The sequence below is a fragment of the Perlucidibaca sp. genome, assembly GCF_057084925.1.
Genome location: NZ_JBXMRC010000007.1, coordinates 1 through 87421, shown reverse-complemented (window position 1 = coordinate 87421; position 87421 = coordinate 1). Strand labels below are relative to the sequence as shown.

At 56.0% G+C, this 87421-nt stretch carries 76 protein-coding genes, 2 tRNA genes and 1 pseudogene; 61 read left to right on the top strand and 18 right to left on the bottom strand.

From position 1 onward, the window contains the following. The 4 genes from AC14IB_RS02005 to lpxC form a co-directional block, all read left to right on the top strand. Positions 1–727: cell division protein FtsQ/DivIB (locus tag AC14IB_RS02005; RefSeq protein ID WP_484230320.1), on the top strand; the 727-nt coding region annotated here is incomplete at its 5' end. A 51-nt stretch (positions 728–778) separates the two neighbouring features. Then, positions 779–2038, top strand: coding sequence for a cell division protein FtsA (ftsA, locus tag AC14IB_RS02000; RefSeq protein WP_068858203.1), 1260 nt, complete (start codon positions 779–781; stop codon positions 2036–2038). Between the two features lie 131 nt (positions 2039–2169). Continuing rightward, entirely contained in the window at positions 2170–3390 is a 1221-nt protein-coding gene (gene ftsZ, locus AC14IB_RS01995; protein ID WP_068860557.1) for a cell division protein FtsZ, read from the top strand. Positions 3391–3443: 53 nt separating this feature from the next. Next, positions 3444–4355, top strand: coding sequence for a UDP-3-O-acyl-N-acetylglucosamine deacetylase (lpxC, locus tag AC14IB_RS01990; protein ID WP_484230319.1), 912 nt, complete (start codon positions 3444–3446; stop codon positions 4353–4355). Positions 4356–4410: 55 nt separating this feature from the next. Here lpxC and AC14IB_RS01985 read toward each other — a convergent pair whose 3' ends face one another. Continuing rightward, positions 4411–4878 carry a DciA family protein gene (locus AC14IB_RS01985; protein ID WP_484230318.1) on the bottom strand — a complete coding sequence of 156 codons (468 nt, stop codon included), beginning with the start codon at positions 4876–4878 and terminating at the stop codon, positions 4411–4413. A 68-nt stretch (positions 4879–4946) separates the two neighbouring features. On the opposite strand from AC14IB_RS01985, the gene AC14IB_RS01980 reads away from it, so the two are divergent. From AC14IB_RS01980 to AC14IB_RS01965, 4 genes are all read left to right on the top strand, one after another. After that, the gene (locus tag AC14IB_RS01980) at positions 4947–5819 is read left to right on the top strand and encodes a M23 family metallopeptidase (protein WP_484230317.1); all 873 of its coding nucleotides are present in this window, start codon (positions 4947–4949) and stop codon (positions 5817–5819) included. A 142-nt stretch (positions 5820–5961) separates the two neighbouring features. After that, a complete protein-coding gene (gene secA, locus AC14IB_RS01975; protein WP_484230316.1) occupies positions 5962–8709 on the top strand; it encodes a preprotein translocase subunit SecA in 2748 nt (915 codons plus the stop codon). 30 nt (positions 8710–8739) lie between these two features. Beyond that, entirely contained in the window at positions 8740–9960 is a 1221-nt protein-coding gene (gene argJ, locus AC14IB_RS01970) for a bifunctional glutamate N-acetyltransferase/amino-acid acetyltransferase ArgJ (RefSeq protein WP_484230315.1), read from the top strand. 22 nt (positions 9961–9982) lie between these two features. Beyond that, the gene (locus AC14IB_RS01965; protein WP_484230314.1) at positions 9983–11008 is read left to right on the top strand and encodes a Nudix family hydrolase; all 1026 of its coding nucleotides are present in this window, start codon (positions 9983–9985) and stop codon (positions 11006–11008) included. On the opposite strand, the gene AC14IB_RS01960 is transcribed toward AC14IB_RS01965, so the two are convergent. Genes AC14IB_RS01960 through AC14IB_RS01935 form a run of 6 tightly spaced genes read right to left on the bottom strand, consistent with a single transcriptional unit; the run spans position 10995 to position 15318 of the window. Next, on the bottom strand, positions 10995–11210 hold the full coding sequence (locus tag AC14IB_RS01960; RefSeq protein ID WP_484230313.1) for a DNA gyrase inhibitor YacG: 216 nt from the start codon (positions 11208–11210) through the stop codon (positions 10995–10997). The genes AC14IB_RS01965 and AC14IB_RS01960 overlap by 14 nt on opposite strands. Then, a complete protein-coding gene (coaE, locus tag AC14IB_RS01955; protein ID WP_484230312.1) occupies positions 11207–11809 on the bottom strand; it encodes a dephospho-CoA kinase in 603 nt (200 codons plus the stop codon). The genes AC14IB_RS01960 and coaE overlap by 4 nt, the downstream gene beginning before the upstream one ends. 12 nt (positions 11810–11821) lie before the next feature. Further along, complete coding sequence (locus AC14IB_RS01950; RefSeq protein WP_484230311.1) at positions 11822–12655, bottom strand: prepilin peptidase; 834 nt, start codon at positions 12653–12655, stop codon at positions 11822–11824. Continuing rightward, positions 12655–13698: a type II secretion system F family protein gene (locus AC14IB_RS01945; RefSeq protein WP_484230310.1), complete on the bottom strand. Its 1044-nt coding sequence runs from the start codon at positions 13696–13698 to the stop codon at positions 12655–12657. The genes AC14IB_RS01950 and AC14IB_RS01945 overlap by 1 nt, the downstream gene beginning before the upstream one ends. Beyond that, on the bottom strand, positions 13685–14839 hold the full coding sequence (locus tag AC14IB_RS01940; protein WP_484230309.1) for a GspE/PulE family protein: 1155 nt from the start codon (positions 14837–14839) through the stop codon (positions 13685–13687). Before AC14IB_RS01940 ends, AC14IB_RS01945 begins: the two co-directional genes overlap by 14 nt. Positions 14840–14850: 11 nt before the next feature. Next, the gene (locus tag AC14IB_RS01935) at positions 14851–15318 is read right to left on the bottom strand and encodes a pilin (protein WP_484230308.1); all 468 of its coding nucleotides are present in this window, start codon (positions 15316–15318) and stop codon (positions 14851–14853) included. Between the two features lie 205 nt (positions 15319–15523). Here AC14IB_RS01935 and AC14IB_RS01930 point away from each other — a divergent pair. Next, a tRNA-Thr gene (locus AC14IB_RS01930) sits at positions 15524–15599 on the top strand. A 194-nt stretch (positions 15600–15793) separates the two neighbouring features. On the opposite strand, the gene AC14IB_RS01925 is transcribed toward AC14IB_RS01930, so the two are convergent. Both AC14IB_RS01925 and AC14IB_RS01920 read right to left on the bottom strand, forming a co-directional pair. Further along, on the bottom strand, positions 15794–18106 hold the full coding sequence (locus AC14IB_RS01925) for a TIM-barrel domain-containing protein (protein WP_484230307.1): 2313 nt from the start codon (positions 18104–18106) through the stop codon (positions 15794–15796). Between the two features lie 4 nt (positions 18107–18110). After that, positions 18111–19502, bottom strand: a complete 1392-nt coding sequence (locus AC14IB_RS01920) for a GDSL-type esterase/lipase family protein (RefSeq protein ID WP_484230306.1) — start codon at positions 19500–19502, stop codon at positions 18111–18113. Between the two features lie 94 nt (positions 19503–19596). Between AC14IB_RS01920 and AC14IB_RS01915 the strand changes: the two genes are divergently transcribed. Together AC14IB_RS01915 and AC14IB_RS01910 are read left to right on the top strand one after the other, a co-directional pair. Continuing rightward, complete coding sequence (locus tag AC14IB_RS01915) at positions 19597–20292, top strand: TetR/AcrR family transcriptional regulator (RefSeq protein WP_484230305.1); 696 nt, start codon at positions 19597–19599, stop codon at positions 20290–20292. Positions 20293–20419: 127 nt separating this feature from the next. Further along, entirely contained in the window at positions 20420–25759 is a 5340-nt protein-coding gene (locus AC14IB_RS01910) for a Calx-beta domain-containing protein (RefSeq protein ID WP_484230304.1), read from the top strand. A gap of 56 nt (positions 25760–25815) precedes the next feature. On the opposite strand, the gene AC14IB_RS01905 is transcribed toward AC14IB_RS01910, so the two are convergent. The 4 genes from AC14IB_RS01905 to AC14IB_RS01890 all read right to left on the bottom strand — a co-directional run bounded on the left by AC14IB_RS01905 (position 25816) and on the right by AC14IB_RS01890 (position 31484). Continuing rightward, the gene (locus AC14IB_RS01905; protein WP_484230322.1) at positions 25816–28656 is read right to left on the bottom strand and encodes a valine--tRNA ligase; all 2841 of its coding nucleotides are present in this window, start codon (positions 28654–28656) and stop codon (positions 25816–25818) included. 66 nt (positions 28657–28722) lie between these two features. After that, positions 28723–29541 (bottom strand): hypothetical protein, encoded by an 819-nt coding sequence (locus AC14IB_RS01900; protein ID WP_484230303.1) that lies wholly within the window; start codon positions 29539–29541, stop codon positions 28723–28725. Position 29542: 1 nt separating this feature from the next. Further along, positions 29543–29974, bottom strand: a complete 432-nt coding sequence (locus AC14IB_RS01895; RefSeq protein WP_484230302.1) for a DNA polymerase III subunit chi — start codon at positions 29972–29974, stop codon at positions 29543–29545. A 7-nt stretch (positions 29975–29981) separates the two neighbouring features. Beyond that, positions 29982–31484, bottom strand: a complete 1503-nt coding sequence (locus tag AC14IB_RS01890; protein ID WP_484230301.1) for a leucyl aminopeptidase — start codon at positions 31482–31484, stop codon at positions 29982–29984. Between the two features lie 172 nt (positions 31485–31656). Between AC14IB_RS01890 and lptF the strand changes: the two genes are divergently transcribed. The 4 genes from lptF to AC14IB_RS01870 are packed head-to-tail and all read left to right on the top strand — an operon-like array spanning position 31657 to position 34911. Continuing rightward, the gene (lptF, locus tag AC14IB_RS01885) at positions 31657–32742 is read left to right on the top strand and encodes an LPS export ABC transporter permease LptF (protein WP_484230300.1); all 1086 of its coding nucleotides are present in this window, start codon (positions 31657–31659) and stop codon (positions 32740–32742) included. Further along, positions 32739–33806, top strand: a complete 1068-nt coding sequence (gene lptG / locus AC14IB_RS01880) for an LPS export ABC transporter permease LptG (RefSeq protein ID WP_484230299.1) — start codon at positions 32739–32741, stop codon at positions 33804–33806. Before lptF ends, lptG begins: the two co-directional genes overlap by 4 nt. Next, a complete protein-coding gene (locus AC14IB_RS01875) occupies positions 33806–34495 on the top strand; it encodes a PP2C family protein-serine/threonine phosphatase (RefSeq protein WP_484230298.1) in 690 nt (229 codons plus the stop codon). The genes lptG and AC14IB_RS01875 overlap by 1 nt, the downstream gene beginning before the upstream one ends. Next, a complete protein-coding gene (locus AC14IB_RS01870; RefSeq protein ID WP_484230297.1) occupies positions 34492–34911 on the top strand; it encodes a hypothetical protein in 420 nt (139 codons plus the stop codon). Before AC14IB_RS01875 ends, AC14IB_RS01870 begins: the two co-directional genes overlap by 4 nt. Before the next feature lie 6 nt (positions 34912–34917). Here AC14IB_RS01870 and AC14IB_RS01865 read toward each other — a convergent pair whose 3' ends face one another. Together AC14IB_RS01865 and AC14IB_RS01860 are read right to left on the bottom strand one after the other, a co-directional pair. Then, positions 34918–35553, bottom strand: coding sequence for an RDD family protein (locus tag AC14IB_RS01865; RefSeq protein ID WP_484230296.1), 636 nt, complete (start codon positions 35551–35553; stop codon positions 34918–34920). A 77-nt stretch (positions 35554–35630) separates the two neighbouring features. Beyond that, positions 35631–35717, bottom strand: a tRNA-Leu gene (locus AC14IB_RS01860). 89 nt (positions 35718–35806) lie between these two features. Here AC14IB_RS01860 and queA point away from each other — a divergent pair. The 7 genes from queA to AC14IB_RS01825 all read left to right on the top strand — a co-directional run bounded on the left by queA (position 35807) and on the right by AC14IB_RS01825 (position 42688). Then, on the top strand, positions 35807–36946 hold the full coding sequence (queA, locus tag AC14IB_RS01855) for a tRNA preQ1(34) S-adenosylmethionine ribosyltransferase-isomerase QueA (RefSeq protein ID WP_484230295.1): 1140 nt from the start codon (positions 35807–35809) through the stop codon (positions 36944–36946). Next, entirely contained in the window at positions 36946–38064 is a 1119-nt protein-coding gene (gene tgt, locus AC14IB_RS01850) for a tRNA guanosine(34) transglycosylase Tgt (protein ID WP_484230294.1), read from the top strand. The genes queA and tgt overlap by 1 nt, the downstream gene beginning before the upstream one ends. A gap of 15 nt (positions 38065–38079) precedes the next feature. Beyond that, entirely contained in the window at positions 38080–38415 is a 336-nt protein-coding gene (gene yajC, locus AC14IB_RS01845; RefSeq protein WP_068858230.1) for a preprotein translocase subunit YajC, read from the top strand. Positions 38416–38473: 58 nt separating this feature from the next. Further along, positions 38474–40330 carry a protein translocase subunit SecD gene (gene secD, locus AC14IB_RS01840; RefSeq protein ID WP_068858231.1) on the top strand — a complete coding sequence of 619 codons (1857 nt, stop codon included), beginning with the start codon at positions 38474–38476 and terminating at the stop codon, positions 40328–40330. A 9-nt stretch (positions 40331–40339) separates the two neighbouring features. After that, on the top strand, positions 40340–41257 hold the full coding sequence (gene secF, locus AC14IB_RS01835; RefSeq protein ID WP_484230293.1) for a protein translocase subunit SecF: 918 nt from the start codon (positions 40340–40342) through the stop codon (positions 41255–41257). Then, positions 41254–41928 carry a glutathione S-transferase family protein gene (locus AC14IB_RS01830; RefSeq protein WP_484230292.1) on the top strand — a complete coding sequence of 225 codons (675 nt, stop codon included), beginning with the start codon at positions 41254–41256 and terminating at the stop codon, positions 41926–41928. Before secF ends, AC14IB_RS01830 begins: the two co-directional genes overlap by 4 nt. Before the next feature lie 100 nt (positions 41929–42028). After that, entirely contained in the window at positions 42029–42688 is a 660-nt protein-coding gene (locus AC14IB_RS01825; protein ID WP_484230291.1) for a hypothetical protein, read from the top strand. On the opposite strand, the gene suhB is transcribed toward AC14IB_RS01825, so the two are convergent. Continuing rightward, positions 42685–43500 carry an inositol-1-monophosphatase gene (gene suhB / locus AC14IB_RS01820; RefSeq protein ID WP_484230290.1) on the bottom strand — a complete coding sequence of 272 codons (816 nt, stop codon included), beginning with the start codon at positions 43498–43500 and terminating at the stop codon, positions 42685–42687. The genes AC14IB_RS01825 and suhB overlap by 4 nt on opposite strands. Before the next feature lie 54 nt (positions 43501–43554). On the opposite strand from suhB, the gene AC14IB_RS01815 reads away from it, so the two are divergent. From AC14IB_RS01815 to AC14IB_RS01720, 20 genes are all read left to right on the top strand, one after another. Further along, positions 43555–44415 carry an RNA methyltransferase gene (locus AC14IB_RS01815; protein ID WP_484230289.1) on the top strand — a complete coding sequence of 287 codons (861 nt, stop codon included), beginning with the start codon at positions 43555–43557 and terminating at the stop codon, positions 44413–44415. Further along, positions 44408–45169: a serine O-acetyltransferase gene (cysE, locus tag AC14IB_RS01810; RefSeq protein WP_484230288.1), complete on the top strand. Its 762-nt coding sequence runs from the start codon at positions 44408–44410 to the stop codon at positions 45167–45169. Before AC14IB_RS01815 ends, cysE begins: the two co-directional genes overlap by 8 nt. Positions 45170–45348: 179 nt before the next feature. After that, positions 45349–45840, top strand: a complete 492-nt coding sequence (iscR, locus tag AC14IB_RS01805) for a Fe-S cluster assembly transcriptional regulator IscR (protein ID WP_484230287.1) — start codon at positions 45349–45351, stop codon at positions 45838–45840. Positions 45841–45861: 21 nt separating this feature from the next. Next, on the top strand, positions 45862–47079 hold the full coding sequence (locus AC14IB_RS01800) for an IscS subfamily cysteine desulfurase (RefSeq protein WP_484230286.1): 1218 nt from the start codon (positions 45862–45864) through the stop codon (positions 47077–47079). 29 nt (positions 47080–47108) lie between these two features. Further along, on the top strand, positions 47109–47492 hold the full coding sequence (gene iscU, locus AC14IB_RS01795) for a Fe-S cluster assembly scaffold IscU (RefSeq protein WP_484230285.1): 384 nt from the start codon (positions 47109–47111) through the stop codon (positions 47490–47492). 59 nt (positions 47493–47551) lie between these two features. Next, positions 47552–47875 (top strand): iron-sulfur cluster assembly protein IscA, encoded by a 324-nt coding sequence (gene iscA, locus AC14IB_RS01790; protein WP_068858241.1) that lies wholly within the window; start codon positions 47552–47554, stop codon positions 47873–47875. Between the two features lie 13 nt (positions 47876–47888). Further along, positions 47889–48419 (top strand): Fe-S protein assembly co-chaperone HscB, encoded by a 531-nt coding sequence (hscB, locus tag AC14IB_RS01785; protein ID WP_484230284.1) that lies wholly within the window; start codon positions 47889–47891, stop codon positions 48417–48419. Continuing rightward, positions 48419–50302, top strand: coding sequence for a Fe-S protein assembly chaperone HscA (gene hscA, locus AC14IB_RS01780; protein WP_484230283.1), 1884 nt, complete (start codon positions 48419–48421; stop codon positions 50300–50302). Before hscB ends, hscA begins: the two co-directional genes overlap by 1 nt. Before the next feature lies 1 nt (position 50303). After that, on the top strand, positions 50304–50642 hold the full coding sequence (gene fdx / locus AC14IB_RS01775) for an ISC system 2Fe-2S type ferredoxin (RefSeq protein ID WP_484230282.1): 339 nt from the start codon (positions 50304–50306) through the stop codon (positions 50640–50642). A gap of 376 nt (positions 50643–51018) precedes the next feature. Beyond that, a complete protein-coding gene (gene ndk, locus AC14IB_RS01770; RefSeq protein ID WP_068858244.1) occupies positions 51019–51450 on the top strand; it encodes a nucleoside-diphosphate kinase in 432 nt (143 codons plus the stop codon). A gap of 120 nt (positions 51451–51570) precedes the next feature. Next, positions 51571–52758 (top strand): dual-specificity RNA methyltransferase RlmN, encoded by a 1188-nt coding sequence (gene rlmN / locus AC14IB_RS01765; RefSeq protein ID WP_484230281.1) that lies wholly within the window; start codon positions 51571–51573, stop codon positions 52756–52758. 54 nt (positions 52759–52812) lie between these two features. Next, positions 52813–54096, top strand: coding sequence for a RodZ domain-containing protein (locus tag AC14IB_RS01760; protein WP_484230280.1), 1284 nt, complete (start codon positions 52813–52815; stop codon positions 54094–54096). Positions 54097–54153: 57 nt separating this feature from the next. Then, a complete protein-coding gene (gene ispG / locus AC14IB_RS01755; protein WP_484230279.1) occupies positions 54154–55275 on the top strand; it encodes a flavodoxin-dependent (E)-4-hydroxy-3-methylbut-2-enyl-diphosphate synthase in 1122 nt (373 codons plus the stop codon). Between the two features lie 24 nt (positions 55276–55299). Beyond that, on the top strand, positions 55300–56571 hold the full coding sequence (hisS, locus tag AC14IB_RS01750; RefSeq protein WP_484230278.1) for a histidine--tRNA ligase: 1272 nt from the start codon (positions 55300–55302) through the stop codon (positions 56569–56571). A gap of 23 nt (positions 56572–56594) precedes the next feature. Beyond that, on the top strand, positions 56595–57290 hold the full coding sequence (locus tag AC14IB_RS01745; protein WP_484230277.1) for a YfgM family protein: 696 nt from the start codon (positions 56595–56597) through the stop codon (positions 57288–57290). Next, the gene (gene bamB, locus AC14IB_RS01740; protein ID WP_484230276.1) at positions 57287–58483 is read left to right on the top strand and encodes an outer membrane protein assembly factor BamB; all 1197 of its coding nucleotides are present in this window, start codon (positions 57287–57289) and stop codon (positions 58481–58483) included. Before AC14IB_RS01745 ends, bamB begins: the two co-directional genes overlap by 4 nt. Positions 58484–58513: 30 nt before the next feature. After that, positions 58514–59917 (top strand): ribosome biogenesis GTPase Der, encoded by a 1404-nt coding sequence (gene der / locus AC14IB_RS01735; protein WP_484230275.1) that lies wholly within the window; start codon positions 58514–58516, stop codon positions 59915–59917. 46 nt (positions 59918–59963) lie between these two features. Then, a complete protein-coding gene (locus AC14IB_RS01730; protein ID WP_484230274.1) occupies positions 59964–62024 on the top strand; it encodes a TonB-dependent receptor plug domain-containing protein in 2061 nt (686 codons plus the stop codon). A gap of 122 nt (positions 62025–62146) precedes the next feature. Continuing rightward, on the top strand, positions 62147–62935 hold the full coding sequence (locus AC14IB_RS01725; protein WP_484230273.1) for a hypothetical protein: 789 nt from the start codon (positions 62147–62149) through the stop codon (positions 62933–62935). After that, a complete protein-coding gene (locus AC14IB_RS01720; protein WP_484230272.1) occupies positions 62932–64233 on the top strand; it encodes a response regulator in 1302 nt (433 codons plus the stop codon). The genes AC14IB_RS01725 and AC14IB_RS01720 overlap by 4 nt, the downstream gene beginning before the upstream one ends. A gap of 1 nt (position 64234) precedes the next feature. Here AC14IB_RS01720 and AC14IB_RS01715 read toward each other — a convergent pair whose 3' ends face one another. Continuing rightward, a complete protein-coding gene (locus AC14IB_RS01715) occupies positions 64235–65107 on the bottom strand; it encodes a M23 family metallopeptidase (protein ID WP_484230271.1) in 873 nt (290 codons plus the stop codon). Next, positions 65104–66501, bottom strand: a complete 1398-nt coding sequence (xseA, locus tag AC14IB_RS01710; protein WP_484230270.1) for an exodeoxyribonuclease VII large subunit — start codon at positions 66499–66501, stop codon at positions 65104–65106. The genes AC14IB_RS01715 and xseA overlap by 4 nt, the downstream gene beginning before the upstream one ends. Before the next feature lie 220 nt (positions 66502–66721). Between xseA and AC14IB_RS01705 the strand changes: the two genes are divergently transcribed. The 19 genes and pseudogenes from AC14IB_RS01705 to AC14IB_RS01615 form a co-directional block, all read left to right on the top strand. After that, positions 66722–67366 (top strand): hypothetical protein, encoded by a 645-nt coding sequence (locus AC14IB_RS01705; protein WP_484230269.1) that lies wholly within the window; start codon positions 66722–66724, stop codon positions 67364–67366. Between the two features lie 48 nt (positions 67367–67414). Then, a complete protein-coding gene (gene guaB, locus AC14IB_RS01700; protein WP_484230268.1) occupies positions 67415–68884 on the top strand; it encodes an IMP dehydrogenase in 1470 nt (489 codons plus the stop codon). A 10-nt stretch (positions 68885–68894) separates the two neighbouring features. Further along, a complete protein-coding gene (gene guaA, locus AC14IB_RS01695; RefSeq protein ID WP_484230267.1) occupies positions 68895–70517 on the top strand; it encodes a glutamine-hydrolyzing GMP synthase in 1623 nt (540 codons plus the stop codon). A gap of 65 nt (positions 70518–70582) precedes the next feature. Continuing rightward, entirely contained in the window at positions 70583–71002 is a 420-nt protein-coding gene (mntA, locus tag AC14IB_RS01690; RefSeq protein WP_484230266.1) for a type VII toxin-antitoxin system MntA family adenylyltransferase antitoxin, read from the top strand. Further along, on the top strand, positions 70990–71397 hold the full coding sequence (hepT, locus tag AC14IB_RS01685) for a type VII toxin-antitoxin system HepT family RNase toxin (RefSeq protein ID WP_484230265.1): 408 nt from the start codon (positions 70990–70992) through the stop codon (positions 71395–71397). The genes mntA and hepT overlap by 13 nt, the downstream gene beginning before the upstream one ends. Continuing rightward, positions 71390–71887, top strand: a complete 498-nt coding sequence (tadA, locus tag AC14IB_RS01680; RefSeq protein WP_484230321.1) for a tRNA adenosine(34) deaminase TadA — start codon at positions 71390–71392, stop codon at positions 71885–71887. The genes hepT and tadA overlap by 8 nt, the downstream gene beginning before the upstream one ends. Before the next feature lie 194 nt (positions 71888–72081). Then, positions 72082–72330, top strand: a complete 249-nt coding sequence (locus tag AC14IB_RS01675) for a hypothetical protein (RefSeq protein ID WP_068858260.1) — start codon at positions 72082–72084, stop codon at positions 72328–72330. A gap of 88 nt (positions 72331–72418) precedes the next feature. Continuing rightward, positions 72419–73519, top strand: coding sequence for a polysaccharide biosynthesis/export family protein (locus tag AC14IB_RS01670; RefSeq protein WP_484230264.1), 1101 nt, complete (start codon positions 72419–72421; stop codon positions 73517–73519). Between the two features lie 3 nt (positions 73520–73522). After that, positions 73523–74890, top strand: a complete 1368-nt coding sequence (locus tag AC14IB_RS01665; protein ID WP_484230263.1) for a YjbF family lipoprotein — start codon at positions 73523–73525, stop codon at positions 74888–74890. Next, on the top strand, positions 74887–77043 hold the full coding sequence (locus tag AC14IB_RS01660) for a YjbH domain-containing protein (protein WP_484230262.1): 2157 nt from the start codon (positions 74887–74889) through the stop codon (positions 77041–77043). The genes AC14IB_RS01665 and AC14IB_RS01660 overlap by 4 nt, the downstream gene beginning before the upstream one ends. Before the next feature lie 139 nt (positions 77044–77182). After that, a complete protein-coding gene (locus AC14IB_RS01655) occupies positions 77183–77617 on the top strand; it encodes a low molecular weight protein-tyrosine-phosphatase (protein WP_484230261.1) in 435 nt (144 codons plus the stop codon). A gap of 27 nt (positions 77618–77644) precedes the next feature. Next, positions 77645–79882: a polysaccharide biosynthesis tyrosine autokinase gene (locus tag AC14IB_RS01650; protein ID WP_484230260.1), complete on the top strand. Its 2238-nt coding sequence runs from the start codon at positions 77645–77647 to the stop codon at positions 79880–79882. Between the two features lie 5 nt (positions 79883–79887). Continuing rightward, positions 79888–81015 (top strand): non-hydrolyzing UDP-N-acetylglucosamine 2-epimerase, encoded by a 1128-nt coding sequence (gene wecB / locus AC14IB_RS01645; protein ID WP_484230259.1) that lies wholly within the window; start codon positions 79888–79890, stop codon positions 81013–81015. A 32-nt stretch (positions 81016–81047) separates the two neighbouring features. Next, on the top strand, positions 81048–82313 hold the full coding sequence (gene wecC / locus AC14IB_RS01640; RefSeq protein ID WP_484230258.1) for a UDP-N-acetyl-D-mannosamine dehydrogenase: 1266 nt from the start codon (positions 81048–81050) through the stop codon (positions 82311–82313). Positions 82314–82407: 94 nt separating this feature from the next. After that, positions 82408–83667, top strand: a complete 1260-nt coding sequence (locus AC14IB_RS01635; protein WP_484230257.1) for an MATE family efflux transporter — start codon at positions 82408–82410, stop codon at positions 83665–83667. Next, positions 83664–84833, top strand: coding sequence for an O-antigen ligase family protein (locus AC14IB_RS01630; protein WP_484230256.1), 1170 nt, complete (start codon positions 83664–83666; stop codon positions 84831–84833). The genes AC14IB_RS01635 and AC14IB_RS01630 overlap by 4 nt, the downstream gene beginning before the upstream one ends. 53 nt (positions 84834–84886) lie before the next feature. Then, positions 84887–86041, top strand: a complete 1155-nt coding sequence (locus AC14IB_RS01625; protein ID WP_484230255.1) for a glycosyltransferase family 4 protein — start codon at positions 84887–84889, stop codon at positions 86039–86041. Between the two features lie 119 nt (positions 86042–86160). Beyond that, positions 86161–87207, top strand: a complete 1047-nt coding sequence (locus AC14IB_RS01620; protein ID WP_484230254.1) for a glycosyltransferase — start codon at positions 86161–86163, stop codon at positions 87205–87207. Beyond that, a pseudogene (locus AC14IB_RS01615) lies at positions 87204–87421 on the top strand (hypothetical protein); the annotation flags it as partial. The gene AC14IB_RS01620 and the pseudogene AC14IB_RS01615, both read left to right, overlap by 4 nt.

The window sequence follows — 87421 nt, the reverse complement described above, 5'->3', positions numbered from 1 at the left end:
TCTTCCGATCTGCTTGGGTGAGCAAGGCTCGCGAGCCTTGAATGTATTGGTGTGGGTCATGTCCTTGAGTGCCGTGCTGGTGATTGGTGCCGGCCTGCAAGTGATGGCTAAAAACTGGGCATTGGAAACCCCGATTCGTCACGTCGAAATTACCGGTGACTTGGTGCAGACGCAGCGTGAAGAGTTGTTGGCTTCACTTGAGCGCACGGTCAGAGGGAATTTTTTCACAGCCAACGTTAGCGAGTTGCAAGCCTTGGCACAGCGCTACCCTTGGGTGGCTCAGGCGCAAGTCAGCCGCCAATGGCCCGATAACCTGCGCGTGACATTGGTGGAAAAACGCGCCCTAGCGCATTGGGGCGATGACGGTTTAGTGAGCAGTCATGGCGATGTGTTTCGACCACAACGAGTCATGGGCTTAGCAGGCCTGCCGCGTTTGGATGGCCCGCGTGCGCAGTCGCGATTTGTATTGCAGCAGTACCAAGCAATGGACCGTATTTTGCACCGTGTGGGCTTGCGTATTGAGTCCTTGCAGTTAACGGGTCGGATGAGTTGGTTGCTGACCTTAGAAGGGGGCGTTGAGGTGTTGGTCGACGCACAAGACACCTTGGCCAAACTAGAGCGCTTTACCGTGCTTTATGACCGCCAGTTAGCCGCGGATATTGGCAGCATCGCACGCATTGATCTGCGCTATCGCAATGGCGTTGCCATTGGCTGGCGTCAGGGTTGATTTTAGTTTTTTGATTGAGGTAATCGGTCGCTCGCGACCAGGAAGGCAGAGATGGCAAATATGACACAGGCTCCCATGATTGTTGCGTTAGACATCGGCACCTCTAAGGTGGTTTGCATGGTCGCCCAAATTAACCAGGCGGAGCAGAGTCTGGAAATTGTGGGCTATGGCATGAAGCCATCGAAAGGCATGCGAAAGGGCGTGGTGGTCAATATTGACCAGATGCAGGAAGCCATTCAAAGCGCAGTAGCTGAGGCGGAATTGATGGCCGATTGCCGAATTCACTCGGCCTATATTGGTATCGCCGGCAGTCACATTGGTGGCCGCAATTCGCAGGCTGTTGTGGCTATTCGGGATGGCGAAGTCACGCAGACCGACATCGAGCGCGTGATTGATGCCGCTAAGTCCGGTGCCAACCCCGCAGACCAACGCATTCTGCATGTGTTGCCTCAGGAATTTATTGTGGACGACCAAGGGGATGTGCGTAACCCCTTAGGCATGGCGGGTGTTCGCCTTGAGGGCCATATCCACCTGGTGACCTGTTCAGCGAATGCAGCCCAAAATTTGGAGAAATGCGTTCGTGGTGCTGGCCTCGCCATTGATGACATCGTGCTTGAGCAAGTGGCTTCCAGCCATGGCGTGCTCACCGATGATGAAAAGGATTTGGGTGTTTGCTTAGTCGATATTGGCGGTGGCACCACCGATATCGCTGTCTTTGTTCGCGGCGCGATTCGCCACACGGCCGTGATTCCAATTGCCGGCGATCAAGTCACCAACGACATCGCCATGGCCTTAAGAACGCCCACGCCTGCCGCCGATGAAATTAAAGTGCGCTACGCCTGTGTCGTGCCACAAATGGTCGACCCTGAGCAAACCATCAGCGTGCCCGGCATGGGTGATCGCCCGGCGCGAACCCTGGCTCGTCAGACCTTGTCGGCCGTGGTTGAGCCACGCTACGAAGAGCTCTTCAGCATTGTGCAGATGGAGCTGGAGCGTTGCGGGTATGCCGATCAATTAGCTGCTGGTGTGGTAATGACGGGCGGCTCAGCCAAAATTGAGGGTGCGGTGCAGTTGGCCGAATCCATTTTCCATTTGCCTGTTCGCATTGGCATGCCGAAATCATTGAAGCTCGGCGGCATGGAAGAGCTATTACATAACCCGATTTATGCCACCGGCATTGGCCTGTTGTTCTACGGGATGCAGCGTACCCTGGCCTCCGGGCTGACAGGGTCAAATCGTGTGCAGCGTCGCGAAGACGAAGGCGCCAGTTTTATTGGAAAAATGAAGGGCTGGTTCGCCAGCAACTTCTGAGTATTGGCTCTTACGAGCAACAGTTTTACCGATGGCTAGGCGGGCCATCGGAAAGGGCAGGAAGCCTCACGGCGCAACACTTATAAAAAACGGCGGAAGCCCTTAGGGGCTGGAGAAATAACATGACGAACATTTTCGAATTTGCAGACAACACGCCGGAACTCGGCACAGCCATCATTAAGGTGATTGGTGTGGGCGGTGGCGGCGGCAACGCAGTTGAGCACATGGTTAATAGCGATGTGCAAGGCGTTGACTTCATCTGCGCGAATACCGATAAGCAGGCACTCAATAAAATGAATGCCAAAACCTTGCTGCATCTGGGTGATAACGTGACGCGCGGTTTGGGCGCTGGCGCAAATCCTGAAGTGGGTCGTCAGGCAGCGGTTGAAGATCGCGATCGTATTCGCGAAGCGCTGCAAGGCTCCGACATGGTGTTCATTACCGCTGGCATGGGCGGCGGTACGGGTACCGGCGGTGCGCCAGTGGTTGCTGAAGTTGCTCGTGAGATGGGCATTCTGACGGTCGGTGTGGTGACTAAGCCTTTCCCGTTCGAAGGCAAAAAGCGCATGGATGTGGCCGAGCAGGGCATCGAATCGCTGTCACATCATGTGGACTCGTTAATCACTATTCCTAACGGCAAGTTACTGCAAGTCCTCGGCAAGGTGTCGCTGGTAGACGCCTTCAAGGCCGCCAACAATGTGTTGCAGGGTGCCGTACAGGGCATTGCCGACATGATTCTGAATCCCGGCGTCATCAACGTCGACTTCGCCGACGTGCGTACGGTCATGTCCGAGCAAGGCTTGGCCATGATGGGCACCGGTTCGGCAAAAGGTGAAGAGCGTGCGCGCATCGCTACCGAAATGGCCATCCACAGCCCGCTGCTCGATGATGTTCAGCTCAAGGGTGCTCGTGGCGTGCTGGTGTCGATTGCAGCTAACGAAAGCCTGGGTCTAGACGAGTTCTCAACCGTCGGTGACATCGTGTCGAATTTTGCCTCCGAAACTGCCACGGTGGTGATCGGTACGATTCTCGACGAAACCTTGGGCGATGAAATTCGCGTCACGGTTGTGGCCACGGGCTTGCCGAAGGCCAGCGCAATGCGTGCTGCACAACCCAAGGCGGGTATGACTCTGGTGGCAGCTGCGCCAACCGTGCAAGTGGTGCAGCAACCCACAATGGCTGTGCCCGTGCAGCAGGTCGTTAATGGGGGTTCGGTGCCAGCGCCTGAGCAAGATCCGTATGCGAAGTACGATCGCCCAACCTGGGAGCGAAACAAAGAAGCCGGCAGTACACGTCGTGGTGATACCAGTTTGCTGAACATTCCAGCATTCCTGCGTCGTCAGGCTGATTGAGCCGTCAGGGCGGCTCTGCTACCATGAGCCACCTTTGACATGATTTGTTACAAATGCTCAAGCAACGTACCGTCAGACAAGTCATCCGCGCCAGCGGTGTCGGCCTCCACAGTGGCGAGAAAGTCTTTCTCGCCCTGAGGCCTGCGCCTGTCGATTCGGGTATCGTGTTTCGCCGCACGGACCTCGAACCGCCAGTCGTTATTCCGGCACAAGCCTTGCTGGTGCGCGAGACCATGATGTCATCCAATCTGGTGATGGGTGATGTCCGCGTCGGTACCGTTGAGCACATCATGTCGGCTCTCGCGGGCCTTGGCATCGACAACGCCGTGATCGATGTCAGTGCACCCGAGATTCCGATTATGGATGGCAGCGCTGGGCCTTTCGTGTTTCTGATTCAAGCCGCCGGAATCGTGGAACAGGAAGCGCCCAAGCGTTTTGCTCGCATTAAGCGCCGCATAGAAGTGAGAGACGGTGACAAGATTGCCGCCTTCGACCCTTATGATGGCTTCAAAGTGTCCTTCACCATCGACTTTGATCACCCTGCTTTTCGGGATGAGCATCGCTGGGCCAGCGTCGATTTTTCGACCACCGCCTTTGTCAATGAAGTGAGTCGAGCTCGCACCTTCGGGTTTTTACGTGATATTGAATACCTTCGTGCCAATAACCTCGCTCTCGGTGGCAGCATGGACAACGCTATCGTGGTCGATGATCAAGGTGTTATGAACCAAGATGGCCTGCGTTTTGAGGATGAGTTTGTCCGTCACAAAATGCTGGATGCCATTGGCGACTTGTATTTGTTCGGTATGGGCATTTTAGGTGCATATGAGGGTTTCAAGTCCGGTCATGCGCTCAATAACAAACTGCTCCGGGCCATATTTGATAATCCTGATGCTTGGGAAGAGGTCACTTTTCCAGATGAGCGCCTGACCCCGATCAGCTACGTCAAGGCGGATGCGATCCATTAATTGGCGCGTTGAATGCGATTGAAAAGATAAAAAACGCGCTTAAATTGCGCGTTTTTTATTCGTTTGTACCCTTGCGATTCTTGAGGGTATAGCTTGCCAAACGACGGAAACCTCCGCTAAGCTCCGAATTCTCCAAGGAATCTGCCATTTCTTGCAGATGCTTTGCCGCATTTTCACTTAGGGTTGGCAAGGGTTTTGCAGAGGTAGGTAGGCACGGGGACGCTGTTGAAATGAGAATGCGCAAGCGCTGAACGGAGTTGAATTCAGTGTGTTGCTTCAGTTGTTGCAGCAGGATTTTCTGTAGGTAGCGCAACTGGCTGGCGGTGGTCGCATGATCTGCGCACACGGTGAGTGTTCCTTCTCGCAGCGAAGTTAACCGGCAAGAAGACCGGATGGATTCATCAACTATTTGTTGCCAAATCATCTCATGGGTTGCGCGCAGGGAGTTCCCCTGCAGCAAAGGCGAAAAGCTGCCGAGCTTGAGTAAGTCTTTAAGTGCGGTCGGTTGTGCTTTTCGATTCATGAGTAGTGATCGCAGATCAAGGCGTTCAGCATGCGCAAAGTGCGCGCGTTCGCCAAGAGGTATTCGAGATGAACATTATTTTTTTTAACCGCAAGCATAATCGTCCGATTCGATTGCAGTTAAATCCTAAAATTATTGGCAGCGCGGCAGCAGGTCTGTTTGTGCTGGCCAGTAGCATCGGCGCGACTGGCTATTGGGCTTACAACAAGCTCACATCCTCGCCGGTGGCGCAGCTCAGTGCGGCTGACCTTGCGCAGCAGGAAGAGCTTGCTGCCATGGCCGCACGCATGGCCGATATTCAGGCCCGCATGATGCGTATCGATGCGTTGGGCGCACATTTGGCTGAGAGTGCCAAAGTGAAAGGGGACGAATTTGATTTTTCTCGCAAGCCGCCGATGGGTGGTCCAGAGCACCCCATTGAGCTGCCTGAAACAACAGCCGACGTCGATAAATCTTTATCTTCCTTAGGTACCGCTCTTGAGCTGCGCGAGGCGCAATTGTTAGCACTCGATAAAGTGCTGCAAAGCCGTCGTCAGCAGGTCAATCTCAATAACATGCCGGTGCGTGACGCCTACATCAGTTCAAACTTTGGCTATCGTGCAGACCCCATGACGGGTCGTACCGCATTCCATGGCGGCATTGATTTCGCCGGGACTGAAGGCAGCGATGTGTACTCAGTAGCGGACGGCGTAGTGACGTATTCTGGCCAACGCACAGGTTATGGCAATGTCGTTGAAATCAATCACGGCGATGGCTTGGTGACTCGTTATGCACATGCGCGTGCGGTCGCGGTGAAAGCTGGCGATATGGTCAGCAAAGATCAGCTGGTGGCCTATATGGGCTCGACGGGGCGATCCACGGGGACGCATTTGCACTATGAAGTGCTGCGTAACGGCAAACAAATTGATCCCACCACGTTTATTCGAGTCGCAAAACGCTAAATTCACCTGTTTTTGCGGTTCTAATAGCCCGGCCCTTGTGCCGGGCTATTGCTTTCTACATCTCTCTAGCACACAACACTTTCCAGACTAGGGAAAGCAGGTAGAATGTTGCGCTGATTTGCCTATCTTCTGAGTAGTGACCATGTTTTCTCGTTTTGTCAGCGGCTTGTTCGGTACCAAAAATAATCGTGAACTAAAGCGTATGCGTCAGATCGTCGAGCGCATTAATGCGCTTGAGGCCACGACGGATGCACTGTCTGATGAAGAGCTTCGGGCTAAGACGGCCTCGTTCAAGCAGCGCTTCCAAGCCGGTGAAAGTCTGGATGCGTTTTTGCCCGAAGCCTTTGCTGTTTGTCGAACGGCAGCTCAGCGTGTGTTGGGCATGCGTCATTACGATGTGCAGATGATTGGCGGTATTACGCTGCATGAAGGCCGTATTGCGGAAATGCGTACGGGTGAAGGTAAGACGCTGACGGCAACACTGCCGGCGTACTTAAACGCTTTGTCTGGTGAAGGCGTGCATGTGGTTACGGTGAACGATTACCTGGCCGCTCGTGACGCTGAATGGAACCGTCCGCTGTTTGAGTTTCTTGGACTCACCGTGGGTGTGGTGCGCTCGCAACAACCGCCAGAGGAGAAGCGTGCGGCTTATCGTGCTGACATCACCTATGGCACGAACAACGAGTTCGGTTTTGATTATCTGCGCGACAACATGGCGTTCCGATTAGAGGATCGCTTTCAGCGCGGCCATGCTTATGCACTGATCGACGAGGTCGACTCTATCCTCATTGATGAGGCACGTACCCCCTTAATTATTTCTGGCGCTAGCGAAGACTCTTCGCGTTTGTATACCCAGATCAATTTGCTCATTCCGCGCCTCACGCGTCAGGCTCAGGAAGAAAACGTCGATGGCGGTCACTATTGGATTGACGAAAAAGGCCGCCAAGTTGAGTTGACGGAAGCTGGTCATGAGTTTGTTGAGCAGTGCTTGGTGGAAATGGGGCTATTGGCGGAAGGAGAAAGCCTGTATTCGCCCGCCCATTTGAATTTACTGCATCACGTGCATGCTGCGCTCAAGGCGCATGTGCTGTTCCAGCGTGATGTGCATTACATCATCACGGGCCGTGACGTAGTGATTGTGGATGAGCACACCGGTCGTACCATGCCAGGTCGTCGCTGGTCCGAAGGCCTGCATCAAGCCGTGGAAGCCAAAGAAGGCATGCCGATTCAGGCAGAAAACCAAACACTGGCTACCACCACTTTCCAGAACTTGTTTCGCCTGTATCGCAAATTGTCCGGCATGACCGGTACGGCCGATACGGAAGCACCCGAGTTTCACCAAATTTATGGTTTAGATGTGGTGGTGATTCCAACGCATCGCCCGATGGTGCGTGTGGACCATGATGACTTGGTCTACTTAAGCCCAGAAGACAAGTACTTGGCGATTGTTAAAGACATCAAAGAGTATCGAGAGAAAGGCGCGCCGATTCTGGTCGGTACGGCGACGATTGAGACCAGTGAATTACTGTCGCGTCAATTGCAGAAAGAAGGCATTGAACATCGTGTTCTGAACGCCAAGTTCCACGAGCAAGAAGCTGAAATTGTGGCCCAGGCGGGCCGTTCCGGTACAGTCACTATCGCGACCAACATGGCCGGCCGTGGTACCGATATTCTGCTCGGCGGTAACTGGAAAGCCGAAGCCGCTAAATTAGGCGACGCTATTACACCGGAGCAAACCGAGGCGCTGCGTAAGGCTTGGGAAGAGGATCACGCCCGCGTAATCGCTGCGGGTGGCCTGCACATTATTGGCTCCGAACGACATGAGTCTCGTCGTATTGATAACCAGCTGCGTGGTCGTGCGGGTCGTCAGGGCGATCCGGGTGTGACGCGTTTCTATCTGTCGCTAGAAGACGATTTGATGCGTATTTTCGCTAGCGACCGTGTGAAGAGCATGATGCGTTCACTGGGCATGAAGCCGGGTGAAGCCATTGAGCATCCTTGGGTTTCGAAGTCGATCGAAGGCGCGCAGCGCAAAGTGGAAGCGCGCAACTTCGACATCCGCAAAAACTTGCTGAAGTATGACGACGTGGCCAATGAGCAGCGCCGTGCCATCTATACCCAGCGTGATGACATCCTCAGCACGGGCAGTATTCGTGAAAACGTCACGCTCATTCATGATGACGTGGTGGACAGCATTATTAATGCCTACATCCCGCCATTAAGCTTGGATGAGCAGTGGGACATTGCCGGTCTTGAGCAGGCATTACAGACTGACTTTGGCATGACCTTCCCCGTGCAGCTTTGGCTCGATGAAGACAGCAAGCTCGATGAAGAAGGCGTTCGTGCGCGTCTGCGTAAAGCGATTTTGCAAGCGTGGTTGGATAAGCGCGAACGCATGGGCGATGACACGGCTAACCAGCTAGAAAAGCAGGTCATGCTGCAGATTATCGACCGCCATTGGAAAGACCATCTGGCCGCCATGGACTACCTGCGCAAGGGCATTCATTTGCGTGGCTATGCCCAGAAGAATCCTGAGCAAGAATATAAGCGCGAAGCTTTCCAGCTGTTTGAGCAGCTCATTAACGCCGTTAAGTTGGAGCTGATCCAAACGCTGGCGCGTCTGCACGTGCCGACAGCGGAAGAAGTTGCTGCCATGGAAGCGCAGCGTGAAGCGGAAGCCAAGGCTATGGCCCTGCACTTCGATCATGCCGATGCCGCTACCGCTGAAGCCGAAATGGCTGCGGTTGAGGCCGGTGAGCCACTGCAGACGCCAGTCCGTGCCGATGAGCCGCAAACCTTTGTTCGCGATGGCGCGAAAGTAGGCCGCAACGATCCTTGCCCGTGTGGCTCGGGTAAGAAATTCAAACATTGTCACGGTCAGCTGGCCTAAGCCAGCTTAACGCTTAGTAAGGAGTTCGACATGGCTGTGGGTGATCTGTCGCTACCCGTCATGCTGCCCATCAACGGCGTGCGTATTGGCATTGCTGAGTCGGGCATACGGTATAAGAATCGTCGCGACCTCGTGGTTTTTGAAATTGCGGAAGGTGCAGCGACGGCGGCTGTGTTTACCACCAACGCTTTTTGTGCCGCTCCAGTGCATGTGGCCAAAGCACATTTGCAAGCGGGATCGCCACGTTACTTAGTGATTAACACCGGCAACGCCAATGCCGGTACCGGCGAACCCGGTATGGCAGCCGCTCAGGTGTCTTGCCAAGCATTAGCAGGATTGACGGGCGTAGCGCTTGAACAGGTACTGCCCTTTTCCACCGGCGTTATTGGCGAGTTATTGCCGGTAGCGCGCTTGCAGGCGGGCTTGCCTGCCGCCTTGGCAGCGCTGGATGCGGATAGCTGGACTGCAGCTGCGCACGGCATCATGACCACAGATACGCTGCCGAAAGGTGCCAGCGAGCAATTCACGGTAGACGGTAAGACCTACACCGTGACGGGCATCTCTAAAGGTGCAGGCATGATTCGTCCGAACATGGCCACCATGCTGGGTTATGTGGCGACGGACGCTGCGGTAGCGCCGGATGTGCTGCAAGCCCTGTTGCGTGATGTCGTGGAAGGCTCTTTCAATCGCATCACCATCGACGGCGATACCTCCACCAACGATGCCTGCGTCCTGATTGCTACCGGCAAAGCGGGAAATGCGCCAGTGACCCGACCTGAAGGCGAGCTTTATAGCGCCCTGCATACGGTACTGACCCGGGTCTTCTTGCGCTTGGCGCAGCTCATCGTGCGTGATGGTGAAGGCGCAACGAAATTCATGACGGTTCGCGTAGAAGGCGGCGGCAATATTCAAGAGTGTTGTGATGTGGCCTATGCCGTGGCGCATTCGCCATTGATTAAAACCGCGTTCTTCGCCTCTGACCCGAACTGGGGTCGTATTTTGGCTGCGATTGGTCGCTCCGGTGTGCCGACCTTGGATGTGTCGAAAATCAATGTCTGGTTAGACGATGTTTTGCTCTGCCAAAACGGCGGCGCGGCAGCGTCCTACACCGAAGCTCAGGGTGCCGCTGTGATGCAGCAGGCCGAGATCACTATCCGCATTGATTTGGGTCGTGGCAACTTTAGCGATACGGTTTGGACCTGCGACTTCTCCTACGACTACGTCAAAATTAACGCGGACTACCGTTCTTAAGTGCGTAAGTTCGCCCGCTCTGATGTCTAGCGCCTTGCTTCGCGTGGTTGCCGCGGTCATTCGTGAGCGCGATGGCCGCGTGTTGCTCGCGCAGCGTCCCTTGCACACGCATCAGGGGGGCTTGTGGGAGTTTCCCGGGGGCAAAGTCGAGGCGGGCGAGACCGAAGCGCAAGCCTTAAGCCGCGAGCTCACCGAAGAGCTCGGGTTAACACCTACCGCGCTTGAGCCGCTCATTCGTATTCGCCATGACTATCCCGATAAATCGGTTGAGTTGTCGGTGTGGCAAGTTACACGTTGGACCGGCGAGTCTTATCTAACGGGTTTACCGGAAACGCCTCACCAGCTAGGCCGAGAAGGGCAGCCTGTGGCGTGGGTAAGCCCAGATGATCTACTTCAACGTCCTTTCCCTGCGGCCAACCGACCCATCGTGTCGGCTGTGCGTATGCCCATGCGGTGGCGTATTACCCCCGCGTTTGCATCGCTGACGGCTCTTCAGTCCTGGGCTGAGCAGCGCCTGCCGGCTGCCCTGCAAGCCTCTTCAGATCAGCGCGAGGGCTGGCTGCTGCGCCTACCGCACTGGTCCGCAAAGAACTATGCACAGGCTGCCGACTATCTTCAGCGCTTTTTGTTGACGCATGCCGCACACGATCATGTTGCACTGAGCCTGCATGGCGAGACGGCCTTGCTGAAGCAGTGGCCGGCCGTAACGCATTTCCACCTAACGCAGGGGCAGGTTCAGCAGTGCCTAACGCAGGGCGTGGTGCTGGAGACGCTTAAGGCGAGGCCAGAGCAGCAATTCACGGCGGCCTGCCATAGCGCCGACGAGCTCGCCAGCGCCACGCAGCTAGGGGTGGATGCTGTGTTCTTGTCGCCTGTGCTAGACACGCCATCCCATCCGGGTGCGGCGACCTTGGGCTGGCCGTCATGGGCATCGCTTGTGCGCGGGGCCACGGTGCCGGTTTACGCTTTGGGGGGCGTTACGCCAAGTCATGCGGCTTATGCCCGCTCATTAGGCGGGCAGGGTGTGGCCGGCATCAGTCAGTTTTAGCAGCATCGAAATCATCCAGATCAGGCGGTGTAGTGGCTGGAATGGCATATTTTTCGCTAGCCCACGCGCCTAGATCGAGCAGACGGCAGCGATCGCTGCAAAAAGGCTTGTAGGTCGCCGCAGCACCCCAAACCACGGGCTTGCTGCAACTCGGGCACTTCACCACGCGGGTGACCGAGGAGGATGTGTTTTCCGCTGTCATGCTGACGCTAACTCCAAATACTGTTGATGCAGTGTATCTAACTGACGCTGCAAATCCGCCACGCTGCCTTCATTGCTAACGATGTCATCGGCTCTTGCCATGCGTTGGCCACGCGACCATTGCGCTTGCATGATGGCCTTAATCTGTTCTGCGCTAACGCCATCGCGTTGGCTGGCACGGAGCATTTGCGTGGCCTCGCTGACATCAATCAGCAGGGTGCGCTGCACAAAATTGACCTGGCCACTTTCCCACAGCAAGGGCGACGCCAGTACCGCATAAGGTGATGTAGCGGCCTGCAGTTGTTGTCTTAAGCCTTCGCGTATGGCCGGGTGAGTGATAGCCTCAAGCGCCAATCGTTGCTCAGGATCGGAGAACACCCGCTGACGTAGCCACGGACGATTGAGCTGGCCACTTTCGAGCAAGACCTCATCGCCAAAATATTGATGAATAGCCGTTAACGCGGGTTGGCCCGGCGCCACAATTTCCCGTGACACCACATCGGCATCCACAATGGTGATGCCCAGGGAGTGCAAGTAATCCGTTGCTGCTGTTTTGCCGGAGCCAATGCCGCCGGTGATGCCTAAAATCCAGCTTGCCATGCTGCGTTTTCTCTACAAAGGAAGTGGGAACCAGAACAACAGCAACCCCGAGGCTGCAAGCGCAGGGCCGAAGGGGAACTCCCCCAGTGCGCCTTTACGGACTCTGAACCAGAGCGCAATAAGCAACCCCAGCAACGAAGATATAAGCAGAAGTTGGGGCAGCACTAAACCACCCAGCCAGGCACCCAGCGCGGCGAGTAATTTTGTATCGCCACCGCCCAGGCCATCGCGACCGGTGACTAATCGGAAGCCGGTCGCCATGAGCCAGAAAACGGAGAAGCCGGCCATGGCACCCCAGAGCGCTTGCTGAAGGCTTAGGCCTAACGGGTTTTGGCCGATGCTGGCGAGAAATAGCCCGACCCAAAGTAGCGGTAGGGTGATGCGATCGGGCAGCCATTGGCTATTCCAATCGATGATGCCACCGACCACCAGCGTCATTGAGAAGCCGTAGACCGCAAGCGCGCCCAACACATCTCCGCTGAACTGCCACGCCACTACCGCTAAGACGGCGCTGATGAGCTCCACCAGCGGATATCGAATACTGATGGCGGCGCGACAGTGGCTGCAGCGTCCGCGCAGGGATAGCCAGCTGAGCACTGGGATGAGGTCACGGTAGCGAATGGGGGTTGCACACTGTGGGCAGTGAGAGCGCGGCAGACTCAGCGACAATGAGGGCGTGGGTGAAGCGGATTCCGGCTTGATGCCTTGCTCCACCAGGTAGGCCTCCAGCTCTGCTTGCCATTCTTGCTCAATGATGCGCGGCAAACGATAAATCACGACATTGGCAAAGCTGCCCAAAATCAGGCCGAGCAGGGCGATTAAGGCCAGCAGCAGGGTGTTATCCATCAAATCGCATTTCCTAGTTCAAACAAAGGCAAGTACAGCGCCATGACGATGATCCCGACGAGCACACCGAGGCCCGCCATTAATGCCGGTTCAAGCAACTTGAGTAGCAAAGTACAGCGACTCTCAAGTGCATCTTCAAAGTGTTTAGCCAACTCATCTAGCAGACCGACGAGCATACCGGATTCCTCGCCAATCGCGATCATCTGTGCGCTATGGGAGGGATAAGTTGCCAGTGATGCAAGGCTATCTGAGAGTCGTTGGCCCTGAGCAACCGCTTGATAAATCTCAGCTTGGGCAGGAGACAGCGGCGACTCCGCCACCAAGCTCGCGCTTTCAGTGAGGGCGTCCAATAAGGGTAGCCCGGCGCGTAGGGTTTCGTGGAGTGTACGGTGCCACAAACCTAACCAATAGGCTTTGGATAGGCCGCCGGCTAAGGGTAAATGCCATAAGACCTTGAGTAAAAATGATCGAAATGGTGCTCGCGTTCTCCAGCCGTGCCTAGCCCAAAGCAACAGCACCGTCAGCAGCGCGATACTGGGAATGGTCAGCCATTGAACGAGCGTACTCAGCGCCATGATCTGGAGAGTCAGCCACGGTAATTCAGCACCAAAGCTTTGATAGAGATCGGCAAAGCCGGGCACGACCCGCCACAGCAGAAAAGTGGTGACAGCCAGTGCACCCATAAGCACAGCTAATGGATAGCGTATCGAAGCTACCACTTGGGCCTTTAATTGGATGCGCCGCGCCTGCCACTGCGCTAGGCGCTGAATCTGAAGATCGAGCTGACCAGAGCGCTCCGCCACGGCCAGCAGTTGCACATCGCTGCGTCGGAATCCGGCTTGATGCGCCAGCGTTGCGGCAAACCCTTGACCTTGCTCGATGCCCGTCAGAACCGGCTGCCAATAGGCTTGCAGGTTGCTAGAGCACTGCAGATGCAGCAGCGATAACGCAGGGTGAAGGGCAATACCCGCGTGTAATAACGTCGCCAGTTGCTTAAGCCAGCGTTGCTGCTGAAGCGCAGAGGCCGGCTTAGGCTTCCTCATAGCCCAGTACGCGATGCAATTCATGGCGACTGACAGAGCCTTGTTGCCACAAGGCTTCACCGTTAGCGCGTAAGCTCGACCAGCCGGACTTTACCGCACAGGCTTGAAGCGCATGCCTGTCTGCACCCGAGAGGCAGAGCTGGGCTAGTGCGGGTGACATCTCAATATGCTCAAACAAACCAATGCGCTGGCTATGGCCTTGTTGGCAGGCCTCACAACCGTGTCCGGCGCTAAAACCACCGTGCTGGGTGTCAATGACTTTGCACCGATCACACAAGCGCCGGATAAGTCGCTGCGTGACAACCAAGCGCAAACTATCGGCGAGCAGGTAGGCGGGAACACCTAAATGCCGCAATCGGCCGAGTGCTTCAATTGCAGTGCCTGAATGTAATGTGGACAGCACGAGATGCCCGGTTTCCGCGGCCTGTAAAGCCATTTCTGCGGTTTCACGATCACGAATTTCACCGACCATTAAAACGTCTGGGTCCTGACGAAGCAGGGCTTTAAGTATTTCAGCAAAGCCCAAGCCTATACGCGGTTGTATGGGCGTTTGGTTAATGCCGGGTAGTAGTCGCTCAACGGGATCTTCAATAGTAGCGATGTGACGGTGACGGGCATTTAGGTGCTGTAAACAGGCGTAGAGCGAGGTGGTTTTGCCGGCGCCGGTGGGGCCGGTGATCAGGATCAAACCGTCCGGCCGGGTCAAATGATGAAGCAAGGCATGCTCAGTGCTCGCGGGAAGATGTAATGCGGCTAGCGTTGCCGTGTTACCTGCATCCGCTAGTCGCAAGCACAGCTTCTCGCCATGCAGAGTAGGGATGCTCGCCACACGAATGTGGCTCAGCCCCTGGCCAGCATCGCCAAGGCGACCATCTTGAGGTAGTCGCTTCTCGGCCAGATCCATTTGCGCCATCACTTTCAGCCGAGAAACCAGTCGTGGCTGCCAAAGTGGGGGTACATCGAGCCAGTCCTGCAGTAAACCATTAATCCTTAAGCGCAGGCAGGCTCCTTGCGGCTGCGGATCAATATGCAGATCAGATGCCCCGAGTTGCTGAGCTCGTATCAAGAGCGAGGTGACCCAGGGCACCACCTCTTGGTCTTGCCGAGGCAAAACCAAGCCTTCCGACAACATCAGGCTCATGGCAGTTGCCCTTAAATTGCGAGACCGGTTTGCTGTTTGCTGCAGCTAGGCGCAGACCCGTTGGCCACTGTTTTTCCAGTCCAGATGGCATCGCCGGCACTGGTGTCGACCTGCATTTCAATTTTGCAGGACCCCGCCTCGTTATTCCCTACGACCGCGACAGTCAGGGTTGTGCTGGTGCTCGACACGGTGATGCCATTGCTGGCCGCATACTTGGGCTGAGGCAGGGTGGTTTGAATTTCAGCGGCGGTATCGCACGCTGAACTGGTCATTCCGTTCTCTAGTAGGCACTCGGAGATAGCTAACTTTAACGGCTCGATCTGGCTGAGATTGACGGACCATTTCGCCCGCATGACGTAGTTTTGATATTGCGGAATTGCCACAGCGGAGAGAACGCCGACGATCGCGATCACGATCATGAGCTCGATCAAGCTAAATCCGTGTTGTGATGGGTGCTGTAACTGAACGGGATATTTCATGGTGTGGCCTCCTTGCCAAGGCGGGAGATGCTGAGTGATCTCACGCAGAGCCGCATGCTCATGACTAAAGGCTAGGAACGAAACATCGCTTTCGCTAGGGCCGTCTGAAACTAAATTTTAAGCAGGTCGGTGTGGGGGCTGCGCTTGTCAGGGCGAGGGTGGCTCGTTATTATCGCCGCCCACACAAACGCTCGTTTGTGATTTTGCCGGCATAGCTCAGTAGGTAGAGCAGCGCATTCGTAATGCGAAGGTCGGGGGTTCGACTCCTCTTGCCGGCACCATATAAATCAACAGCTTGGCGTGAATAATGCGCCGTCTATCGCTCAGTTAACGAGTTATTGTCCAATAGCTGTCGAGATGTACTTTTGGATGATGTTGATTATTCGATAGCATCATTTTCCAAGCGATAGAAGCAGCACATCCATTTCGTTAGACGTGCTGCTCAACTTCAACTCAGCGCTCCAAGCCGTTCTGTCTAGAACGGCTTGGTACCACATTTAAAAAAGTAGGGTAAAGAATTGACCGGGGCCGGTACGGTGACATCGGCAGGGCCTTTAAATTCGCGGCTGGTTTCCACATGCACCCAGCAACCTTTTGGTAAGTAGACCTTTCGCGTGATCGCGCCCTGGGTAACAACCGGCGCAACGATGACATCTGGCCCCAGCATCCATTGTTGGTCTTCAGAGCGGGCACGGGCGTCGTCTGGGTAGTGGAACCAGAGGCCGCGTGTCGGTGGAATGCCGGTCTCTTGCGCTTCCTTCCACAAACGCATAATTAAAGGCGCTGCGGCCAAGTGTAAGTCGGCGGCTTTGCGCCAATGCGCTAAGGTTTGATCACCGTAGAACCATGGCATGCGCACGCCATTGCTGGATGAGTTATGCACGCGGAAAACGGGCGATAACGCGGCCCAGAATGACCAGCGGGTAAAGAGCTCTGCATCCGCAGCGCCCACATGGTAGTCAAAGTAACCGCCAATATCGGTATTGAAACCATAGGAGCCCGTCGCGCTTCGGCTCAACATGTCGGTAGTGAGTGAGGCGATGCCGGAGGCGCGTGACCAGTCACTGGTTTCATCGCCAGGGAAGTTGGCCGACTCATAGGCGGAGCTGCCTTTGCGGCCGGAGTAACCTGCGCGAGTCCAGAAAAATACCTTGCGGCCTGTTTTTTTCTCGACGTCATCCAGCACGTCACGCGTGGTTTTATGGAACAACGTGGGGTAGTGGTTATGCATGGTTTCGCCGGTGCTGCCATCGTGAAAATGCATATCCAACGCAATGTGTTCGCCAAAGTCTTGCATGAATCCATCGGCGCTCAGATCCAGCACCATTTCACGGATGCGGCCCTGCCACCACTTCACCGCTTCTGGGTTAGTGAAGTCGATAGCTGCTCCGAGACCGCCAAAGGGCGTGCCAAAGAAATAGGGCAGGCCCAAGCGGTCGGTGGTGACATATCGGTTGGTAATCGCCTCCACAAATGTCTCTTGGCGCTCGGTATTGGCGGGGTCAATGCCCACATAGTTGCGAATATACAAATAGGCTCGAATGCCGCGCTTATGCAATGTTTGGATGATCTCTCGGCTGCTCTCACGCGGGAGAATTTCCCAGCCCTCAAATACGTAGCCCTTAATCGGCAACTTGTCTGCGTCAATGCGCTTTAAGTCATCGCGTATTTTTGCTTCATAGGTCTCGGCAGTATCGGCCTCGGCAGAGAGTACGCGCACGGCACGAGACAGCGTTGGGCCCAAGTCGGCGGGGTCGGGCACGCGGTGCCGCCCTTGAATGCTCGACAGGCTTTTCACAATCGAGGGCAGGCTGCCGGGAATGACCAGGTAGGTCATTTCAGCCCCAAGGGTGTTGACTTGCCACGCATTCGGGTTGGCAGCGCCCAGGTTGTAGCGCGAGGGTTTGGTGCTATCCAAAAAGAAGCCGTAACCGCCGGTGGACGCAAAGGCCGTGGAGATGTAGTAGGCCGAGTCTTCACCGGAGGGAAACATGAACGAATTACCGCTGCCGGAGAGTGGGTCGGCAACAGGTGCTGCGGGCCCGGCACCCACATTTTGTGCCTGAATGAAGTTGGTTAACGACTTGCCGCGTTGGTTTACCGCGTTGTGGCGGCCGCCAAAACCATGAAAGGACTCATCCGCTTTCAGGACAAAGCTGTCAGCGATAAATGCGACGCCGGCAGAAGGCGTGACGGAGACGCTGACTGCGAAACTGGAGGCTTCGTCTTCAACAATGCGTGCGGTAATGACGCGACCCGTCGGGTCATTGGTGGCAATGGTGAGTTCAACGCCACGAGGAATGGCCTTCGCCGCAGTGACTTGGGTGCCGTGAAACTGAACGCCGACCAGTGCTTGAGTAATGTAATTCCCTACCCAAGGCGTGGCGCGTAACTGGGGCGATACGGAGGCTCCCAGCAAAAAACTGAATGGGGCATGAAGGAGTTGGTCTGGAATCAGATTGCCGCCTGCGGGTTGATCCAGTACAAGCCCGGGTTGCAACGGGCCAGCGGGGGAGCTTGCCTGTTTAAGCACCAAGGCATTTTGCGCATTATAAAATCGGACTTGCAGGGGGTTGCGATCAATTTCGACGCGACCCGACGCGGACTTGAGCGTGAGCATTTGCTCACCCATGACCAACTGCGACGCAGCGGCTTGGCGACTGGCAGCGGTTTCTTTTTCGCTATTACAGGAACTCAAAGCGAAGGGAATTAGTGACGCACAAAATAGCAGCGACCAACGCGTGGATCGTATTTTTGGCCGCAAGGTTGCAAGGAAGGAAGGGCGCATCTTTTTAAGCTCCGCTAAATAAATTCAAATTGACGCAATCCGCCATGGCGGCATAGCCCAATGGACTGGGGTGCAAGTTGTCGCCACTGTTGTATTGAGGTACTAGATAGCCCGGCCGATCTGGGTCACTCAGGCAGGCTTCGAAATCCACTACCCCGTCACTTAATTTTTGCTGACGAATCCACGCGTTGGTTTCATCACGACCCCGGCGCGCTTCTGCAGTGCCGTGCAGGATTTGCACATGCAAAGGGGTCGCGCCTAAAACGGGAAGGCCATCCCAGACGCTGCCTTCGGCTGGCGGGATAGTGCCCAGCACAATTTTTAGTCCAGCCGCTTGCACGCGCTCCACAACGGATTTCAAGCCCGCAATCATTTCTGCAGAGGTGGGGGCCGCGCCAAGATGGGGGTTGCCAAAGTCATTGGTGCCGATCATCAGCAACACATGGCTAACGCCGGTGGTTTGCAGAACGTCCGTTTCCAGTCGTTTCACGAGTGCGGGGCCAAACTGGGGCAGCCAGCCATCATTAAGCAGCTCGTTGCCGCCAATGCCAGCATTGGCCACAGCGATGGGAAGCCCGGCTTTGAGGATGCGGCGCTGTAAATGATTCGGATAGCGTTGATCGGTGGCGGTCATGCCTTGGCCTTGTTTACCGAGAAAGCTCGTGGTGGAGTCGGAGCCATCCGTAATCGAATCCCCCACAACGACCAGTGTTTTTACGCTCGGGCGACTCAGCACCTCTAGCGCTTCAATGACCAGGAAGTTGCTGGTATAGCCTTCGGGTGATTGCTGATAGGCGGCGCCACTGGCATCGGCGGCATGATCCCCGGGTGTGCTGAGATAAACGAACTCATTTGCCCCCAAATGGCGCGTGACTTGTGGCGTGAGGCCTGGGGCATGAAAACTAATGCTAACGCGCTCAAATGGGGTAATTGAATAATGAGTCCAATCACTGACGCGCGTTTCACCGGGCTTTAGGGTGACTTTGGATTGGCCATCAAATGTGAGCAAGCACTGACTGTCGGGTATGACATCGGCGCTGCCCGGCGCGCGTTCGCGTGCAACATGCACGCGATCCAGCTCTACCGGCAGGCTGGAATAGCGATTGGTGATGCGAAGGCGAACAGTCTGCCCTGGCCAGTGAGGTGCGAAGGACTGGCGCACCGAGAGGCCAGAAATCGGGTGGGTGATGAGGGCGTCACTGGGGGCATTTTTCCAGGACGTCACGATGTGCTGCTCGTGGGTATCGGAGACCGGCGTGCAGGGCTTTTCGAGCGATGACGCAGGGCGATTGTTTGCCGACTCCTGTTGGCTGGGACGGTCGCTACATGCCGTTAGTAATGCAAACGCCAGTGAAGGGAAGACAAGCGAGCCAAGCGTTGAAACGTGAGAAGTCATGGTGGCTTCAATACCTTGTTATTCTTATTTGATACGCTGAAGTGTCAGAATAAATGTGATACTTTCTAGTGTCAACTTTCTTTATGTAGCCGTTATGACTTCGCCCACGACTGATTCGGAATCTGAAACAACCGCAGCTACTGGCAAACAGGGGCGTCCTTATGCGGGCATGGCGGCAACACAGCGCCAGCTTGAGCGTCGAAATAAGCTGATCGAGGCGGGTGTGGTACTGATTGGCCGCGATGGTTTTGCGACGGTCACCATTGATGCTGTTTGCGCGGAGGCGGGGCTAACCAAGCGCTATTTTTATGAGGCTTTTTCGAGTCGTGAAGGTTTGCTCACGGCGGCTTATGAGTCAGTCACCCAAGAGTTTCTGCAAAGCATATTAATAGCGACCCTGCCGCATCTTCAGGATGCGCGCCAGTTGGTTCGCTCGGGGCTTACAGCGACCTTTGGCTTTGTGAAAAGACACCCCGAAAAAGGTCGCCTGTTGATGATTGAGGCGATGTCGGTTCGCGGGCAGTTAAGTCACGTCTTTGGTCAGCGTTATGACGATTTCGTGAAGTTATTAATCGATTTTACGCGTCCATTGTTGGTGCAGGATGCGCCATCCGATGGTGTGTTCAATGTCATGGCAAAGGGCATGGTGGGCGCCATTATTCATCTCTGTCATGGTTGGATTGCGACTGACTTTATGCAGCCTGAGCAAGAGCTAATTGAAGGGATGGAGCGGATCATGGCGGGTATAGGCAAGGAGTTAGGGGTCAAGGGTTGGGTCGTTCCCTCGTAAGCAGCAGCTAGGCAGCATGCAGATTTATCAGTACATTTTTTAAGCTGGCGGCCTGAGGGGTTTCGCTTTAAACTGACATTACAGCCGGTCAAAAAAGCCGGTAATAAAAATAATAAAGAGAAATGTCATGCGCCATGTTCTGAGCTCATGCCTGTGGCTGACAACTGCCCTTTTAGTGGCCTGTGGCGAAGATTCGTCCGTCAAAATCCCCAGCTCACGTACGTTGCCCACGATAACGATGCAGGTTAGCCCGGCGGCTGTGCCAGAGGGTGATGCCCCTCGTGTTCTGGCGCTAACACTTCGGCGACAAGGCGAAGATCTATCCGCGGCGAGTTCCGTGCGCCTTCAGGCGTTGCCAGACACAGCGACCGCTCAAGATTTTGAGGTATTAGACACGGTCGTGACCTTTGCGCCGATGCAAACCGAGGCAACGGCTAATCTCACCATTCTCGGTGATACCACCGTGGAGCCCGATGAAGCCTTGACGTTGCGGTTGTCCGAGCCGCAACAAGCCACTCTGCCGTTGCCGAATCAACGCCTCACACTCACCAATGACGACCAAGCGCAAGCGCGCGTGAGTGTGCTGGGCCAGTCGGTGGCAGAAGGTCAGCGTGGCGTAACGCAGGCCGTGGCAACGTTTCGATTAGCAGAGGTATTGGACCAAGCCACTGTGGTCAAGTTCACCAGTGTTGATAACTCGGCCATCAGCACCAGCGGACTGGCCGATTATGTCGGGCGTGTCAGTGACTCAGTGACCATTCCTGCGGGCCAGCTCTCGGTAGTGGTGCCGTTTGATATTCGTGGCGATGGGCGTTTTGAACCCGATGAATCCTTCACCGTCAAAATTCTAGAGGTCGTTGGTGGGGTTGCAGAAGCGGGTCAAGATCGCGCGGAAATCACGATTAATAATGACGACCTGAAGTCGCCCTTCAAGGTCGGCGCCTCACGCGTGGATAGCACGCCAACCGAATCGCTGTGTACCGGCGGATATGGCATTTTCTGCGGCTGGTATGCCGCGGCGTCTCGACCCAATGCGATTGGTGGCCAGGACACGCTGTTTACCCGTGCGATGGTGGTGAGCCGCGAGGCGATTGCCACTGAGCAAGAGCAGTCGGTCGTCATCATCACGACCAGCGCCATTGGTGTTTTCGCGGCCTATAAAGATGAAGTGACCACCGATGGTCGTGTGCTTAAGCGTCCTGGCCTCTATGACACGCGAGTACGTTTGGCTGAGGCTTTGGGCATCCCCGTGGACCGGATCTTTATTCAGTCGGACCATTCGCATCGCGCCCCTGACACCATTGGCATTTGGGGTGGCGTGCCAGCCAGCTTCTACAGCCGACTCCAGCAAGACATGCTGACGGCGGCCAAACAAGCGTGGCAGCAGCGCCAGCCCGCTGAGCTGTATGTTGGGGCGATTGATGGCGACAAAATTGCCTGTCCTGCCCAGTATTTTATTGATGCAAACGCGAACCTCGGAAAGTCCAAGTTGCCGCGCTGCACGGTAAAGTCGCTGTACAACTTTGACCCCAATAAATGGGTTGACGATGAGTTTCGTGTGCTCGAGGCTCGTCACCCCGATACGGGTGCTCGTATCGCGACATTTATCAATTACTCGCCCCATGCCACAGTCTTAGACGACACCGGCGATGCTGTTTTTTCCGGAGACTGGACCGGTTGGGCCGCCGCCATGCTGGATACAGACGGTGCTGTGGGCTTGGCTACTGTGGGCACCTTGGGTCGCACCGACTTCAAATCTGAAAATGATGAAGGTGATGGCACCGTGCGCAACTTAGCGCGTGAAAAGTCAGCGCGTGCGCGGCTACGCTATTTCCTCGACTCGCTTTACCAAAGTGAGTCAGCGACGACAGGAGTGCCAGGGGTAAAGCCCTTTGTGCGCGTGAAGGGAGACCGCATCGCGAGCGCAGAGTGGTTTATTCGTGAAACCGTGACGAACCCCATTTTCTTTGGCAACTATGCGCCCTTTGTCGGCATTCCTGGACGCGGCTACCCCTCCGATACCCAGGCCAGCATTGACCGCGCCATTTTGCCGCCCTTCCTCAATGGCAACCTCCTGGGTACGTTTGCGGGCGCATTCCGTATTGGCGATTTGTTCTTCGGCACGGCCCCCGGCGAAGAGTTCCCAAATGCTCAGCAACAGCTGCGTGACGCCGGTGGGGTAGGCGGGGCGCAAATGCATTTCTTCTTAGGTGCCACGAATGACTTCTTGGGTTATATGGGGCCGGCCAGTAGTTATGATCAGGTCGTCGCCCAAGGTGCGACGTATTTTTTCTGCCCGCCGGGCGAGTTTGAAAGCAACGGTCGCGATGTACTAAGCCCCATCACCTCGCCTTTAGGCTATGAGGCGGGGCGCTTAATGGATGAGGGCTCTTGCCCGGATCATTTTGTGCTTATGTCATCGCCCCATATTGGCGATCATGTGGCTTGCTCAATTCAGAAAGCCAGCGCGCGCATCGGCTTCACCGCCGGTGAACTGCCGCCGCAATGCCAACTGTTAACGGCAACGGACGATGTCTTATCACCTAGCCAATCGGTGGGCGCTCAAGTACCTGTGGGCGCTGATCGCTCCGCACCTGTCAGCCTGATGGGCATGCTGCAAAATGCGCTGGTGGATCTCCTAAATACGATCCAAGCAGCCATTTCCGGGCAATGGAATGGGGTGGTGAGCGGTGTCCAAACGGTATTGAGTCATGCCATCCAAGCCGCGAGTGAATTATTGAATGCCGGCTTGGCGGTGTTTGCCAGTGAGGACCCGGCGACGGGCCTGAGCAATTTGTTGACGGGCGTGGCTCCCGGTGATGTGGCCCGTGCCGGTGTTGCCGTTGTGGATATGACGCCCGATGTTGGTTACTGCGCTGGCCAGTATTGCGATGTCACCGATAAGCCAGATGGCTTAAGTGGTGGCGACATTGACCCATTCCTGACGCATAAGTCTAAAGAGTCCAGTTATGGTGTGCAGTCGCGCTTAACGGCGCGTGCCATTGTGCTGGAAGGGATTAATAAGAAGCGCATTGCGCTTATCAAAACCGACAATTATTTAGCGCAAGATGCATTGCTCCGGCGCGTTGGCCAGCTCTTGCAAGCCGCCGGTTCGCAGGTCGGCTACGAGCAAATTCTACACATGGTGACGCACAATCACTCGTCGTCCTACTCTGCTACACCGGCCTGGGGTGTCTGGATTTTCCAAGATATTTTTGACCCGCGTTTCTTTGAGCGCCAAGCACGCGCTATGGCCTCTGCCATTTTGCAGGCGGAAACCAATCTGGTGCCAGCACGCATGGGTGCCACGGTGATTCGTCACAAGATTTTTAAAGGCAATGTGGTGAGATTGGCAGTAGCCAATGACGGCACGCCGGCGGGTTATCCGCTGGAGTACGGCGATCTTGGCCTCACCGTGATGCGTCTGGACGATATGTCTAAACCGCAAGCACCTAAGCCGTTGGCGATTTGGATGAACTGGGGTGAGCACCCAGAGTCTTTAGATACCCACAAGCTGCATAGCGCCGACTTTCTCGCGGCGTTGGAGCGATTTGTGGATCGTGAGGCGGGTGTTCCCTTGGTCTTTAGTCAGGGCGATGTGGGCAGTGCGGAAGCCTCGGGCAATAGCGAGCAGCTCATGGCTGATGATGGCCAAGTGTGTGGTCGTCATGCGCCCTCGGGCTCACGGGACTCGCAATGTGCGCCGGGCCAAGGCGTGGTGCGTGATTGGAATCACAAAGGCTATGCACAACTAGAGCGTGCCGTGCGCTTTCTCGCCGATGATGTTCTGAAGGCCTGGCATGCCATTGGCCGTAAAGAAGGTTCAGTGAAATTAAGCAGCGACTTTGTCGTGGATTATCGCAATGCGAAAGTTCCTGGGCCGCTGTCGCACCCATACCCTGCGGTGTCGAATTGCAGTACCAAGACGACCGTAGAGGGCGATGTGGGGGTGCCAATTGCGGGCTTCCCGGACTGTGGCCGCTATGGCTTCCCGGGCGACAATCCGCTGAGCGGGCAGCTTGGGTTGGTCTATGCCACGTTGAAAGCCGAAGGCATTCCCTTGCCCGATCACTACGACGCCACCGCATTTACGGGTATTGAAGAGAATTTACGCATTTTCCTTCAGGCCTTTCGTATCGGGGAAGTATTGCTGGCCTCCTGCGCTTGCGAGGCTCAGGCGGACCTTATCTTGAATTTGGAGTCCCGTTTAAATCAAACAGCTGATGATATTTATGCGGGCTTTGATTGGTACTGCGTCGCCGAAGATAAGGGCTTAATCCCACGTGACGCTCGCTACGCTGCAGCCTGTAATTTGCAGCGCAACGCCTACTACGATGTTCGCGAGTTCCCCACCAATATCCCCGGCGTCTTAGATAACGAGGGAGGCCGCCGCGATCGCGTGCGTGCGCAAATTCATAACGATGCCCAAGGGTGGGATCGTGTGGAGAATGTCTTGGCTGCGAATGCCGAGGCTACGGATACACGCCGTATTTGGGGCAACTTCAGTCGCACGGAGCTACCACCTCAACGCGGCTACGCCTTGCCCGTGGGCATTGGTCATGCCGGCGACTATGTCGGCTACACGGTGAGTTACCGAGAGTTTATGAGCCGCGATAGTTACCGTAAGGCGCTGACCAGTTACGGCCCGCATACAGCGGATTATATGGTGACTCGCCTGGTGCAAATGGCGGGCGCGATGAAGGGAGGCCCTGAGTTATTGGCCGAACCGCATGATGCCTTAGCGCAAGTGGATGAGGTGCGTCAGAAGGCGCAATCGTTGGCGTTGGGCCAAGTCACCGGTGCTGCCTACGATGCCTGGCTGGCGGCATTGCCAGCTGATCAAGGTCCGGCGCAAGCGGTGCGTCAGCCCAGCACGATTCCGCTCTTTAGTGCCGCTACCTTCCGTTGGCGCGGGGGAAATACCCAAATCGATAATCCTTTCGTGACGGTTTCTCGTTGTATTCAGGAAAATGCAGGAAGTTGCCAAAGCTGGCAACCGTTTGCGGACATGACAGGTGAGGTGCAAACGCGGGTGCATTGGCCGCAAGGTTTGCCGGGCATGGTGTCTACCTATGCAGGTCAATTTGCTTGGGAGTGGACGGCCAACTTTGAGGCCTTTAAAGCCTTCCCTGCGCGTATGGGTAGTACGCCTCTGGGCCTGTATCGCTTCGAGGTCATCGGCTGTATTCAGGATGTGATGACCGCTCCGGCCGATCACTTGCCCGGCCGCGCAGCAACGGGTTTGCGTGCGCTACTACCGGATCTGCTCGACTATCAGCTTAGCAAAATCATGCCGATGGATTGCCCGGGTGGCGCCACGCGCTATGAGCTGAGCTCGAATGCTTTCCGCGTAACCGATGGGCCGTGGCGCCGAACGTATACGTCAGATTTCCCCTACATTTCTGACGAGTCGGGTAGAGACACGCGCTTCTGCGAGCAGTGTAGTTTTAGACCGTGGATGCAGTGAGTCGTCGCAGCCTGCGTGGGGCATAAATCATGCCCCACGCAGCGGCTTCTTGACGCTTAGGCGAGTGCCGCTATCTTCTCGCGCTGTGCCGCCAGTGCCGCTTGAGCGCGCTGGTTATCCGCGATTTTCTCGCGCTCTTTCGCAACGACATCAGCCGGTGCGCGCGCCACGAAAGACTCATTACTGAGTTTGGCTTCAACGCGGGCGACTTCCTGCGCTAGTCGGGCGATCTCTTTGTCTAGACGCGCGATTTCCGAGGCCACATCAATCAGCCCGGCCAGGGGCACGCCCAATGTCATGTTACCGACGAGTGCGGTCGATACGGGTGGCAGCTCGGCTTCGCTGGCAATCACGCTAATGCTTTCGAGGCGACCCACGAAGCGCAGTAGCGCGGCTTGGCGGTTGAGGCGGGCGGCGTCTTCCGTTGAGGCGTTGGTGACCAGCAGCGGTAGCGGTTTACCCGGTGAGATGCCGAGTTCGCCACGGATGTTGCGCAATCCGGCAATGACCTGTTGAATCCACGCCACTTCGGTCGCCGCGTCGGCATCTACCCGTGACAGATCAGGCTCGGGGAAGCGCGCCAGCATGAGGAATTCGCCCTCGACGCCGGCGAGCGGCTTCACGCGCTGCCAGATCTCTTCGGTAATGAATGGCATCAGCGGATGCGTAATGCGCAAGATAGTTTCGAGCACGCGCACCAAGGTGCGGCGAGTCGCGCGCTGCTCATCGGCACTGGCCGTTGTGCCTTCAGCCAGCACCGGCTTGGTCAGCTCCAAATACCAGTCGCAATACTCGTTCCAGACAAAGTCGTAGATGGTTTGAGCGACGTGGTCGAAACGGTATTCCTGCATCGACGCAATGACGGCGGCCTCTGTTTCTTGAAGGCGAGAGATGATCCAGCGGTCGGCTACCGAGCGGGCCAAGGGCAGCGATTCATCGAGCCCTACATCCTGACCCTCGGTCTGCGACAGCACATAGCGCGTCGCGTTCCAGAGCTTATTGCAGAAGTTGCGATAGCCTTCGACACGGTTCATGTCGAACTTGATGTCGCGGCCGGTCGAGGCCAGCGCGCAGTTGGTGAAGCGCAGGGCGTCGGTGCCGAAGGCGCGGATGCCTTCCGGGAACTCCTTGCGCGTGGCCTTCTCGATCTTCTCGGCCATCTTAGGCTGCATGAGGCCGGTGGTGCGCTTGGCCACGAGGTCATCGAGCGAGATGCCGTCGATGATGTCGAGCGGGTCGAGCACGTTGCCCTTGGACTTGGACATCTTCTGGCCTTCGCCGTCGCGCACCAGGCCATGCACGTAGACGGTCTTGAACGGCACCTGCGGCGTGCCGTCCTCGTCCTTGATGAAATGCATGGTCATCATGATCATGCGCGCGACCCAGAAGAAGATGATGTCGAAGCCGGTGACCAGCACGTTGGTCGGGTGGAAGGTGCTCAGGTCCGGCGTCTTGTCCGGCCAGCCGAGCGTGGAGAAGGTCCACAGCGCCGAGCTGAACCAGGTGTCGAGCACGTCGTCATCCTGGCGCAGCGCGACGTCGGCGGCGAGGCCGTGCTTGGCGCGCACTTCCGCTTCATCGCGACCGACATAGACGCGACCTTCGTTGTCGTACCAGGCCGGAATGCGATGGCCCCACCAGAGTTGTCGCGAGATGCACCAATCCTGAATGTCGCGCATCCAGGCGTAGTACATGTTCTGGTACTGCTCGGGCACGAACTTGATGCGGCCGTCCTCGACGGCTTCCAGCGCGGGTTTGGCAAGCACGGAGGCCTTCACGTACCACTGGTCTGTCAGCCAAGGTTCGACGACCACGCCGGAGCGGTCGCCGGTTGGTACCTTGAGCGCGTGCGGCTTGATTTCTTCTAGCCAGCCCTCGGCCTCGGCCAGTGCCACAATCTGCTTGCGCGCCACGAAACGGTCGAGGCCAGCGAAAGCAGCTGGGCTGGTCTCTGCAGGTAGCGGCGCGAACGTGCCGCCGGCCATGACTTCGAAGGTCGCCAGGATGGCAGCATCGCGGTCGAGCACATTGATCAGCGGCAGGTCGTGACGCTTGCCCACTTCATAGTCGTTGAAGTCATGCGCCGGCGTGATTTTCACGCAGCCGGTGCCGAAGTCCTTGTCCACATAAGTGTCGGCGATGATCGGAATCAGGCGGCCGGTGACCGGCAAGCGGATCATCTCGCCGATCAGGTGTGTGTAGCGCTCGTCGTCCGGATGCACCGCGACGGCACTGTCACCGAGCATCGTTTCCGGACGCGTGGTGGCGACCACGAGATGGCCATTCCCCGACGCCAGCGGATAGCGGAAATGCCACATCGAGCCGGTTTTTTCTTCCGACAGCACTTCCAGATCGGAGATCGCCGTGTGCAGCTTCGGATCCCAGTTCACCAGACGCTTGCCGCGATAGATCAGGCCATCCTCGTGCAGACGCACGAAGGCCTCCTGCACGGCCTTGGACAGACCCGCGTCCATGGTGAAGCGCTCACGCGACCAGTCCACCGATGAGCCGAGGCGACGGATCTGGCGGGTGATGGTGCCGCCGGACTCCTCCTTCCATTCCCAGACCTTGTCCAGGAACTTGTCGCGGCCGAGGTCATGGCGGCTGACACCGTTGGCGGCGAGCTGGCGCTCGACCACCATCTGCGTGGCGATGCCGGCGTGGTCGGTGCCCGGCTGCCAGAGCGTGTTGTGGCCGCGCATGCGGTGGAAGCGCACGAGGGCATCCATGATCGCGTTGTTGAAGCCGTGGCCCATGTGCAGCGAGCCGGTGACATTGGGCGGCGGGATCATGATGCAGTAAGGCGTGCCGGTGCCCGATGGCTTAAAGCAGCCTTCGGCTTCCCAGCGTTCGGCCCAGCGGCGTTCGATATCGGCGGGGTTAAAAGTCGGTTCCATCATGATCTCGCAAAAAACTAGTCGGCTACCCCGGCATGCACAGCGGTGTAGCGTGGAAAACGCCGATTATAGCGGGGCGCTGGCGTTGCGTGTGGCGCCAGCGCGCCAAACTTGCAGAAGTGCAACCGGATACATCACCACGCCAAAGGCACAGAGCGCCGCCATGACCGTCTCAGCAACGGTGAGTTGGCTGGCCACCAGCGTGGCGGCGGTGAGGTTGCGAATAACGACCATGCTGTTTAGGCCTTTATGCGGTGCTGTGGCTTGATGGCTGACCAGCCCCAGCAAAATTGCCAGCCCTGCAGCAGCAGCAGCGATTTGGGGTTGATCGGGCAGGCGCGGCAGTTCACGCCAGGCAATCAGCACAATCAGCACTAAGACTGAGAGTGAGGCCATGCGCTCAAGATTGGCTGCCAGACTGGGAGAGACGGGGTGACGTTGAAACCACGCCAGCCCGAGTTGGAAGGGCAGCCATTGCGCCAAAATCAGTGAGGCTAAAACCACAAAGGCGCTGATGGAGGCCTCATGGCCTCCCAGTAAGACCAGCGTGGCTAATGGCAGGGTCACCATCGCGATGGCGGCGCTGGCCACCATGAGTGCCACGACGCTACTCGAGGCCGTGCCGGTCTTACGCGCAAGGGCGGCGCCTGAGGTGCCGCAGCCCGACAAGAGGCAAATGAGCAAACCTAAGCTAGCCAAATGGTCGATGAATGCAAGGAATTGCAGCAGCAGAATGAACGACGTGGGCAGGGCGTAGGCCCAAAACACGTGCCGTAGCGTCAGTAATTCACGAAACGGCAGGCGGGCCTCACCCGCAGCACGCGCGCTCAATGCAAGCATGACCAACCAAGCACTGAGTGGCGACAACACGGCGAGCCAGTTCATCTCAACTTTTCAACTCATGAGCCTGAACGGCATAGCCTAAACGCTTGTATTCCTTCCAGTGCCCGCGTGCCTGCTCGCGCTCTTCACTGCTGCCGGCGACGATCTCGATCACACGCTGAAAATGTTCGAAACCGGCCGGAATGTCAGCGCTGAGATTGATCAGAATGTCGCGGCTGTCACTGGGCAGTGCCTCCCAGCCGATGCGTACCGGCGGTGGCGGCGTCGGGCCGTCACCGACCAAGTGATGCGGAATAAAGGCTTCGGCCTTGAAGGCCCAGAGCAGCTCATCCAGCGCTTCCGCTTCGGCACGACTGGCCGCCTGCAACAAGACCTTGCGATTCTGTTGCCAGGCTTTATCGACGAGCCGGCAGGCCGTGGTCAGGCGCGCCGACAAGGGCGCGTCCGCTGCGAGCACATAGAAGGTGATTTCCACGAGCGCCTCAGGCTGCCGCGCGGGCGCGCAGGAATTCCAGCAGCAACGGCACCGGGCGACCGGTCGAGCCCTTTTGCGCGCCGCTCAGCCAAGCCGTGCCGGCGATGTCGAGATGTGCCCAGGGATAGGCCTTAGTGAAACGTGCCAAATAGCAGGCTGCCGTGATGGAGCCGGCCGTGGGGCCGCCGATGTTGGCGATATCGGCAAAGGGCGAGTCCAGCAGTTCTTGGTAATCGTCCCAGACGGGCATGCGCCAGGCACGGTCATCGACACGCTGGCCGGCGGCGAGGAGTTCGTCAGCCAGCGCATCCTGAGTTGAAAACAGGCCGGAGGCGACCTTGCCGAGTGCGACCACACAGGCGCCAGTGAGGGTGGCAATATCAACCACGGCGGCAGGCTTGAAGCGCTCAACATAGGTCAGCGCATCACAGAGCACGAGGCGACCTTCCGCGTCCGTGTTGAGAATTTCCACGGTCTGGCCAGACATGGTTTTCACAATATCGCCAGGACGTGTGGCCGTGCCCGAGGGCATGTTTTCGGCACAGGCAATGACTCCGACCACATTGAGCTTGAGCTTGGCGAGCTTGACTGCCGCCATCACGCCAAGCACCGACGCAGCGCCACACATGTCGTACTTCATTTCGTCCATGCCAGCGCCCGGCTTTAGGCTGATGCCGCCGGTATCAAAGGTAATGCCTTTGCCGACCAGCACCACGGGGGCATCTTTGGCCTTGCCGCCGTTGTAGGTCATGGTCACCAGTTGGGCTTCGTGTGCGGAGCCGGCCGAGACGGAAAGCAGGCAATGCATGCCGAGCTTGTGCATTTCGGCCTCGCCCAACACATTGACGTCCACGCTGCCGTCATCTCCTAAGGCGCGCGCCATTTCAGCGAGATAGCCGGGGTAGGCTACGTTGGGCGGCTGGTTACCGAGGTCACGCGCAAAGTTTTGGCCGGTGCCGATGCACTGGCCCCAGACCAAGGCTTCCTTAGCGGCTTTTAAATCCGCTTTATCGGCAAAGGCCAATGTGAGCTTGGCCAGCAAGTCACCGGATGCTGGCTTTTTCGATTTATAAGTATCAAAACGGTAGCTCGCTTCCAGTGCAAAGCGTGCAAGGTCGCTAATACGGCTGGACAATGTGCTGCCAGTAACGGGCAGTTCCGCGAGCGTCGATAAGGCTTTACCCATTTTTCCTGGCAGCGCTTTTACGCTGGCTATCGCCACTTTGTGCCAGACCTGAATGGAAAGCTCACCACTTTCAGGCAGGTTGCCCGTGCCTACAATCAGTACTAAACCCGCTTTGATGCCGGGCAGGCTGTATAGGGCGAGTGTTTGACCGGCTTTGCCATCAAAATCTGCATGTGCCAGGGCGTTGGCGAGCGCACCTTCGGAGGCAATATCCAGTGCGGTAGCGCTGGCACTGAGGGATTTTCCAGAAACAGCCACAACCAACGCCGGGTGTTTATCTAAGGCAAGGGCGGCAGGGGCGACAGCAGCAACGGCGAGATCCATGAATTTCTCCAGACAAAATGCAGGGTTATGGCGGTAACATCATGTGGCAAGACAAAGCCGGATGGATGTTTGATAATCTCGCTCTAGTGTAATGGTCAGGACGGCTTTTGCCAGTGCGAAGCACGCGCCCTGATCGCTATTTTCAATGTGTCGTTTATTCAAGGACGCCTGTGTGATCATCCGTCGATACCTCGCCACACAAGTCTTGGCGACCAGCTTTGCGGTAGCCGGCTTGCTCACGGTGATCCTGATGAGCAGTCGCGTCATTCAGTTTTTCGAGAAGGCGGCAAATGGCAAAATTGCGGTGGATCTTCTCACCGCGGTGCTATGGTATCGCTTACCGGGGTTTCTCGAGCTCATTTTGCCTCTGGGTCTTTTCATTGGTCTGTTGCTGGCCCTAGGCCGACTCTATTTAGACAATGAAATTGCCGTACTCGCGGCGGCGGGGATCGGCCCTCAACACCTCATGCGCTGGCTGCTGCCTAGCACACTCTTTGTTGCAGGCCTAACCGCGTTGATGGCGCTTTGGTGGTCGCCCAGCGGGGTTGCCGAATCCAATCGTATTTACGCTGAGCAAGCCAACCGAAGCACCTTTGAATTGATTCAGCCCGGTCGCTTTCAGCGGGTTGGTGAACGCATGCTGTATGCCGATTTAAGCCCTGATCGCTCCGTTTTGCGCTCGGTGGTGTTGCTAGAGACGCGTGCGGAGAATGATCAAGCCACGGGAGAGCGACAGGTCATTGTTAGGGCACGCGAGGGGCGACGTGTGAACGATCCCGTTCTCGGTCCAGACACCGTCGAATTGCGCGATGGTGAGCGCTGGCTGCTGCGTGCTGGCAGCGCGGATTATCAACGAGTCGCCTTTGAGCGCTACCGCTTGCGTTTAAAGCAAACCGAAACGCAGGTGGTCAGTAAGGATTTATCAGCACTCTCTACACCAGCGCTTTGGCAGGTCCGCACCGGCTCGCCTATGGCGGCCGCAGAGTGGGGTTGGCGTACTTCCTTGGTCTTAATGGTGCCGATTATTGCTTTGTTGGCACTGCCCTTGGCAAAGGCCAATCCACGGCAAGGACGCTATCTCAAATTGTTGCCCGCTATCGTGTTGTATTTGAGCTATGTGGTGCTGCTGGCGGCTGTGAAAAACGGTGTTGAAAAAGAGTCATTACGGAGCAGTGCGTATTGGGCCGTGCATGGGCTCTATCTATTCTTAGCCTTGGTCATGTTGCATGGTAAGCCGCGTCGGAGTGCTGGCACATGAGTCGTTTGGGGCGATACGTCAGTTTAACGGTGCTGGCCAGTATGTTATTGGTTCAGGCCTTGCTGCTTGGGCTTGATCTGGTCTTTAGCTTTATTGGCGAGTTGGATAACGTTAAAGGCAGTTACGGCGCGTGGGATGCTTTCCGCTATACCCTGTATGTGATGCCGGGACACATTTATACGATTTTGCCAATGTCGGCGCTTATTGGTGCCTTGGTAGGACTAGGTTCACTGGCATCAAGTTCTGAGTTGACCGTGATGCGGGCCGCCGGGATTAGTATTTCGCGTATTGTGGCGTGGGTCATGGCCGGTGCGCTGAGCATCATTATCATGGGTCTGGCCTTGGGCGAGTTTGTCGTCCCACATACCGATCAGCGTGCAGAAACACTGAAAGCCCGTGCCCAGGGTCAAGACTATACGCCGGGTCGTATTAGTGGGTATTGGCAGCGCGAAGGGCAGGAGCTGATTAACATCCAACTCGTGACCCCAGAGGGTCAGCTGCTCGGTGTGAGTCGTTACCGATACAACAGCGAAGGCCTGTTGCAGGAAGCCAGTTTTGCCGCCACGGGAGAATACCTTGGCAGCAGTGGTTGGCGCTTAAGCGATCTGCGCGTTACCACCTTTTTGGCGGATGGTCGCAGCCAAATCTCAACACAGCCGCAGTTGCTTTGGCCGGTGCGTTTAACCCCTAATTTTCTGCGCGTTGCCGCGGCAGACCCTGAGCAACTGGGCTTAGCTGACCTTCGATTATATTCGCGGTATTTGCATAATCAGGGCTTAGACGCGGGAAACTACGAACTGCAATTCTGGAAAAAGGCACTGAGTCCGTTAGCCGTGTTTTCGATGGTGCTGATTGCTTGCTCGTTTATTTTTGGGCCTTTGCGTTCAGTAACCTTGGGTTTACGCATTATTACGGGTGTGCTGGTTGGCCTGGTTTTTCGATACACGCAGGATGCGGCCGGGTTTGCCAGCTTGCTCTTTCACGCCTCGCCATTCTGGGCCACGCTTTTGCCCATTGCGCTCTGCCTCAGCGCTGGCGCCTACGCTATTTACCGGGTGCGATGATGACCAGTTGGCAGCGATGGTCGGCGACCGATATTGGCAATCGCCGAGCCCAAAATGAAGATGCGTTAGTTTGTCGCGATTACGACGGGCTTTGGGCTGTCATCGACGGCATGGGCGGCATTAATGCCGGGAATGTTGCCAGTGCCGCCCTTGCACATGCCATTGAGCACATGGAGCTAAAGTCCTCTTTGCCGGATGCGGTCGATCAAATAGAAGATTTAGTACTGGCTGTGCACGATCAGCTGCATGACTTTGCCCAACAAGAAACACCTCGCCGTACACTGGGTTGTACCCTAGCTTTAATGCGGTTAACGCAAACATGGGGGTTGGTGGCTTGGGTGGGAGATGTGCGTCTGTATCGCTGGCGCGATCAGGCCCTGACCCGTCTCACGCAGGATCATCTGGACGCGAGCCATGAGCTTACGCGACTGATCGGCGATGGCCTGCTTTTGCCTGACTTCGCGGTGGTGCGGGTTCAAGCTGGCGATCGCTATTTGCTCGCCAGTGACGGACTGCATAACGAATTGAGCGATGCGCGTCTGGGCTATTGGTTAGCGCAGGAGCCAGAGTTGGCACAGCGAGAGTTGATAGCAGAAGCGTTAGCAGCCGGGGGGCGAGATAACCTCAGCTTGATCATTCTTGAGGTGGAAACGGATGCCATCAGCTCGAATCGGAGCCTGCAGCCATGAACCCGCGTGATGATTTATGTGAAGTGAATGCCGCGCTTCTGGAGTTAGTGCGCCTGCAATTAGCCGGTGAGCTGGATGCTGCAACGGCGTGGAGTACCCGCCGCGATATGCTCAGCTCTGTAGAGGCGGCTTGGCATGATTTGAGCCAGGATTTAACGCCAGAAGCGCTGGCCAGTCTGCAACCGGTGGTTGCGCCGGTGCGAATTAGTTGGCGTGAGCGCTGGCAAAATAGGCCCCAGTTGTCTTGGGACTTTAAATGGCCGTCTCTCAAGACGATCACATTCCCGACCTTGCCCGCGTTCAAGTTTCGCACCATGGCTCCTCAGCAGCTGATCTCACTGCTGGCGCAGCTACCGTGGTGGACACTGTTCTTGGGGTTGGCGCTCGTCACCTTCTACTACGTCAGTACACTCTAAGCGGCATCAGTGCTGCGACTTATCGCCAAAAAGCCCTAAAAATCGATACGGTTTGCGCTCGGGCGCGGGCACACGCAAGACAGCGGTCTGCGACAGTTGGTCGTGCATGCTGCGTCCCGCACCCACGCTGAAGGGCAGCAAGGCCCAGAGGTAATTGGCCGCAAAGCCGATGGCAACACTCCAGCTCAATGCTTTGGCATCTTGCGGGTTTAGCACCCACGAGGCGGTGGCGCTCAGAAATGGCAAGGCACAGGCCGCTAAAAAGCGCTGCAAGCTTCGCATCCACGTCAGGCGTTGGCCATTGAGGTCGCGTACTTCCAAGCGCCAGGTTTGCATGCCCAGCGTTTGCCCGCTGCGCGTCCAGCAATAACCGTAAAACAGGAAAATGGCGGCAAACGACAAGGGAAACATCAGCCCTTGGCGTATCGCCGGCGAGAGCAGGGTGGCGGTGCTGCCGGTCGCAGCTGCGGATGGGGTGAATAGCGCAATCACAATGACGTTAATCACCGCAACGAGGGCAACCAGCAAAAGGCTGTCGTAGACCAAGGCGATGAGTCGAACACCCACGCCGGCGCGAGGCAGTGTTTGAGTGATGGGTGCGGCTGGGGTACGTTTTTTGCGAGCAACTGTGCGACGAGACATGACTTCCGCTCAAGCATTAAGACAGCTGAATGGTAACGGAGTGCAAGGAAATTAGAGAGGTAACACGAGGTAAAAATTGGTGCCGAGAAAGGGAATCGAACCCTTACGATGTCTCCACCGGCGGATTTTGAGTCCGCTGCGTCTACCAGTTCCGCCATCTCGGCCCGAGAAGGTGCGCGGATTATAGCGATGCCATGCAGGTCGTCAAGCCCTGTTATACTGCGCACCCATTTTCTGGCTGAGCGCGGATGGTATGCAGCGCAGTGATTTTAATTTCGACTTGCCCGATGAGCTGATTGCGCGCTATCCCCTAGCCGAGCGCAGCGCGTCGCGTTTGCTTTGTCTGGAGGCGGCCACCGGCATTGTTGCGCATCGTGGTATGCGAGATTTGCCCACACTGCTAGCGCCCGGTGATTTGCTGGTGTTTAACCAGTCACGTGTGATGCCAGCGCGTTTGTTTGCCCGCAAAGCCAGTGGCGGGCAGGCAGAAATTCTTATTGAGCGGCTGCCGTCGCCGCAGGAAGCTTTGGCGCATGTGCGCGCCAGTAAGTCGCCTAAGCCCGGCAGTGAGTTGCTGTTGGCCGATGGTACGCGCGTCTGCATGCGCGAACGTGTTGGCGATCTGTTTCTGTTAGTGGCCAAAGAACCCTGGCAAGGCATTATGGCCCGTCTCGGTGAAATGCCGCTGCCGCCCTATTTTGGCCGGGCGGCCGAAGCCTCCGATTTAGAGCGTTACCAAACGGTCTATGCGCAAGAAGCCGGTTCGGTGGCGGCGCCAACAGCAGGGTTACATTTTGACGAGCCCTTGCTGGCTGCGCTGCGTGATCACAGCATTGAAATCGCCTTTGTCACCCTGCATGTGGGTGCGGGCACGTTTCAGCCCGTACGTGCCGACGATTTGCGTGACCATGTCATGCACGCCGAATGGCTTACCGTCAGCGCAGAGACCGTGGCTGCCGTGCAAGCGGCGAAAGCCCGGGGTGGTCGTGTCGTGGCCGTGGGGACAACGAGTGTGCGTGCCTTGGAATCGGCCGCATGGGCGGGGCAGGGCGTTGATCCTGATTCGTGGTCGTTAGCTGCTGGTTTTCCCGCCGGTAACGGGCGTTCCGTTGAAACGCTCAAGCCGTTTGCGGGAGATACCCGTATGTTTATCACGCCGGGCTATCCTTGGCAGCTGGTGGATGCGTTGGTGACCAATTTTCATTTGCCCGAGTCGACCTTGCTTATGCTGGTGTCGGCGCTGGCATCACGCGAAATGGTGCTGGCGGCGTATGCCGAAGCCATCGCTCAGCGTTATCGTTTTTTCAGTTATGGCGATGCTATGTTCATTTCCCGCGACCTCATCTCGCCTGAGCCCGCGGCTAGTGGCGTGAGTCAGCCTTCGGAGTCCTGATGCAATTCACCCTTAAAGCCACCGACGGCAAAGCGCGTCGCGGTGAACTCACGTTTGATCGCGGTACGGTGCAAACCCCGGCCTTTATGCCGGTGGGCACCTATGGCACGGTCAAGGGCATGTTGCCTCGAGATATTCACGCCATCGGTGCGGAAATTATTCTCGGCAACACCTTTCATTTGTGGCTGCGTCCCGGCACCGAGGTCATCAAGGCACACGGTGATCTGCATGATTTCACGCAGTGGCAGGGGCCTATTCTCACGGACTCCGGCGGCTTCCAAGTGTTCAGCTTGGGTAAGCTCCGCAAGATCACCGAAGAGGGCGTGAAGTTTCAGTCGCCGGTCGATGGCAGCAAGGTTTTCCTCAGTCCCGAAGAAAGCATGCGTATTCAGCGTGACCTAGGTTCGGACATCGTGATGATTTTCGATGAGTGCACGCCATATCCGGCCACGCATCAGGAAGCCGACAAGTCGCTGCAACTGTCGCTGCGTTGGGCGAAGCGTTCGAAAGAGGCCCATGGTGATAACCCCAATGCCCTCTTCGGGATTGTGCAAGGCGGCATGTACGAAGATTTGCGTTTGCAGTCGCTGGCGGGGTTAGAGGCGATTGGTTTCGACGGCTATGCCATCGGCGGACTGTCCGTGGGAGAACCCAAGGAAGACATGATTCGTATTTTGGATTTTTTGCCAGAGCATTTGCCTGCCGACAAACCGCGCTATGTGATGGGTGTCGGCAAGCCCGAAGATTTGGTCGAGGGTGTGCGCCGTGGCATCGACATGTTCGACTGCGTCATGCCCACCCGCAATGCGCGCAACGGCCACTATTTCGTCACCGACGGCGTGGTTCGCATTCGCAATAGTCAGTACAAAACCGACACCGGTCCGCTGGATCCGCACTGTGATTGCGAGGCCTGCACAGGCTTCACGCGTGCGTATCTCTATCACCTCGATAAATGTGGCGAGATGCTCGGTGCTCAGCTCGGCACCATTCACAATCTGCGCTATTACCAACGCCTCATGGCGGGTTTGCGCGACGCTATTGAAACCGGTAGATTGCAGGCCTTCGTGGATGATTTCTATGCCCGACGTGGCTTGCCCACGCCCCCGCTTAACCCTTAAAACTGGAGTGTTGTAATGAGTTTCCTGATTTCTGATGCCATGGCTGAAGGTGGCGCTGCTGTTGCTGGTCAACCGTCCATGACGGGCCAGCTGGTGATGCTGGTCGGTTTTGTGGTGATTTTCTACTTTTTGCTGTGGCGCCCACAGGCCAAGCGTCAAAAAGAAGCGCGCGCACTCATTGATAACCTGCAAAAGGGTGATGAAGTCGTGTTTGCCGGTGGCTTGTTGGGTCGCATCGTTAAACTTGAAGGCGACTTTGCCGTGATTGCATTGAATGACTCCTTAGAAGTCAAAGTGCAGAAAGCTTCCGTGGTTGCCAGCCTGCCAAAGGGTACGCTGAAGAGCCTCTGAGTGTTCCCGCGCCCGACCCCGTTGGGCGCTTTCTTTTTTTGTGTCTGCAGGTGTTCGCATGCGTTTCCCCGCCTGGAAATTTGCTCTGATCTTCGTCGTCATGATGGTCAGTACTATTTACGCCCTTCCTAACTTTTATCCTGATGAGCCCGCTTTGCAGGTTTCGGGTTCACAAGCCAGTGTGCCGGTGGATGCGGATTTACTTAAGCGAGCCGCCTTTGCTTTGGACGAGGCGAAAATCCCTCACCATGGTGATGAAGTGCAGGCCAAAGGCGTGCTGCTGCGCTTGAAAACGCCAGAACAGCAGGTCCAGGCGCAGGCGATCTTACGCCGTGCTTTGGGTGATAACTATGTGGTGGCGCTGAACTTGGCACCGACCACGCCCGCTTGGCTGAGCAGCATCGGCGGTAAGCCGATGAAGTTAGGTTTGGACTTACGGGGTGGCGTGCACTTCAAGCTGGAAGTGGACGTCAACAAAGCGCTTGAGCAGCGTCAAGAAGGCTATGTTGTCGATATTAAAAAGCTGTTGCGTGACAAACAGCTGAGCTATCGCACGGTTTCAGAGCTGCCTAATGGGGCGCTAGAGGTGCGCTTTGCCTCCGCTGCGGACCGTGATGAGGCGCTGGCCTTACTGCGCACGGATCTGCCTGATTTTCTGGGCACGGCAGTGGAAGGTGCTGAGGGGCCAACCCTGGCGCTGGATTTCACGCCAGCCAAACGTCGTGAAATCACTGACTATGCGATTGGTCAGAACTTAACCACGCTGCGAAATCGTATCAATGAGCTGGGTGTGGCGGAAGCCGTCGTGCAGCGTCAGGGCAGTAATCGCATCGTGGTGGAATTGCCTGGCTTGCAAGATACCGCTGAAGCGAAACGTATTCTGGGTCGTACAGCCAGTCTGGAGTTCCGCTTTACCAGCATGGATTCCGCAGAAGGCTTTACCACGCCACCCGGCACTGAGCGTTTCGAGCGCAGTCAGGGCGGCATGGTGTTGCTGGAGAAGCGTAAGATTGTGACGGGTGAGCGCGTCACCAATGCGCAGTCGAGTTTCGACGAGTTCTCCCAGCCCCAAGTCAATATTAATTTGGACACCCGCGGCGGACGCCTAATGGCAGATGCCACTCGCGACAACGTGGGTCGCCAGATGGCCGTATTGTTCGTGGAAAACAAGCAACGCGTGCGCTTTGATACGGATGCAGCCGGCAAAGTGACGGAAGTCCGTGAGCCGTATGTGGACAAACGCGTCATCAACGTGGCCACGGTTCAGTCGGTGCTCGGTTCGCAATTCCGTATTACCGGTTTGGATTCGCCGGCTGAAGGTCAAGAGCTCGCGCTGCTGTTACGTGCCGGCGCTTTGGCTGCGCCCATGTACTTTGTTGAGGAACGCACGGTAGGTCCTAGCCTAGGCCAAGACAACATCGACAAGGGCATGCTGTCCACGCAAGTCGGTTTCGCGTTGGTGGCTATATTCATGGCGATTTTTTACCGTGTCTTCGGCTTGGTGGCCAATGTGGCACTGTTTTTTAACGTCGCGGTGCTGATTGCGGTGATGAGTACTATTGGTGCTGCGCTGTCCTTGCCCGGTATTGCGGGCATTGTCCTCACAGTGGGTATGGCGGTGGACGCCAATGTGCTGATTTTTGAGCGTATTCGTGAAGAGGTTGCGCGTGGTCTGTCACCGCACTCGTCGATCGTGGCTGGTTACGATCGAGCCTACGGCACAATTTTGGATGCCAACTTAACCACGCTCATTGTCGCCGTCATCCTGTTTTCGATCGGTACCGGCCCCATTAAAGGCTTTGCCGTGACGTTGGCTATCGGCATTCTCACTTCGATGTTCACGGCGATTACGTTTACGCGTGGCCTCGTGCAATTAATTTATGGTGGCCGTCGCGTCACCCGCTTGAGTATTTGAGGACGCGTCATGTCTGAGCCCCGGATTATTCGTTTCATGCGGTTCCGCCGCGGCATGGCCATTTTTTCGGCTGCCGTGGTATTAGTGGGTTTTGTGTCATTGGTGACTAAGGGTCTGAATTTAGGTTTGGACTTCACCGGAGGCACGGCCGTTGAGTTGCATTTTGAGCAAGCGGTACAGCAACAGGAAATTAGCCGAGCACTGGCAGCGGCCAATGTGGACGATGCGGTCGTGCAATATCTGGGCGATGCAAACTCCGTGATTGTGCGTATGCCGCCGCAACCGGGCGATGCCACTAGTCTGGGTCAGAAGATTGCCAGTTTGGCGAGTACGCCTGAAAACCCTGCCGTGGTTCGTCAGGTCGATAGCGTGGGCTCGCAAGTGGGTGACGAGCTCTACGCTAACTCGCTGATGGCCGTTGGCTTATCTTTGGTCATGATGATGATCTATGTGGCGGTGCGCTTCCGCTTCAAGTTTGCCGTCGGCGCCGTGATTTCGCTCTTCCATGATGTGTTGTTCACCGTTGGGATGTTCTCGCTCTTAGGCTTGCCCTTTGATCTCACCGTGCTGGCGGCGGTATTGGCACTTATTGGCTACTCACTCAATGACACCATCGTGGTCTTCGACCGTATTCGCGAAAATTTCCGCAAATTACGCAAAGCCGATGCCATGGAAATTGTCGATATTTCGCTCACTGAAACCTTGCGTCGTACCATCATGACCGTTGCAACGGTGGCACTGGTGGTTTTTGCCCTGCTACTGGTGGGCGGGCCCGCCTTGCACTGGTTCTCGGTGGCGATGCTGATTGGCTTGTTTGCAGGCACCTACTCATCGATTTACATTGCGACCAGCTACGCTTTAGCCATGGGTCTATCGAAAGAAGACTTTATTGTTGAAGTCAGCAAAGAAGAGGATGACCGTCCATGATTCGCGTCCACCACCTCAATAATTCGCGTTCGCAGCGTATTCTCTGGCTGCTAGAGGAGTTGGGCTTGCCCTATGAGGTGGTGCGCTATCAGCGGGATGCCAAGACGATGTTGGCGCCGCCTGAGTTACGAGCGGTGCATCCCTTGGGTAAGTCGCCTGTTATTACTGATGACAACATTACCGTGGCGGAGTCGGGTGCGATTATTGAGTATCTCGTCGAGCGCTATGGCGAGGGTCGTTTGCAGCCCGCGTTAGGTACTCCTGAGCGCTTGCGCTATACCTATTGGCTGCATTTTGCCGAAGGCTCGGCCATGCCACCCTTGTTGCTTAAGCTGGTTTTTTCCTTCCTGCCTAAGTCGCCGGCCCTGCCAGCCCTGCTGCGCCCGTTGGTGCGTAAGGTCTCGGAAGGCGCTCAAAAAAGCTTTATTGATCCGCAAATTTTGCAGCAATTGAATTATTTTGAAGCGGAGTTAGGTCGTCACGAGTGGTTTGCCGGCGACAGCTTTTCAGCAGCGGACATTCAAATGAGTTTTCCGCTGGAGGCCGCTGCAGCACGTGGTGGTTTAGATAAAAAATGGCCCAAAGTATCGGGGTTTTTGCAGAAAATCCATGACCGGCCTGCCTATCAGCGTGCCTTGGAGCAGGGTGGTCCCTACCAGCTGATGAGTTGATGGGCACGCAAGTACTACAAAGCAGTCACAAAAGTGGCTTGTTGTTGTTGAAAATTTAGGCAATTCTTTGCGCATACTTCACTCAGTGAACGTGATGGCTATGAAAAAGAAGCTGGTACTGGCAATTTCTCTCTCGGCAGGTGGTGCTTACGGTGCCGAGCTTCAGCCGTGGCTGTCCTTAAAAAACCTCTTCGCTGTGTTGCCTGCAACATTGAAGCCCCTTAGCCCTGAAGAAAAGCGACTGCGCAGTGCTTTTGATGCCATTGAAGGGGGAATTAACGCCCCCAATGTCGGCTTGAGCTTGGTGAGTAGCGAGTCAAAATTGGATGGTGTGGCCTGCCAAGCAGATGGCTGCGAAAACGGAGATGCGGTCAGTCTCAGTCAGCAGCGCAATGGCTTGTCTTGGAACCTGCCCAGCGCAGGTGATTTTTCGTTCTCGCCACGAGCCGAAGTGGTTCGCTATCAGTGGTCTAGCCCAAGCCAAAATTTGGTCAACAGCAGTAATTTCGGCATGGGTGTAGGCATAGACAGCCTATACAAACTAAACGATAGCTATTCGGCGTATGCCAGTGCGGGCATGATGCAAATGACCAAGGGCAGTGCTTACGAAGGGCTGTTTGGAGTACGTCGACAGTTCAGCGATGCCAGTCTGTTTCTGGAAGCCCGTTGGGCTGACTTGAGTCAGCCCAAGCAGATTGAAAATGCCTATGACTTTAGTAATTTGCGTATAGGCATTTCACATCAGTTTAAAGGGCTTTAGCGCTTCAAGGCTTCGGGCAAATGCGGTGCTAGCGTCGTCAGCAAGCCTTTAAATACCTTAGCGTTACCCGCCACAATATTGCCGGACTCTAGGTAGCCGTGACCGCCAGTAAAGTCTGAAACCAGACCGCCCGCCTCACGGATGATGAGTTCGCCGGCAGCGATATCCCAGGGTGCTAAGCCAAACTCAAAGAAGCCATCCAAGCGACCCGCAGCAACATAGGCGAGGTCTAGCGCAGCTGAGCCTGCACGACGTAAACCTGCTGTCTGACCGGCCACGGCTTTGAACATATTTAAATAGCCATCCATCGCATGCATTTGGTCAGGACGGAATGGGAAGCCGGTACCGATGAGCGCGCCTTCTAAACCACGACGTTCCGACACACGAAGACGACGACCATTCATGGCAGCACCGCTGCCACGACTGGCGCTAAACGCTTCGCGGCGCATGGGGTCTAATACCACCGCGTGCTCGGTCACACCGTTTTGCTGAATAGCAATGGACACCGCATATTGCGGGAAGCCATGAATGAAATTGGTGGTGCCATCGAGCGGGTCAATGATCCAGAGCCATTCCTGTTCGCCACCCTTGCCGGCCTGAAAGCCCGATTCCTCCGCTTGAATGGCGTGCGTGGGATAGGTTTTGCGGACAAATTCAATAATGGCGCGTTCGGCGGCTTTATCGACTTGTGTTACGTAGTCGTTAAGGCCTTTGGCTTCGACATCGACGAGGTCGAGGCGATCGGCGGCCTTAGCGATAATGTCGGCGGCCAAGTTAGCGGCGCGCAGCGCCATGGTCAGCATGGGTTGCATGGAACAGACTCTGATAAAGAACGGTTGAGGCGCATAGTGTAACATGCGCGCCCTATGAACATCTCGACTCGCATCATCCTCGTCAACACCTCGTTGCCGGCTAACATCGGTGCCGCCGCACGCGCCATGAAAACGATGGGTCTTTACGACCTCGTTTTAGTGGCACCGAAACAATTTCCCCATGCCGACGCCAGCTCCCTGGCCTCAAGCGCATCAGATGTGCTCGCCAATGCGCGGGTCGTTGCGACGCTCGAGGAGGCCATTTCAGACTGTCAGCTGGTATTGGGCACCAGCGCGCGCAATCGCACCATCGGCTTGCCTCAGCTGGATGCGCGAAGCGCAGGCGCGACGGCTCAGCAGCATGAGCAAGCGGGTGCCAAGGTGGCAATCATTTTTGGCCGTGAAGACCGTGGCCTCACGAATGATGAACTCATGTTGTGCCACGCCCATGTGTTTATCCCAACCAATCCTGTCTATGGCGTTCTGAATGTCGCCGCCGCGGTGCAAGTATTGGCATACGAAGTCCGAATGGCCTGCTTGTTGGCTGAAGATAAGGGTGATGAGCTTACTGGGATGTACTCGCAGCGTCCCCAGCCTGTGCCCGATCCGCTGGAGCAGCAAGGCATGCCCATCACGCTAGTGCCATGGGATGAAGAGTTGGTCAAAGGCGAAGACATGACGCAGTTCTACGAGCACTGCGAGCGCACGCTAATTGCGGTGGGTTTTTTGGATCCGGAAAATCCCCGTCAGATCATGACGCGTCTGCGCCGACTGTTTGGGCGGACACGATTGGATCGCCCAGAGTACAATTTGTTGCGCGGTTTCTTTAAGCGCGTATTGGCCTTGAGCGGCGAAAAAGTTGGCCGTGGCGGCGTTATTCTTACCGCGAAGTCTTCGGGGAAAAACGATGTTTGAACGCATTCGAGAAGATATCGACTCTGTCTTTGCTCGTGACCCAGCTGCGCGGACACGCTTTGAAGTTTTTCTAAACTACCCTGGCTTACACGCTGCGATGGCGCATCGCTGGTCGCACGCGCTATGGCATGCGAATTGGAAGGGGCTGGCTCGTTTCATTTCGACCCTATCGCGATTTTGGACCGGAATTGAAATACATCCCGGCGCAAAGATTGGCCGTCGTTTTTTTATCGATCACGGCATGGGCGTGGTGATTGGTGAAACAGCTGAAATTGGCGATGACGTGACGCTATATCACGGCGTCACACTGGGCGGAACCTCATGGGATGGGGGTAAGCGCCATCCCACGCTGGAAAATGGGGTGGTCGTGGGCGCAGGTGCCAAGGTGCTGGGTCCGATTACCGTCTCGGCTGGTGCGCGTATTGGCTCGAATGCCGTCGTCGTGAAACCTGTCCCGGCTGGTGCCACCGTTGTGGGTACCCCGGGTCGCATCATTATTCGTGCCGAAGTGGATGCAGAAGAGCAGGCGCGCCGAGACTATGCGGCAAAAATTGGCTTTCAGGCCTACGCCGCTAACCCGGACTTACCCGATCCTGTGCTGGATGCCATGCGAGATATTTTGGACCATATGCAGGCCAATGAAGCGCGCATGGATATGTTTTGCAAAGCACTGAAAGAGGCCGGCATTAATGTCTGCGATCAAAAACCGGACGCCCTGCTGGCCACTACGTTGGCTACGGTAAAACCCGATTGAGTGGCAGGGGCATGCGGACTCTGGCGTCATGCTTGCCCCCTAAATTACTGATCGCGGCGTCTGGCAATCTGAGGCTGATCTCCCTACAATCCCGACCGTTCTACTGGGTCTAATACTTGACTGTTTTACTTGGTTTTAATACCCTAGTGAAATACTTGGTTAAGTAGTGGGGATGTGGCATGCGATTAACGACGAAAGGCCGCTACGCTGTGACAGCAATGCTGGACTTGGCGCTGCATGCGCAAAAAGGGCCAGTCAGCTTGGGCGATATTTCTGATCGCCAATCGATTTCGGTGTCGTACCTTGAGCAATTGTTCGCCAAGTTACGTAAGGGTGGCTTGGTCAGTAGTGTGCGTGGCCCTGGTGGCGGTTATCAACTCGCGCATCTGGCCGGCGAAATTTATGTGGCCGACATCATTGATGCGGTAGATGAGTCGGTGGATGCCACCCGCTGTGGCGGCCAGGGCGATTGCCAACAAGGCGTAACTTGTCTGACGCATGAACTATGGAGTGATCTGAGTGATCAGATCCATCATTTCCTAGCCAACATCAGCTTGCAAGAGTTGCTGACGCGGCGTCAGGTGCAGGCCGTGTCGATTCGCCAAAGCGAAGCACAAGCGCGCCGTCGTCTGGATATTGAAGCTGGTGCCAGTCTGGCAGTAGCTAACTGAATTGAGTGTTAGGGGTAATTCATGAAGCGTCCGATCTATCTCGACTATTCTGCGACCACACCGGTGGACCCGCGTGTGGCCGAAGCCATGATGGATTGCCTGCGGGTAGAGGGTAATTTTGGCAACCCTGCGTCGCGTTCGCATTTTTATGGCTGGCAAGCCGAAGAGGCGGTTGAGGATGCGCGTGGTCATGTCGCTGCGTTGGTGAATGCCGATCCGCGTGAAATCGTCTGGACCTCCGGTGCTACCGAGTCGAACAACCTTGCTATCAAGGGCGTGGCTGGCTTCTACAAGAGCAAGGGCAAGCACATTGTGACCTCGAAGATCGAGCACAAGGCCGTGCTCGATGCCTGCCGTCAGCTCGAGCGTGAAGGTTTTGAAGTGACGTATCTTGACCCGGAAGCGGGCACAGGCCTGATTCATCCGGCGGCGGTCGAAGCCGTGTTGCGTGATGACACGCTGCTGGTGTCGCTGATGCATGTGAACAACGAGATCGGCACCATCACCGACATCGCGGCCATCGGCGAGATCACGCGTGCGCGCGGTATCCTGTTCCATGTCGATGCGGCGCAGTCGACCGGCAAGATCGATATCGACCTCGACACAATGAAGGTCGATTTGATGAGCTTCTGCGCGCACAAAACCTACGGCCCGAAAGGTGTCGGCGCGCTCTACGTCCGCCGCAAGCCGCGCGTACGTCTGGAAGCACAGATTCACGGTGGTGGACACGAGCGCGGCATGCGTTCGGGCACCTTGGCCACACACCAGCTGGTCGGCATGGGTGAAGCCTTCCGTCTCGCGAAACTAGAAATGCATGACGAGCAGGTGCGTTTACGCGTACTGCGCGACAAGCTCTGGATGGGCCTGCAGGGGCTAGAGCAAGTATTTCTGAATGGCGATGCCGTTCAGCGCATTGCCGGCAACCTCAACGTCAGCTTTAACTTCGTTGAGGGCGAGTCGCTGATCATGGCGCTGAAAGATCTTGCCGTGTCGTCCGGCTCGGCTTGTACCTCGGCTTCGCTTGAGCCGTCCTATGTACTGCGTGCACTGGGCCTCAGCGATGAGCTCGCGCACAGTTCCATTCGCTTCACCCTCGGTCGCTTTACCACCGAGGACGATATCGATTTCGTGATTGGCCACGCCAGCCAAGCCGTCAACCGCCTGCGTGACCTGTCTCCTTTGTGGGATATGTACAAAGACGGCGTAGACATCAGTTCCGTGGAATGGGTCGCGCACTAAGCGCTCCCTCTGCAACCAGGAGAAATATCATGGCTTACAGCGATAAGGTCCTCGACCACTACGAAAATCCACGCAATGTCGGCAAGCTCGATAAGCTGGATGACTCCGTCGGCACCGGCATGGTGGGTGCACCAGCGTGTGGCGACGTGATGCAGCTGCAAATCAAAGTGAACGAAGCTGGCATTATCGAAGATGCCCGCTTCAAGACGTATGGTTGTGGTTCAGCCATTGCGTCCAGCTCGCTGGTGACCGAGTGGGTCAAGGGCAAGACACTGGACCAGGCTGCCACGATCAAGAATACCCAAATTGCGCAGGAGCTGGCCCTGCCGCCCGTGAAAATTCACTGCTCGGTACTCGCTGAAGATGCCATTAAGGCAGCGATTGCTGACTACCGTCAGAAGCACGGCGCCTAAGCGCAATATGTTTACTGGGGCCAATGCCGTAAGGCGCTGGCACAGCTGAGGAGACACGAGTGGGTATTACCCTGACAGAATCGGCCGCGCGCCACGTTCAAGCTTGCCTCGAGGGTCGGGGCAAAGGTGAGGGCATTCGTGTCGGCATCAAGACATCCGGCTGCTCAGGCTTAGCCTATGTGCTGGAGTTTGTTGATGCGGTAGAAGAGGCTGATCAAGTCTTTGATTCTTTTGGGGTAAAAGTCATTGTTGACCCGAAAAGCTTGGCCTATCTCGATGGCACCCAAATGGACTTCGTTAAAGAAGGCCTGAACGAAGGCTTCAAGTTCACCAACCCGAATCAGAAGGGCGAGTGCGGTTGCGGTGAGTCTTTCACCGTTTAAGCGGAGTGTGGGTGTGAACCTGAATACGGACTACTTCAGCCTCTTTGGTTTGCCCGTGGTATTTGAGCTAGATGCCAGTGCCTTGCAGCCTGTTTGGCGAGCCTTGCAGCAACAACATCACCCAGACCGTGCCCCTGCTGATGATCCCGCAGCACAGCGTCAGGCGCTGCAAATGACCTCGCACCTTAATGCCGCTTATGACACGTTGCGCGATCCCGTGCGCCGTGCCCGCTACCTGCTGGAATTAGTCGGGCAGGGTGGAGATGCGGAGCGCGTCAGTGTTATGGACACGGATTTCCTGATGGCTCAGATGGAGCTTCGCGAGTCGTTGGAAGAAGCCGCTGCCGCCCATGAGCTGGATGCCATTGAGGCAGAAGCCCAAGATTGGCTGGATGCGCTGCTGCGCGAGTTTCCTCTCGATTACGTGGCGCAGGATTGGCCTGAAGCCACAGACTGCCTGCGAAAAATGCAATTTATGACACGCTTACTGGCGGAAATCCGCGAGCAGCGTGAACGCCTCGAAGACGAACTGGACGATTTCTGATGGCCTTGCTGCAAATCGCCGAACCTGGCCAGAGTCAAGCGCCGCACCAACACAAACTGGCCATTGGGATAGACCTTGGCACCACGCATTCTCTCGTGGCTACGGTGCAAAGCGGCTTGCCGCGTGTATTGCCGGCAGAGGACGGCAGTTTCTTGTTGCCTTCGGTGGTTCGCTATCTGGCCGATGGCGCGGTGGTGGTGGGGGAGGCGGCACGCCAATCGGCAGCCAGCGATGCCCTGAATACCTTGGTTTCCGTGAAGCGTTTCATGGGCCGTGGCCTTGAAGCGGCCCATCAGCTCGGCGACCAGCTCCCCTACGAGTTGGTCATGCACGACAACGGCATGCCCTATTTCAACACCATCGCGGGCCTAAAAAGCCCCGTGGAAGCGTCGGCTGAAATTCTCAAGGTGCTCCGTGAGCGCGCCGAAGCGGCCCTCGGTGGCGACATCACCGGCGCCGTCATTACTGTGCCGGCCTACTTTGACGAAGCGCAGCGCCAAGCCACCAAGGATGCTGCCACGCTGGCTGGTCTAAAGGTGCTGCGTCTGCTCAACGAGCCCACGGCGGCGGCTGTCGCCTATGGGCTTGACCAGCAGCACGAAGGTATCCACGCCATTTATGACCTTGGCGGCGGCACCTTCGACATCTCGATTTTGCGTCTGCATCAAGGTGTGTTCGAAGTGCTCGCCACCGGAGGTGACTCGGCGCTAGGTGGCGATGATTTCGATCATGCCATCGCGAGCTGGATCATGGCTGGTGCCGGCATTGTCAATCCGGATGCCGAAGTGCAGCGCCGCCTCCTGCAGACGTCGCGGCGCGTGAAAGAAGCGCTTAGCACGCGTGAGTCCGTGCCCTTGTCGTTGGCGGCAGGTACCGGTGGCGCACCGGCTGATTGGCAGGCGACGCTGACTCGCGATCACTTCGAATCACTCATTGCTGTCCGCGTAGATGACACCTTAAAGGCTTGTCGCCGTGCCCTACGCGATGCGGGCCTGAAACCCGCTGATTTGAGCGAAGTAGTCTTGGTAGGTGGCTCTACGCGAGTACCGCTGGTGCGCCGTCGTGTCGCTGAGTTCTTCGGAAAGCCTGCACTGGATCATCTTGATCCGGATCAGGTTGTGGCCGTAGGGGCTGCGGTGCAGGCCAATATTCTCGCGGGCAATAAGCCCGACAGCGACCTGCTGCTGCTTGATGTTATCCCGCTATCGTTAGGTCTTGAAACCTACGGCGGCCTGGTCGAGAAGATTGTGCCGCGCAACACCACCATTCCAGTGGCACGTGCGCAGGAATTCACCACCTTTAAAGATGGCCAAACCGCGATGAGCCTGCATGTGTTGCAAGGCGAGCGTGAGATGGTCAGCGACTGTCGTTCGCTGGCTCGCTTTGAGCTTCAAGGCATCCCGCCGATGGTCGCCGGTGCGGCAAGGATTCGCGTGTTATTCCAGGTCGATGCGGACGGCTTGCTCAGCGTCAGTGCTGAAGAAACGACATCCGGCGTGCGTGCTGAAATTGTCGTCAAACCATCTTGGGGTTTGCAGGATGACGACATTCTGCGCCTGCTGCGCGAGTCGCAAGCCGCCGCCGTGCAAGATATGCAGGCACGTACACTGGCCGAGGCCCGTGCCGAAGCCGAGCGCCTCTGGATTGCTACTGAGGCTGCGTTGGCGCAGCAGGGTGAATTGCTTAATGCATCCGAGCTGGCTGAGTTACAGGCCGCCGTGCAGGGCCTGAAAGCCTTGGCCATTGCCGACGATGCCGCTGCCATCACCGCTGCTGCTGAAGCACTTAACCACGCCAGCGAAACTTTTGCTGCCCGGCGCATGGACGCCGGCATCCGTCAGGCCTTTACTGGCAAGACGCTGACTGATTTCGAGGAACACTGATATGCCCAACATCATTCTGCTGCCGCACCACGAGATCTGCCCCAACGGTGCTGTGATTGAGGCTGAAATCGGCGAGACCATTTGTGATGCCGCCCTGCGTCAGGGTTATGCCATTGAGCATGCGTGCGAAAAGTCCTGCGCCTGCACGACTTGTCATGTGGTGGTGCGCGAGGGGTTTGATTCGCTCAATGAGCTCGATGAGCTGGAAGAAGACATGCTCGACAAAGCCTGGGGGTTGGAGGCGGAGTCGCGGTTGTCGTGTCAGGCTGTCATGGGTGCAGAAGATCTTGTGATTGAGATTCCTCGCTATACGTTGAATCATGCTTCGGAGAAGCATTGATAGGTCGGCCGGCGCGACCTGTGTCACCCGTTAGCGCCGACAGCTCTCTCATACGTCCCCGAACTTCCGTATTCCGAGAGGGTTCTCTGCCCACCGCACTGGCGATATGTAGCTGACTGCAGGGTGGGACCTCACGCTGAGCGCCCGAGGCAGGATTGAGCTGTACAAACCGTCATGCGCCATGGATGGCGCATGGAGCCTCCATGGATGGATTCACGGCGTGTTTGAACAGCTCAGTCCTGCCTCGGAAGCGGGCCAGCTAAAGAACCCAAACCATCTCTAGCAGTTACCCACAGACGCCGGTATAATCCGCGCCCAAGTTCTGGCATGACATGTGCCCGACGCCTCTTTCTAAATTGTGACACTGGAGCCCACCATGGCCGTTGAACGCACACTTTCCATCATCAAGCCCGACGCCGTTGGCAAGAATGCCATTGGTGCGATCTTCAGCCGCTTTGAAGCGGCCGGTCTTAAGATCGTTGCCACCAAAATGAAGCACCTGTCCAAAGCAGAAGCTGAAGGCTTTTATGCTGAGCACGCGGGTCGTGGCTTCTTCAACGACCTGGTTGCTTTCATGACTTCCGGTCCTGTTGTGGTTAGCGCTTTGGAAGGCGAAAACGCCGTTCTGGCCCACCGTGACATTCTCGGCGCCACCAATCCGAAGGATGCAGCGCCAGGTACCATCCGTGCTGACTTCGCTGTTAGCATCGATGAGAACGCTGCTCATGGTTCGGACTCGACAACCTCCGCTGCTCGTGAAATCGCTTACTTCTTCAGCTCGCTGGAAGTTTGTGCACGTACCCGTTAAGGTTGCGTAGGGCTCTGCGCTGTAATGGCGCAGAGCGGCCGTGAAAGCGGCGAGTTGATGCAAAGGCCGCAATACCTGAGTACTGCGGCCTTTGTGCATGATAAAAGTGGTAAAAATGACATGACTGACGCTGCCCCTATCGACGTAACTGTTCCGCCCAAGGTCAATTTGATCGGGCTCAGTCGCGAGCAAATGGAGGCCTATTTCGCCACCTTGGGTGAGAAGAAATTCCGCGCCGGTCAGGTGATGAAATGGATTCATCAGCAAGGCATCACAGAGTTTTCTGAGATGACCAATCTGGCGAAGTCGCTACGCGTCAAGCTAGAGCAGTATGCGGAAGTGCGTCCGCCCAAAGTCACGCACAAGCATTTCTCAGCGGATGGCACGCGTAAGTGGATTATCGAAGTGGCACCCAATGCCATGGTCGAGACTGTGCTCATTCCCGACGGCGATCGTAAAACCCTCTGTGTGTCGTCTCAGGTTGGTTGTGCCTTGGATTGCAGTTTCTGCTCGACGGGCAAGCAGGGCTTTATGCGGGACCTGACGCCGGCAGAAATTATTGGCCAAGTTTGGATCGCCAATCGCTCCTACCTCGATGATGGCGAATTCAGTGGTCGTAATGCAGATGGCGAATTAACCCGGACGCGCGCGTTGACCAATGTGGTCATGATGGGCATGGGCGAGCCGCTGCTCAATCTCGATGCGGTTTTACCGGCCATGAGCTTGATGCTGGATGATTATGCTTACGGTTTGTCTAAACGTCGTGTCACGTTATCCACCTCGGGCGTTGTGCCCATGATGGACAAGTTCACGCAGGCCATCGATGTGTCGTTAGCGGTGTCATTGCATGCGCCCAATGACGAGCTGCGCAATGAGCTAGTTCCCATTAACAAAAAGTACCCGCTGAGTGAGCTCATGGCGGCGTGCAAGCGCTGGTTGGTGCACCATCAGGGCAGTGAAGTAGGGCGTCGTCGCGTGACCATGGAATACGTCATGCTGGCAGGTGTCAATGATCAGCCAGAGCATGCGGCTCAGTTGATTGAGCTGCTGCGTGATGTGCCCAGCAAGATTAATTTGATTCCGTTTAATCCTTTTCCGCATGCGCCCTATGACAGTACGCCGCGTGCACAGATTATTGAGTTTCAGAATCAGCTGATTCGTGCCGGTTACACCTGTACTATCCGTGCCACGCGGGGCGATGATATTGACGCCGCTTGTGGTCAGTTAGTTGGGCAAGTTAAAGACAGAACGCGTCGCGCTGAGCGCTGGCAGGCACAGACGCGCAATAATGAGATTATTCGCGTTTAACGCGTTGAATTTAGCAATTTTTTGAGGATGGTTTCTGTGAGCTCGTCAGACGAAATGAGTGTATCTGCAAATGGCAATAGCACTAGCTCAACGCCGGGCCAGCAGCTTCGGCTGGCGCGAGAAGCTTGTGGCTTGTCATTGAACGATGTGAACGCAGAAACCAACCTGTCAGTGAAGTATTTACAGGCATTGGAAGCTGATGATTTTGCTGCCCTGCCCGGTTTGGCGTTCGCACGGGGTTATGCTCGTCGCTATGCACAGCTGGTGCACTTGGATGGTGCCACATTAATTGCTGAGATCGATGCGCTGGCTGCTTCAAAAGGCATCGTTGTTGCGCCTGTCTTAGCAAGCTCCAGCCCTGCGATGCAGCGTGCAAGCTTTGGTCATTCGGAAGTCAATGCGCGAAGAGCGAGTGATGCCCCGAGTGTCATTCCTAAACTGATGGCGCTGTTGCAGCAAATCAGCATCTCTCAGATTTTATCGTTAGGTTCATTGGCACTGCTGCTGCTGTTATTGCTGGGCACATTGTTTTGGCAGGGTAATAAAAGTGACGTCGTTGAGCCATTAGCTGATCACGGCGTAATTGATATCGACGCTGATGTGGCACAACAAGTTCCACCGGAAGCGCCAGTGACTCCCGAGGTCATTAGTCCAGCGCCGCCTGTAGGTTCTGAGCTTGTCGGTGCTGTTACCACAGAGCAACCTGCCACAGACCCAGCGGCAGCTACATCAGTTGCGCCCGGTGCATCAGCTTCGCCTGCAGCAACGACCCCTGCGCCATTGCCGACACCGCAAACGGCCGTTCCAGCGCCTGCTGCTGCACCAACACCGCCCCCTGTGCCGGTAGCAGCTCCGACATCAGTGCCGGCGCCGGCGACAAAAGTCACAACCGCAGCTCCAGTACAGGCATCGCTAGTACCTACGTCTGGATCAGCAGCAACTGCTAGCAAGCCGATTGCTCCTGCCACTAAGCCTGCCTTGACGGCAGTCCCGGCGCAAAAGCTGGTAGCGCCAACGCCTGCTCCGGTCACTGGTATTAAGCCGGTAGCATCGGTAGCGCCGCCTCCCGGCATTGATAGTCTGAATTTTAGTTTCACCGGTAAGTCCTGGATCAGTGTGCGTGATGCCACCGGTCAGGAGCTGGTGTATGGCTTAAAAAATGCTGGGCAGGCCGTGACGGTGACAGGGCAAGCGCCATTCTCGATCAACATTGGAAATGTTCACGTCACGTCATTGAGCCGTAATGGACGAGGTGTGAACCTGAAGCAGTATGCGCGTGGCGAAATTGCCAGCTTCCGTCTTGCACCGGTAGCGCCGGCACCCGTGCCTAAGCCCTAAATTTTTAAGTCCGTAACACCCAGTTAATGCGTTGTTGTGATTGAGGATGTGCCAAACATGCATGAGTCGCCGATCAAGCGCCGTCTGACCCGAAAAATTCGGGTGGGCAATCTATTTGTGGGTGGCGATGCGCCGATTACGGTGCAAACCATGACCAATACCGAAACCTGCGATGTGGCAGCGACGGTGGCACAAATTCAGCGCTGTGTGACGGCAGGTGCAGACATTGTTCGTGTGTCGGTGCCATCAATGGAAGCAGCAGCAGCGTTTGGACAGATCCGCAAGCAAGTGCCGGGCGTGCCCTTGGTAGCAGATATCCATTTTGATCATCGAATTGCTCTCGCAGTTGCCGAGCAAGGGGTCGATTGCTTACGCATTAATCCGGGCAATATCGGATCGGACGACAAAGTGCGTGAGGTGGTAGCGGCAGCGCGTCATCACGGCATTTCAATTCGCATTGGTGTGAATGCCGGCTCGTTGGAAAAAGACCTACAGAAGAAATATGGTGAACCTACGGGCGCGGCGTTGCTGGAATCCGCGATGCGCCATATTGATATTCTGGATCGACTGAACTTTCATGAGTTTAAAGTCAGTGTGAAAGCGTCCAATGTTTTCCTAACCTTAGATGCCTATCGCTTGCTCTCCGCGCAAATCGATAACCCACTCCACCTCGGGCTCACCGAGGCCGGTGTGTTTCGTTCGGGAACAGTAAAGTCAGCCGTCGCGATGGGAGGGCTGCTTTTGAACGGCATTGGAGACACCTTGCGCGTTTCCTTGGCGGCTGAGCCAGAGGACGAGGTCAAGGTTGGCTTTGATATTTTGAAGTCGCTGGGGATTCGCTCCAACGGCATCAACTTCATTGCCTGCCCTAGCTGTTCGCGTCAGGAGTTCGATGTCATTCGGGTTATGAATGCCCTTGAGGCACGACTCGAGGATGTCCGCACACCCATGGATGTGTCCGTCATTGGCTGCAAGGTCAATGGCCCGGGTGAAGCCAAGGAGGCGGATATCGGCGTGGTAGGTGCGCTGCCGAAAAGCTTGGTGTATCGCAACGGCGAAAAAAGCCACCTGATTGATACCAACAATCTGGTCGATGAAATTGAGGCTATGGTTCGCGCTAAGGTGGCCGACAAAGCCGCTGCTGATGCCAAATTAATTATTAAAGCGTCGGCAGAATAAGCCGACGCTTGCTGAGAAAGTTTAATGAGCCGTATTAACGCCATTCGTGGCATGAATGACATTCTGCCCGAGGCGACCCCTCGCTGGCAGCAGCTCGAGACTGCATTGCGCAGCTTGATGCAGCGCTACGGTTATCGCGAAATCCGCCTGCCGGTTGTAGAGCCCACGCCGCTCTTTAAGCGCGCCATTGGTGAAGTCACCGATATCGTTGAAAAAGAAATGTATAGCTTTGAGGATCGTAGTGGTGAGTCACTCACGCTGCGACCTGAAGGAACGGCAGGGTGTGTCCGCGCCTGTTTGGAGCACGGCCTTACCCATAACCAGAGCCCTAAACTTTGGTATACCGGCCCGATGTTTCGCTATGAGCGTCCTCAGAAAGGTCGTTACCGCCAGTTTCATCAGTTTGGCGTTGAAACCTTTGGTCAGGCTGGCGCCGACATGGACGCCGAACTCATTTTAATGACGGCGCGTTTGTGGCAATCGCTCGGTTTGTCCGATGTGGTGACCTTGGAGATCAACAGCCTCGGGGAAAGCGAAGGCCGTGCGGCCTATCGCCAAGCGCTGGTGACCTATCTTGAGCAATTTCGAACCCAGCTCGATGATGACTCTCAGCGTCGCCTAACGACCAATCCGCTCCGCATTTTGGATAGTAAGGATGCCAGTACGCAGGCGATCTTGGTCAATGCGCCGCAGCTGAGCGACTACCTGGATGAGGGCTCACGCCAACACTTTGCGACCCTGTGTGCCCAGCTCGATGCGTGTGGTGTGACCTACCGTGTCAATTCGAATTTGGTGCGCGGTCTGGATTACTACAATAAAACCGTTTTTGAGTGGGTGACAACGGCGCTGGGCTCACAGGGTACTGTCTGTGCCGGGGGTCGTTATGATGGATTGGTGGCACAGCTGGGCGGGCAAGCAACGCCTGCCGTGGGCTTTGCCATTGGCCTAGAGCGGCTGGTGTTATTGCTGGATGCGGTGCATCCCGTCAGTGAAAGTGTGGAAGCCGATGTCATGGTGCTGGCGCTGGGCGAGGGGACGGCCCAGCATGCGATTTGTCTGGCCGAGCAACTGCGGGATGCATTACCCGCGTTGCGTATCGTGTATAACTGCGGCGGTGGCAGCTTTAAATCGCAATTTCGTAAGGCCGATAAATCCGGCGCACAACTGGCATTAATTGTCGGTGAGGCCGAGGTCACGACGAATACGGTGGGAATTAAATGGCTGCGCGTGGATCGCGAACAAATTTCCTGTGCAATGTCGGATGCTGCTGAACACATTCAGCAGGTTTGGGCATAAGACTGATTAATGAGGGGTAGGTTGTGAGCTATAACGAAGACGAAACGCTAGATCAATTGAAAACGTGGTGGGCTCGTTACGGCACGCCATTGTTGCTGTCGGTGGCGGTCGTTTTACTGAGTTTCTCAGGCTGGCGTTATTGGACGTCGAGCCAGTTAGAAGCGGCTAGCGAAGCCCAAGCCTTGCAGCAGCAAATGGCTACGGCCATGCAGCGATTAGCGGTGAATACCGAAGACAAAGCAGCCAATACCGATGTTCAGCGCTTGGGTCAGCAATTGATCAATGAATATGCCAGCACGCCTTATGCGGTGGATGCGGCGCTTTTATTGGCCAAGCGTGCAGTTGATACGGGTGATCTCGCTGCCGCTGAAAAGCAATTGCGTGCGGCGATTGAATTGAAGCCATCGGCTGAAATTACGCTGTTGGCTAAGACCCGACTCGCGCGTGTATTGGCCGCCCGTAAGCAATATCCCGCGGCCTTGGCGGTCTTGGATGAGCTCGGTGATGACGTTGCAGCAGCACCGTTAGTGGCTGAAGTCCGCGGCGACATCCTCTTGCTACAAGGTCAGCGCGATGCTGCAGGGAAAGCCTATGCGGCTGCCGATGCCGCCTTGGCTGCGCGTGATGAAGCGCGTCCCGTATTGGATTTGAAATTGGCCGATGTGGGCTTAACGCCGGCTAAGCGTGCCAGCGATTCAGACTCGGGAGTCTCTCCATGAGCACTAACGGAAAGACCTTAGGGGTCTTGAAGCCTTTGCTGCTGGCGGCTTTAGTGTCCGCTATTAGTGCTTGCAGCAGCTTGCCTTCGGGCGAAGCGGCTGCGCCTGCCGTGGCTGCCCCCTTAAAAGCAGGAGAATTGCCTCGTCTGCCCGAAAAGGCCATTAACATCGAAGATCGCTGGTCGGTCAGCATCGGGAATGGTGCGGGTGGTGAGGCGTTGTCTTTGGAGCCAGCCGTTCAAGCGCCAGCCATTTATGTGGCGAGCCGTAACGGGGTGGTGAAATCCATTGGCAGAGCGTCTGGTACTGAGCGTTGGGAAATCAAGCTCACCGATGGCGTTACGGGTGGCGTCGCCGTAGACGATGACTTGCTGATCGTGGGTACAGACCAAAGTGATCTACTCGCCATCAACAACAAAAACGGCAAACCGGTTTGGCGCGCGCCGCTCGGTTCGGCGTTGTTATCCACCCCGCGCATCAACGCAAAAGTCGTCGTGGTGCAAACCTTAGATGGCCGTGTGCAAGTCTTTGAACGCACTACGGGCAAGCGTCGCTGGCAGTTTGATACGCCAGTGCCGCCTCTGTCGCTGCGTGGCAATGCTGCGCCGGTGATCAGCAATGACAAGCTTTATGCGGTCAGTGGTCAAGGCGATTTGTATCAGCTCGATCTCGCGACTGGCCTGCCGATCTGGCAAACGCGCGTGACTAACTCGCGCGGTCGCGGTGAAATTGAACGGCTCATGGATATTGATGGCGATCTCGTTCTCGACAGTAATGGCACGCTCTACACCGCAGGCTTTCAGTCGCAATTAACCGCAACCGACACACAGCAAGTCCGTCGCCGCTGGCAGCTCAATGTTTCCACCACGCAGAGCGTTGGCGTGGACAATGCGCAAGTCTATGCAGTGGATGTGGATGGCACACTGGCAGCAGTGAATCGCATTACCGGTGCATTGGTGTGGAAGCAAGAGTCGTTGAAAGGCCGCAAATTGCTCGCGCCGGTGATTTGGCGAGGGTTGGTAGTGGTTGGCGATAGCGAAGGTTATCTGCATATGTTTAGTCCTGTCGACGGCGCCGTGCGTGGCCGTGAACGCGCCGCCCGCGATCCGCTCATGAGCGTGATGGTGGATGCGCCGCAACTGTTAACGCTGACGGTTGATGGCACCCTGCGTGCCTGGGACATGAAGCTGTAACCGGCTGTTTGCCGGCTTTGAGAATTTGAGATGAAACCTGTTATTGCCCTTGTAGGGCGCCCTAATGTCGGCAAATCCACGCTGTTTAACCAGCTCACGCGTAGCCGCGATGCGCTGGTTGCTGACTTGCCTGGCCTCACCCGTGATCGCAAATACGGCGACGCCAAGAACGAAAACAAATCGTTCATTGTGATCGACACCGGTGGTATTGGTGAATCAGAGCAGGGCATTGATGCCCCGATGGCAGAGCAATCGCGCTTAGCCATCGAAGAAGCAGAAATCGTGCTGTTTCTGGTCGATGCGCGTGCGGGGCTTACGCCATCCGACACGCAAATCGCCACAGAACTTCGCTCACTGAGTAAGCGCGTACACCTCGTCGTTAATAAAATTGATGGTATTCAGGAAGAAGTCGCCTTGGCGGACTTCCATGCCTTGGGTTTTGGCGAATTGCACGGTATTGCGGCCAGTCACGGCCGTGGCATCACGCAGATGATTCAGGCCGTACTCATTGACTATCCGGAAGATGAGGAAGAGGTTGATGACCCTGAAGCGGGCATCAAAATTGCGATCATCGGCCGTCCGAATGTCGGTAAATCGACGCTGGTCAACCGCCTGCTCGGTGAAGACCGTGTGGTCGTTTACGACATGCCTGGCACCACGCGAGACAGCATCTACATTCCCTACGAGCGCCAAGGCCAGCGCTACACGCTGATCGACACTGCCGGTGTTCGTCGTCGTGGTCGCATTGATGAAGTGGTTGAAAAGTTCTCGGTGATTAAGACCCTGCAAGCCATTAAAGATGCGCATGTGGTGGTCATGGTCATGGATGCGCACGAGAGCATTGTGGATCAGGATCTCAATCTGCTGGGCTTTGCGCTGGAAGCGGGTCGCTCCATCGTCATTGCGATTAACAAATGGGATGGCATGACTGACTATGAGCGGCAGACGCTAAAGACCGATATGCAGTTGCGCTTCGACTTTATTCCGTTTGTGAAAATCCACCTCATCTCCGCGAAATTTGGCACGGCTGTTGGTGATTTGTACCCGTCCATTCAGCGCGCGTTCGAATCGGCGATGATTAAAGTGCCGACCAGTCAGCTCACACAGCTCTTGGCCGATGCGATTGAGCAACATCAGCCACCGCTGGTTTCTGGTCGTCGTATTAAGCTGCGTTATGCCCACATGGGCGGCTCGAACCCACCGCTGTTTGTCATCCATGGCAACCAAACGGAGTCGGTTCCTAAAGACTATAAGCGCTATCTCGAAAATGTGTTTCGTAAGCACTTACGCCTGCAGGGAACGCCGATTCAGCTGGAATTCAAGACCAGTGATAACCCGTTTAAGGATCGTGTGAATAAACTCACGGAAGCGCAATCTGAGCGCCGTCGGCGCTTTGTTCAGAAGCATAAGAAGCGTGAACGCAAGTCGCGCTAAACGGTTATTGAGGCCCTGTATTGTGGCATTCATGGTCTGTCCATGGGTGTCACTGAGTGCTGATGAACTGGGCTTCGACCGGAATGCCGTGGCGATTCCCACGGTTATTTCTGCGACCCGATTGGCTCAATCCGTCCTGGATACGCCAGCATCTATTACCGTGATTGATCGCGCCATGATTCGTGCCCTTGGCACGCGTGAGCTGCCGGACATTTTGCGCTTAGTCCCTGGCATGGTGGTTGGACGTGAGTCAGGTTCTGAGGCGTTTGTGGGCTATCACGGCACATCCGCTGATGGTGCGCGGCGCATGCAAGTGCTCGTCGACGGGCGATCCATTTATGAAGCAGCTTTGGCGCGCGTGGATTGGATTGGCCTGCCGTTGGATGTCGAAGACATCGAGCGTATTGAGGTCGTGCGTGGCCCCAACTCCGCGACGTATGGCGCCAACAGTTTTTTTGCCGTGGTCAATATCATCACGCGCAATGTGCAAGAAGTGCCGAATGCCGAACTTTTGGTGAGGGCGGGCGACGATCAAATTCGTGACGGATTTGCCCGCTTATCGCTGCACGGACTGGGTGGCGACTGGGCGTGGTCGCTGTTTCACCGCGAAGACACAGGCTTCGATATAAATGCCCGGAAAAAAACGCCATTCAAAGACGATAAAGTGGTGGACGGAGGCTATGGCAAAGGCCAATACACGACAGTTAACGATGGCTTACTCACACTGTCGGCGGGCTTTTCACGCATGGTGGCCGAGCAGGCAAGGCGAAATGACACCTCCATTTACCGTGAGCTACCGGTCGCTACCTTAGATACAGGCTACGCTGGCGTGCAATGGGATCAGCCCTTGAATAGCCAGCATAGACTCAACTTGAAAGCGAACGTGAATACGCTGAGGCGGGATGAGCCTTGGTATGTGCGCATCCCTTATTTGGTGGTGTCGCCCGAGTTAACGGCGCTGTTTGCGCAGGACAAAGCGCTGGCCAATCGCTTCGCCGATGACCCCGCCATGACCTGTGCTAGTCCTGACGTACTGACCAATGCCCGGCTACGCTCGGTTTGCTTGCGTTTGGCGGATCGCAATTACACCGATCTGCGCAACTACACCACCAATCAAGATTATCGCGAACAGCGTGTTGAGCTGGAAGTGAGTGACCTGTGGTTGCCATTGCCGTCGTTGCGCGTGGTGTTGGGGGCGAACCTGAGTCAGTCTCAGGCAAGCTCCAGAAACTTCCTCAATGGTGATGCAGAAAACGCCGTGACGTCTGGCTTTGGTCATGCCGAGTGGCGTTTGAGTGATCAGTGGCTGCTGAATGTGGGCGCTGCAGCTGAGCGTGATGATCAGTCCGGTGAGAATTTTTCGCCGCGGGTGGCGTTGTCGTGGCAGCTCAAACCGAACCAGGTGCTGCGCGCCATCCACTCACGTGCTGTGCGCACGCCGGACATTGCCGAGAGCCAGTTCGATGCGCGCTACTATGCCACCACGGATGACCGCTCCCAAAGTGCCTACGACGGAGTTTTTTTCCAGTCAGCTAAAGCCGACGGTAGCGCTAAAACAGAGCGAATCCGCTCCAACGAATTGAGTTATTTTGCCCAGTATCAAAGTCTGCCTATCAGCCTAGATGTGCGCTTGTTTCGCGACGAGCTGGACCTCACACGCAACCAGCTGGAGATTGATGATTTCATCATCAGCGACTATGAGTACTATCTGATGCGGGGCGCGGAGGTCAGTACCGAGTGGCGGCCTTCAACCTTCCAGCGTGTGCAATTGAACTACGCGTATTTGCGCGTGAATAAGCCTTCAGATCGGGGTAATGAGAATACGGATTTCGTACCCACGCACAGTGGTAGCGCCATTTGGGCATGGTATGACCCCAATGGCTGGCGAGGTTCTTTGGCTTACGGTTTTTACAATAACTTGAATAAAGACCTGTTTTTTGACCGACTCGACGCCCACGTTGGGCATGTGCTGCGCGTGTCCGAAAAACAGACCTTAGATTTAGGGCTGACGGCTCAAGTTCGCCTGACGCGTGATGCTGAGTTGAGGCGAGACAACGGTGTGGATTCGCCGCAGCGAATTTGGGCCAGCGTCGGCTGGCGATATTAATTCTGACTAGGCTATCAAGGATGATTGCAGGCAGCAGAGAGAGAGAGCCGCGTAATTGGCAGCGATGCGTGGCCTTCTCCTGCGCGATGATTGCGTGCTTTTTTTCGGTCAACACACACGCCATGACCCGAGTCGGTTTGTGGGGAGCTCCTGTTGCGGTAGTGCAACAGTTGCGCGCAACGCAATCACAGATCGATTGGCAGCCCGAGCCTGCGGGTGCAGACACGCAGCTCCATATCGCGTGGCATGCTGATGCTTATGATCGATTGCTGACCGCGGAAAAACGTGAACCCATCCTGCGGCTGACCTCCTCGCTGACGCAACACAATCTCACTCGCGCACACGATTCGGCCTTGATTTGGGGGCCGCCACTCCTCCAGCAAGTGCGCCTGGCACGACGTGTTATGCCGTTAGCTAAACGTGTGGGAGTGATTGCTCGCCGAGGGTTGGATCGTGACGCGCAATTGAGCCAGACGCGACAAATAGACACGCTTGCTGCAGGTATGAGGTCGGAGGGCATAACCTTAGTGCCCTTATTTTTGTCACCACCCATCACGGCGCGCGCCATCGCGGAAGCATCGGAGCAGGTCGATATTTTTGTGGCCACTAACGACGAGACGTTGTTTAACCGCGATACAGCAAAACTGATTTTGCTCACCGCCTACCGGCATCAAAAGGCATTGATTGGGCCCAGCCCCGCCTTTGTGAGTGCCGGTGCCGTGGCGACGATGGCTGTTCCCAAGTCGGCACTGATTGCGGAGTTAATTGCGCGCGTTGAGCGTTGGCAAAAATCCGGTCGGCTTGGAGAGTCCAAGACGGTAGAGCAGTTTCAGCCAATACTTAACCCACAAGTCGCACGTTCACTGGGGCTTTATTTAACGCCTGACTTACTTCGTGAGGCTCAGCCATGAGTCAACAAATTCGACTCAGCCAGCAGCAGTTACGAATGGCGGTTTTGCTACTGGCCTTAGTGCCCGCCTTAGTGGTCATGGTGTTGGTATTAGGCACGACCACGAATATCCGCTTACAGGATGACCTAAAAAGTCTCGATATTTCAGCGCAGCAAACAGCGGATCAATTGGCTGCTAGCGCGGACTACGCGCTGATGTCGAATCAGCAAGATTTGATGAGTGCAGGTATCGAGCGTGTCATCCGCCGGCCTGAAGTGGCGGCTATTCGTGTGTTTGATGCACAGGGCCAATTGTGGCTGCATCAGGGCAAAATGTCTTCACAGTCCCTCTTAGCGGATGATGAACTACGTCAGTATCGTGCCTTGGTGGTGGTGCCCAAAGCGACGGTTGATCCCAACGATTGGCTGGCGGGTGAGCCGATACAGGAGGATGCAGAACGCTTAGGGGAAGTTCAGCTTTGGGTCAGCACGACCATCATTGAGCAGCGTGAACGCACGGTATTATTGCAAGTGACACTGCTGGCCCTCTGCGTCTTGCTGCTGACATTGGCCCTAGCGTGGGGCATCTCTGAGCGCGTGTTGGCACGATATGCCTTGCTGGATTACGACGCGCAACGGCAACGTTTAATTAGCCAAGATTTGATGCGCCAAGCGAATAAGCACTGGCGCACAGAGCAGGCGTTGCAGTTGCGCTGGGGTAAATGGTCCCACGATGTGCGCACGCCGCTCCATGGGGTCAGTGGCTTGCTGGAATTGCTCGACACCACCAACCTGGATGACGAGCAGCAAACCTACGTGCGATCAGCACGCGATGCGGCACGCGCACTGGAGATCAGCTTGCGCAATAACCCGTTGGCGACCACGAGCGATCAGCTCGACGGTTTGAGCGATGAAGCCTTGAGCGAAGCTCAACGACATTGGGTAAAAAGACGCATTTTGTTGATTGAAGACGACCCGGTTAGTACGCACCTAATGACCAGTCTATTGCAGTCCTGGGGCGTTGAACTGACCGCGGTAGCCACCGGCCATGAAGGCCTGCAGGCGCTTCAAGCGAGTTGGGATTTGATTTTGTTGGACGGTGAATTGCCCGATTACGACGCGGTATCTTGGTGGCAGGCCATGCAAGCATTACCGCCTAGCGCCTGCGCGTTGCAGGGGCCGGTGGTCGTCATCACCGCTCACGATGATGACAAATACCTCGCTAAGTATCAGGCAGCGGGTCTGGATCCGGTGCTGATCAAGCCCGTAAGAGGGCGGCAGTTACTCAGTGTGTTAACGCCGCTGCTTCGCGTTCACTGACTCAGTTCTTTTTCTGTGCTGGCAACAGAATGGCCGGGTTAATGCGGCTGTCGTTAAGGCTCACGGTCCAGTGTAAATGCGGGGCAGTCGCTCGCCCGGTGGCACCCACCAACCCTACAACCGTTCGCTGTGTTACCTGCTGCCCCTCCGTCACCTGAATGTCGCTGAAGTGACAAAGCATAGAAAACAGCCCCTGACCGTGATCAATAATCACGGTACGGCCATTAAAGAAATAATCACCGATTAACGCGACGGTGCCCTCTGCAGGTGCCAGCACCGGCGTGCCTTGTTTGCCAGCAATATCAATACCTAAGTGGGGCGCGCGTGGCTCGCCATTAAAGAAACGACGTAAACCAAACTCACTGCTCACACGGCCATGCAGCGGCCACTGGAAGACGGGCCATTGGGCGGCAGTTTGCCCGCTATACACCCGATATGCCGCTTTTTGTTCCGCCGCTTCGCGCTCAAACCGGGCGTTTTGCTCGATGTTGGGCGTCACATATTGCGTTTGTGTGAGCTTAAGATGCTGCTCTGCATACGCCCGCTCGCGCACCGTGGTTGCTGCAATGAGCTCACCCCGATGATTGACCAGCTGCTGAGTGCCGATGTCGCTAAGACCTATGCCGATCATTGCCGTGGGTTGATTGTTGACGAGACCCACCCAAACGGGACGGTCTTGATATCGTAGCGGGTTGCCCTGTGCCGCTTGTGTCAATACCTCGGCCGACACCGGTACAGACCAAAGTCCACCATTCACCACCGTCTGATCGGCTTGCGCTTGAACGGTGGCGCAGCTGGATAGTAGCCAACTGCCAAGTAGGAGTGCGCCAAGACGCAAGGTTCCAGTCTGTTGCGAGTTCATCTTGACCGTCATTTGGGATTCTCAAAAGCAGTGGCATGAATTGCCGTGATGGATGCGGAGATTTCGCCTGCATTTAGTTTTGCACGCACAACATCACCCACGCGAACCTGTGTTGCGTCGCGGAGTACGCTACCGTCCTGACAGGAAATAATCGCATAGCCACGTGATAGCACGGCGAGCGGACTCACCGAATGGGCGCGTTGCATCAGATTATGCAAATGCTGTTGGCGTTGCTGTAAGCGCTGCTGTATCGCGCGCACTGCGCGCTGCTGTAGCGTCGATACCCGTTGCGCGAGCGCGGGTAATTGCCGTGCAGGATCACGTGCTTTTAAGCGGAGGATGCGTTGTTGCAGTCGCTCCCGGCGCTGTGTCAACAACTGTCGAAGCTGGCGTGTGAGGCGTAATTCCAATTCGTCTAAACGCTGACGCTGATCCAGTAATTGTCGAGCCGGACTGCGTAAGCGCCGTTGCACGACGTGAAGGGCTAATTGACGGCGCTGATGGTCGCGCTGCCAGGCATTGAGCAGTCGCGCCTTGGCCGACTTGGCTTGCTCCCGCCACTGTTGTTGATTTGGGCTGACGAGCTCGGCCGCCGCCGACGGGGTAGGGGCACGAACGTCCACCACAAAATCGGCAATGGTGAAATCAATTTCGTGCCCAACACCGCTCACCACGGGTACCGGCATGTCCGCTAAGGCGCGAACGACAGCTTCATCGTTGAAGGCCCAGAGATCCTCAAGCGATCCACCGCCACGAGCCACAATCACCACATCAAAGGGCGGAATACGCTGCCCTTGGGCATCTCGGAAATCGTTTTCAAACAGGGACTTCAGTAGCGTTAAGCCCGCCACAATGGCAGGCGGGGCTTCAGTGCCTTGCACGGGCACTGGAATCAGGGTCACGGGCAGGCCAGGCGCACGCCGTTTTAACACCTGCAGAATATCCCGCACGGCCGCCCCGCTGGGTGAGGTCAGCACGGCAACCCCGCGTGGGTTCGCGGGGAGTGGGCGTTTGCGCTCTGCCGCAAATAAGCCTTCAGCCGCAAGGCGCGCTTTCAGCATCTCATAAGCCTGTTGCAGGGCGCCCAGCCCCGCATCTTCGAGATGCTCTACCAACAGTTGATAGTCGCCACGCGGCGCATAAAGGCTAACGCGAGCACGCACCAGCACCTGTTGCCCATTTTGCGGAGGCTGTTGCAACCTCGCTGCGGTGCGTGCGCCTTTAAACATGGCGGCGCGCACCTGTGCTTGATCATCTTTCAGCGTGAAATACAGGTGCCCAGAACTGGGTGCCGACACATTAGACAGTTCGCCGCGTAGCCAAATTCGCCCGTAATTAAATTCCAGCAACTCACGAACACTGCCGTTCAATTGGCTGACGGTCAGCACGGACGGTGGAGCAGACATGGCGGGCACTCAAACGGTTCATTGGGTGAGTGCAAGTATAGGCGGCGGCGGGGAGGAGTGTCTTTGCGGACTCATCCAGAACCCCAAAATGCGGTGAGTAATTACTAATCACCGCATTTTGGGGTTCTGGATACGTGCAAACCAACACAGGGAGCCTAGCGAACTCAACTTTTGTGGTCTAAAACTTGACGGTACCCCTAGGCAAGCAAGGAGCACCGCCGTGACAGACAAACCCTATGGTTTAGTCATAAACCCCGATTGGTCCACAGACTCCACAGGCCCTATTAATAGTTATTACCAACTGAAAATGAGGCAGCGTGCGTTGAGGAAAGCCGAACGCATGCGAATTATTAGGGATTCCACTGAGCCTTGGCATTTATTTGATTTGAGTCAATTGCATGTGCCGCCGCGGCGGGTGCATCGCGAGCCAACGTCTTATGAGCTCATGATAACCCCGCGCCGGTCGGTGGCGGATGCGCTGTTTCCACGGGCTCGGCAGATACTGTTGTTGGTGTTTTTTCAGGAGCCCAGCATTTGGTATCGCCAAACGGATTTGTTGCGCTTATCGCATGCTGGTATGGGCGGCTTGCAGCGAGAGATACACAACTTGTTAAGTGTGCAGTTGATTGAGGCAAAGCCGCTGGAGAGTCAGCCGAACTCTTATCTAAGGTATATGCAGTATCGCGCTAATCCTAAGTCGCCCATGTTTGGCGTGCTTTGTGATTTAGCGCAGCAGTTTCAGCAGACTGTGTATCGTCAGCCGCAGGAGTTGCCGCCAGATACTTACTATATTGCGCGCGGTGAGGTGGATTTGTTGATGCTTTCGCGCGTCGGTATGCGCAGCCCACCTGACGGGATCGACTGAAATCGTTATACTGTGCGGCTAATTTCGTAAGCCCTATGGAGTAGCGCCATGCTCGACATCGTTCAAGAAGCCCTGACCTTTGATGACGTCTTGCTGCTGCCCGCATACTCCAACGTGCTGCCTAAGGATGCCTGCTTAAAAACCCAGCTCACTCGAGGCATCCAGCTCAATGTGCCGCTGGTCTCCGCGGCCATGGATACCGTCACCGAAGCGCGCATGGCCATTTCCATGGCGCAGGAAGGCGGCATTGGCATTCTGCACAAGAACATGGACATTGCCGCTCAAGCCGCCGAAGTTCGCCGCGTGAAGAAATTCGAAGCTGGCATGGTGCAAGACCCGATCACCGTCAGCCCCAAGACCACGGTCGGTGAGCTGATCGAGCTGACGCAGGCTAACCGCATCTCCGGCGTGCCAGTCATGCAGGGCGACCAAGTGGTTGGCATTGTGACCAGCCGCGATTTGCGCTTTGAAACGCGCATGGATCTGCCGGTGTCGGCGATCATGACACCGCAAGACAAGCTGGTCACGGTGAAGGAGGGCGAGTCGCCCGAGCGTATCAAAGCCTTGCTGCACGAACACCGCATCGAAAAAGTGCTGGTCATCGATGATGACTTCCGTCTCAAGGGTCTGATCACGGTCAATGACTTCCAGAAGGCCGAGCGTTTTCCGAACTCGTCCAAGGACGCCCATGGTCGTCTCCGTGTTGGCGCTGCTGTCGGTACCGGTGCTGAGACTCCGGCCCGCGTCGAAGCGCTGATCGAAGCCGGTGTTGACGTGCTCGTAGTCGACACCGCTCACGGCCACAGCCAGGGCGTCATCGACCGCGTGCGCTGGATTAAAGAGCATTACCCCAACATGCAGGTTATCGGCGGCAACATCGCCACCGGTGAAGCCGCGCTGGCGCTGCTGGAAGCCGGTGCGGATGCCGTCAAGGTCGGCATCGGTCCGGGCTCGATCTGCACCACGCGCATCGTCGCCGGTATTGGCGTACCGCAGATCTCTGCCATCGACCTCGTGGCCCGTGCGCTGAACAACCGTATCCCGCTCATTGCCGACGGCGGCATCCGCTTCTCCGGCGACATCGCCAAAGCTATCGCCGCCGGTGCCAGTTGCATCATGGTCGGTTCGTTGCTCGCCGGTACCGAAGAGGCGCCGGGCGAGGTCGAGCTATTCCAGGGCCGCTACTACAAGGCGTATCGCGGCATGGGTTCGCTCGGTGCCATGGCGCAGCGCGGCGGCGGCTCGGCTGACCGCTATTTCCAGGATGCCTCGGCGGGCGTCGAGAAGCTGGTGCCGGAAGGTATCGAAGGTCGCGTCGCCTACAAGGGCCCCATGAGCGGGATCATCCACCAGATGCTCGGCGGTCTGCGTTCGAGCATGGGCTACACCGGCTCGGCCAATATCGAAGACATGCGCAGCAAGCCCAAGTTCGTGAAGATCACCTCGGCCGACATGAAGGAATCGCATGTGCACGACGTGACCATCACCAAAGAAGCTCCGAACTACCGCGTCGGTTGAGATCCGTAACATGACCCACGATATACACGCCCACCGTCTGCTTATCCTCGATTTCGGCTCCCAGTACAGCCAGCTCATCGCCCGCCGCGTGCGCGAGCTCGGCGTGTATTGCGAGCTGCGCGCCTTCGACATGACGGACGATGAAATTCGTGCCTTCGCGCCCAAGGGCATCATCCTGTCGGGCGGCCCGGAGTCGGTCACCGAGGCCGGCAGCCCGCGCGCGCCGGAGTCCGTGTTCACGCTGGGCGTGCCGGTGCTGGGCATTTGCTACGGCATGCAGACTATGGCCGAACAGCTCGGCGGCCGCGTGGAAGGCTCGGACATCCGCGAGTTCGGCTATGCCGAAGTCACCGTCGAGTCCGACCTCGCTCAAGCCACCAACAACAGCGCGGACACCCGTCACGATGCCTTCTTCGGCGACTTGCATGACCGTCGCAACGCTGACGGTGAATCGCTGCTCGATGTCTGGATGTCGCACGGCGACAAAGTCGTCGCCATCCCTGATGGCTTCCGCATCACCGCGTCCACCCCAAGCTGCCCCATCGCCGCGATGGCCGACGAAGCTCGCGATTTCTACGGCGTGCAGTTCCACCCGGAAGTCACGCACTCCAAGCAGGGCGGTGCGATGCTGCAGCGCTTCGTCCACGATATCTGCCAGACGCAGGCACTGTGGACCCCCGAAAACATCGCTGAAGACGCCATCCGCCGCGTAAAGGCCCAAGTGGGCGATGACCAGGTGCTGCTCGGCCTGTCCGGCGGTGTCGACTCCTCCGTGGTCGCCGCGCTGCTGCACAAGGCCATCGGTGACAAGCTCACCTGCGTGTTTGTCGACAACGGTCTGCTGCGCAAGGGCGAGGGCGATCAGGTCATGGCCATGTTCGCGCAGAACATGGGCGTCAAGGTCATCCGCGTCGATGCCGAAGCTGAGTTTCTCGGCAAGCTCGCCGGCGTGGCTGACCCGGAGGCCAAGCGCAAGATCATCGGCAACACCTTCATCGATGTTTTCGATCGCGAGTCGGCCAAGCTCGCGGCCGGCGGCGTGAACTGGCTGGCCCAGGGCACGATCTATCCAGATGTCATCGAGTCGGCGGCCAGCAAGACCGGCAAGGCCCATGTCATCAAGTCGCACCACAATGTGGGCGGCCTGCCCGAGCACATGAAGATGCAGCTGGTCGAGCCCCTGCGCGAGCTGTTCAAGGACGAAGTGCGCAAGCTCGGCCTTGCCCTCGGCCTGCCTTATGACATGGTCTATCGCCACCCGTTCCCCGGCCCCGGCCTGGGCGTGCGCATCCTCGGCGAAGTGAAAAAGGAATACGCGGACATCCTGCGCGAAGCTGACCACATCTTCCTCGAAGAGCTGCACGCGGCCGGCTGGTACCACAAGACCTCGCAAGCCTTTGTCGTGTTTCTGCCGGTGAAGTCGGTCGGCGTTGTTGGTGATGGCCGTCGCTACCAGTGGGTGGTGTCGCTGCGTGCCGTCGAGACCATCGACTTCATGACCGCGCGCTGGGCGCATCTGCCCTACGAGCTGCTGGAGAAGGTCAGCAACCGCATCATCAACGAGATCAGCGGCATTTCGCGCGTGGCTTATGATGTGAGCAGCAAGCCGCCGGCCACGATTGAGTGGGAATAAGCGTTTTCTTGTGGTGCTAAGTCACAGGCCTTAGTATGACTGAAATCTATAGGGTGGTTTCAGTCATGTCACAGTCTGGTCAAGCCAAAGAAAACGCTACCTTGCAAGCTGTTCGAGCGCTATTGCCGGCATTAGTGGCGCAAGGTGTCAGCACTGTCATCGTGTTTGGCTCGGCGGCGCGCAATGCCTTACATTTCGACAGTGACTTGGATATTGCTGTGCAATTGGCCCAGCCGCTTTGCTCGGCGAAACGTCAAGAATTGATTGAGCTGCTGACGTTAGCCACCGGTCGCGCCATTGATTTAATCGACTTGCGTACGGTAGGCGAGCCACTGCGCGGGCAGATTCTTCATACGGGTATTCGCTTGCACGGCAGCACGGAAGATTACGCCAGCATCATGCAAAAGCATGTGTATGACATGGAAGACTTTATGCCCTATGTGGCTCGCCTGCACCAAGAGCGGCAGAAAGCATGGCTCAAGTAATCAATAGTAAATTGGATTCGCTTCAGCGCTGCTTGGCTCGCATTGAGGCGCGATGTCCGGTCTTGCTGGACGATTTGCTGACCGATTTGGACGCGCAAGATGTGGTCGTGCTGAATTTAAGTCGCGCGGTACAGATCAGTGTCGATATGGCGTTAATGGTATTGGCCGCTAAACAGGCACCAAGTCCAGATACCATGGGTAAGGCATTCGAAGCACTCGCCGATTTGAATATCATTTCAGAAGCGCTCTCGATGCGTCTGCGAAAAGCGGTTGGTTTTCGCAATCTCGCGGTACACAGCTACGATGCCATTCGTTGGGAAATCGTGTTTGCTATTGCTCGCGAGCACTTAAATGATTTCCGAGATTTCGCGAAACACATTCGTCAGCATGTTTGAAGCCAAGTTACTTAGCGAAGACTTTACCCGTTCAGACGAGCACTTCATGCGCCTCGCTCTCACCGAGGCCGAAATTGCCGCGGGCAAAGGCGAAGTCCCGGTCGGTGCGGTGATCGTCGCGCCCGATGGCGAGACCGTCATTGCCCGTGGGCATAATCAACCCATCACCACCCACGATCCCACCGCCCATGCCGAAGTGGTCGCCATTCGCGCAGCGGCGCAGGCGCTACAAAATTACCGGCTGGAGGGTTGCAGCCTGTTTGTCACCTTGGAGCCTTGCACCCAGTGCGTCGGGGCACTGGTCCATGCGCGCTTGAAGCGCGTGGTGTTTGCTGCCAGTGAACCGAAAGCGGGCTCCTTGCAGAGCGCACGCCAGCTCATGGCGCCAGAGTCGGGCTATTTCAATCATCGCTTTGCCTGGCAGGGCGGTGTGCTGGCGGCGGAGGCCAAAGCGCAGCTACAGGCCTTTTTTAAAACGCGCCGGTCGTGACTGGCTGCTTCAGCACCACAACGCCCAGACGATGGAAGGCCGCAAATATAGAAAGCCGATTGATTTGTGGCCTGCAATTTGCTTGAATGCGTGGCATTGGTAGCGACTGCGCCCGTTGCCGTCGCCACAAGTTAATGCTGTCATCGGCTTGTCTTGTTTGGCGAATACTTTTGCGCACACCAAGGAGATTGAAGATGAAAAAGTTGCAAATGATTGCTCTCGCAGCCGCTCTGTCGGTTACCGGCGCTCACGCTGCTGTGGCTGAAGCCACAGTGTCCACGGCTGCTCAAAGCGGCTGGACCGTTGGTTCCGTGGTGACAGCCATGGGCGGCACCTTCACCGTGATCGCTATCACGGCAGGCGTTGCCACGCTGGCCGTGGTTGCCGCGAACAACGGCGGTTCGTCGGGCACCACCGGTACTGTTGCGCCAGTTCTGAACTAAGCAGTATGTGGTGAAAACAGAGGCATGTGCGTAACCACATGCCTCTGTTGTTTGTGATGAATAGGTTTCAAATTAAAGGATTTAGCGCATGAAAGTAGCAGTTCGCTGGGCAGTTCCCGTGGTATTGGCGATGGTGAGCAGCGGTTGTGTACTGGCACCGGGTCAATCCGTGAACCCGCCGAACGCCTTCTTTCGTGACGATGCCGATGTGCAAGTACTGCCCATCTCCAGTAAATTGATGGCGCAACTGCAAGCCGCTGACCAAGCTGCAGCACAAGTACCGAGCGAACTGCTAGCGCACAAGCCGGCGGATTACCGTGTTGGTGCTGGCGATATTTTGAATGTCACCATCTGGAATCAGCCTGAGCTGATGCTCACGGGCACGACCAGCACCAATCCAGAGCAGGCAGGGCGTGTGGTTCGCCCCGATGGCACTATTTTTTACCCGTTTGCCGGGGTAGTGAAAGTAACGGGCCTCACGCTCGATGAAGTGCGCACCACGCTCACGCAGCGCCTCACCAAAGTCTTGCAAAGCCCCCAGTTGGATGTGTCCGTCAGCCGTTACGGCAGTCAAAAAGTCTACTTGGGTGGCGCTTTCCGTCGCTCGCAGCCGCTGGAAATTACCACCGTACCCTTGTCGCTGACGGAAGCTATTGGTCGCGGCGAAGTCAGCACCACCGACGCTGATTTGTCGGGCCTTATTTTGAAGCGTGATGGCGTGACCTACCCCATCAACATTGAAACCTTAGGTCTGGACAGCTCCAGCGCTAGCCGCATCTACCTCAAGCACAACGACGAGCTCTATATTCCTTACAACGATCGTCGCAAGGTGTATTTGATGGGTGAGCTGCAGCAGCAGCGCGCCTTGGCCTTTAAAACCACTGGCATTAGCCTTGCCGATGCCCTGAGCTCGGCCGGCGGTCTGCGTCAGGAAACCTCGAAGTCCGAAGCGGTCTATGTGATTCGTGACACCAGCCCGGCGGGTCGCCCCGGCGCGGTCACCACTATCTTTACCTTAGACAGTGACTCACCCACGGCCTTGGCGCTGTCGGCGAGCTTCCAGCTCAAGCCGTCGGATGTGGTGTATGTGGGCACGGCACAAATCAGCCGTTGGAACCGTTTCTTAAGCCAGCTCTTCCCCTCGGCGAGCCTGTTGAACACAGCACAAAATATTCGTAACGAAAACTAAGCCATGACTATTCGCCTCATGATGCGCCTCGCGGGAGTTTTACTGGGCGCGTATGCCAGCGCGGCCTGTTCGCCGCTTTGGCAGGGCACCGTGCAGGGCCTGCGTGACAGTGTGAAGTCGCCGGCGGCACAGCTCATGGCGAAAGCGCCGGCCGAGGCGGGCAACCTGCTGTATGTGGAAAGCGCTGGGCGTGCCGCGATTCATGTCGGCGTGCCATCCCCCAATGACCCCAATACCGTGTGGTGGGCGGCGCCCGATGGCGTCACCTTGACTCTGCACGACGGTCGGCTGCTCGCGACGGACGGCCTCGATGGTGACCTGCGCGATGTGCGTTGGGCCGACGCGCCGTCGAGCTGGGCAGTAGACGCCTTAGCGCAAGCGCGTCTGGTGAAGCAGCGCGATGCCTTTGCCGGCACCGTGGCCGATACCCAATACACCTACGGCTTTAAAATCCAACCTGCGCGCGCCAGCGTCTGGGGCCCGACCCAGCGTGAGCTGACCTTGGTGCAGGAAGTCCCACAGGCTAAGCCAGCGCTCGGCGTGGCCTGGCCCGGCGATCGTTACTGGCTAGACGCCAGCACCGGCCTCGTGCATCGCGCCGAAATTTACTATCGCCCCGACCGCTTCCTGGTGCTGGTGCCGAAAACGCCGTGGTCGTGGCAGCCCAGCAGCACCGCAGGCCTGCAGCGCGTTCTGGCGGTGAATCGTGACGCCGACCCTCTGACCCTGCGCTTTACCCTAGACGGCCCGTTGCGTCTGCACCAAGCCTTGGCGCGCTTACCCGTGCAAGACCCGCTCGCGGTGCGCGTACTGCTACGCAGTGCCGTGGCTGAGCAGGCGGCGAATCAGCGCTTCCTAGCCGCTAGTTTGCAATCCGTTACGCAAGATGTTCGCTTTCCCGGCCTGCCCGCGTGGCGTGACAAGCTGGCCAGTATTCCCAGCAATGGCCTGACGCCCATCCCCGCCCTGAATCCCGTGCGCTTGGAGCTCATGCCCACTGCTAATCCGGTGTTAGCGCAAGGCGATGTGCTGGTAATGGGTCATCGCCAGCAGCACATTACGGTGTGGGATGCCCGCCTAGCGCAACCCTGCCGGCAGGATTATCAACCGTGGTTGCCAGTGACCAGCTACCTGCGCGCCTGCTTGGCTGATCTCGCTGGCCCAGACGTGGTCTGGCTGGCGCGCCCCGATGGCCGGATTCAGTCGCTGGCGGTTGCTGCCTGGAACGCGCAAGCCGCGCCGTGGCCTGCGCCCGGCACTCATGTAGTCATTGATAACCCCGCTTTGGCGCGCAGCCTGGCGCACCCCGAGCTCATTCGGGATTTCGCTTGGGCCTTAACCCGTGACTTTGAAGGTGGGCGCGCGCCATGATGCGGTTGAAACTCACCCAGCTCAGTTTGGCCGTTGGCCTGCTAACGGGCAGCATTCCCGCCTTTGCTGTGGATGCCACGGCAAACGACTACGGCATGACCGGCGCGCTACAAACGCCGAGTGCACGCATGCGCGAAGCCGGTGATTTGTCGTTTAGCGTGAACCAAACCGAGCCTTACACGCGTATCAATATGATTCTGCAGCCCTTTGATTGGCTGCAGGGTGGGTTTCGGTATGTGGATGTATCGAACCGGTTATTTGATCCCAACCCTAATGGTATTGCCGGTGGGCAGTCCTTAAAAGACAAAGGCATCGACGTTAAATTCGGCGTTCTCGACGAAACAGCAAAACGACCGGCACTGGCGGTGGGCATCCAAGATGTGGGTGGTACCGGTCTGTTTGCCGGTGAATATGTAGTGGCGAGCAAGCGCTTGGGTGAATTTGACCTGAGTGCGGGTTTAGGTTGGGGCTATTTGGGCGCTCGTGGTGATTTTAGCAACCCATTGAGTTTGATTAGCGATAGTGCGGATGATCGCCCAATCGGTGGGAAGAAAAATGGCGGCAGTTTTAATACGGATAAATATTTCCGTGGCCGCGTCAGCCCTTTTGCCAGTGTGCAATACCAAGCCCTGCATTCGCCATTTATTCTTAAATTGGAATACGAAGGTAACGATTACCAGTCGGAGCCGTTTGACAACAATCAAGAACAAGACTCACCGTTTAACGTAGGCTTAGTCTGGCAGGCGGCCCCGTTTCTCGATCTGCAACTGGGTTTAGAGCGCGGCAATACGGCCTTAGTGGGGCTAACCTTCCACACCAATCTCGCCAAAACAGCCATACAGCCGCGCCGTTACGACCCTGCACCAGAGCCGCTGCGCCTTGAAGGAGCAGCGCCAGAGGTGACCACGGAAGTTAGTGCCGCCGACTTGGCAGCTTGGAAGCCCGTCTTGGAAGCGCAAGCCGGCCTGGTGATTCAGCACATGAGCCTGCGTGGCGATGAGCTGATCATTGAGGCGGAAAACCAGCGCTATCGTCATGGTAGCGAAGTCGCTAATCATGTCGCTCGCGTGCTCGATAAACGAGCGCCAGAGCAGGTGCGTTGGTTCACCGTGCAGCAGGAAATGTATGGCCTCACCTTGGCGGACACGAGCATTGATCGCCCGCTGTGGCGGAAAACGCAGTTAGAACCAACCAGCGTCGGCGAACAAGCAGCGGCAGTGCAAATAGATAGCCCGGCGTTGCGCAGCGCCGAATCAGCGCCCGTGCATTACCGGCCCGCCATTGATCCGCTTACCGGCGGTATTGGTTTGGGCTATCAGCAAACCTTGGGCGGCCCAGACGGCTTTGTGCTCTACCAGCTCTCGGTCAATGCCGAAGCAGAATACCGACTAGTGCCCGGTGCGTGGTTCAGTGGTGTGGCCAGCTACCGCTTCTTCGATAACTACGACAGCTTCGATTACACCGGCCCCAGCAAACTGCAACGCGTGCGCACCTTTGCCCGTGAGTACCTGACCACCAGTGACATTACTGTGCCGAATGCACAATTCACCGCGGTGACTGACCTCGCGCCGAATCTGTTTGGCATGGTCTATGCCGGTTATTTAGAGAGCATGTTTGCTGGGGTCGGTGGCGAAGTGCTGTACCGCCCGTTTGGCCGCGGTTTAGCGTTTGGTCTTGATTTGAACTACGTACAGCAGCGCGACTTCGACCAGCTCGCCGGGTTTTGTGACACCGCCGATGACAATGGCGCCACGGTGAGCTGTGATTACCGTGTGCTCACGGGCCATGCCAGCCTGTACTGGCGCACTGGCTGGGAAGGCGTGCTGGCCACGGTTAAAGCCGGTCGCTATTTGGCAAAAGATATCGGTGTGACACTGGATGTAAGCCGTCAATTCCCGAATGGCGTGGAAATGGGTGCGTACGCCACGGTCACTGATGCCGGCAGCGACTTTGGTGAGGGCAGCTTCGACAAAGGCATTTATGTAAAGGTGCCGTTTGACCTGTTCCTGCCCAAAGCCACGCGCTCGGTAGCCAGTATTAACTGGAACCCGCTCACGCGAGACGGTGGTGCCTTGCTCAATCGCAAGTATCCTCTGTTTAACCTAACGGAGCAGCGCGAACCGGCCTTATTCAAAATGCCGGGCGGTTTATAACTAATTCTTGCAGTACTTGGTTTAGAATTCGGCTCCGTCGTTAAGACAAGAGTTACGCACGGATGACGCACGGATACGCGTTCTCAAGATCACACGCCTAATCTTGGGGCGGTAGCGTGTCTGAACAGGAGTGATCTGCGTGTTTGACCGTATTTTGGTGGTGTGTGTGGGCAATATTTGCCGTAGCCCCACGGCTGAGTTTCTCTTAACAGCGGCGTTGCCGGGCAAGCACATTAGCTCGGCTGGCTTGGCGGCCGTGGTTAATCACGACATGGACAAACAAGCCCGTGCCGTGGCCGAGTACCATGGCGTGCATTGCCCGAAACATACGGCCCGGCAGCTCACGCGAGAGCTCTGCCACGAAGCCGACCTCGTTTTGGTGATGGAACAACGCCACCGCGATGGCGTGACCCAGCTTTGCCCTGAAGCGCGGGGTAAAGTGTTCCTGTTAGGGCAGGGTGCTACACCGGCGGATATTGCCGACCCCTACCGTAAGTCCGATAAAATTTTCGAAACGACCTATGAGCAGTTGCATCAAGCCTGTATGGCCTGGGCGCAGCGTTTGGCTCGCTAATCTGAATAACCGTAAGCAGGTATCGCCTTGACTGACACACACGCAACGCTGCCCGCAGCCCCCCAAGCCCGCTTTCAGGATGACGGTGATGAGATTGATTTGCGTGCCCTGTTGGGCACGGTGCTGGGCGCGCGCTACCTGATTGCCGGTTTTGCGGCGGCAGCCCTGTTGGCCGGTATTGCCTATGTGTGGGTGGCCACACCCATTTACCAAGTCGATGCCAGTGTGCAGGTGGAAGATAGTAAAGGCAGCGCCCTAGGTGGTGCCGTGAAAGATCTGGATGGCTTGTTCGATGTGAAGTCACAAGCCACCACCGAAATTGAATTGCTACGCTCGCGCATGGTGTTGGGCCGTACACTCGATGAACTCGGTTTGGATGTTGTCGCCGAGCCAGACTACTTCCCGTTCATTGGGCGCGCAGTGGCACGCCGGTATCACGGTTTAACGCCGGCGGTCGGTTGGCCGGGCTTCACTGGCTTTGCCTGGGGTGGCGAATTCATCAAGGTTACGCGGTTGCGCGTCCCGGAAGCGTGGGAAGGCAAAGCGCTAACGCTAAAAGTGTTAGCGGCCGAGCAGTACGCCGTGTATGGCCCAACTGGTGATTTATTGGGCAGAGGTCGTGTCGGGCAGGAGTTTGTGCCAGCCGTTGGCGCCGGGGCAGTGGGCGTGTTTGTGCAGGATTTGCGCGCTAACCCCGGCGTGGAGTTTACGCTGATTAAACGGCCGCGTTTAAGCGCCATTCGCGCCTTGCAAGAGCAGTTAGCGGCCAGTGAAAAAGGCAAACAGTCCGGCATTATTCAGCTCACGTTAAAAGGTAAAGACCCAGCAGGGGCGGTGGAGATACTGAACACCATTGCCAACCAGTATGTGCGGCAAAACGTGGAGCGTAAGTCGGCTGAAGCCGAGCAAACGCTGAAGTACCTCGACCAACAATTACCGGAAACCAAGCAACAGCTTGAAGCGGCCGAAGTCCGCTTTAATGCGTTCCGTAGCCGCAATGGCACCGTGGATGTGACTAAAGAAGGCGAGCTGCTGTTACAGCAATCGGTGGCGGCCGAAACGGGCTTGGTTGAGTTGCAACAAAAGCGCAAAGAGCTGTTACAGCGCTTCACCGCCGAGCACCCCAGCGTTAAAGCCTTGGATGCGCAAATTGGCGCGATTCAAAACGAACGCAACAAGTTTGCCAGCCAAGTCGATAGTTTGCCGCAAACCCAACAAGAAATTCTGCGTTTGAGTCGCGACTTAAAAGTGGGCCAAGAAATATACACCGGCCTGCTAAATAATGCCCAGCAGTTAAAAGTCGTGCGTGGTGGCACAGTGGGTAATGTGCGCATTATTGACTACGCTGAAAAACCGCTGACCCCGGTTTCCCCAAAAAAGGGGCTGGTGTTGGTCATGTCGCTGCTATTGGGGCTGATGCTCGGAGTAGCCGCAGCGTTTGTTCGCCAAGCACTGAAGAGTGGCGTTAAAAATCCGAAAGAGATTGAGGCACGTACGGGCTTGTCGGTGTTTGCCACCATTCCCCACAGCGCAGCTCAAGATGAAATGCAGCGTAACCGCTCAAGGAGCAGTGGCAAAGTGCAAGTGCTGGCACATTGGGACGATCAAGACCTCGCGGTGGAAAGTTTGCGTAGCTTGCGGACCACACTGCATTTCGCCAGTTTAGATGCGGGCGATAACCGAATCCTAGTATCTGGATCGGCACCGAGTGTGGGTAAAAGCTTTATTTCGGTAAATTTAGGCGCGGTGTTGGTGGCCGGCGGGGAGCGGGTACTGGTGATTGATGCCGACATGCGCCGTGGCCACATTAACGAGTTTTTTGGTCGCGGCAGAGAGCGCGGCCTATCGGAAGTGATTGCCGGGGTGTTGCCTTTTGAGGACGCCGTAGTGTCGACGCCGATCGAGGGTTTGGACCTGTTGACCACAGGCGTGATCCCTCCCAACCCTAGTGAATTACTGTTACACCCCCGCTTTGCAGAATTGCTGAGCATAGTTTCGGCGCACTATGACCGAGTCATTATCGATTGCCCGCCGATTATGGCGGTCACCGATGCGGCCATTGTGGGTCGTCATGCCGGCACGGTGCTGCTGGCAGCACGTTTTGCCGTGACGCCAATGGCTGAGCTAGAGGCTGCGATTGCGCGCTTGCGGCAAGCAGGGGTGGCGGTGAATGGTATTCTGTTGAATGGTGTTGAGCAGAATGCGGGTTACGGGTATGGCTATAACTATGGTTATACCTATCAATATCGAACTACGACGGACTGAAGTTAATGGAGGCTAGGAAGGTATTATTAGTTTTTGGCACCCGTCCCGAAGCCATCAAAATGGCTCCATTGGTGCAAATGCTAAAGGCCCAGAGTGCTTTCGATGCGCGTGTTTGCGTAACCGGACAACATCGCCAAATGCTCGACCAGGTGCTCGAACTGTTCGACATCCAACCTGAATTCGACCTGAACCTCATGAAGCCGGGGCAGGACCTAACTGATATTACCAGCGGCGTGTTGCAGGGGATGAAGACCGTGTTCGCCGAATGGCGCCCGGACGTGGTGCTGGTGCACGGTGACACCTCCACCACGTTCGCCGCCTCGCTCGCCGCCTATTACCAGCGCATTGCCGTGGGCCACGTGGAAGCGGGCCTGCGCACGGGCAACCTGTACTCGCCCTGGCCCGAAGAGGCCAACCGCAAACTCACGGGCGTGCTGACGCAGTGGCACTTCGCACCCACCACCGCCTCCCGCGATAACCTGCTGCGCGAAGGTGTAAGCGTGGACGCGATTCATGTCACCGGCAACACTGTGATCGACGCGCTGCTGCAGGTGCGCGACAAGATTCGCGGCGATGCAGCCCTGCAACAGCGCTTTGCCGCGCAGTTCTCGTTCCTCGACGCCGACAAGCAACTGGTGCTGGTGACGGGCCACCGCAGGGAGAACTTTGGCGGTGGCTTCGAGCGTATCTGTGAAGCGCTGGCGCGGATTGCCCGGGAAAATGCCGACGTACAGGTGCTGTACCCGGTGCACCTTAACCCGAACGTGCAGGAGCCGGTGAAGCGCCTTCTGGGCGGCATTGGTAACGTGCACCTGATCGATCCGCAGGACTACCTGCCGTTCGTATACCTGATGGACCGCAGCGCGCTGATCCTCACGGATTCCGGCGGCATCCAGGAAGAAGCGCCTTCGTTGGGCAAGCCGGTGCTGGTGATACGTGACACCACCGAGCGGCCGGAAGCCGTGGCGGCGGGCACCGTGAAGCTGGTGGGCACCGATACCGACGTTATCTGCCGCGAAGCGGCGACCCTGCTGAACGATGCCGAGGCGTACAAGGCCATGGCGTTTTCCCATAATCCCTACGGCGACGGCAAGGCCTGCGAGCGCATCGCGCGCGCACTGTCCACGCAATGAGTCACTACGACATGCCAAACAAGGGCGATCACATGAAGTTTGAAACCCTCTCCGTTATTGGCCTGGGCTATATCGGCCTGCCCACCGCCGCCACCTTTGCCTCTCGCGGGCTGAAGGTGATTGGCGTGGACGTGAACCAGAAGGCCGTGGACACGATCAACAGCGGCGGCATCCATATCATCGAGCCCGACCTAGATATCGTGGTGCGCTCGGTGGTGCAGTCAGGCAACCTGCGCGCCACCACCAAGCAAGAACCGGCGGATGCATTCATCGTGGCGGTGCCGACGCCGTTCAAGGAAGACAAGCAGCCGGACCTGAAGTACATCGAGGCAGCGGCCAAGGCGATTGCGCCGGTGCTGAAGAAGGGCAACCTGGTGATCCTGGAGTCGACGTCGCCGGTGGGTGCCACCGAGCAGATGGCGGCGTGGCTGGCAGAGGCGCGGCCGGACCTGAGTTTTCCGCAGCAAGCGAGTGAAGATCCTGATGTGTGCGTGGCGCATTGCCCGGAGCGGGTTTTGCCGGGGAAGGTGCTGGTGGAGTTGGTCAACAATGACCGCGTGATTGGTGGTATGACCCCGAAGTGTTCTCGGGCGGCGGTGAGCCTTTACAAGTTGTTTGTGCAGGGGAAGTGCGTCGTCACGAATGCGCGTACGGCAGAGATGTGCAAGCTTGCGGAAAACTCTTTTCGGGATGTAAATATTGCATTTGCAAATGAGCTTTCCATCATTAGCGATAAGCTTGGAATCAATATTTGGGAGCTTATTCGGTTAGCAAATCGCCACCCGCGAGTAAGCATCCTTCAGCCGGGACCGGGAGTTGGTGGGCATTGCATTGCAGTCGACCCGTGGTTCATTGTGGCGTCGGCGCCAGACGAGTCCAAACTGATCCGCGCGGCGCGGAATGTAAATGATTTCAAGCCGAAGTGGGTGGTTGAAAAAGTTAAGGCTGCGATTTTCGATGAGCTGAATTTTAAAGCCGGAAAGTCGCTGCAAGAGGTGACTGTTGCGTGCCTAGGCTTGGCTTTTAAGGCAAATATTGATGATCTTAGGGAAAGTCCCGCACTTGACATTGCTAGTTGCCTGGCCGACCTTCATCCCGGTCAGATATTGGCTGTAGAGCCGCACATAACGCGTTTGCCTAAAGGGCTTTCCGAAAAAATCAAACTCGTCGATTTTGATGAGGCGGTCCGTACCGCAGACATTATTCTGATTCTAGTTGATCATGAGTGCTTTAAGGGCGGGGTGCTCAAAAGCTTTTCCAACAAGAGAATTATAGATACTCGAGGCATCTCTGAGTAAGAGCCTTAACTACAAGGGCTGCGCATTGCCACGCATGCTGTAATGCGTCTGCGGTGTGAGGGTTCAAAGTTGTGATTGCAGTGGCATAAGACTTATGAGCTCTCTGATTCGAATCTACCTAAGTAAGTTAATTTTGATGGCGATATCTTTCGCAACCAGCGTCATTATCGCTCGAGCACTTGGACCAGAAGGCACGGGGAATTTTGCGCTGACAATGACGAGCGGTGTGCTACTGGCATCACTATTATCGCTTGGGGTTGAGTCATCGCTTCTTTACTTTTCAGGTAGAAATAAGGACTACTCTGTATTTTTAAGTGCACTCGCTCTGGCATACATTTGCGCTGCCGCTTTAGTTGTTTTGATCCTTTTCTATATGCTGCCGCCCGCAAGCTTGTTGTCTGACTTCATAAGTCCTCCTGTTGTTGCCATTATGATCGCTTGCATGCTGCAATCATTTTTTTTGGCGATAAAAATTGGTCAGGGCTTCTTCCTAAGGATCAACGCCTGGTTGATTTTAGTGAACCTGATCTACATGGGTTTGGTGTGCCTCTATGGAATATACTATCAGCTAACCTATCGGGCAGTGCTAGCAATCTATGTTGTCGTCTTTGTGCTTTTCGGCTTGATTGGGATATTGCGTGGCTTGACGGGTAGAGAGTGGAAAGCGGTCGGCATTAAGATCCCTGAGTTCTTTTCATACTCATTTAGATCGTTTTCTGGTGGCCTCGCAGGGGTGTTGAGGTTGCGACTTCCACTAATTCTAGTGTCCGCATATGCCTTCTCAGCTGAAGTTGGGATTTACTCCGTCTCTCAAACATTCATGGAAGCTTTCTTTATTCTGCCTGTCATCCTGAGTTCAATGCTTGTGCCGTTAGTGGCGAGCGCTCCTGAGGAAAGGAGAGCGGAAATTGCAATGTCTTATGCGAAATTCTCGCTCTACGTTACGGCCATGCTAGCTGCGATTTTCTGGGTGCTTGCGGAACTAATTGTATCCGTTACTTATGGTGAACTGTTTTATCAAGTGGTTGAAGTTTCAAGGGTGCTGTGTCTTGGTGTTGTTTTTTACGCCGTAAGTAAGGTTCTCATAGCTTTCTTTATGGGAATCGGAAGACCCGGTGTATCTTCACTGCTTGAACTATTTACGCTCTTGGTCTTCCTAGTGCTCCAATTTGCATTGGCGCCCGAGTACGGTCTGTGGGGAGTTGTTTGGTCAGTAGTCCTATCGCTATTCGCAATGCTTTTGGCGAGCATCATGGTTTTCAGGGGTATGGTTAAGGCCGACCTAAGAGGAATTTTCTTTATACAGAGTTCTGACATGTCTGCGATAAGAAAGCTGTTGAGGAACGGCAGATGATTGCGCAGCTATTTCTATTCGTCCTTCCGATAATCGTATTTCTTGCGAATATATTTTTCGTAAACGGCTGGCCAGAAGGCATTCTTACGCTGGTGCTTTGCGCGCTTATGATGATGAGTGTCTTAGTGAATCGAAGGGCTGTATCTGTCCGTGTGGACCTTACTCCAAAAATAGTGCTCACGTTGCTTCCTTTGTACACGTCGATATCTGCTTCTTTTGTATTGGCAGTTAGCTCCGACGCAGGATTTAAGCAATTTTTCCTGCTAATTCTTTCGCTCTACTTTGTTTTATGGCTTTTGCTATGTAAGTGCTTTGTTTCCGATCAAGTTGAAAGAAACTTCCACTATTTCTGTAGGGGGGTGCTTTTAATTTCAATTGTTTACCTGCTGCTTGTTGCGAACATTCTTGTAGGTGACTACTCAAGCAGAGTGTGGGCTGAGGTCTCGAATAATCTGCTTCCAAAAAGGAATGATATCTCCGTTTTCCTGTTGGCAGGGCTGTGTGGGTACATATTCCTCGATTTCGGATATAGTACTAGAACGAAGGCAATTTTTTGCTTTTTAATCATCGCGGCAATTCTGTTTACCTTCAGTAGATCGGCATATATGGCGCTGCTTGTTGTTTTGGCCTACTTTATGATCAGGGCGAAAAATAGAAAGCTAATAATCGCGCTACTGGTAATTGTTGGTCTCTATGTATTCTACTCTTCAGGAAATCCTGTGCTGGACAGGATAAGTTATACGTTCGGTGAGGATGGGTTTGACGACTCAACCAGCGGGCGAATTGAAATTTGGCGCCTAGCGCTAAGTCTCGCTGGAGACTCACCGGTATTTGGTATTGGTGCAGGGCGATCGCCATATTGGGGCGCGAGTGACTATGTATTGTATGGCGATTCCATAAAATACGCGCATAACTATTTCGTGACCCAACTTTATCAGCTTGGAATGATTGGATTGGGTCTTACGGTGGCGATGTTTTTTATGTATGTGCATATGGCATCAAGGCTTCCAAGTGGCCCTAGGTCATTCGCCATCTCAGTGTTACTTGTGATTGTTGTGGTGTCGCTCACTGGGGAGCCGATGTATGGATATGGTCAATATCTGGTTGCAATTATATACGCGTCAATGATGTATAGATTGCACCCTGCCAGATTAGACGCGTGCTGAGCAATTGGTGTTTGGGCAAAGCGACTCTTTATTTTCAATAAATTGGTGATGCGATGAAGGCTGTACATATATACGGGCACACCTACGGCGGTGAGTTCGTGATTACTCAGTTAAGAGAGTTGCGCCGTATGGGTTGGGATGTGACCGTTATATGCCCGGGCGATGGCTCCTTCGCCGAGCGCGCTGGATCCGCAGGAGCAAGGGTAGTCTTTTCGGACTTTCAAGGCTCAAGGTTAGCGGACGCTCCAAAGATCATTCGGAGCATATGTTTCATTCGAAAGTATCTTCGGAAAGTTTGCCCTGACGTAATCCACTATCACTTAATAAAGGCGATCTTAGTCGGGCGATTGGCATGTGCCCTTGGCGTTCGAGGCAAGAAAATATCCCAGTTGGGCGGCCCGTTAACGCTTGAGACGCCGTTTTTTCGATGGATTGACTTGATTACGTCACCTGTTGATGACGAAATCATATGTTCGAGCAATCGGATCAAGGAAATTTATGGCAGCTACAGGTGGACCAAAGATAAGTGTAATGTTGTTCATTACGCATTTCCTCTTTCATATTTTTTGAATGTCCAGAGGGCCGCGACAAGAGACCGCATCAGATCTGAGCTTGGAATTCAGCCAGAAACCCGGGTCGTAGGTATGGTCGCCTATATGTATAAATCCCATCTGCCGCGATTCCGTGGCATAGGCATCAAAGGGCACGAGGTACTACTTGAGGCTTCTGTGGGGATTCTAGGGTTTGATTCGTCAGTTAAGTTCTTGGTGGTAGGTCAAGATATTGATGGTGGTAGTACCTATTTGAATGAGCTTTTGGAGTTAGCTGAAGAGTTAGGGGTAAGAGGCAGCTTCATTTTTACTGGATTTCGGCAGGACATTGCCGAGCTGATTTCAGCTATGGACATCGTTGTCGTCCCATCTCTGAGTGAGAATTGCGGTGGAGCCGTAGAGCCATTATTGATGGGAGTACCCGTGGTTGCCAGTAAGGTAGGAGGACTCCCGGATGTAGTGATTGAGGGGGTCACTGGGTGGCTCACTCCGCCGGGCAGTGCTCAGTCGCTTTCTGACTCTTTGATGACAGCTATTGGTTGCGAACCCGGACGTCTCGCTGAGATGGGGGAAATTGGACGAAGATTGGTTGTCGATTTGTTCGATCCGGAAAAAAACGCTAAGAAAATAGTTGATATCTATCGGCGCGCATCGTGAGTCTGAGCGCGGTAATTTGATCGATTTTTTCCAACAGTTGTTTGGGTGAATTCAAGTAGCCTGAGTACGAGACCAATGACAGTCGTAAATGCTAATGCTTTTTGAGAGGGGGGCGTGAGGTGCAAGTTAGCTTCTTTGGAAATCAAGCGTCTCAGCACATAGTGACCTGGGCAACACTTTACCGAAGTATCGGAATCGATGTTAGGCGCTTTGCGTCCATTCATCCTGTGAGCGGGCAGTTTGCAGAGGAGTTGGCTATTGGCGTTCTGCGTACCCCAAAAATGCTCTTATATATATTGCTAGGATTTAAGGTGTTTTTGACAAGTCGTGTCGACTTGGTGCATGCGCACGGAGCCTCTGGGTATGGGTTGGCGGCTTGGCTTTCCGGAAGAAACTATGTAGTTACTGTATACGGGAGTGAAATATTTGATGAGGGAAGGAGTTGGCTATATCGAGCGATGGTGAGGTTTGTTCTCCACCGTGCGATCGCCGTCACGGTTACATCTGAAGATGCAGGCAAATATATATGTTCTAAATTTAACATAGATAAGGGAAACGTGTTCTGCTTTCATACTGGCATTGATGCGCTTGAGTTGGATTTTCTGAAACCACGCGATGAGCCCGGAGCTCACTTCTTGTCCGTTCGGAATGCGGCACAACATTACAGAGTTGATCAAATTGTTAGCGCATACGTTGAAATAGCTGACACTATAAGCCCCAATCAATCAATGACTGTGATTCAAGGTAATGGGCCAGAGGAGTATTGGGGCGCGATTAAACGCCGCTATGCCGGTAGGGCGGATATCACCTTTGTTGATGGCCGTCTGTCGCATTCCGAACTTATGGCGTTGGTGGCTAAGTCTTCGATTTGTGTGAGTTTTCCGCAAACCGATCAGTTGAGCACAACAATTCTTGAGGTTCTCTTCTTCGAAAGGGTGCTGGTATGCTCCGATCTCAGTGCCTATTCCCCCCTATTGGCTCAAGGTCTAAGTGGAGTCTATTTGGTTGGTGGGGAGGAGGAGCTCGCGGTGGGGATGCGAAGGGCAGCTGATTACTCTGTAGCCGGAGGTAAGTCGCACTGCAAAGCGTGCGTGAAGGCTGGGTACGCGTATCATACCTCGGCAGAAAAGTTACGGGCTATGTTGGATTGTGTGGGCGTCCTATGAGTTGGTTTGTTGTGTTGCTTGCTAGGTTTGGAGAAGCATTTCATCAGCGTCGAATTCCAGTTCTGCCAAAGCTAATGTCATTCTTAATTCGTATCGTCTTCTCTTGCCAAATTAGTCCAGGTGCGAGAATTGGTAAGGGGACTGTGCTTGCATATGGTGGCCTCGGGATAGTTATCCATGGTGATTGTGTGATTGGCCAGATCGGAAGAGCACA

Excerpts from the sequence above, each read along its gene's own strand:
- ftsA (WP_068858203.1), top strand. The coding sequence starts at position 779 with ATGGCAAATATGACACAGGCTCCCATGATTGTTGCGTTAGACATCGGC.
- lpxC (WP_484230319.1), top strand. The coding sequence starts at position 3,444 with ATGCTCAAGCAACGTACCGTCAGACAAGTCATCCGCGCCAGCGGTGTC.
- AC14IB_RS01985 (WP_484230318.1), bottom strand. The coding sequence starts at position 4,878 with ATGAATCGAAAAGCACAACCGACCGCACTTAAAGACTTACTCAAGCTC.
- AC14IB_RS01980 (WP_484230317.1), top strand. The coding sequence starts at position 4,947 with ATGAACATTATTTTTTTTAACCGCAAGCATAATCGTCCGATTCGATTG.
- secA (WP_484230316.1), top strand. The coding sequence starts at position 5,962 with ATGTTTTCTCGTTTTGTCAGCGGCTTGTTCGGTACCAAAAATAATCGT.
- argJ (WP_484230315.1), top strand. The coding sequence starts at position 8,740 with ATGGCTGTGGGTGATCTGTCGCTACCCGTCATGCTGCCCATCAACGGC.
- AC14IB_RS01965 (WP_484230314.1), top strand. The coding sequence starts at position 9,983 with ATGTCTAGCGCCTTGCTTCGCGTGGTTGCCGCGGTCATTCGTGAGCGC.
- AC14IB_RS01960 (WP_484230313.1), bottom strand. The coding sequence starts at position 11,210 with ATGACAGCGGAAAACACATCCTCCTCGGTCACCCGCGTGGTGAAGTGC.
- coaE (WP_484230312.1), bottom strand. The coding sequence starts at position 11,809 with ATGGCAAGCTGGATTTTAGGCATCACCGGCGGCATTGGCTCCGGCAAA.
- AC14IB_RS01950 (WP_484230311.1), bottom strand. The coding sequence starts at position 12,655 with ATGGATAACACCCTGCTGCTGGCCTTAATCGCCCTGCTCGGCCTGATT.
- AC14IB_RS01945 (WP_484230310.1), bottom strand. The coding sequence starts at position 13,698 with ATGAGGAAGCCTAAGCCGGCCTCTGCGCTTCAGCAGCAACGCTGGCTT.
- AC14IB_RS01940 (WP_484230309.1), bottom strand. The coding sequence starts at position 14,839 with ATGAGCCTGATGTTGTCGGAAGGCTTGGTTTTGCCTCGGCAAGACCAA.
- AC14IB_RS01935 (WP_484230308.1), bottom strand. The coding sequence starts at position 15,318 with ATGAAATATCCCGTTCAGTTACAGCACCCATCACAACACGGATTTAGC.
- AC14IB_RS01925 (WP_484230307.1), bottom strand. The coding sequence starts at position 18,106 with ATGCGCCCTTCCTTCCTTGCAACCTTGCGGCCAAAAATACGATCCACG.
- AC14IB_RS01920 (WP_484230306.1), bottom strand. The coding sequence starts at position 19,502 with ATGACTTCTCACGTTTCAACGCTTGGCTCGCTTGTCTTCCCTTCACTG.
- AC14IB_RS01915 (WP_484230305.1), top strand. The coding sequence starts at position 19,597 with ATGACTTCGCCCACGACTGATTCGGAATCTGAAACAACCGCAGCTACT.
- AC14IB_RS01910 (WP_484230304.1), top strand. The coding sequence starts at position 20,420 with ATGCGCCATGTTCTGAGCTCATGCCTGTGGCTGACAACTGCCCTTTTA.
- AC14IB_RS01905 (WP_484230322.1), bottom strand. The coding sequence starts at position 28,656 with ATGGAACCGACTTTTAACCCCGCCGATATCGAACGCCGCTGGGCCGAA.
- AC14IB_RS01900 (WP_484230303.1), bottom strand. The coding sequence starts at position 29,541 with ATGAACTGGCTCGCCGTGTTGTCGCCACTCAGTGCTTGGTTGGTCATG.
- AC14IB_RS01890 (WP_484230301.1), bottom strand. The coding sequence starts at position 31,484 with ATGGATCTCGCCGTTGCTGCTGTCGCCCCTGCCGCCCTTGCCTTAGAT.
- lptG (WP_484230299.1), top strand. The coding sequence starts at position 32,739 with ATGAGTCGTTTGGGGCGATACGTCAGTTTAACGGTGCTGGCCAGTATG.
- AC14IB_RS01875 (WP_484230298.1), top strand. The coding sequence starts at position 33,806 with ATGACCAGTTGGCAGCGATGGTCGGCGACCGATATTGGCAATCGCCGA.
- AC14IB_RS01870 (WP_484230297.1), top strand. The coding sequence starts at position 34,492 with ATGAACCCGCGTGATGATTTATGTGAAGTGAATGCCGCGCTTCTGGAG.
- AC14IB_RS01865 (WP_484230296.1), bottom strand. The coding sequence starts at position 35,553 with ATGTCTCGTCGCACAGTTGCTCGCAAAAAACGTACCCCAGCCGCACCC.
- queA (WP_484230295.1), top strand. The coding sequence starts at position 35,807 with ATGCAGCGCAGTGATTTTAATTTCGACTTGCCCGATGAGCTGATTGCG.
- tgt (WP_484230294.1), top strand. The coding sequence starts at position 36,946 with ATGCAATTCACCCTTAAAGCCACCGACGGCAAAGCGCGTCGCGGTGAA.
- yajC (WP_068858230.1), top strand. The coding sequence starts at position 38,080 with ATGAGTTTCCTGATTTCTGATGCCATGGCTGAAGGTGGCGCTGCTGTT.
- secD (WP_068858231.1), top strand. The coding sequence starts at position 38,474 with ATGCGTTTCCCCGCCTGGAAATTTGCTCTGATCTTCGTCGTCATGATG.
- secF (WP_484230293.1), top strand. The coding sequence starts at position 40,340 with ATGTCTGAGCCCCGGATTATTCGTTTCATGCGGTTCCGCCGCGGCATG.
- AC14IB_RS01830 (WP_484230292.1), top strand. The coding sequence starts at position 41,254 with ATGATTCGCGTCCACCACCTCAATAATTCGCGTTCGCAGCGTATTCTC.
- AC14IB_RS01825 (WP_484230291.1), top strand. The coding sequence starts at position 42,029 with ATGAAAAAGAAGCTGGTACTGGCAATTTCTCTCTCGGCAGGTGGTGCT.
- suhB (WP_484230290.1), bottom strand. The coding sequence starts at position 43,500 with ATGCAACCCATGCTGACCATGGCGCTGCGCGCCGCTAACTTGGCCGCC.
- AC14IB_RS01815 (WP_484230289.1), top strand. The coding sequence starts at position 43,555 with ATGAACATCTCGACTCGCATCATCCTCGTCAACACCTCGTTGCCGGCT.
- cysE (WP_484230288.1), top strand. The coding sequence starts at position 44,408 with ATGTTTGAACGCATTCGAGAAGATATCGACTCTGTCTTTGCTCGTGAC.
- iscR (WP_484230287.1), top strand. The coding sequence starts at position 45,349 with ATGCGATTAACGACGAAAGGCCGCTACGCTGTGACAGCAATGCTGGAC.
- AC14IB_RS01800 (WP_484230286.1), top strand. The coding sequence starts at position 45,862 with ATGAAGCGTCCGATCTATCTCGACTATTCTGCGACCACACCGGTGGAC.
- iscU (WP_484230285.1), top strand. The coding sequence starts at position 47,109 with ATGGCTTACAGCGATAAGGTCCTCGACCACTACGAAAATCCACGCAAT.
- hscA (WP_484230283.1), top strand. The coding sequence starts at position 48,419 with ATGGCCTTGCTGCAAATCGCCGAACCTGGCCAGAGTCAAGCGCCGCAC.
- fdx (WP_484230282.1), top strand. The coding sequence starts at position 50,304 with ATGCCCAACATCATTCTGCTGCCGCACCACGAGATCTGCCCCAACGGT.
- ndk (WP_068858244.1), top strand. The coding sequence starts at position 51,019 with ATGGCCGTTGAACGCACACTTTCCATCATCAAGCCCGACGCCGTTGGC.
- rlmN (WP_484230281.1), top strand. The coding sequence starts at position 51,571 with ATGACTGACGCTGCCCCTATCGACGTAACTGTTCCGCCCAAGGTCAAT.
- AC14IB_RS01760 (WP_484230280.1), top strand. The coding sequence starts at position 52,813 with ATGAGTGTATCTGCAAATGGCAATAGCACTAGCTCAACGCCGGGCCAG.
- ispG (WP_484230279.1), top strand. The coding sequence starts at position 54,154 with ATGCATGAGTCGCCGATCAAGCGCCGTCTGACCCGAAAAATTCGGGTG.
- hisS (WP_484230278.1), top strand. The coding sequence starts at position 55,300 with ATGAGCCGTATTAACGCCATTCGTGGCATGAATGACATTCTGCCCGAG.
- bamB (WP_484230276.1), top strand. The coding sequence starts at position 57,287 with ATGAGCACTAACGGAAAGACCTTAGGGGTCTTGAAGCCTTTGCTGCTG.
- der (WP_484230275.1), top strand. The coding sequence starts at position 58,514 with ATGAAACCTGTTATTGCCCTTGTAGGGCGCCCTAATGTCGGCAAATCC.
- AC14IB_RS01725 (WP_484230273.1), top strand. The coding sequence starts at position 62,147 with ATGACCCGAGTCGGTTTGTGGGGAGCTCCTGTTGCGGTAGTGCAACAG.
- AC14IB_RS01720 (WP_484230272.1), top strand. The coding sequence starts at position 62,932 with ATGAGTCAACAAATTCGACTCAGCCAGCAGCAGTTACGAATGGCGGTT.
- AC14IB_RS01715 (WP_484230271.1), bottom strand. The coding sequence starts at position 65,107 with ATGACGGTCAAGATGAACTCGCAACAGACTGGAACCTTGCGTCTTGGC.
- xseA (WP_484230270.1), bottom strand. The coding sequence starts at position 66,501 with ATGTCTGCTCCACCGTCCGTGCTGACCGTCAGCCAATTGAACGGCAGT.
- guaB (WP_484230268.1), top strand. The coding sequence starts at position 67,415 with ATGCTCGACATCGTTCAAGAAGCCCTGACCTTTGATGACGTCTTGCTG.
- guaA (WP_484230267.1), top strand. The coding sequence starts at position 68,895 with ATGACCCACGATATACACGCCCACCGTCTGCTTATCCTCGATTTCGGC.
- mntA (WP_484230266.1), top strand. The coding sequence starts at position 70,583 with ATGTCACAGTCTGGTCAAGCCAAAGAAAACGCTACCTTGCAAGCTGTT.
- hepT (WP_484230265.1), top strand. The coding sequence starts at position 70,990 with ATGGCTCAAGTAATCAATAGTAAATTGGATTCGCTTCAGCGCTGCTTG.
- tadA (WP_484230321.1), top strand. The coding sequence starts at position 71,390 with ATGTTTGAAGCCAAGTTACTTAGCGAAGACTTTACCCGTTCAGACGAG.
- AC14IB_RS01675 (WP_068858260.1), top strand. The coding sequence starts at position 72,082 with ATGAAAAAGTTGCAAATGATTGCTCTCGCAGCCGCTCTGTCGGTTACC.
- AC14IB_RS01670 (WP_484230264.1), top strand. The coding sequence starts at position 72,419 with ATGAAAGTAGCAGTTCGCTGGGCAGTTCCCGTGGTATTGGCGATGGTG.
- AC14IB_RS01665 (WP_484230263.1), top strand. The coding sequence starts at position 73,523 with ATGACTATTCGCCTCATGATGCGCCTCGCGGGAGTTTTACTGGGCGCG.
- AC14IB_RS01660 (WP_484230262.1), top strand. The coding sequence starts at position 74,887 with ATGATGCGGTTGAAACTCACCCAGCTCAGTTTGGCCGTTGGCCTGCTA.
- wecB (WP_484230259.1), top strand. The coding sequence starts at position 79,888 with ATGGAGGCTAGGAAGGTATTATTAGTTTTTGGCACCCGTCCCGAAGCC.
- wecC (WP_484230258.1), top strand. The coding sequence starts at position 81,048 with ATGAAGTTTGAAACCCTCTCCGTTATTGGCCTGGGCTATATCGGCCTG.
- AC14IB_RS01635 (WP_484230257.1), top strand. The coding sequence starts at position 82,408 with ATGAGCTCTCTGATTCGAATCTACCTAAGTAAGTTAATTTTGATGGCG.
- AC14IB_RS01630 (WP_484230256.1), top strand. The coding sequence starts at position 83,664 with ATGATTGCGCAGCTATTTCTATTCGTCCTTCCGATAATCGTATTTCTT.
- AC14IB_RS01625 (WP_484230255.1), top strand. The coding sequence starts at position 84,887 with ATGAAGGCTGTACATATATACGGGCACACCTACGGCGGTGAGTTCGTG.